We start from the raw sequence: 115,343 nt of genomic DNA, 5'->3' as shown, positions 1-115,343 counted from the left end.
TAGCATACAAATATAGCAAAGCTCAGCGTTAGCATTACGCTTTGCCAACGATACTTAGCGAGTAACCATACAGCCATAAAGCGACCTATTGCACGCAAAATAAAAAAGATGGTGAGCGCATAAGTTGCAAGCCAAGTTAAATCACCTTGGTAATCCTGTAATAAAGTGGGCATCCAGACATAAATTGCGACTTCAGTTGCAACGTAGAGTGCTATGGCGAGGGAAAAGCCAAGTGCATATTTGTTCTTGAGCATCGCTGCCGTGTGAGATAGGCCTGCATTGTTTTGTGCATTTGCGGTATTAAATTTGGGAAAGTCAGTGCTTAAAGTCACGATACTGAGTATTAAGCACAGCCCACCAGCAAGCACATAAAGATAGGTCCAACTCACCCCCTGTATCAATAGATAACTGACAATTGCAGGGCCAATTATCGCGCCGATGGCAAAGAAGCCTTCGACTTTATTCATGGTTTGAGTATGTTCTTGTGCGCCGTCAGAAATGTCACCTAGAAGGGCGAGGGCCCCTGTTTTAAATAGGCCAATGGCTAATCCAATAACACATAAAAGCATTAAAAACATGGTGAAAGTTTCACCCAGTGCGAACAGAAAACATGCGGATGAAAATAGTATGAGGCCAATTAACACCGTGAGCTTACGGCCTATTTTATCTGCCAAAAACCCTAAACATAAGCCGCTAAAGGCAATTAAAATCATTGGCGCATAGTGAAAGGCGCTGGCCTGGGTCATGCTAAGTTGATATTCGCTGATCAGTGTTGGGATGATCACGCCAACGGCGTCTGATGTCATCGCAAACATCAAAAACATCATATAAGTTAACCAGCGCAACGTGTTGAGCTGAGTGTGATTCGACTTGCTGCTCATTGTTCACCTCTTGAAGGGCTTTGTTATGTAGCTGGTCTACTTCTTTACATAAGACTGAGTGTAATACTAATCTGCAGTAAGCGAATTATTTTTAGTAGAACGCTACGATAAAACTTGATTATTGTTTGTTCATGATTAAAGATATAACTTAATCGATTAAGTCTCAACTTTTTTAATGAGTAAATTATGAAAAACCAAGTTCAGTTGATCACGTATGCTGATCGCCTGTCTGGCGGCGGCCTTGCACAATTAAATACGTTACTAACGGGCCCGTTAGCTGGACTATTTGGTGGTGTCCACATTTTGCCTTTTTACTATCCAATTGATGGTAGTGATGCAGGTTTTGACCCGATTGACCATGCTAAAGTCGACGAACGATTGGGTGATTGGCAACATATTAAGTTGATTGCCGAGCACTGTGAGGTAATGGCAGATCTTATTGTTAACCATGTATCAGGAGAGTCAGCAGAATTTGCAGACGTGCTGGCTCATGGCCAAAAGTCACCGTTTTGGTCGATGTTTTTAAAAGAGAAAGATGTCTTTCCTAATGGGATTACGCAAGCACAAGCGCAAGCAATTTATCGTCCGAGGCCGGGAAGTTGCTTTTCTAAAAAGGCGTTAGCGAGTGGCGAAATTGTGGATTTTTGGACCACTTTTACTGATAACCAAATTGATATTAATGTTGAGTCAGAAGCGGGACGCGCTTATTTAGAAAAAGTTTTAACATTGTTTGCAGACAGTGGAGTGAAAATTATTCGACTAGATGCCGCAGGATATGCAATCAAACGCGCAAATACCAGCTGTTTTATGACTGATGAGGCCTTTGCTTTTATTAATCAATTATCTAAGCGCGCCAATGAGCTTGGCATGGAAACCATTGCCGAAATTCACAGTTATTACAAAACTCAAGTAGAGGTTGCCAGCAAAGTCGACCGTGTTTATGACTTTGCGCTCCCTCCGCTTATTTTACACAGTTTATTCAATAAAGATTTTTCGGCTTTAGCCAAGTGGTTGGACATTGCACCGCGTAATTGTCTAACCGTGCTGGATACTCATGACGGAATTGGCATTATTGATGCAGGGCCTGAAGAGGATAAACCAGGGTTACTCGATGCTAATCAAATTGATGCTTTGGTTGAGCAGATCCATAGCAACAGTAAAGGCCAAAGTCGCAAGGCAACCGGCACGGCAGCGAGCAATGTCGACTTGTATCAAGTCAATTGCAGTTATTATGAAGCCTTAGGGAAGCATGATTTTTATTATTTGGTAGCAAGAGCAGTTCAGTTCTTTTGCCCTGGAGTACCACAAGTTTATTACGGTGGTCTATTGGCGATGGAAAATGACATGGTGCTCCTAGAAAAAAGTAATGTTGGACGCGATATCAACCGCCCTTATTTGGATGTAGCGATGGTGGAAGCCGCACTCGATAAACCTGTCGTGAAGGGTCTGCAAACACTAATTAAACTGCGTAATACTTGCTGCGCATTTGATGGCAATTTTGCATTAACATGCCAAGACTCAAGTCTGGTTATAACTTGGGAGGGCTATAATGCCAAAGCGGAGTTGCGAGTTGATCTCGCAAAAGATGAAGCCATGATTAAAACTTCTGAAAACGCCACAGAGCAGAGCTATAACATTCAATCGCTGCTTTCCTAACCATAGCTAGGAGCCAAAGTTGCGCGTAGAAAGCTCGCTTTAAGTACCTCAACATCGATTATCCTTGGTAGCGGCTCGCAATCTTAGGCGAGCTGCTATGTATAGATAAATATCAACAAAGCGTAATTGACATAGTGGATTAGCTATATAACAATAAGGTTATATAATTAATTTGTTATGCGATGATGAAGATACTTTTTCTTTGTTCTGGAAACTCAACGCGGTCAATTTTAGCACAGGCGCTAGCTAACTTTCATGGCGGTTCGGATGTTCATGCCTATAGTGCAGGCACTAAGCCAAGCACGGTGAATGCGACTACGCTTTCAATGCTACGCCGTTTAGGGATTAATACGGACAATCTGTACAGTAAACACCTCAATGAGTATAAGGACGAACACTTTGATGTGGTGGTAACTTTATGCTCTGAAGTGCAATCTGAATGCGAAGGTAAACTGCAAGGAGAACATGTCCTTGCGTGGGATATTGCGAGTCCAGCTGAGCGAAGCCGCAATAACGCTTATGAGCAAACCTTGTTCGACATCAATGAACAAGTTATTTCCCTACTACGCGAAGGTAAGCCACAACATACGCTACTTACACCCTTGCAATTTTATAAATCCCTAGCGGATGAGATCCGCTTAAAAACGCTTGCCATGTTGATGGTGGAAGGTGAGCTATGTGTTTGCGAGCTAATGGCTGCGCTTGAACAAGATAGCCAACCCAAGGTTTCACGGCATTTAGCGCAGCTGAAGAAGGCTGGAATTCTATGTGATCGCAAGCAAAAACAATGGGTATTTTATTCTATAAACCCAACACTACCGCTATGGATGAAGGCGGTGATAAACGCCACGGTTATGCATCAACCAGATTATATAAAAGCTGAGTTAGTGAGGCTAAATGCGATGGGCGAACGGCCAACACGCATGGCAACTTGCTGTAACTAATAATTAGATTTTGGAGTTCTTATGACGATTAAAGTAGGGATAAATGGTTTTGGTCGAATGGGGCGTTTGGCGCTTCGCGCTAGCTTTGACTGGCCTGAAATCGAGTTTGTACAAATTAACGATCCTGCGGGCAATGCAGAAACCCTAGCACACTTGCTAGAGTTTGATTCTGTCCATGGTAAATGGCATCACAGTGTGTCTTTTCAAGATGAACAGATCCAAATAGTTGAAACTGTGTTGTCGGTGACTCAAAACAAAGAGATTGCGCAAACCGACTGGTCTCAATGTGACGTCGTGATCGAAGCATCCGGAAAAATGAAAACCAAAGCTTTGCTGCAACAGTATTTAGATCAAGGCGTTAAGCGTGTTGTTGTTACGGCACCGGTAAAAGAAGAAGGCGTATTGAATATTGTGATGGGAGTGAATGACCATCTATACGACGACATGCCCCACCAAATTGTTACGGCCGCTTCTTGTACCACGAACTGTTTAGCACCAGTCGTAAAAGTATTGCAACAAAATATCGGCATAAAACACGGTTCGATGACAACTATTCATGACATCACCAACACGCAAACCATTTTGGATGCGCCACATAAGGATTTACGCCGCGCGCGGGCCTGTGGCATGAGTTTAATTCCGACAACAACGGGTTCAGCGACTGCTATTACCCATATCTTTCCTGAATTAAAAGGTAAGCTAAATGGTCACGCCGTTCGTGTTCCATTGGCGAATGCTTCATTAACAGACTGCGTGTTCGAGGTCGAACGGCCAACCACAGTGGAAGAGATTAACCACTGGATGGCGCAAGCTGCTGCTAATGAGCTTAACGGAATTTTAGGTTATGAATCAAGACCATTAGTTTCTATTGACTATAAAACGGATCCTCGCTCTAGTATCGTCGATGCGTTATCTACAATGGTAGTTAATGGTACTCAGGTTAAGTTGTATGTGTGGTATGACAACGAGTGGGGCTATGCAAATCGTACCGCGGAATTAGTACGTAAAGTCGGATTGTCGTTAGGCGAATAAGACATTATGCAGCTGCGCAATATACCTCAAGATATCAAGCAGTACCTCATTGTGACAGGCAACTATTGGGCGTTTACCTTAACGGATGGTGCGCTCAGAATGTTGGTGGTGCTTTACTTTCATCAATTGGGTTATAACCCGCTTGAAATTGCCATGCTATTTCTCTTCTATGAAATTTTTGGTGTTATCACCAATTTAATTGGAGGATGGCTTGGCGCACGCATTGGCTTAAACCGCACCATGAATATTGGGTTAGGCATACAAATAGTGGCATTATTGATGTTGGTAGCACCAACGCACTGGCTCACCGTGCCTTATGTTATGGCGGCACAGGCGCTCTCAGGTATTGCCAAAGATCTCAATAAAATGAGTGCCAAAAGTGCGATAAAGGCCATCGTAAAATCGGGTGAAGAAGGGACCTTGTTTAAATGGGTAGCAATACTTACCGGCTCTAAAAATGCGCTAAAAGGCGTCGGATTTTTTCTTGGCGGGTTGTTGCTTACCTTACTTGGCTTTACCGGCGCGATGTGGTTGATGGCAATCATGTTGCTATTAGTGTGGCTATTTAGCCTTATCAGCTTAAAAAGCGATTTAGGCAAGGCTAAAAGCAAACCCAAATTTAGTGATGTATTTTCAAAAAGCCGAGCAATTAATATGCTGTCTGCCGCGCGATTGTTTTTATTTGCCGCACGGGATGTTTGGTTTGTGGTTGCGCTTCCTGTCTTTTTATCGCAGCAGTTCGGTTGGGATCATTGGTGGGTTGGTGGCTTTATGGCTACTTGGGTCATCGGTTATGGCATCGTGCAATCAACAACTCCTAGATTTATTAGTCGTGATACGTTTGCATCAACACCAAGTAAAGTCAGCGGATGGGCGTTGTATTTGGCAGCTATTCCGCTGTTGATTGCTATCTCACTTCAAGCGCAGCTCTGGACAAGCTTAGCCGTAGTAGGTGGACTTTTGCTCTTTGGTTTTGTGTTTGCTATCAATTCATCTCTTCACAGCTATCTTATTGTGAGTTTGGCCGATAGTGATGGAGTGTCACTTGATGTGGGCTTCTATTATATGGCGAACGCTATCGGGCGATTACTCGGTACCGTGCTATCAGGTTGGATCTTTTTGGAGTATGGCTTGGTGGCTTGTTTAGTGGTATCAAGTGTGATGTTGTTGTTAGCAGGGATCATTTCCTGCCGATTACCCAGGCGCGTCTAATTGATAGGGGGCAATTAACAGCTCTGCCCCATTTTTAAGGTATAGCTAAGCATTACTTTATCATCGCTTTTATCCAAGAAGAGTTTGGCTGCTTCTCGGCCTTTTTCTTCACTATTTTGATGAATGGTAGTTAGGCTGGGGCTAAAGCGTAGCGCTTCATCAACGCCATCAAAACCAACGACTTTAAGCTCCTGCGGTATCTTTACACCAAGTTTTTTGGCTTCTCTTAACAGCGGTAGTGCAATTAAGTCACTCATACACAGTACGGTATTAGGCCTTGGTGAGAGGTTAAGTAGTTCTTTTGCGGCGATATTTGCAAACCTTTCGCTGCTTTCAGGAATATTCCACACTCTGTCCTCGCCAAGTGTTAACCCACGCTCTTCAATGGCTTTGAGATATCCGCTATAACGCTGATGCGCAATAGAAGTCTCTAAGTCTATTAGGCTCTGCTCGTATACGCGGCATAGCAAATCGGTGTCTAATAATCTCAAACCAAAAATAGCAACATCACTATTGTCGTTTAGTGCTTTACTCGCTACATCAAAGGCGGCTTGTTGGTTGTCGATATTAATACTGGCATGTGAGGGCAAATCAAAGTCAACAGTCACAACCTGTTTGCTAACATTCGCAAGATGCTCGATTAACTTGGGATTACGCGGGCGGCCATAACAAATTAAGCCGTCGACGAAATCGACAATGTCTCCGACATTATCTGCGGTGCCTGAGAACAGTAGTAGGTTAATATGCTGAGCTTCTAAAACGCTTGCAACGCCTCGCATAAAGCTACTTGCAACGGGATCAGATACCATATATTCAACGCTATCGGGTAGTACCAGCGCGACAATGTTAAACGAGCCCTTACGCAGCGATTGGGCTGCCTTGTTAGGCCCAAAATAACCCAATTCTTTACAGGCTTTTAAAATTTCTTCTCGTTTGGATTTAGAGAGTTGATCTGGTCTGTTAAAAGCATTCGATACAGTTGCATTTGACACACCTAATTCCGCCGCAATGCTTTTGAGCGTCCATTTTTTTTTGTCGTTACTCATTGGCAGGACCCCTTAATACAGTCAGGCATATGGCAATGGTTTAGCTCATCTTAACTAGTAAACACCTTAAATAACAAGCAATAATAGATTATTGTCGCAATCTAGTTTAAAGAAAATAGTCAATGAGGTATGATGCGCCATACTTTTATTGCAAATTGTTCTCATAATCAATGACATTAGATAAACTTTCCAAAAATAGCGCAGCGACCATTACTTCTCTTACCCATCCAGATACTGCGTTACTGAGTCGAATAATGGCACTTGGAATTATTCCTGGTGAGCAAATAGAAGTCATTAACGTCGCCCCACTTGGATGCCCGATGCAAGTGAAAATTGGTGACACCTTTGTGAGTGTGCGTAAGGCCGACGCACAGTTCGTTGAAATTGAAGTTTTATAAGTTATTAAGGGCTCACGTATGAAAATTGCGTTAGTGGGCAACCCGAACTGCGGGAAAACCACATTATTTAACCGCCTGACCGGCTCTAAACAAAAAGTAGGGAATTGGCCAGGGGTAACTGTCGAGAAAAAATTCGGCTATTTTGCTTTAGAAAACACAAACGTAGAATTGGTAGATTTACCCGGGCTCTATAGCATGGAACAAATTGAGCCAAGCCAAGATGAGCAAATCGCGTGTGACTTCCTAAAGCAAAATGAAGCCGATGTCATCATTAACATCGTGGATGCCGCAAACTTACAGCGAAATCTAGTATTAACTTCCCAGCTGAAAGAATTAGGCAAACCTATTCTCGTTGTTGCAAATATGGTTGATGTCGCAACACAGCGTGGGAGAACGTTAGATTTAAAAAGACTCTCTGAACAGTTAGGGTTACCTGTAGTGCCATTCCACGGTGCTAAAGGTACAGGGCAAGAAGCGTTGTTGGAACAACTCGCACAGATCACTCGTTTTCCAAAAGCACCTGAGACGGCAAACACCGAGAGTGCCAGCAGCGATCCCCTCGAAAAAGCGGTTGCTCGTCACCAAGCAGTGAAAAAATTGGCTGATGGCGTAAGTATCATTACGCCAAAACGTGCAGATACGACAGAAACGCTTGATAAAATCGTGCTCAACCGCTGGCTTGGTGTACCTATTTTCTTAGCCATGATGTATTTAATGTTTACCATTGCGGTGAATGTTGGTGCTGTATTTATCGACTTTTTTGACATCGCCGTGGGCGCCTTACTTATCGATGGTGTAAAAATCTTGCTGGCAGATATTGGCGCACCTCAATGGCTAGGTGTGTTATTGGCTGATGGTTTTGGTGCGGGTATTCAATTAGTGGCGACCTTCATCCCTGTTATTGCGGTGCTGTATCTGTGCTTATCCATTTTGGAAGACAGTGGTTATCTTTCTCGGGCCGCGTTTGTTATTGACCGTTTGATGTCATCCATTGGTCTACCTGGCAATGCTTTTGTACCTTTGATCGTTGGATTCGGCTGTAATGTGCCTGCGGTTATGGCGTCAAGAACGATGGGTCGAGAGTCCGATAGATTACTGACGATTATTATGGCGCCATTTATGTCCTGCGGCGCACGTTTGACGGTATATGCGTTATTTGCAGCGGCTTTCTTTCCAACGAACGGAGCCAATGTTGTTTTTGGTCTGTATTTGCTTGGCATATTGGTCGCGGTAGGTTCTGGCTTTTTATTTAGAAAGCAAGTATTCAAAACGCAAAAATTACCCTCATTTACCGAGATGCCAGCGTATCATATGCCAATTTGGCGCAATATATTCATTACCACTTGGCAGCGTCTGAGCGGCTTTATCAAACGTGCTGGCAAAACAATTGTCATGGTGGTTATTTTACTCAGTGCATTAAACTCGGTTGGTACCGACGGTTCGTTTGGCAATGAGAATACAGATAAGTCACTTTTGGCGAAGGCTGCACAAGTGGTCACGCCAATCTTTGAGCCAATTGGGTTAAAAGAGGAAAACTGGCCTGCTACGGTTGGTGTTGTGACTGGTATGTTTGCCAAAGAAGCCATCGTCGGTACTTTAGATGCGCTTTATACCGGTGCCGAAGAGGAAGGTGGAGAGTTTTCATTGTTGGCTTCGTTAAAAGAAGCGTTGATGACCATAGTAGACAATAGTAAAGATCTTATCGCAAACCTTGGTGATCCACTAGGACTTAACGAATTAGAGTCAGGCGCTGAAAGTGGCACTGCGCTACTTACGGCAATGGCTGCGAAATTTAATGGTCAAATCGGTGCATTTAGTTATCTTGTCTTTATCTTACTTTATACCCCTTGTGTAGCGGTATTAGGTGCAATTAAACGTGAATCTGGCGGTAAGTGGATGTGGCTTGTTATTGGCTGGACGACTTCAATTGCTTATATTATGGCGACTTTAGTTTACCAAGCTAGTCAGTTAAGCACCTCGCCAACGAGTGCTTCGCTTTGGATTATAGCGATGTTGTTGTTTGGATTTACATGGTGGAAAGGATTATCCAGACTGGGTAATAAACTTAACCAACCACCAACCTATCAGATAAATTTAGGTTAGTTATTCAAAAGCTTGGTTAATTGAGCGGCGCTTAGAGCGCCGTTTTTTATGTTTTGGTATCAAGCAAAAAAAAGCAGTGTTAACTGAGTCAACACTGCCAACAACTCTAAATCAATCAAGGGGAGTCTTCGTAAAGGAGGTTACACCGCTTTATTGACGGAAGGGTGACGCAATAATGAAAGATTTATGACTGTGAAAATTTCACTTTGCTTCTTGCTAAAAATCGCTTAATTTTTAGCTCTATTCTTGCCGTTAACTGGGACAATAATGATAACCACTGATACTCCTCTAATTTTACGCCATCTTGATACTATCCATGCGCTGATCTCTAATTCTTATTGGGCAAAACAAATGCCTAAAGTATTGCTGGAAAAGGCCATTCAAAATAGCCTGAGCTTCATGTATTTGGACGATGAAGGCGAGTTTCAGGGTTTTTGTCGCGTGATAACTGACTATGCCACCTTTGCCTATCTTGCCGACGTGATAGTTGAGGAAAGTGCCAGAGGTAAAGGGGTAGGCAAAGCGATTGTTCAAGCCGTGGTTGAACATCCAGAGCTACAAGGCTTAAGGCGCTTTATGCTGGCAACTTTTGATGCGCATACTCTATATGAAAAATTCGGCTTTGCAGCGGTGCCAGATCCGAGCATTTTGATGCAGATCTGCCATCCTACAATATATTCGGATTTACAAGATTAATTGCAGGATTTCGGTCATTTATATTTTGTTTTTTAGAACGAAGACTGGATAAATGCACTTACCCTGAACATAATAAAGACGATAACAACAACAGGTGTCTTTATTATGTTACTGCTCGCGACTATCTATTTGGCTGCTGCGATATTGGCGGTGCCAATCGCTAAACGGCTAGGGCTTGGCTCTGTGCTTGGATATTTATTGGCGGGGATACTAATTGGTCCTCATCTGCTTCATCTTGTGGGAGAGCAAACGGACGTCATGCACTTTGCCGAGTTTGGCGTGGTGATGATGCTATTCTTAGTTGGGCTAGAGTTACAACCCAAAAGGCTCTGGACGATGCGCCGCGCTATAGTTGGTCTCGGTGGCTTACAAGTGGTTATCACAACGGCTGTACTCTATTTCACGATTGATTTAGCGCTTGGCTTTTTGTGGCAGCAATCATTAGCCATCGCGTTAATGTTGGCACTGTCTTCTACCGCCATTGCACTGCAAACCTTAAATGAAAAAGGCTTGATTAAACAATCTGGCGGTCAAAATGCGTTTTCGGTGTTGTTATTTCAAGATATAGCTGTGATCCCCATTCTCGCGATTATGCCGTTGTTAGCATTTAGTGATTTGGCTGTGAGTGATGGTCACGGCAATTTGTTACATGCTTTCCCGACTTACCTCCAAGTGGCTATTTCTGTTTTTGTGATTTTGGCTATCATCGCCGCTGGGCATTATGTCGCCGCGCCGTTATTTAGATATATTGCCAGCACTCGAATGCGCGAGCTATTTACCGTAGTGGCGCTATTTATCGTTATCGCCACCGCGTTATTGATGCAAAGCATTGGTTTATCCCCAGCCCTTGGAACATTTCTCGCGGGTGTTGTTCTCGCGGAAAGTGAATTTCGCCATGAATTAGAAGCCGATATTGAACCGTTTAAAGGGTTACTTCTTGGCCTCTTTTTCATGACAGTCGGCGCATCAATCGACTTTTCCTTATTGGCACAAAAATGGTTATTTATTTTAGCGTCAGTGGTGCTATTAATGGGGTTAAAGGCAGTTATTTTATATTTGTTGGCAACGGCGTTTTCACTGCATAAGCGAGCGACATGGTTATTTACTGCAGCCCTGTGTCAAGGCGGAGAGTTCGCGTTTGTACTACTTTCTGTTACTGGCAGTTTAGCAATCTTAACTCCAGATCAAGTCGCGTTAGTCACACTGGTTGTTGCGGTATCTATGCTCGGATCGCCCCTTATTTTTATTCTTTACGAAAAAATAGTTGAACGTCAGGCCAATACTACTCAAGAACAAGATAGCTTAGACACGATGGAAGCGACACAAAACGTTATTGTGGTCGGCTACGGGCGTTTTGGCCAAGTGATAGGGCGCTTGCTCCATGCTCAGGGTTATCATTTATCGATCTTGGATCACAGCCCAAGCCAAATTGAATTACTCCGTCGCTTTGGCAATCAAGTATTTTATGGCGATGGTGCACGATTAGATTTGCTCGAAGCCGCAGGGGCTCACGAAGCGCAAATGCTGGTCGTAGCGATTGATGAACCAGATAAAACCCTCGAAATCGTCAGGTTAGCGCAGCAACACTTTCCGGATCTAAAGCTTGTAGTTCGTGCGACCGACCGTCGCCATGCCTACCAACTGATAAAATTGGGTGTCACTGCGTTTGAGCGAGAAACTTTTGTCTCTGCTGTGAAGCTAGGTGAGCAGGCGCTTAAGTTATTGGGCCATAGTGAAGAAGATGTTGCACGAGCGGGCTACCTCTTTACTAAACACGATGTTGAATCTATGCACATGCTTGCCGATGTGTGGGGAGACGATGAAAGCTATGGTATTGCGATTCGTCAGCGTATGGCTGACCTCAAGCAGGTACTTCAGGCGGACGAAAAAGCGCAAGAAGATCTTAATACCTGCCATGGTGAAAATTGTGAAGATAAACCACCAGCCATTGAACAATAACGTATAAATATTAGGTTAAATCAGTATGTTGAGAGTGACATTAGAGCAATGGCGAATGTTTAGAGCCGTTGTTGAATATGGTGGCTTTAATCAAGCTGCTAAAGAAGTACATAAAAGCCAGTCAAGTATCCACACTGCGGTCCATAAAATTGAGGAGGGCCTTGGTGTTAAGCTTTTTAGAGTTGAAGGGCGAAGAACCCTGTTAACCGAAGCGGGTGAAATGATGCTGCGCCGTGCCAATTATCTCTTGGAAGAAGCGGCAAAAGTGGAAGCGGTAGGGCAGACGCTGGGCGAGGGAGTGGAGAGCCAACTGCGCATAGCGGTCGATGAAATTTTCCCACAGCAGGTACTCTATAAGGTGCTAGAAAATACATCTGCGCAATACCCTTTATTGCGTGTCGAGTTGGTTGAGTCAGTATTAACAGGCGCATCTGAACTTTTGCAAAATACCGACGTAGATATCGCTATTTCTCCGGTTACTTTACAAGACGGGTTCAGTGAAGAGTTGTGCCAAATCGAGTTTGTTGCAGTGGCAAATCCCAATCACGCATTACATCAATTTGGTCGCGCGCTTACATTCGAGGACTTAAAGTCCCATCGTCAAATCGTAGTAAGAGACTCTGCAATCTCGCGTAAAAAAGATGAAGGTTGGTTGGGAGCGCATCAACGTTGGACGGTGAGCCATATGACAACCTCGATAGATATGATAACGCAAGGCTTAGGATTTGCTTGGTTACCTATTCCGGCTATAAAAATGCAACTAGACTCTGGCGTCTTGAAACCACTACCACTATCGCAACATAGTCAGCGTAAAGCACAGCTTCATCTTATTTTTAAAGATGGTGACAGGCTTAGGCCCGCCGCGCGCGCTTTTATTGGTGAGTTAAGATATCAGTGTATGCAGCTAGAAGATTCTATTGAATAGAATGATTGATGTTAAATTATCAAATTTTATTCGCTTCAAACAGGCAATAGACTAAGGTCATCAACATGCGTTTGGAGCGAAACATGCGATATATTCGAAAAGCACAAGATAGAGGTAAAGCAGATTTTGGCTGGTTGCAAAGCCAACATAGTTTCTCATTTGGTCGATATTATGATCCCGCCCACATGGGATTTGGTAATCTTAGGGTGATCAATGATGACACAGTACTTGGTGGTCATGGCTTTGATACTCATGGGCACCGAGATATGGAAATTATTTCCTATGTCATTGACGGTGAATTAGCACATCAAGATAGTATGGGTAATCAGTTTACTGTGGCGGCAGGTGAAGTTCAGAGAATGAGCGCAGGCAGTGGCATTCTTCATTCAGAATATAATGCTTCAAAGACAGCGCCTGCACATTTTTTACAAATTTGGATAGAGCCAAAGCTTAAAGGCATAACGCCGAGTTATGAACAAATTCAAATTAAACAAAGTAGTGCACTTACGCCCATCGTTACGCCTACAGGCGCACAGGGTACTCTGAGTATCAATGCAGAAGCTGAAATACACCGCTTGCAGCTACATCAAGGTCAACAGATTGAGCTGAATGCGCACGCGCAAAAAGCCTATTTGCACATTGTTAGCGGCGAAGCGACGCTTGATGGTGAGGCATTTCAGCAAGGAGATGGTATCGGTCTGATTGCTGGTGACAACATGCAGGTTACGGCAGTAACAGATGTTGAAGCGCTGTGGTTTTTATTACTTAATTAAGCAAATTGGTATTAAATTCAGCGCCTAGAATTAAAGGAATTGACGAATGACAGAACCAATACAACTTGCAGTAATTGCCCTTGTCGTTCTGCTAAGTGGTATTTCAAAGTCTGGCTTTGCAGGCGCGTTAGGGGCGTTTTCTGTTCCAATTTTGATGATGGTGTTGAACCCAAGGGACGCCATTGCGTTGATGCTTCCGCTACTTATCGTCGCGGACGTTTTTAGCCTGAAGAGCTATTGGCGCTTATGGAATGTGCCAGAATTAAAGCGGTTATTGCCAGGTACACTAGTCGGGATAGCCTTAGCAACGCTTTTTCTTCAAGGCGTCAGTGAGTTTTGGCTGACGGTTGTGATTGCAGCGATGAGCATAATATTTGCGCTTAAAAGCTTACTGATAAAAAATACACCTGAAAGTGTTGGGCACTTAAGGTTACTGGCCGCGAGCACCTCTACCGCAGCTGGTATCTCTACGACCTTAATTCATGCAGGCGGCCCACCACTCATGGTGTATTTTAATGCTCGAAAATTAGAGCCAACGGCTTATATCGCGACAGTTGCGGTACTATTTGCACTGATGAATGTGATTAAGTTGGCGACCTTCTCTGCAACTGGGTTGTTAGAGTGGCAACATGTGCTGCTTGCTATCTGTTTTACTCCTTTAGCGTTGCTTGGTAATAGACTCGGTGTGCACCTTGCAAAACGCTTACCTAAAAAGCAATTTTTGCTGGTGATGAACGGACTACTGCTCATACTTGGAGTGGTATTAATTGGTAAATTGCTGTGATGGTGTCGGTTACCAAAATCTAGCAAAGTAAATGCCCACAAGATGTTGTGGGCATAGAAAGCTATAACTGCTCTTCCATCTCTTTTTGATACTCATCTGCAAGTTGCGACTTTTCACTTTTATCAAGTACCTTACCCGCTCGCTGGAAAAACGCTTGCTCTTCGTCGGCCAAGTGATGCTCAACTTTGTCTTTGAGTTTTTTCAATTTAGTTAGCCAACTAGGGTCGGAAAACTCCGTATTATCCAGTGCCTCAATTAGCTCATCAATTTCATGATGCTCCGCGATACCGTGGCGAGAGTCTTCGATCGTCATGTCGCTTTCCATTAACGGGGCGTAAAAGTACCTTTCTTCTGCGATGGCATGCGCCTCTAACGCATCTTTCAATTCTTTATAGTACTTCTCGCGAAACTTTGAATCACCAGACGTGTCTGCCAACATATTCAATAGGGCGCGTTGATGATCGTGATCTTGCTTTATTGCATTAAAAATTTCCATGTAAGTTACCTCTTTCTAGCTTAAAACGTCTGCTTTGGTGTTGTTTTTAAAAAACGACATGAGTTTGCTTCGATGCGCCTCATTATTCGTTTTAATGATAAGCAGCCACTTGCCCTCTGCGATTTTATTCATCACCGCCTGATTAAACGCATCTTTGTCCGGACGCAAAGAAATAAGGCCTGAAGCAAATAGCCCTAAAAATAAGCCGGGGCTTAATAAAGCGATAAACGTTAAATAAGGATTAGCTTGAGTGAAAGCCGGTCCATAACTTACCAATAGCCCTGCGATGAGAAAGCCTAATATCACCCCCATGCTGCCAAGGTATAAATGCCAATTAAGCATGTTTCTGGCAAGACGACTTTCGCTTTTAGGTTCAAGTCTTTTGTCGGCATCTTTGTCATACGGATTAACCAGTTGTAGATGCTCATGTTGAACAAGGTGGCTATTTAACAATTCATTTTGCAATTCTTCTGCGGCTGCTTTCCCTGTTAGAACGGCCCCAACTCTATGATCTGCGTAGGATAATATTTCAAAAGTATCCATTACTCCTCCTAATTTCGTTGCAGCTTGTAATTATTCAAACTGCAAGTGTTATACCGAGAGTGTAAGATTTATAATATATTGAATTTTATTAATAATTTTAGATTTTATATGTTGTTGGGTTGAACAAATGAAGCACAAACAAGAAAGAATTACCGAGTAGTTACTACATGTTTTGATACAACATAATGATTGTAAAGTTAGTTTAGGGAAGAAATTGGCATATTTACTCATATCGTATCAAAAAATTTACAAAGATGTGTTTTGTTACTTAATTCAAGGTATTAAGCCTGGGTCTATTTTTTAAACAAATGCATGAAAGCATTGCATAAATATTTAAAGTAAATTAAATATTATTAAAATGTTAACTTTGGGGTTTATTTATTTGATTTGCTGCCTAGTCTAATAAGGCGTGGCAAGTGCTAATAGGCTTGCCATGTCTTCTGCAGTTGAAGGAGAAAACAGTCACATTTCATCCAATGCTTCTTGTGAGGCAATGATGAAAAGGACAATAAAACAACAATACTAGGAGTGTAATTCGTGAAATTATCTACAGTAACTATGGCTACGGCGTGTGCGATTGCGTTTACTTCGCTCAGTGCTCAAGCTGCAACAAAACAATACCTAAACCAGCAAGCCGACATTAATACTATGCTTAAATCAGCTTCTCAAACTGTGTTGAGTACACAGCCAGAAGTGCTGATTGGCTTAGAAAATGCGAGTCAACTAAAGGAGCTTAAAAGCTTCAATAGTAAAAAAGGTGAAGTAACTAAGCGTTTTCAACAAATGTACCAAGGATTACCAGTGATTGGGGATTCGGTCATTTTAACGTTTGACGATGCCGGTGCGCTTAAAAAAGCTCACGGTGCGGCGGTTTATAACATCGCGGCTGACATCGGTTCGGTAAAACCCAAGCTAAATGCCAAAATGGCATTGAGTCAGTTTGAAAAGCAGTCGCTTAGTGCAGACAAAAAGCTTAAAAAACATAACGAGAAATCTCGCCTTGCGATCTGGCTTGATGGCAATTCAACGGCACGTTTAGTGTATGAAGTCACTTTTGTTACTTATGGTGATGAGCCTAAGCGTCCATATTTGATCATTGATGCAAACACAGGGGAAGTGTTAGAAAACTTCAACAACTTGCAGCATGCAAATGCGACAGGTCCTGGTGGTAACCAAAAGACCGGTCGTTACCAGTATGGTACTGATTATGGTCATCTAGACGTAGCGCAGTCGGGCAATACTTGTACCATGACGAATGCGAACGTTAAGACAATTAACTTAAATCACGGTAGTAGCGGTTCGACTGCACATAGCTTTACGTGCCCAGAGAATACCGTTAAAGAAATTAACGGTGCATACTCACCGCTGAACGACGCACATTATTTTGGTAATGTTGTGTTTAACATGTATAACGATTGGCTTGGTGCAGCACCTTTGTCTTTCCAATTGCAAATGCGTGTTCACTACAGCAGCAATTATGAAAATGCGTTTTGGGATGGCAGTGCGATGACATTTGGTGATGGTGCAAATACATTCTATCCGTTGGTAAGTCTTGATGTATCTGCTCACGAAGTAAGTCATGGTTTTACAGAACAAAACTCAGGTTTGGTATACCGTTATAAGTCAGGTGGCTTGAACGAAGCGTTTTCTGATATGGCAGGTGAAGCTGCTGAATTCTTTATGAAAGGCAGCAATGACTGGTTAGTTGGCCAAGACATCTTCAAAGGCAGTGGCGCATTACGTTATATGAATGATCCAACGCAAGACGGTCGCTCAATCGATCATCAGTCTAACTATACGTCTAGCATGGACGTTCACCACACTTCAGGGGTGTTCAACAAAGCCTTCTACAATCTGGCAACTACGGCAGGTTGGGATACGAAAAAAGCCTTTATTGTAATGGCAAAAGCTAACCAAATGTATTGGACCGCGAATACTGACTGGGACTTAGCTGGTAATGGCGTGATGGATGCGGCATGTGACCTAGGTTATGAACCAGGTGATGTACAAGCTGCGTTAGCAGCCGTTGGCGTTAACTCTAACTTAAGCACAGGTAGTAGCTGTGACACTAACCCACCACCTCCTCCTGGTGGCGATGAAGAGTTAACGAACGGTCAGCCTCGTACTGGGATCAGTGGCGCGGCAAAAGAGCAAATGTTTTTTACCCTTGATGTGCCAGCTGATGCGACTAGCCTAAACTTCACCACTTCTGGTGGTAGTGGTGATGCGGACCTTTATGTCAAGTATGGCTCACGTCCGACGTTAAACACTTATGACTGTAATAGCACAACGTCTACAAGCAACGAAAGCTGCGATATTAGTAACATTCAAGCTGGTAAGTACTACGTGATGGTCGAAGCGTGGAATCAGATTTCGGGCGTAACTTTGACCGGTACATACAGCTCAACGGGTGGAACTCAACCAATTGACCGCACTGAGTCAAATGTTAGTGTTGCATCTGGCAGCTGGACACGTTTCACGCAAGATCTAAATGCTAGCTACAGCAGCCTTGAAGTGAGCATTTCAGGTGGTTCAGGTGATGCGGATCTATACGTAAACTTTGGTTCTCAATCAACAACGTCGAGCTATCAGTGTCGCCCTTATAAAAACGGTAACAATGAGACTTGTACGATTGCAAACCCGCAGCAAGGTACTTGGTATATTGATTTACGTGGCTATAGCGCAGCAAGCGGTGTAACACTGAATATTAAGGCGAACTAAGTAACAGTTTATAGGGAGCGCAAGCTCCCTTTCTTTATTCGGGCCTAAATAAGGTCATAAATTTACCTCATTTGAATAATCCTTTTATTTTGCTCAGCGCTTAAATCATGTTGTTATTCAAATGAGTTGAGGATACAACAATGAAATTAACTACACCTATGCTACTGAGCATTGCCTGTTTGAGTGGCTTTTCTGAAGCGTCTGAAGAGGTTTGGGTGACGATGGATGCGAAGTCTAGTCAGCATTTCCAAGTCCATAATTCTATTCGCGGTACTCACTTCGAACAGCTTTCTTTACCAAACAGCGAAGTCAAAGCGTTAAAAGTACCTGCAAACTTACATTCACACCTTAGTGCATTTATGCACGACGAATATCACCGCTGTGGTGGTTTTGTCGCCCATGACTCCTTAGAGCAGGCGCAAAGCTATCTTGCACAGTTAGAAAGCATAAACCCAAGTGCGACGCTGGTTAACTACAGCATTGATAACCCCACACGGGTTAACAGCTTAATCTCAAAAGTCAGTACAGTGAACTTGGACAGCAGCGTCAACTCGCTAACCAGTTTTTATAACCGCTATTATACCTCGCAAACAGGCATTGATGCAGCTGCATGGGTCAAGCAAACATGGAGTGATATTGCAGCAAGTCGCTCAGATATTAGTGTTGAATATTTTAACCATTCTTGGGCTCAGCCTTCAGTGATTGTCACCATTCCTGGTAGTGAACTGAGCGATGAAATCGTTATTATCGGCGGACACCTTGATTCAATTAACCAATCTAACTCGAGTGGGCTTGCGCCGGGGGCGGATGATAATGCCTCTGGGATAGCTGTGCTTACCGAAGCGCTAAGCGCTATTGTTGAAGATGGTTATCAGCCTCAGCGGACAATCCAAATCATGGGCTTTGCGGCAGAAGAAGTTGGGCTTCGAGGTTCTAAAGCTATCGCGCAGTCGTACAGCTCTCAGGGAAAAAACGTAGTCGGTATGACACAATTTGATATGACTGGCCGCAATGGTAGTAGTGCGGATATTGTGATGATGACAGACTATACAAACAGCGCACAGAATCAGTTCTTAGGCCAATTAATTGAAACTTATTTGCCAAACCTAAGCTATGCCTACGACCAATGCGGTTATGGTTGCTCCGATCATGCATCTTGGTATCAACAAGGGTTCCCAGCTTCTATGCCATTTGAATCAAGAATGTCAGAGATCAACAGAAAAATTCATACCACCAACGATACTGAATTTGATTCAACACATGCACAAAAATTTGCAAAACTCGCGCTGGCATTTGTTGCTGAGCTTGGTAAAAATGCGGGTGATACACCTCCACCACCGCCAAACAATGAGCTTGAAAATGGCGTGGCTAAAACGGGCATTTCTGGCGCTTCTAAAAGCCAACAGTTTTTCACCATGGAAGTACCACAAGGTGCGACTAACTTAAGTTTTACCACCTCAGGTGGCACTGGTGACGCCGATCTCTACGTTCGCTATGGCTCCAAACCTACTTTGGATACTCATGACTGCAAGAGCACTAACTCGTCTAGTAACGAGCAATGCAATATTTCCGCTGTGCAAACTGGTACGTATTACGTGATGGTAGAGGCATGGAACGCGATTTCGGGGGTCAGTTTGGTAGGACAATACGATACCTCAAGTGGCAATACGCCTATTGACGAAACTATCAATAATATTTCTGTCGCCAGTGGACAGTGGCAGTATTTTAGTCAAGCACTAGCTGCGGGATATCAAACCCTGACAATTACGACGTCGGGAGGCACGGGAGATGCGGATCTTTATGTTAATTTTGGCACGCAACCAAATACCAGTACCTACCAATGTCGGCCGTATAAAAATGGCAATAATGAGGTATGTACAATCTCCAATCCTCAGGCAGGCACTTGGCATATCGGCCTGCAAGGTTACCAAGCAGCGAGCAATGTAACATTAAATATTAGCGCGAATTAATACGCGTTTAAAGTCAAGACCAGAGATAAAACCTTGTTTATCTCTGGTCTTAGCGCTTAGTGATACATTGATTTAAAGAGATTTGATTTAATTGATATTCTGCTTCTGATAGACTCAATGAGTTCAATTAGGAGTTGCGTGTGTCACATAAGTTCTCAGTTAAGATATTAATTTATCTTTTATTATTATTTTGTGGGCTGTGGGCAAGCTATTTGTTCAATGTGGCACAGGATGAGGAAAGCGTCCTTGTTCAGACTAAAACCAATCTAGAAAAGCTCAATAGTTATATCCAGACTGAATTTACTCGTTATCAAGCTATCCAAATGCAATTGAGCTTAAGCAATTTGGTGCAATCAGGCTTACAGCAAGCAACCGCTATAAACTCCAATGAACTGGACAGATATCTACAGGACATTCAAATATCCAGTGGTGCGTCAGACGTTTACCTGCTAGACCTCAGTGGAACTGTGATTGCGAGTAGCAACTGGTATTTGCCGCATAGCTATAAAGGCAGCAATTTTGCCTTTCGCCCCTATTTTTACGAAACAATCGAGGGCAATGAGCATGTCTCTTTTGCGCTCGGTTTACGTTCCAAAACCCGTGGCTTCTATTTTGCTAAGTCTGTCTACAAAGACGGCTCGCTTGTGGGCGTGGTGGTGATGAAGGTTAACGCCAGTAAATTTGAATCAGACAAAGCCCAGCTTGATACGGGAACTGATAGCCATTTCTTAATTGTGGACGATAATCATATTGTGCTGGCATCTGATGTTGAGCAGTGGCGGTTAGCCTCGTTAGGGCAATTATCCCCCACAAAGCGTAAAGAAATTGAATCCTCAAGGCAGTTTGAAAACGAATCTTTGTTTCCGATTGATTGGCGCGTGCTTTCACCAACCAGAGTGAAAACTTCATCACATGGCAGCGATGCGCTGATGCAAAAGAGGCCGCTTAACAAGCAATACACACTTTATTTGCTACATGAAGTTGCACCTATCAAAGCGGCACAGTGGCCGCGGCTTGGGGTAACCGCACTGGTATTGATTTTACTCTTTGTTGTTGTTGAGTACACATTGAGTAAACTGACAGGATACAGACAACTGCTTTTCAGCCAGCGGAGTCTCGAGGCTGAGGTTGCCAGCCGTAAGCAAGCGCTCGAGCAGGCGCAAGATGCACTTATTCGCGCTGCCAAGTTGGCAACCATAGGGCAGCTCAGCGCCAGCATTAATCATGAAATCAATCAACCGCTTAGTGCCATGAGTGCGTATGTTGCCAGCGCCAAACGGTTGGCTCAAAAGGGAGACGTGAGCAAAGTAGTCGAAAACATGGTCCTGATCCAATCTTTGATCACTCGAGTGCATAAAATTGTGGCGCAGCTAAAATCATTTAGTCAGCATCATGATAATAAGATGCTGGTGGCCAACCTTAAGCACTCAGTAGATAACGCGTTGGTTATAGTTGGGCCTGAACTCAAACGCTACGGTGTAGCAATTCAAAGTGAGGGGCTTGCGTGCAACATCTGGGTTGACCCATTTAAGTTTGAACAAGTCCTAGTGAATATTATTAGCAATGCGTGCCAAGCCATTGTTGAGCAAGATAATAAATGTATTTATATTCGCGCCGTGGAGCATGAAGGCAAGATCCAGCTGTCTATTATTGACTCGGGCGAAGGGATAAAGCAGCACGCTTTATCCAACATATTTGAACCGTTTTACACCACTAAGTCAGGTAATGGCTTGGGCTTAGGGTTATCCATTTCAAAACAGATCATTGAATCGTTTCATGGCAAACTCAGTGCCCATAATCATCCGCAAGGTGGTGCCGAGTTTTTAATTAGTTTACACACAAAGAATCCGCAATATGACTGAAGAGAAAACATTATTAATCATTGATGATGAACAAAGTATACGAGATGCACTAAAACAACTATTTGAAATAGAAGGGTACTCAGTGCAGTGTTTTTCCAGTGCAATGCCTGCATTAAAAAAGCTTTCTCGTCAGTTTAGCGGTGTTGTGCTTTGTGATATCAATATGCCCGAGGTCAATGGCATTCAATTTTTAGAGCAGGTAATGCAGTTTGATTCTGAGTTACCTGTGGTATTTCTAACCGGCTTTGCGGATGTTGAAGTGGCGGTAAAAGCCATCCAAAAAGGAGCTTACGACTTTTTTGAAAAGCCAGTGTCAGAGCCGCTACTTGACTGTATAGAAAGGGCGCTTGATAAACGCCGGTTGGTGATGGAAAACCGAGAGCTAAAAGCGCAAGTTAAGAAAAAGTCTGCGCCGGGCGTGCGGATCTTAGGTGAGACAAAACAGATGCAGCAAATGCTGCATTTGCTTGATGCTGTGATTGATACCCCAGCTGACGTATTGATTGAAGGTGAAACCGGTACAGGAAAGGAATTGGTGGCACGATACTTACACGACCATAGCGAGCGCTCAAACCATAACTTCGTCGCTATCAATTGCGGTGCAATTCCTGAAGAGCTGATTGAAAGTGAATTATTTGGTGCCAAAAGTGGTGCATTTACGGGTGCTAAAGAGTCTCGCGAGGGAAAATTTTCTTTTGCCCAAGGTGGTACGGTTTTTTTGGATGAAATCGAAGCCATGTCTGCGGCTTTACAAGTGAAGCTGCTGCGCGTTTTAGAAGAAAGAAGTGTGACGCCTGTGGGCAGCAACACAGCGATAGCACTGGACATTAGGGTGGTTGCAGCGACCAAAGTGGATTTACAAACCTTAGTCGCGCAAGGTAAATTCCGCTCGGATTTATTTTATCGACTTAATCTCGTTAAAGTGATGATCCCATCACTTCGTTCCAGAAAAGCTGATATTCCGCTGCTATATAAACACTTTAGCTCCATTGCTGCTACTCGCTTTCATAAACCTATGCAGCCAATTAGCCCTGAATTAGAGGCGCAGCTACTGGCACAAGACTGGCCAGGGAACGTGCGAGAGCTGAGAAACCACGCCGAGCGCCATATTTTACTCGGTGGTGCGATGACTGCGAGTAACAACATGCAAAGCAATTTGTCTGATGAAACGTTGAGTTTGGCTGAGAAGGTAAGCTACTACGAGCAATCGTTAATTGAAGAAGCGCTGGCACAAAGCCAAGGTAGCATAAAAGATGCGATGAATTTATTAAAAGTGCCGAGAAAAACCTTGTACGACAAGATGAGCAAGTATGGTTTAAATCGCACTATGTTCACCAATGATGATGGGTGAATTTAGTGACACATTATAGATTTAAGTGTGTGGAAATCCGCACATTTTAGCTGGTGTTAATCTTAGATTTATATTTATCCATATGATTTATATTAAAAAATAAACTCTGGTCTCAGAATTGCGTTGTCTTAAGCGACAATAATCAAAAAATGAGACAAGTTATGACAGCAAGTAAATCTTTAGTGGCGTTGGCAGTTGCCAGTGCAATGTTATCAGCCTCTGCGTTAGCCGCAGACTACAGCATTTATGGTAAAGCAGAAGTTCAAATTGCTAACACAGACAAAGGTGTGATGCGTTATACCAAAGAGGGCACACAAATTGACGCACCATTTTCAAGAATTGGTGTAAAAGGCACTCACGGCTTATCAAGCGATCTAAAACTCGTCTACAAATATGAAGTACAAGTTAAAGGTTTTGAACACGACGATACCACCGAGCCATTTTCAGCAAGAAACACCTATGTTGGCCTTGAAGGTAAATTTGGTACGGTTTTAGTGGGCAGAAACGACACGCGTTTTAAGTTTAGTGAAGGGAAAATCGATCAATTTAACGAAACCCAAAGTGATATTGCCCAAGTGCTAGCAGGCCAAGACAGAGTTGGTGATTCAATTACCTATTCTTCACCTAAATGGAACGACTTTTCTTTTTCTCTGACCTACACACCGAAAGACGACGCGAGCAACGACGAAACTGGGTTTGCAGCTACCGCAATTTATGGTGACCGAGCATTAAAAAATAAAGATTACTATGTTGCTCTGAGTCATACCGACAGTATTGGTAATTTGGTTGCTACGCGTATCGCGTTGGCTTACAAGTGGCAAAAGCTACAACTTGGTGCCATCATCCAAGACAGTGAAAATCTAGCGAAAGACAAATCAGGTAATGGCTATGTGCTAAGCGCAAGTTACCAACTCGACGATAATTGGCGTCCGAAGCTACAGTTTGCCAAAGACTCAAGCGGATTACGCCACAGTGAAGATGCGACTCAGTGGACGCTAGGTACAGACTATATTTTTGATAAACAAACTAACTTGTATGTAATGGCAACGCAGCTCGACCTTGAAACACAAGACGATACTAGCATCGCTGTTGGTTTAAAATATAAGTTTTAAAGGTTCAAGATAATGACAGAAGAGAATAAAAAAACGATAAAAACGCAGCTGTTTCTGTGGCTTGGTCCCTTGGTAATGTTACTGATCTGTTTGGTTGAACCACCATCTGGCATGTCGGTTGAGGCATGGAGAACCGCAGGCCTAGCGTTTTGGCTAGCCTCTTGGTGGATAACCGAAGCTGTGCCTATTCCAGCGGCTTCGTTATTACCTTTGGTTATTTCGCCTTTAGTCGGGATTGCATCTATTAAAGCAGTCGCTGCACCGTTTGCGCATCCTTTGATTTATCTATTTCTGGGTGGATTTTTGCTCTCAATCGCCATGGAAAGGTGGGGGCTGCATAAACGCATCGCGCTGAATACCATGTTGTTCGCAGGCACTAAACCGAGTATACAGATCTTAGCGATGATGGGCGTGACAGCATTTTTATCTATGTGGATGTCAAACACGGCAACGGCAGTAATGATGTTACCGATTGCACTTTCGGTTATTCACTTGGTAAAAGAGCAGGGTGGAGATAGCCAAAGCTTTGCTAAAGCGCTATTACTTTCTATCGCTTATGGAGCCAGCATTGGAGGTATTGCAACTTTAATTGGCACGCCACCAAATGCGTTGATGGCTGCTTACTTATCCGACAGTTATCAAATTGAGATTGGTTTTGCCACTTGGATGATGATTGGTGTGCCTTTGTCTTTGGTGATGCTGGCATTTGCTTGGTTCTGGTTGACCAAAGTGACGTACAAGGTCGATAAAGAAGAAATTAATGTTGATACTAAGTCGTTATTTACTTCCCAATTAAAAGCACTCGGTGAAATGTCTCGTGCGGAGAAAGGGGTTTTTGCGGTATTTATTTTAGCGGCAGTATGCTGGATCTTTAGACCGCTAATTGGCGATGTTACGGGTCTTAAATTGTCAGATACTGGCATTGCAATTGCCGCTGCATTGTTACTATTTGTTCTTCCAGCCAAGTCGGGAAGTGACGAACGTATTTTAGATTGGGAAAGCGCAGCTAAGGTGCCTTGGGGGATCTTACTTCTATTTGGCGGCGGTTTATCGCTCGCGGCACAGATCAAATCTTCAGGACTTGCCGATTACATCGCTAACTTACTTGCGGGGGCGGATGCCATGGGTTTAGTGCTTGGAGTACTAGTTGTTGCTGCGCTTATTACGTTCTTAACGGAAATTACCAGCAATACCGCAACGGCTGCAGGCTTTTTACCTTTACTTGGTCCTGTCGCTGAATCAATCACGGGTTCTCCTTTAGCTTGGGTTATTCCTGCTGCAATCGCGGCCAGTTGCGCCTTTATGATGCCTGTTGCAACACCACCAAATGCCATCGTATTTGGCTCGGGTGAGATCAAAATTAAAGACATGATCCGAGCTGGGTTTGTTTTGAACATAGTCGCGATAGGGTTAATTACAATTGTTACCTTGACTTTGGCAAGGAGCATACTAGGGTTTTAAAGTTGCCATTCTCCACAGGCTGTGTCCATCGAAAGGCAACTCGGTCATACGCAGCCTGCCTCAATAGTAATACCAATTGTGTTAACTCTCCAACCTATTTGAAGGGCAAAATACCATATTAGCGTCGTTAAAAATTTCTCATTTAGAACAACTAAATAGCAAAAATTTTGCCTAGCTACTAAAGCTATTTTTCCGCTTCAAAATAGTTCATTTACTTAATACAATTGGTATAAAACCTAGTTTTTTGAAGATAGACCCGTTGTTTTTTCCTTGCTATATTCAAATTAGACATTAGCAGGACCTGATAATGATTGAAGATAATACCAGCACCCTCATAGCTACGTTTACTCAGTTAAAAAGTCGCTTTAACCAAGAACCTTACCCCGCGCTTGAAAAGCGATTACGTCTATTAACTGAAATAAAATCACGTATGTTGCAGCGGCAAGATCAATTAGTCGAGGCGGCGGATCAGGATTTTGGTACTCGGAGTCGATTCGATACCGTGATTGCAGACATCATGCCTTGCATCAATTCAATTGATTATATCGCGAAGCACCTGCGCAAATGGAGCAAAGTGCAGCATCGTTCACCCGGTGCGCAGTGGCTACCGTCTAAGGCAAAAATTGAGATTGTGCCAAAAGGAGTCGTGGGCGTGATAGCCCCGTGGAATTATCCAATTCAGCTGGCGATTGTTCCCGTGATTACCGCTCTCGCCGCTGGAAACAAAGTTATGCTCAAGCTGAGCGAGTTCACTCCCAAGGTGAATGCGGTGATAAGAGCCATTTTTAAAGGATTGGACAACGAAGTGTGCGTCGTTGAAGGTGGGCCTGATATTGCCTCAACGTTTACTGAACAGCCATTTGATCACTTGCTATTTACAGGTTCAACAGCAGTTGGCAAAAAGGTGATGGCGGCTGCGGCTAAAAATCTCACGCCGGTCACCTTAGAGTTAGGGGGGAAATCACCTGTTATAGTGCTTGATGACGCTGATATCAGCGCCGCTGCGATGAGCGTGTTAATGGGTAAGCTCTCTAATTCAGGTCAAATCTGTGTTGCACCAGATTATGTGTTAGTGCACGAAGAAAAATACGACGCATTTATTGCTGAGCTGAAACAGCACTACGAAAAAACATATAAAACAAAAGTAGGTGTAAAAAACCAAACTTCAATTATTAACGACAGACAGTTTCAGCGCTTAAACGACATTATTATTGATGCCAAAAGTAAAGGTGCGAGTGTATGGCAAGCTGAGCCAGCACGCGACAATCGTCAGCTACCTCTGCATATCATCACTCAGGTCAACAAAAGCATGAGGGTGATGCAAGAGGAGTTATTTGGAACGATTTTGCCCATCCTAAAAATAGCCAACGTAAATGATGCGATTAGCTATATTGGGGAGGACACCACACCACTTGCGAGTTATTTATTTACACAGTCTCAGGTTGCCATGAATAAAGTGTCAAAGGAGCTCGCAACGGGGACTCTAGCGATCAACGAAACCATAGTGCACGTGGTTGTTGAGTCTTTACCCTTTGGTGGCCTAGGTCACTCTGGTATGGGTCAATATCATGGCGAAGAGGGCTTTTATACCTTTAGCCATAAAAAGCCCATTCTCCAATCCAATAATACTAAATGGCGTAATAAAATGCTGCTTAGCCATTCGAAGCTGCTTACAAAGCCTTTAGAGTGGCTCTTTTTGAGGAAAAAGTAGTGTTAATGTGTTGAGCAAAGCGCCATTACATATTGAGATCCAATATACTTAAAGATAAGACTTAGCTTGAAATATCAGTGGTTATTTTTATGGGACTTCACTATATCAGCAGATAAAAAAGCTGATGCTAGAGAGAGTGCTGGCTCAGCCCAATATTCAGGCTAACACGATACAGGATTACAGTTTCAGTCAGGAAGGAGTTCACATGAATACTAAGGTTAAGTTCACAGCTGGTCGTAATATCGCCATGAAGCTGCCGTCTCATCAGTACGAGGCAACCCTTCAGTTTTATCGAGATGTCATCGGCCTCAAAGAAATAACAGAGCATGCTCCATCAGTTGGCTTTGAGTTTGGCTTCAATAATCTCTGGCTCGACCGCGTACCTGGTATCAGCCAAGCCGAAACATGGCTCGAGATTGTTACCAATGATATTGCGGCAGCGTCAGAGCACCTCAAAGCTGCTGGCGTCGTACGCTGCGATGAAATCGAGCCGTTACCTGAAGGATTTCAGGCATTCTGGGTGTCAAGCCCTGCATCGATTATCCACCTTGTTTGCAAAGACTCAGAGTCATGGGAGTAGTAACACCGAACACGTGTGAATTTTCACTGTTCAAACCAGCAAATCAATTTTAATTTGAGAGCAGAAATCCTCATCTAACGTTGGAAGATTGATTGAAGTCGGCAGCAATGCAGAATCATAGTTAAAAAGTGATTGAAATTAAAGCGGTTAATGACGAGCAGACACAAAACTCGGGCAATTAATGTTCATTGTTTTCGCTATTTAACTCCTCACTGTCTTGCTGGGCTGCGATTTTTTCACGCTCTGCTTTTGAGATGTAGCGCGGTTTGTTGCTTTTGTGGAGTTTAGCATTAGCACGCTTGTCTTTTTTCTTTAAGGTTTCGTAAATTTTCTTTTTGCGGTTCATTTTCACAGCTCATTATGGATGAAGTGCTAGTTTACCTTAGTGTTAGCGAGTTCAACAATGTAAAAAGATTGCCGCAGTTAATACCAATTAGTCTTAATACTTGCTTAATTTGAAGGAGCAAATCTGACGCTAACGGCGTTAAAAATTTCTCATTTAGAACAACTAAATAGCAAAATTTTCGTCTGGTTATCGACAAAATTTTCTCGCTTCAAAATAGATCACTTAATTAAGCGAATTGGTATAACAATGAGCATGACTGTTACCTAGGTGTGACGATACTGACCCAATCTTAATAAGAAAAAATAATAAAGGCCTCGCAGGAGGCCTCTATTGTTTAACACTTTTCTTAATCTAAGCTTAGATTATTTAGTACGTGTTTCTGCGACGTATTTACCGGCTTGAATTCGCTCGTAAATACTATTAGCGAGTTCTTTTGCTTGTTCGATTTGTGAAGGAGAAAGCTGTTTCTCGTCGAGCACTCGGCTCTTTGTGGCTTCAGCATAACCATTAAACTCCGCTAATGTATTCCATACGTACGAGCGTTCAATACTTTTCTCGACTCCTAAGCCCTGAAAATACATGAGTGCTAAATTAAACATGGCTAAGGTGTAGTTGTTTGCGGCGGCTTTTTCATACCAGTTAAGTGCGTGGCGGTAACTTTGCGGTACACCGTCACCGTTTGCATACATCAGCGCTACGTTAAATTGCGCAGCTGGCATGTTTTTGTTTGCCGCTCTGGTCATTAGCTCAACGTATTTAAAGCGATCTTTTTTAACGCCGCGACCTTCGTCATACATGACTGCTAGCGCAAACATTGCGTCGGCTTCACCAAGTTTAACGGCTTGTTGAAATAACTCTGCCGCTTTACGTGGATTTTTGACGACACCGTAGCCGCCTTCGTACATTACACCGAGTTGATAAATGCCCGGGGCAAAGTTCATTTCAGCTAAATAATTGAATTCTTGTAGTGCTTCTTCGAACCTGCCAGCATTGAGTGCATCTATGCCTTCTTCCAATCCAGCTGTTGCCAAAGGTGCTTGGCTTAATAGTGCAATGGCGATACATGCTTTCGAAATCCTGCCTAACATCATAGACCTCCTTAAGGTAGCTATGCTAACTATGTTGTTATTTATTCTAATGCCAGAAACACAGATTTACAAAATACAAATCTAAAATGGCAGATACTGCGTTAATATAAGGTAATAAAAACAAAAATTGAGGCTATGGGATGAAGAAATTAATAGCACTGGCGCTATGTTTACTGTGTTTGGCTGGATGTAGTCAAAGATTGGCCTATAACAACTTAGGATGGTTAGCGAGTTATTATATTTCCGATTATGTTGAGCTGACGGATGAGCAAGAGGAAAAGCTGGAGGCTGATGTAGAATCTTTGGTTGCGTGGCATCGACAGTCAGAGCTACCAAAATACAAATCTCATATCCAATCACTGTTGAAGCACTGGCAAACCATGACAGAGAGTGACATGGTGCATATGGTGTATACCACACGAAACTATTGGTATTCCGTCGTTGAAGCCGTATATCCCAAGTTAGAAACACACCTAAATTCGCTTAACCGTGAACAGCGAGAAATGCTGATAGCCAACATAGAAAAAGAAATATTGGATGATGACTGGGAGGAAGGAGACCAATTTAACCGCTATGAGCGTTGGCTTGGTGATTTGAGTGATAAACAAAAGGAGCTTATTAACGAATATTATGAGCAAGGCGAGTTTGCGCGTCAGGTTTGGCGTGCACATGAACAAAGGCGATTTAGCCAGTTTAAACAAGCTATGTTACTGAGCGGCACTGAGCAAGTTTCACGTGAGCTGTTGCAGCAAGCGATAGTGACTACGCCCACAGCGCTGCCTGAGCGCATCCTAGATATTCAAGCAAGGCGAATAAAAGAGTATGCAAGTCTCGCAGTTAAACTCAAAGACACCATGAGCGACAAACAAAAGAAGCACTTTAAAGAAGAGCTCGAAGAATTACTTGAGCTCTTGGAATCCTTGTAAAGGGGCTCAGCCAAGTAGCTTAATTCTGGTTGGTTTGTTTGGTTTAGCATACTCCAAACGATTAATACGTTTGGTGCTGTGGTAACCATCTAAACTGGAAATTGCAATACTATCGAGTGCCTCGATATCAATATAGCCGTCTTCGAGCAAAGCACTTTCTTCAACGTGAAGCGTCTCAATTTCGCCTATTACCAGCTCGGTATCGTTGAGCTTGATGGTTTGGTGATCTTTGAGTGTAAGTCCGTATTTTAGTCTGCTTTCCTTGACGAAAGGAGCTGGAAAAGCATGTAAATACTCGGCGGTTAACCCTGTTTCCTCAAATTCTGATTGGTGCTTTTCATATCTGGCTGAGGTTTGATGGGCTGCCATATAAATTTGAACATTGACTTGATTAATGGTGTATTTTTCAGTCGCTAAGATGTTTTCCAGTGTGTGTCTAGGTACGCTATGAGGCCTAAAAATCACACCTACGAGTGCCGGGTTGGCACCGAGGTGGAAAACGGAGCTGACGATAGACAAGTTTTCTTGACCTGTTTCATCAACTGTTCCAATTAAGTTAGCGCTTTTGAAACCCGACAGTGAATTTATCATCAATGCGCGATAACGCTCGTCTAAGGTTTTAATATCGTCACTTGAGAAGTATTTCATGATGTGTTCACCATTCTATTAATTTATTTTGCCAGTCAACATAGCTCACCGTGCCATCTGGGTGGCTATTTGCGATGATGCCGCTAAGTTGATGTGCCACAAATTCCGGCGTAAAAAGTTTTTCATCCGGGACATTGGCTTGAAAGGGTTTTGAAAGTGGCGTGTCAGTCGTGCCTGGATGGAACAAAATGAGCTTAATATTTTTTGCCCGACGCGCAAGCTCGACAGCCGCGGATTTAAACATCATATTAAGTGCAGCCTTTGAACTGCGATAGCTGTACCAGCCGCCCATCCGGTTGTCACTGATACTTCCAATCCGAGCAGAGAGAGCCGTAACTACGCATGGCTGCTTACCTTTTAAGGCTGGCAGTAAAGCTTGCAACCAAAGCATGGGGATCATGGTATTGATATTAAACAGCGCCATGCTGTATTTAAGATCAATGTCCTCAAGCTTTTTCTCTGGGAATGCATCAAACTCGTCATGGAGTATGCCATTAAAAATGGTGACGCTTTTAATCGTTAACTCTTGCTCGAGAATACGGCTCGCAACTTGTTGAATTTGTTCTTTAGAATAATCACACTGAAAATGCAGGTTATTGGCATGTAGAGCCGTTTTAGCTTGCCTAGACACCGTGATGATTTTTACGTCGGGGTTTTGTTCGGTTTGCGCTTGTATAAAGGCATCAGCGATCGCTGAACTTGCACCAATCACTATGATGGCGACGTTAGTCACGATTGCAATCTCCACTATTTTGTATACTGCACTGATTTGGGGCCATAAGTTTAGAAATTTTCATTCTGTGCCTTGCAAAAAACAAGTAAACGCCGTCTGCAATTGTTCGGATGATGGGTAATCTCAGTAATTTTATCCAGCGATGTTTGCCAACTTGACCCCAAGCCGCTGCGGTAACATCTAGTCCTACAATGAGTTTGCCTTGGCTATCATAACCGTGGAGTTTAGCCATAGCCGCTTCATGCTCTATCTCAGGAAACTCGGTAGAGAAGCGGTTATCGTGAATGTTCACTAAATCAATTTTATTGTGTTGATCGAAACGTTTAAGTTCATTCATTTCCCCTACACACAGCGGACAGTTACCATCGTAAAATACAATCATTCGTTCACTCGAATAATACTTATCTTTGTCATGTTATTACGTTAACGTCTTGAAAATAGATCGTTCGCAAATCAATTTATTCTCGGTATAGTGGAGTTCGAGTATCTTTTCATCAAGGAGATTGTATGACTGAGCAATACGCAAGCCTACGTAGTAATGTGAGCCTTTTGGGGCAAATGTTGGGGCAAATTATTCAACAAGCGCAGGGTCAAGAGACGCTAGACAAAGTTGAAGAAATTAGACACCTAGCAAAATCCTCGCGGAGCGGTAATGATTCAGATAGGCAAGCGCTGATTGACACCTTACGTAGCCTAAGCGATGAAGCGCTACTTCCCGTTGCTCGCTCATTTAATCATTTCTTAAACCTGGCGAATGTCGCAGAACAATTCCACACCATTTCAAAATCAGGTTCTCCAGACGGCGTGATGATCGAAGTCGATAAGGCGCTTGATGAATTGCAAAGTAAAGTCGATGCTGGCGCGCTGACACTCAATGAAGTTGCAGATGTAATAAGCAAACTAAAAATCGATTTGGTGCTAACCGCTCACCCGACGGAAGTAACACGCAGAACCATCATCAATAAACACGTTGAGCTGAGCGAATGTTTAAAAGTGCTTGAGGTGACCTCAGGTGAGGATCCTGTCTACGATGAGGTCATTGACCGCATTGAGCAGTTGATCTCACAAGCGTGGCACACAAGCGATATTAGAGAAAAGCGACCTACGCCACTGGATGAAGCAAAGTGGGGGTTCGCGGTTATCGAAAATAGTCTTTGGGAAGCCGTGCCTAAGTTTGTTCGGTATTTCAATGCCCAAGTGAAAACGCGATTAAACTTACAACTACCCGCCAACTTTAGTCCTATCCAGCTGACTTCTTGGATGGGTGGCGACAGAGACGGCAACCCGTTTGTTACTTCCCATGTGACGCAATCTGTGCTTGATCACGGCCGCTGGATGGCGCTTGACTTATATCGTCGCGATCTAGAAATCTTAGGCGCAGAGCTTTCGATGAGCAATGCATCCGCAAGCTTTATAGCGCGAGCGGACGGCAGTAATGAACCTTATCGTCATGTGCTAAAGCAAGTACGCGCTGAGGTAGAAGAAACCATTGCAGCATTGGAATATAAAATCAAAGGCACGCCTTCTCATTATCAGGACAAGATTAAACAGGTCTCACAGATAAGAGAGCCACTAGAGGCGTGTTATCGCTCGTTGGTTGATTGTCGCATGGCTAATATTGCCGATGGTTTATTGTTGGATGTATTAAGACGAATTGACTGTTTTGGCGTGTCTTTATGTAAGTTAGATATTCGCCAAGATTCCGCCAGACATACCGAAGTGTTTTCTGAATTAACGCGCTATTTGGGTCTTGGCGATTATGCCCAGTGGCAAGAAGCAGACAAGCAAGCTTTCTTATTAACTGAGCTAAGCTCGAGACGACCGCTACTGCCGCGTCATTGGCAACCTTCGTCCAATGTTCAAGAGGTGCTAGAGACATTTGCAACGATTGCGGATCAAGACCAAAATGCACTTGGCATTTACATTATCTCAATGGCGCAAAGTGCCTCAGATATTCTCGCCGTGCATTTATTACTCCAAGAAAGCGGATGTAAATTCAACTTACCGGTAGCCCCGCTATTTGAAACGCTGGATGATTTAAATAATGCACAATCAGTGATCAGTGGGTTATTTGAGAACACTTGGTATAAAGGCACGATTGGTGCCAAGCAATATGTCATGATCGGCTATTCCGACTCTGCAAAAGATGCAGGAATGATGGCGGCAGGATGGGCGCAGTATGATGCAATGGAAAAGCTGGTTAACCTTGCTGAAGCGAAGGGCATCGAGCTGGTGCTTTTCCATGGCCGCGGAGGCACGATTGGTCGTGGAGGTGCGCCTGCAGCACAAGCGCTGAGATCTCAGCCTCCTGGGTCGCTAAAAAGTGGCTTGCGAGTAACCGAGCAAGGCGAAATGATCCGCTTTAAATTTGGTTTACCCAAAGTCGCGATGCAAAGTCTATCTATTTATACCAGTGCGATTTTACAAAGTAATTTGTTGCCGCCCCCTCGACCCGAACCGAAATGGGTAGAGGTAATGGAGACGATTAGTGAAGCTTCCTGTAAAAAGTATCGCAGTATTGTTCGAGAGAATCCTGAGTTTGTTCCTTACTTTAGAATGGCAACGCCAGAACAAGAGCTGTCTAAATTACCGCTAGGCTCGAGGCCTTCTAAACGTAATCCAAACGGCGGAGTAGAGAGTTTGAGGGCTATTCCATGGATTTTCGCATGGAGTCAAAATCGCTTGATGTTGCCTGCTTGGCTGGGGGCAAAAGAAGGTCTTGAAGCTGCCGTAGAAACGTTTGGTAAAGACATGCTGCAAGAAATGAGCGCAAAGTGGCCATTTTTTAGAACCCGTTTAGAAATGCTCGAAATGGTATTCTGTAAAGCCGACCTTTGGCTCAGCGAGATGTATGATGCAAGTTTAGTTAGTGACGAGTATATAGGCCTAGGGGATGAGTTAAGAGACAACTTGCAACAGGCCATCGAGCTTATTCGCGGCCTTGCGCCAGAGTCATCGTTGTTGTCACAGCAACCTTGGATCAAAGAATCAATTGGGCTGAGAAACCCGTATACCGATCCTCTAAACTTGTTACAAATAGAACTGTTAAAGCGTGTGCGTGAAGAAACCAATCACGATTTGGAACTGGCACTTATGATCACGATGACAGGGATCGCGGCGGGAATGCGCAATACGGGTTAGTGCAACAATTTGAATAATCTATTTTTGTAAAATTTTACATTTATAAGCATAACAGCTACAAAACCAATCCCAATGGATTGGTTTTTTTATTTTGATTGGTTTTTTATTAGTATATTTATTGACAGTAATTCTCATTGATTTAAAATGCGCGGCTGGTTTAACCAGTCGTTTTATTTGTTTTATTCAAGAATTGTCGGTTGATGGGTCTACGATACATGCACAAAATTTCTACTAGCGTCACATTTGATGAGTGTAATGATCTGATTATGATGAAGATCAGAGGCATTGCGAATGCAAACGATGTGGTCTCGGCATACGAGAAAGCCAATCTATATGCAAAAAAGCATAATAGTAGCAAAGTATTAGTGGATGTGAGTGAACTTGAACACCGCTTTGCGGCGATTGATATTGTGAACATAATGCCAAAAGTTGCGCATAATATTGGCAATCTACACATCGCGCGCGTCGTTGGTTTTGAAGGTTATATGCATGACCTTTTTCTACAAAAAATTAAGCGTTTTAATATCAGCGCTGAAAACTTTGAGTGTTTTAAATCTGCAAGAGAATGGTTGAGTCGGCTGTAACTCTTGCGTAAACTATCCTGCCATAGATAAACATGACAACAATATGGCAAAGATAGAACCATCAATAAAAAGTGCGTTAACGCAATACGCCATTGCCCATCGTGGAATATTTAGTTATTCCCAGCTAGTACAATATCAAAACCGCTTTCACTTATCTCGCTCTGAGCTTGAGGCTGCTTTACTTGAAGTTGCGGCTGAGTTTGCAACGCCTCCGATTTCACAATTTTATGTTGGTGCCATTGCTTGGGATGATAAATCTCAACAAGCGTTTTTAGGCGCTAATTTAGAATTTTCGCATCAAGCGCTTTCTTTGGTTGTTCATGCCGAGCAAGCGGCAATTAACAATGCGTGGTTAAATGGTGCAACTGAAATCTCTAAAATGACGATCAATGCCGCGCCTTGCGGATTTTGTCGCCAATTTATGAATGAGCTAAGCACGGCAAAGGAGCTTGAAATTTTATTGCCAACAGGCAAAACCTCGTTGTGTGATTTGCTGCCGACTTCGTTTGGTCCGGACGATCTGGGCAACAGTGAAAAACTCTTTTCTCAAGTGCAACATCTTGCTGCGAATGAAACATCGCCTGCATCAATCAGTGCGGCGCTTTATCAGCATTATCTGCACGCTTATTGCCCCTACACACACAATCAAAGTGCGGTGGAAATTAAACTAGACACTGGCGAGTGCTTTTATGGGCGTTATGCTGAAAATGCGGCTTATAACCCAAGCTTATCGCCATTACAAAGTGCACTAAGTCAATTAGCGATGTCGGGTAAAGTATTATCTGGGGTAAATGTAGTAGGGATCACTTTGCTGGAAAAGCAGGGCAGTGCTAACCAGTTGCAAGTAAGCTTAGCAGTTTTAAAGGCATACAATGCCGAGCATTTGCTTACACATATAGAGATTGAGTAGTCACTCAATCTCTACGCTTAGCGCTATTATTTCGAAAGTAACAGTTCAGCTGCTTTTAATACTGCAGTGACGGCTTTCTTTTCAACAGCTTGATGGTCGACATTGGGGATTTCTTGGCGTGTTCTATTCACCAAAACGCCGGCAAGACAAGCTGCTTTCAATCCAAGTGCTGCACACATGGTAAACAACGTCGCAGACTCCATCTCATAGTTCATCACATTAAGCTTTTGCCATTCTGCACACGAACCTTGATACGCCTTTCTTACGTAGCCTGAATATGTGTCGTAGCGTTCTTGCCCTGGGTAGAAAGTATCGCTAGATGCAGTGATCCCAACGTGATGAGTAATGCCCAACGATTCACAAGCTTGTACCATTGCCGAAGTGGTGTGGAAATCAGAAACCGCAGGAAACTCGATAGGCGCAAAGTGCTGGCTTGCGCCATCTAAACGCACTGATGCCGTGCTCACCAAAATATCACCTTCATTGATATGTGGTTGAATAGCGCCAGTTGTACCTATGCGTAAAAAGGTAGTGATACCAAGCTGTGCTAGTTCTTCAACTGCGATTGACGTTGATGGGCCGCCTATACCTGTTGAACAAATTACCACAGGACTTTCATTTAAAAAGCCAAGGTAAATATGAAATTCGCGAGTTTGTGCTAAGCAGACAGGAGAATCGAGATATTCGGAGATGCGTTTTGAGCGCTCGGGATCACCCGGAACAATTGCCAGTGAAGCGCCTTGTAGGTCGGCTTTCGTAAGACCTAAGTGAAATACCTTTTCCATAGCAAACCTTAGTTATAATTAAAGCGTAATGTTTATAGTTAATGCCTATCAAGTACAGGACAGATGTCCTATTTAAGCGTGACGTGTTTAAATTATAGCAACCGAAGTAAGTAAATTATTTTTAAGTGGGGAAGTTGCATTAGTAGTACCGCTCTTGCGTGCTGCTACCGCTAATCAATCACCACATAAGGTACCTAAATCCATATAGGCAAGGCAAAAATTTTGCTATTTAGTTGTTCTTAATGAGAAATTTTTAACGAAGCTTATATGATATTTTGCCCTTCAAATTGGTTATAGAATTAATGTAGTTGCTATTATAGCTCGGGATAGCTTGCAGGATTGTCGATGTTCCACTAAACCTTAACATGAGAGCAACAATGAGGAATGGTTATGCCTGCTACACATTCTATAAATAAAGATAACGAATTTGCGCGTTGCTTTGAGTGCAACAAAGTCCCAACCATGGCGCCGTTTCACTGGCTCGCATTAGCGTTTAAAGATATTGCGAATGCGCCATTACTTAGCCTAGTGTATGGACTTATTTTTACCCTTATACCTGCTTTTATCATGTGGTTGGTGTACCAATCAGGTACTCACTTGGTAATTCTGCCTGCCGCTGTCGCCTTTGCGCTTATTGGGCCTGCTTTCGCTGCTGGCTTGTATGATGTCGCTTGGGAGTTGGAAAAGGGCCATAAACCAACATTATCTCACAGCCTTAAGTCAATGTTCCGTAATCCGGCTGGCGAGTGGGGGTTTGCGGTGTTACTGATGGTCATTATGATTGTTTGGATGCGCCTAGCTGCACTTATCCATGCATTATATCCAAATGTTCCGAATCCAACGTTTGAACAACTTTCGGCATTTTTAGCACTCGGCTCTATAGTGGGGGGCATTTTATTGGTGTGTGTATTTGCGATCTCAGCGTTTACCCCGCAAATAATGATGGAGCGCCGAGTGGATATTATGACTGCTGTAATAAGCTCAATGCATGCGGTGAAGGAAAATGTCGGCGCTATGGTGGTGTGGTGTGGGATCTTAGTGTTCATGGTGATACTTGGGTTTGCAACTGGAACGGCTGGCTTTATCGTTATCATGCCGCTACTTGCGTACGCAAGTTGGCATGGCTATATCGCTGTAATTAAAACAAAAGTGCCACGTCACTACGAATAACTAAACACCCTCTATGAATAAACAACCGCAGCTCCAACGCGCATAGTTGGTACTGCGGTTGACTTCCTATTTGAACCTGTTATATGTGCTGCAACAACGACCTAACGAACAGTCAATGTCTTCCGAAAACGAAGTTAGAAATCGAGAAAACCTTTTGATTTATAAGTTTTTTTATTTCTAATTTATCGTTTTTACTCATTTCAAGCCAATCGTATTTTGAGCGTGACGCAAAATATAAAGCGTAATAGGGAAGATTTTTCTGGGTCGCATGATTATGCATATAAGAGGGGATAGCGATGTCTGAGAGCAAAAAACAATTCCATAAAAAACTTGAGCACTGTTTATGCCCACCGGGTGATGGTGTGTTTACTGTAAACACAGCGAAAGAAAGAAAAGACGCGCTAAGACAAAAGCTATATGGACAAACAGAAGGTGTTGATACTTTATGGAAAGCGTCACTGGAAAAATTGGGCGAAAGTGAACATAAAGCGGCAATTCTTGGGATCAGTTCGGATTGTGGCGGTGGTATTTTACGCGGCGCTAACTGGGGTCCACTCTTTTTGCGTTCGACATTAATAGAGCAACAGCCGCAAACGAGCGCGTTTGACCTTGGCGATGTGCGTGTTATTCCACATTTACTACACGACAAATATTTAAACGAGAGCACGATCAGTAATTGTCAAAAGGCACTTTATGCTGACCCTGAGAGTGAGTATTACGTCTCACCATTATCTATTACAGAAGATGTGTGTGATGGCTTTTACGAAAATTACCCAGACAAAGGCGTGTTTGGCATTGGTGGTGATCACTCAATCAGCTACCCGTTAACAAAAGCGTATCTTAAAGCAAAGCGTGCTCGTGGTGTAAAAACAGCGATTATCCATTTTGATGCTCACACGGATTTACTTGTTGAGCGCTTAGGTATCGATTTATGCTTTGGCTCTTGGTGTACGCATATCCTAGAGTTTTTACCTGCACCCCATCACTTAGTACAATTTGGGATCCGCTCGAGTGGCAAACCTAAGTCTCATTGGGAGTCTACATTCGGTGTTAAGCAGCATTGGGCTCATGAGATCAGAGAGCGTGGTGCACAAGCGATTGTAGATGAAGTTATTGCACAGCTAAAGGCTGACGGTGTTGAAGAGCTTTATGTTAGCTTTGACATTGACGCACTTGATGAAGAGTTTGCTTCTGCAACGGGTACTCCAGAGGCAGGCGGTATGACTCCAGACGAAGCGATGTTAATTCTACAAGCGCTGCGTGGTGAATTTAAAATCACAGGTGCAGACATGATGGAAATTGCCCCATTTACCGATAGCTCTCTTGTTGGACAAACGAGCTCAGAAACCACGCTTAAAGAAGGTGCTAAGCTGAGTGCATTTTTGATTGATGCTATCAACAATAGCTAAAGTAATTATGTAGCTCTGTGATAGGCAGGGGCATCCTTGCCTATCACTCATTCACTTCGATAAGTTACCCATAATTCCCATCCACAAGAAGCCATTCTATCTCTTTAAAAATTGCTCAACCTTTAAGTTAAGACTATATTATTCAAGTAGCTAAGGGGAGAGTTTCATGAAGGGTGCGCGCTCTTTTGGTCTTTGTATTTTGCTGATGAGTTTCAGTGCGCTTGCCTATACGCTAAATATAGTCACTGAGAACTTTCCTGATTTCCAATACCTTAATGAAAAAGGAGAACTAATTGGGCGTTCAGCGGATAAAGTCAGGGCGGTGCTTGATGACTCTGGCATTGATTACACCATCAACGTACTTTCATGGCCTGCAGCCTATAATGCTGCATTAAGAAAAGAAGATACCTGTGTGTTTTCAACAGCCAGAAATACCATCCGCGAAAATGAGTTTACTTGGGTATTTCCCATTGACACTTTTACCACCTCTTTTTATGCGCTACGTGAAAGCAAAATCAAGCTGAATAAACTAGAAGATGCGCAAGCTTATCGAACAGCGGTGATCCGAGATAATTTTAGCCACCAATTTTTAATGGAACATGGTTTTCAAGAAGGGAAGCAGCTGATCCTGATTAATTCTTTTGATAAGGTTTTTGAGCTACTCAAGACGCGCAAAGACTTTGTTGATTTGGTGATATTAAGTGATGCCCAGTTTAGGTTTCGAAGTGCAAAAGAGCAAACGGCTCAATTACTTGAGCCGGTATATACATTAAATCAGTTTAATACGTCTCTTTATCTAGCCTGTAATAAAAATGTTCCCAAGCACATTCTTGATAAGCTTCAGGAAACTTACAACGTGCTTTATGTAGCCAAATAAACTTAGAGAAAACGGGTTATTTTTTTATATCTGGCCACTGAAAGCCGTGGAAGGTATCTAGATACAGTTGCTCCACTTTGGTTCTTGCCCAAGGTGTGCGACGCAAAAACTTGAGGCTAGATTTAACGCTTGGATTATCTTTGAAGCAGTTGATATCTACGGCGGCTGCCATTTCTTTCCAGCCTAGCTGCTGTTCAAGTTTTACAATAATTTCTTCTAACTTGATACCGTGAAGGGGGTTATTTGCTTGGGTCGTCATCTTCTACTTCTATATAACTTTAGATATTACGCTTAGTTTACCCTAATTTTATCCGAAATTTCAGGTCTAATTGGTGCACCAGACGCGTCAGCCTTTACCCACACAAGTTTGCCATTGTCTTCGTTGTACTTTTTCGTTGCACAGACAAACAGCATGTCAAACTGTAGCAATAGTGCGCCTTCGCTATAAGACTGTCCTTCATACCAACAGACTTGCTTTGGTATTTCTCCATATAACCTCAAATCAGCGGGCGTTGTCGCCAAAACAGGCAGTGAGATCAAATTAACAGTGATTAAACAAATTAAAAACTTCATCAAATTTGGTTTTTTGAACTAGAGTGTTAAATGACTATAGAAGAATAAGGAAAAATGACAATGGCATTAGACCAAAAATTGTTGGATGAGTTGACCTTACTAGCTAGATTTCCAAGACATAGTTTGCATCAGGGGATAAAAATTCATAGCAGTGCGCCTGAAGGTATACAAGGTGCCGCGATGCGGCTATTTGAAAAAGGGGTCATTGACAGCCCCGATGGGGGTTATTTGACTGATCTTGGTCACGACCTTATTGGCCATTTTGATCATGTCTATAGCGCGTTGAAATAACAAACGTTCGTTTGATTGAAAGAGTGATATGCTTAGCATGTCACTCTTTTTAGTTGGCTTATCGTTTACTAGCCTTATTGTGCGTCTAATTGATTTTCAGGCGCTGCATCAGAAAACGCATCAAGCGTATTACAATATTCGTACACTCGACTGATCTTAGGAAATGCAGTCATATCTACTTTAAAGCGCAGGGCATTAAACACTTGTGGTACTAAACAAACATCCGCAAGTGTGGGCTCCGTGCCAAAGCAAAATTGACCGTCGCCTATCATAGGCTCGAGCTTTTTAAAGCCTTCGATAACCCAGTGGCGATACCACTCATTTTTTTGCTCATCAGATGCACCTAGCTCACTTGAGAGATATTTAAGCACACGCAGGTTATCAATAGGGTGGATATCACAGGCTATGGCGTAGCAAAAGTTTCTTACCTGCGCTTTTTGCCAAGGATCTTGTGGTAGCAATGCTTGGCCTGTTTGGGTTTCTTCTAGCCACTCCAATATTGCTAAAGATTGTGCAAGAACGCCATGCTCAGTTTCAAGAGCCGGTAGTAACCCTTGACCGTTTTTACTTAAATATGCCTCGCCGCTTTGCTCCGATTTAAGCAGGTTTACTGGGACTAACTCGTGGTCTAATCCTTTAAGATTTAAAGCAATACGCACACGATAGGCTGCAGATGAGCGAAAATAAGTATAGAGTTTCAACATAATCTTTATGCTCCTTTAAAGTACTTTTTAATGCCTTTCCAGCAATCAGCATAGTTAGGCTGACGCGCTTTGCCTTCTAAAGCATACTTAGTTGGAGAGATAATGTAACGTGACTCAAACATAAACGCGAGTGTGTTTTCATAGCGCTGTGGTGCAAGCTCTGCATTACTCGCCTTTTCAAATACATCCGCTTCTGGTCCATGTGGAGACATACAGTTGTGTAGACTCATGCCACCGGGAACAAAACCATGTTCTTTGGCGTCGTATACCCCTTCAATTAAGCCCATAAACTCACTCATGATATTACGGTGATAATAAGGCGGACGGAATGTATTTTCTGCCACCATCCAGCGCGGTGGGAAGATCACAAAGTCTACGTTTGCAACACCAGGTGTGCCTGATGGAGAAGTCAGTACAGTAAAGATTGACGGATCTGGATGATCAAAGCTTACGGTGTTCATTACGTTAAATCGTGCTAAATCATATTTGTATGGGGCGCTATTACCTGTCCATGCAACCACATCAAGCGGTGAGTGGCCAATCTCAGAGCGGAACAGATTACCATTAAACTTTGCAACGAGTTCAAAATCGCCTTCTTTGTCTTCAAAGGCGGCAACGGGGTATTGAAAGTCACGTTCGTTGGTATAGCCATTCGCACCAACGGGGCCTCGTTCAGGCAATATGTAAGGGTGTCCGTAGTTTTCACAAATATAACCACGCACCGTATCGCTTAAAAGCTCTACACTGAATTTGATACCACGAGGGATAACGGCAATCTCACCTGGTTTAATTGCGAGTTTTCCACACTCAGTGTGTAAAATGAGTTCACCTTGCTGCGGGACGAACAGCAACTCGCCATCCGCATTATAGAAATAACGACCTTCCATTGATGCGTTAGCAACGTAAACATGAATACCAATCCCGCTTTGGCCATTGGCACTGCCGTTAGCTGCCATCGTCACTAAGCCATCGATAAAATCTGTTTTTTCTTGTGGTATATCGATAGGGTTCCAGCGCAACATGGAAGGGGGAGTAACGGCTTCAGTTATTGGTGCCGTGCGCAATAGGCCATTATCCATCGCTTCATATTCACCTTGTAAAACAGAAGGGCGAATACGGTAGAACCAATTTCGACGATTATCAGCACGAGGCGCTGTAAAAGCGGTGGTGTTATATTGCTCTGCATAAAGATCGTATTTTACTTTTTGCGGTGAAAATTGACCAATAGGTAAAGCGCCCGGCAGCGCTTCACTTTCAAATTGATTACCAAATCCAGTTAAATATTGAAGTTCTTGGCTCATGTGTCTCGACTCCTTTGTGTTTTATAGTAAGATACTCTCATGTGAGAGTATTTTCAATATTTGTCATCTAGTCGCTCTGTAAAGTTATAGTGACAGTTGGGAGTGTGAAATAATGTCTAAAGATAATGAAAAGTTGCTGAATATAAACGAATTTTTGCCGTATCAACTCGTTTCACTGTCAACAAAAGTGAGCAACGACTTTGCGCACGTCTATGAACAAAAGGGAGAATTAACGCAGCCACAATGGCGTGTGTTATCTCATGCAATACAGAAGGAGGGGAGTACCGCAAAGCACATTTGCGAACTGGCAAGCATGGATAAATCAACCGTTTCAAGAGCAATTAAGCAGTTACAAGACCGAGAATTGATAGAGATGTTAGTGAGTCCAAGTGATAAACGTGCAAAAACTATTGCAGTGACAGAACAAGGGAGAGCGCTTTATCAAATGTTAACGCCGCTTGCATTGGCATGGGAAACTGAGCTACTTAGTTGTTTTAGTGATGAGCAGAAAGAAAAGTTCGTACAACTACTGAAATTACTACAGTCCGCAGTAGATGAAAAAGAGCTTGAACACTCGCTTAGAACAAGCTCTATATAGTAAAGTACCGCCGAATGTTATCTCGTACGGTCTTCTGTACATGATATTATAGTCATATAGATCATGTAGAGCATGGATATTTCAAATGCGCTGCTTTTTAGTGAATGATTGGATAGAGAGATGATTAAAAAATCAATAGCTATGCATAACATCGTGACTACAAAGCCGATAAAAGCTTTACGTTTTAACATAATTTATCCCTTATCATATTGATAATCCTTTCATTTTAACATTTAGTATGGTTGCTTCTTCAGAAGCAATGACTTGTCCTGTTTCTATTATATTTAATATCAGGAATTTATAAAGGTTAATTAATTAGAAAATAATATTAAGCTGGATTAAATATAAAAAAGGCCAACTTTCGCTGGCCTTTGGGAGATTATCTAATTACGTGGTAGATATTAGAAGTTGTAGCGTACGCCGATCTTGATGCGGTAAGTTGAGTCTTCTGCTTCAAACTTATAGTCGCTAGTAATCGGTGCGCCGATGATGTACTTACCAGTCGCAGGGTCGATATCCATATTTAGCGTATTACGAGTGCCAAAGTCTTGCGTATAAACTTTACCAGCTGAAGAATCAATCAGGTTTAGTAAGTTGTTCACTACGAAGTAAACTTCACCTTTATGATCTTTGGTGAAACCTGGAAGTTCCTGAGAAACATACAGATCCATAGTCGTTGTCCAAGGTGATGTAGCCGCGCTACGGTCAACGAAGCCACCCGCATAGCCAGACAGACCTAAGCTCTCATAATGAGCAAGTACTTCTGCTTCAGTTGTACCTTCGTAACGAAGTACGTTTGCATCGTTTGCCGTTGGAACATAAGCTAGGTAGTTACCGCCGAACGTTGAGCCAAAGCCTGAAGGCTGAATTAAGTCTTGATTGAAGAAGCGACCACCAGTTAGGTTTTGCCATCTTGTTAGGTGGCTGTATGCTGAACCTGAACGGCGTTCAAAGAATAGGTTGAAATTCGTTTTATAGTTTTCAATGAACTCTGTTGAATAGCCAAGGTTTAGGACAAAACGGTGCTCAGTTTCATAAGAAGAAGTACCGATTTGTGTTTCTTGGTGATCCAAGAAGTGACCGTAGCGGTAGTTACTACGACCAGTTGAAGAGCCGCCTGGGTTACCTTCAGTGATATCTTGGTGAGTATAAGACATATCAAACTTGAAGCCATTATCCCACGTTTTAGAAAGACCAGTACTTAGGATAATTGAACGACCGTTTTTATCTGCGTTCGTTAGCATAATCTCAAGTTCACGGGTGTCGTAGAATGGTAATGCACCATCAGCAGTAGAACCTACTACATCGCCTTCCTGAAGAAGTGCAGCATTTACCCATTCAGCGGTATTTTCTTTATCTGTGAAGATTGCAGTTGTAGTCCATGCGAATCCGTCACCAAGGCCTGGGATGTCAAGTGTTACATCCGCATTTAGCATATAAGTCCATTGTGATGGAATGTCGAAGTTAGGATCGATAAAGTTCGAAACTGAACCACGATTCGCATTGTTAATACCTTCGATAGCTTCTGGCGGAATAGTATTTAGGATATTTGCTGGAGCAGTAACATCACTAGCAGAGAAGTTTTGACGACTGAAGCCATCGTTTGAGTAAGAGTTTGAGATCCAAACGTTAGGGTTACCACCTGCATAACGACCTACGCTACCACGGATAGTTACGTCTTCGTTCATGTAGTAAGTGAAACCTGCACGAGGCAACCAAATGTCAGCGCCATCTAGGTTATAAGTGTTATCAAAACCCGTTCTGTCCAATACGTCTTGGTTGAACGCTGGTTTGTCGTCAGAGCCTAAACGCTCGTAACGAAGACCAAAGCTAAACGCTAGTTCATCGCTGAAGTCCCAACGGTCGTTCACGTATAGTGCAAGGTCTTTACGTTTGAATGCCGCTGCAACTGCATCAGGGTTATTGCCGATACCGTTGCTATATGTGTATCTTGAAATTTGGCGTGCAGCAAAGTCTTCTAGGCTGTTAAATGTGATAACGCCCTTAGAACCATCTAGATAAAGGTTTTCAACGTCTAGAATGTCATACTTGATACCGAACTCTAGTGTATGTTCGTCAAGTAGGTAAGTACCGTCAAACTTGAATGTTGTTAGGTCGTTTTCTAGTGAGTTTGAGTGGCGGCTAGCATCTGAACCAAAGCTGATGTCACCTGTAACACCATCACCATCTACGTCGATGTTGCTGATGCTGATATCACCTAAACCAAGTGCGCTATCAAGTGAAATCTGACCAGTTTCAACAGATTTGCTTGTGATACTGATTTGCGTTGAGAAATCATCTGTCCAGTCAGAGTATAGTGTTGAGCTGAAGTTATTTAGTTTCTCAGATTTATTGTACCAATAAGTGCTTAGGTGTAGATCATCAGCATCATCAGTCATGTTGTTTGTGCGGTTACCTTCATTGAACATGTAGATAAAGTTTGCACGATGATAGTCGTTGATGTTCCAATCTAGTTTGATGATGTATTTTTCATCTTCTAGTTGTGGTTGAGTGTCTGCACCACCGATGTTATCAACACCATATACTTCAGAAGCAATTTTGCGTACTTCTGCTAAGTCGTTTTGTGTGATTTTTGTCTCGTTAGCGCCAATACCAGAACCTGCAGGGCCCCACTCAATTGACTGAGGAGATTCATACTTTTCGTAAGCACCGAAGAAGAATAGTTTGTTTTCGATAAGAGGCGCACCGATTGAGAAGCCATAGTTCTCTTCTTCAAACTCTAGTGGAACTTCTTTACCATTGTTTTTTGGAGTACCTGCCCAGCTGTCAGTCATTTTCTCATAGAAAACGCTACCAGTGATTTCGTTAGTACCAGACTTAAATACCGCGTCAACGTTACCACCAGTAAAGCCGCTTGATTTAGCATTTGTTGGTGCTACTTGAACGGTTACTTGGTCAAGTGCGTCTAGAGGGAATGGGTTACGCTGTGTTGGGTAACCACCAGAGTTAAGACCGAAGTCATCGTTTAGCGGAATACCATCAACAGTAATAGAGTTTGTACGCGGGTTTGAGCCTGCGATTGTCATTGAGCTGTCGCTACCAGGTTGGATAACAACTAGCGGGTTATTTCTTACTACGTCTTTAATATCACGGTTGATACTAGGCGTGCTCTTGATTGCATCTGCACCGTAATAAGTGTCGTTTGCAGAGGAGTTAAATAGTACTGGAGTACCAGTAACTACGATAGACTCCATTTGCAATTCGCTTAGCTGCTGGTCGATCTTTTGTGCTTCACCTAGTGATAGGTAAACGTTACGCAGCTCAGCGTCACGGAATTTGTTTGAGTCGATAGTGATGGTATATGGACCACCAACGCGAAGACCTGATGCGTTGTACGTACCAGTGTCATTCGTTGTAACAACGCGGCGTGTACCTGTCGGTTCGTGAACGATGATAATCTTAGTGTCTGCAGCTGGATTACCTTGAGGTCCTACAATCTGTCCTTTGATAGACGAAGATGTATCTGCCGCAACCGCCATGCCACTCATGCCTAAACTTGCAGCGATAGCAAGCGTAAGTGCATTTTTGCGAAGTTGGATTTTCATTATGTTGTTTCCCGTGTTAGTAGGTTATTTTAAACTAATGGTTAACTGTTATTTTATTTGCTGACTTCAATGATGAAACCAGCGGTTTAGAATTAGGATCATAAATTTGGTTTAATAGGCCAGCTAATCTAATGCCACCTTGTTGCAGCCTAAATTTAATTGTTGGCATATATTTATAAATGTAACCGTAACTTATTTCAGTTTCATTGCTGTTATAAACTTTTTCAGCAATATTATTTGACTCAAGCAACCAATCCGCTGGCGAGCTGTCTAAGTATTCAGCAATTATTTCATTATTTGTGGTTTGAATAAAACGTGTAAACTCGGTAAATGAAAGATTCTCATTTTCGATTAATTTGGTGTCCCAAGTGCTGTGTAAGTTTGAATCACTGCCAAAAAATTTTACTTTAATCATGTTACCGCCACGGTCTTTGCCGCGACCTGCGTGAAACGGTTGATGACTGTCACCTACAAGGTGAACCAGGAAACGGAATGCAAAACGCTTTTCATCAATTGATTTGGATTCTGATTTTAGCGTATTGATGGAATAGTAGATGCCATCTAGGATGTGTTTTACTTTTTCTTTGTCATTCAAATCGGCATGAACGTGCTCATGCATTGCTTTTGGGTTGTCGATGTTGATGTAATGCCACTTCGAAGATTGTTTACGCCAAAACGTGCCTGGATCCGAACGCATCTCATCAGCCCAAGTTGAAATTTCAGCCAGAGAGTCACCTTCTAATAAAGGTTGAATCGCAACGCGAGTCTGCTCGGTTAAATGTGCCTCAGCCAATTCGCCAATGATCCTATGACCATTTTGACCCCAGGCGTGTGCACTTGACGTCGTTATAGTCATCCCTACAGCGAAAAGTAATGACAAGCTTTTACGTAACATTTGTATCTCTTGTAGAAAAGGGAACAATCTTCCCAACCGAAAAGTGAGGCCAATTGTCCGTATTTTTCAACAAAATAAAAGGACTCAATAAGATTCATAATTTCTTGTCAATAAAGCAATGAATTCAACTGGTTACGAGTTATTGGTAAAATTACCTATTGCAATGAGTAAAGAAAATTGATCTAATAGCGGTCAAGAAAGGATAGGTTATTCCAATTAGTGATATATAGTAACATTTTGACTGGTAAATCAACAATTGTATCTTTGTTGTTTATAAGCGCATTATTGTGCTGGATTTTAGGGGCTCGGTTAATATCGGCAAAGCCTCTAACTCTTGATCCCGTCGTCCAGTATTCAAATACCTGCAAAACACGTTCAGTGTCTAATATCAACACGTTAAAAATACATGTTCCGATTAAAAGTCTCGCGTTAGACGTATTAGTTAGAGCGTGTGAAGATGAAGTGGTCACTAGGCAATATGGGCAAGTGAAAGTGTATTGGGGCGGAAGTCTCGCTGAGCAAATAGAGTTTCTTGCGAAGGGGATCGCCGATCTTATTTTAACGAAAGACAACATCATGTCGGCTTTGATGGCCGAATCAACGCATAGTTATAAGCCTGTTATCGGTTATCCGGCTTATTCCGCCTTTTTTATCTCAAATACAGAAAAACCTAAACTATCTAAATCGTATTTCTTAGATAAAAAAATAGGTTTGCTTGACTATCCAACAAGTCGCTCTGGCCACATATTACCAAAAAGTGCGTTTAAAGAGTTAGATATCGATATTAATGCGCTCGATATTACCTATTTAAGCTCGCATCAAGCGCTCCGCGATCGGTTAGCTGCTGGCGAAGTTGATATTATAGCTTCTTATTGGTCCGAAGAAGATGAGCAGCGGTTTTCAAAGAATTACATTACGCCAATTGCAAATAATGTTAGTGGCAGTAAATGGTATTTAAAAATGAACAACAATAACACTGACTTAGCTTGTGCAATGCAGGGAATTATTAACCAGGTGGCTCAATTAAGAACATCTAGTTACTTTGATAAGGTAGATAGATACTGGCAATGTGAAGCCTTACCTTATGGCTTTATCGGAGAAGAAGATGGAAGTTAGCCAGCGTAATATATCCGTTTTTATTGCTTTGGCACTGTTATTTAGCGGCATTTTCTACATTTCTCAAAGTATTGAAACTAAGCGGGTTTTGAAGCAACAAAAAGAAGCGGTTGCGCTTCGTGTTGCTATTGATATGAATCGTTTACCTGTCGCAGATCCTTTTTTACATTATGCAGGTAATGAAACTGAGTTAAGAGAATATATAAACTCACTCAATACAGTGTTAGACGCCCAAGATGCCCGTTTAACTGTTCTTGACATTAATACGTCTGGAGCAGGTCAGGGTGAAAAAAGTGAAGTACTAACATTATCTGCGCCGCACAGAAACTTCTATGTCGCGGTCTCATTAGATGATACTAAACCTAAATCAGCCTATATTTTTCCACTGATTATGGCATTTATCGGCGTAGCAGTGTTCAACTGGGTGAGAAGAAAAGGTATTGAGGCGAAGGTAAGTTCAAACCAAGCGCTAGAAAAGTTACCGGAATTTAAGCTTGTTATTGATTTGTATTCAAAAACAGTAACGACGAATAGAGACAAACTAGTAAGTGTCCAGCTTGCCAACAAACCATTATGCTTCTATTTAGCGCTTGTTGAGTTTTGCGATGTAAATCCCGATACTGTTCTCAATCAAAACAAAGAGATGCCAAAGGAGTTGTTGGATCTCGCTGATAAATACTTTTACCGTTTAGTTGAGCTTGGGCATACCATTAGAAAACGACCGAACTTTACTAATAGTTTAGAAAAAACATTAAGTGAAATTAGAGCTGCACTAGATGAGGTATTAGACGCATGCCCAGAGAAAAAGGTGCTGTTTTATCCTCCGAAGGCGCATGGAGAAGGGTCTCGTTCTAAATTACATAGCTACGGACTGAGTGGAGTGAAAAAGTCAGATATTGATATTATTGGTAAATAGAATGAATGCATATAAAGCGGTGCATCACACCGCTTTATATGAGGTGCCTTTTTATAAATCCACGGCCTTTATAGGGCTATTCTTTTGGAAGTAATCTTTGAGGACCTGTGCATCAGTTAGGTCGGTAGCGGTATATTCTGGAAGATGATTAATCTTTGGATAACCGTCACCACCAGATGCATTATAACTATTCACACTCATGCGGTAGGTCTTACCGTCAGTCAATGGCTCGCCCGCTATACGAACATTGGTTACCTTATCGTTCTTGATATCAAACGTAATATGGTGGAACTGTAAGTAAGCACCAGAGTCAGGTGGGAACTTGGCGACAATGTTTAAGTAGTTAATTAGGTCGTTGGCCTTCCAGTCTATATAAGTAATGCGATTTTTAAATGGATGAACTTTCAGCACATCTTTGTAGCTGACATCACCTTGCTCTATGCTATCTCTGATCCCGCCGCCGCTGATAATGCCAAAGTCTGCTTCGACAGCTGCCATTTGCGCGTTAATGATAAGATCTGCGAGGTTGCTTTGCTTGAATCTCACTGTACTGCGACGGCCATCTAAGAAACTATCAACGTATCCCACAGCACCAGCTATTTGCGCTTGCCCTTTTTCTTGGAAAGGTGTTAAAAAAGCGAGCATTTGAGGATCTTCTTGAATAGTTTCACCAATCACAGAACCAGCTTTATTTTTTAAGTTTACTGGGATTAAGTTATAGCTAATCAAGGTTTTTGTATCACCATCAACCCTAAATACGGCTTTACCCACATACTTACCCCACTCATGTGCTTGCATAATCCAAACACCATTTTGATTATCAGGCTTACATGTTTTGCCAGGAGCAAAAGCTGTGTCCTCGTTACCATTGTCGTCAACACAGACCGGTTCTTGAGAATGTCCACCGACTATCAAATCAAGCATACCTTTAGGAAGTCGGCGCGCAAGCGTTACATCACCGGGTGCATTGATACCATGATTAGCACCGTGATAGTGGCCCATATGTGTAACAGCAATCATTACATCTGGGTGGTATTTGGCTTTGATCTTAGGAACCCAGTTTTCTGTGGCTGCTAAAGGCTCAATAAAAGTAAGGCCATGAACATGCTTTGGGTTGGCAATTTTAACAGTATCAATTGTCGTAAGTCCAAGGACAGCAATGGTTAATCCTGCACGCTCAATAATTGTGTAAGGCTCGTATGCTGGCATTTGATTTGTATTATCAAGAATATTTGCTGACAGTACTGGGAAGCTTGCCCACTCAATTTGTTTGGCTAGTACATCTCGAGTGTTGTCAAATTCATGGTTACCAATCGCCATGGCATCGTAACCGAGTTTACGCATTCCCTTAAAATCAGGTTCGGCAAACTGTAAATCAGATTCTGGTACACCCGTGTTTATATCGCCTCCAGAAAGCAATATAACGGCATGTCCCGCTTTTTCGGCATCACTCTTTAATTGATCAATTAAGGTTTTTCTGGCAGCCATACCATATTCACCTTTTTCATTTTGCCAAAAACGACCATGATTATCGTTGGTGTGTAATACGGTTAGGTATTCTGCTTGTTGCGACTGCTTAGGAGAAGAAAAGTGGCATGCTGATAATAGCAAAGCCGTTGAAAGAATAAGTAAGTTGCGCATAATTTAGAAGCTATTTGATAAATTATGCGCGTATTCTAGAACATTATAATTATTTTAATAGTGCTAACACTCAAAATTGCTATATTTTCTGGTGTTTTGTGCCACCGCAGATACTCTTCTGTCCAGTTCAAACTTAGCTAACTCACATTTTGCATGGTCTGTTTCTATCATCCAGTTTAAAAAGCTCGCTGGCAGCGTGGAGTATGGCTCTCCAGCATGAAGTCCAAAATCGCAGATATCATTATCCTGTTTCATCTATGTGCCCCTGTTGTTCTTTTTGCCATCGCCATGCTAACAAATTGGCTCAGAGATTAAAGAACAATTAGCTAAAACGGATGGCATTTTTATTATTTTTAGTTATATAAGTGTTAAAAGTAATGTGATCCACTGCAACACAATGAAGGCACATCCTGCAAGGTAGAGGCGAAAACGCGTTCGAATATGATTACTACCGATATGAACATAGGCATGCGCAATACGATTAATTACAAACAGTAGGGCGAAGATGCTGAACCACAACGTAACAAGTTTCATTGCGAGTGCGGCAAGAGAAACCACAAAAAACAACACGGGAATTTCGAACTGATTAGTAAAATTTCTGGATGCCAGAATGACTTCTTCGGGCGCGTTGTCGAGCGCCATGGTTTTGAATTGATCAAACTGGATCTGTTTTTCTCGTGCAGCTTTAAATCGACGTTTCCCCATAATGACCATGATGACTAAGGTCAGTAGAGTTTGTAAAAATAGCGCGGCGAGCAGTAAATAAATGGATGTCGGCATAGATTCCTCAGTTTACGAAGTGTTACAAAACAAAAAATTTCTATATTGCAAAAGCTTAGTCGAATGACGATGATAGTCTGGTTCCAAAAAGTAATTATCACAATAATGGATTGTTTTATGAAAAAGCTATTCGCAATTAGCACACTTACCTTAGCAGTTTTGACTGGATGTGGTACAACTTCTTCACTTAATCATTCAGACACGACTGAGAATCTTCTTTCAGAGCAACTGGTTGTAAGTCCTAATGATGATAGACAATATCAAACGTTAACCTTGGAAAATGGCATTGAAGTCATTTTGGTATCAGATCCATCTGTATCGAAGTCAGCGGCAGCGCTGAGTGTTGGCGTTGGTCTACTACACGATCCTATGTCTCAGCAAGGGATGGCGCACTATCTTGAACATATGCTATTCCTTGGTACAGAAAAGTATCCAGATAGCAAAGGTTATTCTGAGTTCATGACCAAAAACGGTGGTGCACACAATGCTTACACTTGGTTGGATATTACTAATTATATGTTCAAAGTGAACAACGATGCCTATGATGAGGCGTTAGACAGGTTCTCCGACTTCTTTAAATCTCCAAAGCTTTACCCTGAGTACACAGAAAAAGAAAAAAATGCAGTAAACGCAGAGTGGTCTATGCGTCGTGAAATGGACTTTTTTGGTCAATTTAAACTTGCACGAAACATGATGGGAGAGCATCCAGCTAATCGCTTTCTTATTGGTAACCTAGAAACGTTAGGTGATAAAGAAGGTAGCAAACTACATCAAGAGACCGTTGCTTTTTATGATAAGTACTACTCTGCGAATATCATGAAGTTAGCCATGATTTCTAACGAGCCGATTGAGCGGATGGTGGCAAAAGCGAAAAAGCATTTCACGACAATCAAGAATAAAAACATCGAGAAGCCAGGGGTTAAGCAATCGCTTAACTTCGATAACGTTGGGCAGAAGTTGGTCCACTACAAACCAAATGAAGACGTAAAGACGCTACAACTTGATTTCACTATCAAAAACAACGCAAGCGCGTTTGCGGTTAAACCGAACTATTTCATTACATACCTTCTAAGTAATGAAATGGCGGGTAGCCCAGCTCAAGTACTAAAAGATAAAGGCTTAATCTCATCGTTAAGCGCATTCGCGACACCAAATAGTTATGGCAACTATGGAACATTGCAGATTGATATTCAGTTAACCGATGAGGGCTTAAAGCAACGCGAGTTAATTACAGGTACGGTACTTGATTATATCGATATGATCCGTGAAAAAGGAGTCGATAGCCGTTACTTCAAGGAAATCCAAACGTCGCTAAATAATCAATTTAGGTTTTTAGAAAAAGGCGATGAGTTTGGTTACGTCAGTAACCTCGCGGATAGCATGCAGCATTACCCAATGAACCACGCTATCAATGCGAGCTACTACTATGCGCAGTTTGATGCTGATGCTGTTAATGCTGTCTTGAAGCAATTAACGCCTGAGCAAATGCGGGTATGGTATATCAGTAAAGATGAACCTACTGATGCAAAACTACACTTCTATGATGGTGAATATCAGATTGTAGACTTAAAGCGTAGCGATTTTGATAAATGGAAAGAAGAGGCAAATTTCGATTTAGCACTTCCTAGTGTAAATACCTTGCTACCTGAAAACTTCGCACTGAAAACATCTGCGGATGATGCGAAAAAGGGCGTTCAGAAGGTTATTGATGCTGATGGCGTAACGGTTTGGCATGCTGCGAGTGAGCGTTTCTACCAACAGCCTAAAGGTAGTCTGAAAATCTACGTCAATAACCCTAGTGCATTAAAAGACATCAAAACTGAGGTTGCACTGTCGATTTGGGCTGATTTATACCGTTTGGATAAAGCAAAGTTAATGACAGAAGCGAGCATAGCGGGTATGCATCTTGGGCTGACTCCTGCAAATGGGATAATGCTAGATATTTCAGGTTTTACTGATAAGCAAGCTTTATTAATAAAGGATGCGCTCTCTGGTGTTCGTGTAGAAACGAATAAGCGAGCATTTGACCAAGCCATTGATCGTTACGTACGCGGCATTAAAAACCAAGAAAAAGAATTCCCATTCAGACAAGCTTTCGGTGTTTATCAAAAACTTATCCGTTCAGGAAGTTATGATGACTCCGCATTGATATCAGCAGCTAAATCTTTGACTCTGGCAGACTTAGATAAAGTGCAGAATCAAATTCTGACGAATAACCAAGTTCGTGTTTTTGCCTATGGCAACTACGACAAAGCCGATTTGCAAACAGTAAAAGAGACGCTTGATAATGCGCTGCCTAAACGCCAAAAAGTGACCGAGTACGCACGTGCTAAATATTGGCAACCAGAGCAAAAGCAGACACTGGTATGGCAACAAGACATTGATGTTGCCGATGTTGCTGTGATCGATTTTGCAGTGCACCCAATCAAAGGCTATGCGCAAAAGGCGGCGGCGATGGTGCTTCAAGGGCACTTAAGGACGGCGGCGTTTGAACGTCTGAGAACCGAAGAGCAGCTAGCGTATGCGGTTGGCGCAACGAGTGTCGCTATTGACGAATATTCAGCGCTAGGCTTCTATATTCAAACACCGGTAAAAGATGCTAAAAGCATGCAAGCTCGCTTTGACGCGTATAAAGATGAATACGCTAAAGACTTAGCCACGTTAGATGGGGCAACGTTTGAGCAGTTAAAAAATGCAGTGTTAGTCTCATTAACCGAAGAGCCAAAAAACCTTTCTGAAGAACTACAACCATTAATAGGCGATTGGTTCAAAGAAAATATGGCGTTTGATTCCGAAGCTAAGTTAATCGCTGCAGTTAAAGCGGTCACATTAGAAGATATTAAAGCGTACTATCAGCAAACTGTAATGAACACCGATGCTGCTAGATTAAATATTCAATTACGCGGTGCTAAGTTCCAAGCTGAGCCGTTTGCAGATTTACCGAAGCAAACTAAACTAGACTCAGTTGAGCAAATGTATAAAAACGTGAAATTCCAACAGTAACCAGTCGGTATTTCAGTAGTAATGAAAAGCTGGGCAAATTCGTTTCCCAGCTTTTTTATTCGCTTATGTAAATGCTAAAGTTCCCATGGAAGTTAATTAACCTGAGCTGCGGATAATTAATGCCTTTCTAGCAGCTAGTTTTAGCGCTAACTGCGTTGAATTCACTTCCAATAGCCAGCTATTGGTGCGTAAATTCGCCTTGCCTACAGGATGTAGGTACCTTAGCGAGAGCAGGACGCGGAAGCGGTGTTTTCCCTAAAACTCTCTGGCTAGACAAGGAAAAAACTAAGTTGTGCTTTAGAAACAATGAGTTGGAACATTCCTTATCCAAACCTCAGGTTAATTATGATATTTTTGGAGGCAGAATGACGATAGCGATGGGAGAACGGATCTTTTTAAGGAAAGCAACTTTAAATGATGCCGGCTTCTTACTCAGGCTTTTGAATCAAAAAAGCTTTATCGATAACATCCGTGATAAAGGCATAAAAACGCAACAACAAGCTGAGGAGCATATCGAGCAAGCTTACCTTATTCCCTATCAAATTGGTAAGCCAGCAGCTTACATCGTTGTAGAAGCAAGCAGCAATACTAGTATTGGGTTGTGTGGCTTATATCAAAGACCTTTTTTTAATATTCCAGACTTAGGTTATGCGCTTTTAGATGAGTTTACCGGAAAAGGCTATGCGTCTGAGGCCGTTAGGTTACTTATGGAACATGCTAAATTAGAACAAAGCTACATCAAGTTAGGTGCTATTACATTAGAAAGTAACCGCAACAGCATTAACCTACTTAGCAAAGTGGGATTTAGTCGTATTGGTAAAATAATAATTGATAATGACTTAACACCTGTAGTGGTGTTTGAGTGTCAACTATAAATGCAGACTTATTTGTGCAGTTAGTTGGTTAAAGTTTTTTTGATGTGCAGATACAAGAGCACTAAAGCCATCCTGCTCAAGCGTTGCTTCAAATTGGAATGGCTGCACTTGGGTTAGCTGATAGTTCCCTTCTTTGTACTGATAAAGATACCAAGTTCCACTCATCACAGCACCTTTTTCAAAGTGCCCTGCAAACTCGTTAATTTCTACTACGAGGCGTTGATGCTCCTGCGTGTTGCGATAAAACTTATCACTTTTTATTGCTGTGGTTTTATTGGTTGCATTTAACGCGTTGACTAAATTCCAAGTCAGCATATCGGAAGGTGGCTGAGCCCAAAAATGAAAGTTAGCGATATTTACTTTGTTTTCTGGTTGATATTGCACTAATGCTTGTTGATCGAATAGTTCAATCAACTGCACTTTATCAACCAAGAGAACGTGATTGAGCTCAACTTGCTTTTCGTCAGCGACACTCTTTGCTTCTAACTGATAATAACTAACCGGCTGCGATGGATTCGTTATACAGCCCGTTAAACAAAATAAAAGCAAAAATGTCGCTAAGCCAGTCTTCATCTATTTTTTCCTTGGGAGTGGATCTGTACCGCTCTCTTTATTGAAAATAAGCATATTCGGTTGCTCATTCAACCCTTTAGAAATAGGCTTTAAGCGATTTGACAAACTTTCAAGTTCTTCAAGGGTATTACTAAGTTGATCCATAACACCTGAACCTTTTTGGTACTGAGTCATGGTTTGCTCAAATTGCTTCAAGCTTGATGTGAGCTGGCTTAACGTATCTTTTAAGCTCGTTAAATTACCGCCAACCTTGTCTGTTATATTGTTATTATTGATAGACTCTACGAGTTGATTCATTTCCATTGCTAGTAACCTGTGTTGCTGAAGGGCACCTTCTAGTTCCTTAACAGTTGTTTCAAGAGGTAACCCATTTAACTTGTTCAGTAAGCTTGTGACCTGTTCAGAAAGTGCTGTAATACCGCTCGGAACGCTAGGTAATACTGGATAAATAGTCGTTTTGTTTGAACTAACGACTTCTGCACTTGGATAAAAGTCTAACTCTATATATACCGCACCTGTTAACAAATTGCCACTTTTTAGTGACGCTCTAAGGCCGCTGCTAATCCATTTGTCTATATTTTCTGACCAATATGTTTGTGCAAGCTGTGCATCTTCGTAAATGCGGCCGTACTCAATTTTAACCAATACAGGCACAGAAGTGTTATTTTGTTGAAAGTATAAAGGTCTATCGTCGCTAACACCAGTCGCAGGAACTTGCTCTATCGTACCAATTCGCATACCTCTATATTCAATTGGTGCGCCAGCTCGAAGTCCTCGAATTGATTGCTCAAACTCAATGAGATAGTAATCAAAGTGATCAAAACGTTGCTCTAAAGCCATTGCAAAGTTTTTGTGTAAGGCGTAGGTTTTGTTTTCGAGCGCCGCAGTGCCGCTTGGCATAGTTGGTGGATAGTCAACAGAAATCCCGCCCTTGATCATCTTTGCTAGCGATCCTGTCGACACTTCAACGCCTTCCGTTGATAGTTTAAAATCAATGCCGGAACTAATCCAGAAAATAGCGTTGTCTGTGATAAGGGTATCGTATGGCGAATAGATGAAAATACCATATTCCATTTTTAAGCTTTCGACACTAAAGTGCGCAGACTCAACCTGACCCACTTTATAATTGCGGAAAAAAATACTGGAGCCAACGTCTAATACTTCAGCATCTGAAGCCACGAGTTGGTAGCGCTTTCCTTGCACCTCTGAGCCAATTAATGCAGGCTCATCCATTAAGGTGAATATGCTCGAACGTGTTTTTGCATCACCAGGGGAGAGCTCTATATATACTCCAGAGAGTAGCGTATTCATGCCTGAGATGCCGGATTCATCAATTCTAGGTTTTACTACCCAAAAAGAGGAATCTTCAGCCAATAAATCACGGTAGGGCTGTAAAATCCTAACTTTTGCAATCACTGCATTTTGCGCTAACTCAAGCTTTAATGACTCGACTAACCCGACCTTAACGCTTTTTACTCTCACTTCAGTTTTGCCTGCAATTATGCCATCTGCGTCAGTCATTTTTATAAAAATAGTGTGGCCTTTATTTGCCTGATGTTGATATAACATCCAGCCTGTGATGAGCAACGCGATAATTGGAATAATCCAAATCACTGAAAATTTTGGTTTGTCTTCTATATCGGCTTGAGTAGTCATTGACTATTTTTATCCCACAATAATCTCGGATCAAAACTATTAACGGCTGCAATTTGGCAAAGCACCATCAAAGTAAAAAACACGATACCAATTTCCGGCTCGACATTTAGCACCGTACCAAGTTGTACCAAAGACACTAAGATGATCACCACAAACACATCTATCATCGACCAGCGACCAATAAATTCGAGCAAGCGGTACACTTTTGTTGCTGTGATTGGGTCTTTGGGTTTTTTAACTCGTACAAGTAAGTAACTCAATAGTAACGCTTTTGCGATAGGAATACATATACTTGCGAGAAAAATAAGTGTTGCTACGGGATAAGAGCCGGCTTCCCAAAGCACTTGAACGCCGGAAAAAATCGTTGCAGGAGTATGAAGCCCAAGACTGATGGTATCCATGATGGGCAGAAAATTAGCAGGTACAAGTAGCACGACGCTGGTGAGCATCCAAGCTAAGCTTTTTTGCGTTGATTGAGATTTGCGGTATTTTAGTTTGGCGTAGCAACGCTGACATTTTTCACCTTCACCCAAAAAGCCACAAACCTTGCAACGTTTTAGCGTGGAAGATAAATTCTGTGGCTCCATTAGGTGACGATTACATTGAGTCTGATTACGCCACATGTACTCGTGATCGAAAAGTGAGAGCGCTTCAATAAAACACAAAACGAACAGAATATAGGCCCAAAACCCAAGGCCCATCTCCAATTCAGCGAAAGACATTAATTTAAAAGCGCTCACGAGCACGGCGACTAAAAATATATCTGTGAGATTAAGCGGTTTTAGTGCTGAAAGTAATTTGGCTAAATGCCGGGCATTGTGCGCATTGATGATTTGCCAATACTCGGTGTGTGCAAGTAGTAGCAACGAGCATACGGCAACAGGCATAACTAAAATAGTGAAGGCAAATAACCCAGCTAGAAAATAGCTGTAATGTTCAGCTAACAATATGAGCGCTTGCCAGAGGCTTACAACTTGAGTGATACCGTGTTGCGTGTAGGAGATAAAGTCTGGAAATAAGCTTGCGAATAAAAATAGTAACGCAGAAAAGCTGAAGGCTTGTACTAATTGGTTTTGGTGTCCTTGTACATGACACAACACGCATCGACAGTTTGGGCACACCGCACGCTTTTGGGACTCGATAGCGTCTATTTCAACAAGCGTATCGCATTCAGGGCAAGCTGTAATCACACAAAAATCCGTTGATTTCCTTTTATGCTAGTTTGCTTGATGCGCCCAAATTTATCAATGTTAATCAAATACCGCGACGGTTTGGCGGCTTAGGGCGAGCAGCTTGCCATCTTGTGACCAAATTTTAGCATCTTCAATACCATAACCATTTTGGCTATGGTGGGTCACGGCTTCAAAGCCCAGCCAAGAGTCTGAGTCGAGTGAAATATCACACAAAAATTCTATGTACCAAGACATACTGCTGGCGGGGCTTGGCGCTTTACACATCTGGAGTAAGGTTGGCGGCCATGAATCAGCAAGAGCTAGTGTATGTAGTTCATTTACCGATGTAGTTTGTGCTTTAAATCGCATCCAACCACCTAGATTTGAAGATGGTGCGCCGGAAAATGGCAAAGCGCCTTGCTGAGCATTGAGCGCGACATGTTGGAAAAATGCAGGCATCACATCTTCTTGATATGGAAGAACAGCCTTTGGATTGACATCTGAAAGAGTAGGGCTATCCGCATTTGCAACTTGGATACCAGATTCTCTATCCTTGCCAAAGCACCCGATAGCAATAAGACAAACCTCGCCTGACTGGATCAGTTGAGTTTGCATTTGGGTTGCATTTTTGCCGCTACGCAAAATGGTTGTTGCAACGGTAAATGGTGCGCCTTCTAGCAGTGGTCCGACAAAATTTACGCTCACAGAGAGCAGTCGACGAGGCTCTGTCAGTTGATGCTTCATGCTTTGCACCGCGATTGCCGCAGACAATCCGCCAAACGCAGTGCGGCCTTGACACCAACTTGCAGGAAACGTCATTTGTGTTTGCGCTTGCTGTAAAGGCTCCGACTGAATAATTTCATCAAATGTCATGTTGTCATTTCTCATTATTTATTATGTTGCACTTAGCATAACTGGTCTAACCAGGTAATCAAGCGTCAAATACATCGTATTTTCTTCTTCACTTGTTTCAAAATAAGCAATTAAGGGTGATTTTTTGACCGAAACGTTCGAAAAGCAAAAAAATTTCAAATTTTTTCATTTTTTTTTAGTTGTGACGCTTGAATTACAAATCGGTGACCTTATTTATCAAATCAACTAACTGAACAACGAATTTTGAAGTCGGAGATGATTCATGGGTAAAATTATTGGAATCGATTTAGGTACTACTAACTCTTGCGTAGCGGTACTTGATGGTGACAAGCCGCGCGTTATTGAAAATGCTGAGGGCGACCGCACAACTCCTTCTGTTATTGCATTTACAGATGATGGTGAAACACTAGTAGGTCAGCCAGCAAAACGCCAGGCAGTGACTAACCCTAAAAATACACTTTATGCTATCAAGCGTCTAATTGGTCGTCGTTTTGAAGATGAAGAAGTACAGCGTGACCTTAGCATCATGCCTTTCAACATCGTAAAAGCGGACAACGGCGACGCTTGGGTTGAAGTACGTGGGGAGAAAAGAGCTGCACCTCAGATCTCAGCTGAAGTTCTTAAGAAAATGAAGAAAACAGCTGAAGATTTCCTTGGTGAACCAGTAACTGAAGCAGTTATTACAGTTCCTGCATATTTCAACGATTCACAGCGTCAAGCAACAAAAGATGCTGGTCGTATCGCAGGTCTTGAAGTTAAGCGCATTATCAATGAGCCGACAGCAGCAGCACTTGCCTACGGCATGGATAAGAAGCAAGGCGACAACGTTGTTGCAGTATACGACTTAGGTGGTGGTACATTCGATATCTCAATCATCGAGATTGATGAAGTTGAAGGCGAGCACACCTTTGAAGTACTAGCAACTAACGGTGACACTCACCTAGGTGGTGAAGACTTTGATAACCGCGTTATCAACTACCTAGTTGCAGAATTTAAGAAAGACCAAGGCATCGACCTAAAAACCGACCCGCTAGCGATGCAGCGTGTTAAGGAAGCGGCTGAGAAAGCGAAGATCGAGTTGTCTTCAGCACAGCAAACTGAGGTAAATCTACCTTACGTTACTGCTGATGCAACAGGTCCTAAGCACATGAACGTTAAGCTAACTCGTGCAAAACTTGAGTCACTAGTTGAAGACTTAGTTGCGCAATCAATCGAGCCACTAAAACGTGCACTTGCTGATGCAGACCTTTCTGTAAACGACGTAAATGACATCATCCTAGTTGGTGGTCAAACACGTATGCCACTGGTACAGAAAACAGTAGCTGAATTCTTTGGCAAAGAGCCACGTAAAGACGTTAACCCTGATGAAGCGGTAGCAGTTGGTGCGGCGGTTCAAGGTGGTGTACTTGCGGGTGACGTGAAAGACGTACTACTACTTGACGTTTGTCCTCTGTCTCTAGGTATTGAGACTATGGGTCAGGTAATGACTGCGTTAATTGAGAAAAACACGACTATTCCAACCAAGAAGTCGCAAACTTTCTCGACAGCAGAAGACAATCAGTCTGCAGTAACAATTCACGTACTACAGGGTGAGCGTAAGCGTTCAAGTGATAACAAGTCTCTAGGTCAATTCAACCTAGAAGGTATTCGCCCAGCGCAGCGCGGTGTGCCACAAATCGAAGTTACTTTTGATGTGGATGCTGATGGTATCTTACATGTGTCTGCGAAAGACAAGGACACAGGTAAAGAGCAGAAGATCACAATCCAAGCTTCTTCAGGTCTAAGCGACGATGAAGTTGAAAAAATGGTACGTGATGCAGAAGCAAACGCAGAAGAAGATAAAAAGTTTGAAGAACTAGTTGGCGCTCGTAACCAAGCTGATGCACTTGTTCATGCTACACGCAAGCAAGTTGAAGAAGCGGGTGACGACCTTCCAGCTGATGACAAGACAGCAATTGAAGCTGCACTTGGCGAGCTAGAAGCAGCAATCAAGAGTGATAGCAAAGACGAAATTGATGCTAAGACACAAGCACTAGCAGAGAAATCGCAAAAGCTTATGGAAATCGCTCAAGCAAAAGCGCAAGCTCAACAAGCTGGCGGTGACGCAGGTGCCCAACAAGGTTCAGCGAAAAAAGACGACGACGTAGTTGACGCTGAATTTGAAGAAGTTAAAGACGACAAGTAATTGTAGGTCTTGAAGGAGGGCGCGCTGGCTGTATGGCTTGTCGCGCCCTACGTGTTTATAAATTAGACTGTTGTCTAGCATTAATTTGCAAGCGACAGAACTCAGCAGAGTTTGCAACGACATAAGTTGCCAAGAAAGAGTAGTGTGATAAAAATGTCTAAACCTGACTATTATGAAGTATTAGGTGTTGCAAGAGACGCCAGTGAACGTGACATTAAAAAGGCGTATAAACGTCTTGCAATGAAATATCACCCAGATCGTACTGCAGGTAACACCGAACTCGAAGCAAAATTCAAAGAAGTAAAAGAAGCTTACGAGGTATTGACTGATAGTCAAAAACGCCAGATGTATGATCAATACGGCCATGCAGCTTTCGAACAAGGTGGTGGTGCTGGTCATGGTGGATTTGGCGGCGCTGGCGACTTCGGCGATATTTTTGGGGACGTATTCGGTGATATCTTTGGTGGCGGTGGTGGCCGTCGTCAATCAAGACAACAGCGTGGCGCGGATTTAAGATATAACTTAGAGTTAAGTCTTGAAGAAGCGGTACGTGGTAAGCAGGTTGATATCCAAGTACCAACTTGGGTGAGCTGTAAACCATGTGATGGTAGTGGTGCGAAAGCAGGTTCTAAGCCTAAAACTTGTACAACCTGTCATGGTGCAGGTCAAGTACAAATGCGCCAAGGCTTCTTTGCGGTACAGCAAACTTGTCCAACTTGTCAGGGCACAGGTCAGATCATTTCAGACCCGTGTAACAGCTGTCACGGACAAGGCCGTGTGGAGAAAACGAAGACACTTAACGTTAAGATCCCTGCAGGGGTTGATACGGGTGATAGAGTACGTTTGTCTGGCGAAGGTGAAGCGGGGGCACATGGTGCTCCAGCCGGCGACTTGTACGTACAAGTGAGTGTAAAAGAGCACCCAATCTTCGTACGTGACGGCAACAATTTGTACTGTGAAGTGCCAATTAGCTTCACAACGGCAGCACTCGGTGGTGAGATTGAAGTGCCGACCCTAGATGGCCGCGCAAAACTGAAGATTCCATCGGAAAGTCAAACAGGCAAAATGTTCCGTATGCGTGGTAAAGGCGTGAAATCTGTGCGTAGCGGTGCGGTAGGCGACTTAATTTGTAAAGTTGTCCTTGAGACGCCAGTAAACTTAAACGAGCGCCAAAAAGAGCTTCTGCAAGAGTTTGAAGAGTCTATGGGTGAAAACAACGGTAAGAACCGTCCTAAGGCACAAGGCTTTTTTGACGGCGTTAAGAAGTTCTTTGATGACTTAACTAAGTAACTTAAGCTTATTGAAAATGCCCGCTGCGATAGCGGGCATTTTTGTTTTGACGGATGATGGAGCTCATCGTAAGGCGATAGCATAAGCGTTTGTTTCTTGGTATAACAGAAATCAACATCTGCTTAAAAGGAGTTTGTAATGACACCGGCAATTAACCTACTTAAAAAGGCGAAAGTGGCGTTCCAAGTGCTGCAATTTGAGCATGACCCTAATGATCATGACTTTGCTAATGAAGCAGCGAAAAAGCTCAACCTAGACCGAGAAAAAGTATTTAAAACCCTGCTGATTGACGTTGATGGTAAATTGTATGTAGCTGTTTCTCCCGCCACGCAACAAGTGGATTTAAAAGCCTTTGCTAAAGCGTGTAAGGGGAAAAAAGCACAGCTTGCAGATCAACAGAACGCGCAAAAGGTAACTGGTTATTTAATTGGCGGTATAAGCCCGTTTGCGCAGAAAAAGCAGCTGCCCACGTTACTTCACGAGAGTGCTTTAGCATTTGAGCAAGTTTATGTTAGTGCAGGCAAGCGCGGAGTTGAAGTCGTTGTTTCACCCGCTACGATAGAGCAACTATGCAAAGCAAAAATCGCACTGTTTTAATGGCAGTGCTCAGCGTAAAAAACCATCTTGATTACAGATAAAATGCCAGTCTAGAACTGCTCAGGCTGTCAAAGCTCCTCGTTCATTCCTATTTTTCCCACTAAGAACAGTAATTTACTTTTCTCAACTTACAGCTGTAAGCCATTAATTTAGCAGTCATTTATATTAATCACTCGATAACTCAGTAAAAAAGCCGTTAAAAAATTAAGTAGAGTAATTGATCTAAACGAATTTTTATGCCGTAATGTAGGTATATCTATCTGGTCGGATGAGTTAATTATGAGCCTAAGAACGAATTTAAGAAAGATCCTCCCAAGCATTTCAATCACAGAACAAGAAGCATTAGATGCCGGTGATGTTTGGTTAGAAGGGTCAATTTATCAAGGTAAGCCTGACTTTTCGGCGCTTCGTGCTGTACCTGAAGCTAAGCTAAGTGCAGAAGAACAAGCTTTTTTAGAAGGTCCAGTTAAAGAATTAATGGGTATGATCGATGACTCGGAAATTCAAAATGGCAAACACCTGCCAGAGCACGTGCTTGAATTTTTGAAAAAAGAGAGATTTTTCTCTTTGATCATTCCAAAAGAATACGGCGGTCTAGAGTTTAGCCCTTACGCAAACTCAACGATTGTAGGTACGATTGCGACTAAATCCTCTGCGGTAGCGGTAACGGTGATGGTTCCTAATTCACTAGGTCCGGGTGAGTTATTGCTTCATTATGGTACTAAAGAGCAGCAAGCGCACTACCTTCCTCGCTTAGCAAATGGTCGTGATATTCCGTGTTTCGCGCTAACAAGCCCTGAAGCTGGTTCCGATGCCGGTGGCATTCCGGACCAAGGTATTGTTAAAAAAGGCATGCATAACGGTGAAGAAGTACTTGGTCTTGAAGTAACATGGGACAAACGCTATATCACACTTGCGCCGATTGCGACGGTACTCGGTTTAGCCTTTAAAGTATTGGATCCTGAGGGATTACTAGGCGGTAAAAAAGAACTAGGGATCACCTGTGCGTTAATTCCACATGACCATCCGGGTGTACAACTAGGTAACCGTCATGACCCTATGGGGATACGCTTCTACAATGGCACGACACGTGGTGAAAAAGTCTTTATTCCAATGGACTTTATTATTGGTGGCCAGAAGAATATCGGTCGCGGTTGGCAGATGTTGGTAAGTTGTTTAGGTGCTGGACGTGGTATTTCTTTACCAGCGCTAGGAGTTTCAACTAGCCAAGTCGCACTGAAATCGGCATCTGAATACGCTGCGGTACGTGAGCAATTTGGCCTTTCGATCGGCCAGTTTGAAGGTATTCAAGAAAAGCTTGCGGATATCGCTGGCAAAGCATACATGCAAGAGGCGATGCGGGTATTAACAACAGAAGGTTTAGGTATGGGTCTTAAGCCATCAGTAGTAACAGCAATTGCAAAATACCACATGACTGAAACTGGTCGTGACGTATTGGACTCTGCAATGGATATCCTTGCAGGTAAGGCTATTCAAAATGGTCCTCAGAATACCCTTGCAAGCGGCTATGTTGCCCAGCCAATAGCGATTACCGTAGAAGGTGCAAACATTCTAACGCGTAACTTGATGATCTTTGGTCAAGGTGTAATGCGCTGTCACCCCTATTTGCAGTCGATGGTTGAATCTATTCACAGCGAAGAGAAAGACGCCGACAGTAAATTCCGTGGTATTTTGACAAAAACAGTTAGCTATAGTGTTGCCAACAGCTTACGTGCTTTCAAATATGGTCTTATGCCATTTACTGCTGATGCAAAATCACCATTACCTGAAGTGCGTGCGTATGAAAAAGCCGCGCATAGATTAGCAGCTAAGCTTGCGGTATACGCAGACTTTTCATTGCTCGTACTAGGTGGAAAACTGAAACAAGCAGAAATGCTGTCAGCACGCCTTGGTGATGTAATGAGTCACTTGTATGCAGCGATGGCTTCAATCAAATACTATGAGCAAAAAGTAGCAGTAGCAGAGCGTGAGCAAGCAGCACCTTATTTCCATTATGCGACAAGGCATGCACTTATCAGTGCAGAAGAAGCGCTACATAAATTCTTAGATAACTTCCCGGCAAGTGGTACTCGTAAATTTATGCGTGTGATCACGATGCAGTTTAGTGGCAAACAAATGCCTAAAATTAATGATGATATGATCAGAGAATTGGCCGCCGCGGCGCAAATGGATACGCCAATCAAAGCGCAGCTTACTCATCTTGTGAAGCCTACCGCAGGTGATGGTCATGATATCAATGAGCAAGCATATAAAGCTAAGATGGGTTGCCTTGACCTGCTTGCCAAAGTTAAAAAGGCAGTTCGCAAGCGCGAGATCCAACCAGGTGTTCGTTTCGAGCAAACATTAGATAATGCGCTCGTTGGTAACCTTATCAACGAAGAAGAGTACGCAAAACTGGTTGATTACAATCGCAAGCGTGAAAAAGCAATCCGAGTGGATGAGTTTGACTTCGATTTAAACTTGTTAGATGAACAAAGTGCGAAAGAAACAGTCAAGCAAGCCGTGAATGAGTAAGTTAAACAAATAACTTTTTTGTAAAAGTAAAAGCCCTTAACCAATTGGTTAAGGGCTTTTTCATGTTGGGTAAAGATAATAACACCAGCTATAATTATCAAGCACTGTAAAACGGTTTGCTTATTATACCAATTTGTCTTAATACTGGCTCAATTTGAAGGAACATATCTGATGCTAACAGCGTTAAAAATTTCTTATTTAGAACAACTAAATAACAAAATTTTTGACTTGCCTACATGGATGTAGGTACCTTGGCGTGAGCAGGATGCGGAAGCGGTGTTATCGGCAAGATTTCTTCGCCTCAAAATAGGTCGCTTAATTAAGAGAATTGGCATTCGTAATAGTAAGTAAAGGGTTGTACTGTGTTTAAGTAACCTGAGTTGTACAATAAAAAGTTTGGCTGTTTATTGAACTGCTCTCAGGTTAAATAACAAAAGGTGTAACACAGTGAAAATAAGTATTCCGAACGATGTAATTTCTGCGCCTATGTCAACACAGCAAGAGCAACAATTATGGAGCGGTTGTGGTGATATGTTATTTATCAATCATGATGCTGGGAAGCTTGCAATTAAGCGCACTAAAGTGCCTAGTGACATTGCACATCGGCGAATTGAACAATCTTCAGTAGCGCTTGCGCGTAAAGCTAAGTCTTATCAAGTAGAACGTCACTTTTACAAGCATCATGCATGCGAGTTACTCTCACCCTGCAATACGCCTAGTTATTTAGGTGAAGGGGTAAGTGAAGGGATGGACTACATCGTCTTTAGAGACTTCTCAACTCAAGGTTTTTCGCAAACTACTAAGCCGTCCGAGTCACAAATATTAGCAGTGATAGGGTGGTTAGCTAAATTCCATGCTCACTTTTTACAAAGCCCAGCAGAGCATGTGTGGGAACAAGGAAACTATTGGCACCTAGATACACGACCGGATGAGCTTGAGCGAATGCAGCACAGTAGTATTAAACAAGCGGCACCACGATTACGAGATCGTATCAAAAATAGCCATTGGCATACTTGGATCCATGGCGACGCCAAGCTTGCTAACTTTGCCTTTAATGGCGACCAAGCACTCGGATTCGATTTTCAGTATGTCGGAAAGGGTATTGGTGTGTCAGACTTAATGCTGTTTATTACGTCGGTATTAGACGAAAAGGAACAGCTCCTGCATGCCGATGAGTATCTCAAGTTGTATTTAGATATGTTGAGAATAGAATTATTAGGCAAAGCAGCCTCTATTGATATCGCTCAGATCCTTTCTGAGTGGGAGTCGTTGTGGCCTGTAGTGTGGGCTGACTTTTATCGCTTTCTGTTGGGTTGGAAACCGGACCATGTAAAAATCAATGATTACATGAAATTTCAAACGGAAATTGCATTACAACAGGGATAATAAATGGTCATAGCCTTATTCAGTGCGTTAAATTGGGCTGTATTTGATTTTTTACGAAAAAGGCTAGCGAGCCATTATTCAGCCGCGCAAATGTCGGTGGTATTTAGTCTGCTAGTCTTACCTGCATACATAGGCTATTGGTTGGTTGTTGACAAGCAGTTCCCAAGCTCTGCTTATATAGCGCCTGCGATAGCTAGCGGAATTTTGGCGGCAATTGGTAGCGTAAACTTTATTCAGGCGCTTTCGCTTGGGCGAATGGCGGTTATCCTGCCTCTGTTATCCATCACTCCAGCACTTGCAGGTGTGTTTGCTTGGTTGCTACTTGGAGAACCTTTAACCACACTGCAGTCAATACTAATCGCTGCGATTGTTCTCGCTTCGTTTTTATTGCAAGGAGGCAGATTCTCTTTTCAAGAGCCTGGTGCAAAACAAGTTGCGATCACCTCTTTTTGCTGGGGGCTTTGCATCGTGTTCGATAAACAGGCTTTGCAATACAGCTCGCTCTCTTTTCATGCTGGGTTTCTAACCTTTATGGTATTTTTTGTTAATCTAATCTTGTTACGACCACAGTTTAAAAATCAAAATTTCCGCGCACATTGGTTGCTCTGGAGTATTTCTTCAGTGGTATTCGCTGTCGCTGTTATCTTTCAAATGCAGGCGTTAACCGAAATTCAGCCGGGGCTTGTTGAAGGATTGAAAAGAGCCATTGGCATAGTCAGCGCGAGTATGCTTGGAATGTGGTTTTTTAAAGAGGCAATTTCAACAAAAGAATGGCTTATGATCTCTGTTATTCTGTGTTGTAGTGCAATGTTAGGATTCAACAGTGGCGCTTAAGCGCCACTTAAAATTACTAATTGGTATTACTTACACTGCGCGACTTTAGTCCAAACGTTTGAGTAGATCTCTGGGCTTGCGCCTTGTGACCAGTACGTAGCACGGTATTCAAAGCCTTTGAATGAAACTCGGTCGCCCGTATTGTAGAACTTAGTTGCATTCCATTCTTGGATACCATTACACCCAGCTGGTGCATCATTAACGGTAACCGCTAGTGTCTTAGAAGCAGTTCTGTTATTTGAAGCTGTCACAGTGAGTGTCACTTGATATGTACCAGCACTCGCGTAGGTGTGTGATGGGTTAGTTTGTGAGCTTGTTGCACCGTCACCAAATTCCCACTGATAACTACCTGCTGTTGATTGGTTGTTAAATGTCGCAGTGAGGCCGGACACGCTGAAGTTAAAGTTTGCATTGACTGCACCTGAAGTATCACAACCATTATTTGTTAGATAATCAACCGCAGCTTTTGCTTGCACAATACCATAGCCGTAAGAAGTATCACGACCTGCTTGGCCTTTGTCTTTTGCAGTTGTATTAAGCACTTGGCGAATTTGCTGAGCAGTACATTGCGGGAAGTGGCTCCACACTAATGCTGCGACACCAGAAACATGCGGTGTTGCCATTGAAGTCCCACTAATACTGCGATACGCGCCATTATTCCATGTTGAGTTTACACCAACCCCCGGGCCTGCAATTTCTACTTGGCTGTTGTATTGAGAGAAAGAGGCTTTTGACTCAGAGCTATCGACCGCTGCCACAGATACAACTGCATTATACGATGCTGGGTAGCTCAGCGAGCTATTACCCGCGTTGCCAGCGGCTGCGATATGTAGCATGCCACGCTGATAACTCTGCTCAAATGCGCTTCGTTCTGCCGTAGAGCTGCCGCTGCCACCTAAACTCATGCTAGTTACGTTGGCGCCAGCCTGCTCACACTGCTCAATTGCTTTAATGAGGTCGGAACCGTATGCCCAGTTACCTTGGTCGTTAAACACTTTAACAATATGAAGACCTAGTTGCCCTGATGGATTCACCCCGACCACACCTGTGCCATTACCACCTAAAGCGGCGATTGTGCCGGCAACGTGTGTTCCGTGGCCGTTACCATCGTTACTCCACACACCTGTGTCGTAGTTACCGTAGCCGTCATTACCAGTAATGCCTGTGCTAGGTAAATCTTGGTGACCTAGCGTATAACCAGTATCCATAATACAGACTTTACGGTTGCCGCTGTAGCCGTCAGATACTTGGTTAGCCTGCACCATATTAATGCCGTAAGGTGTTGTTTCAGCGAGTAAATCAATTGCTGAAGTTTTTACACTTGGCAAATAGCGTTTAGGGTCAACTTCTACGTGTGCAATATTACCGCTTGCTTGTAGTTGTTGCATTTGCGCTGAAGAAACTTCAGCGACATATGCATTAATGCTTGGCAATGTGTTGACTGCAGCAGTACCCAAGGTGGAGTAGGCAGCTTCAGACAAAGCCTGCGCTTTAAACTGCGCCGTTTCCGCTTGATTTAAACGCACAGGCAGAACATTTGGTGTTGCGCTGTCTTTTAACGTGACAATAACGCGCTGTGTATCTGCGTGAGCAACTGAAAGGCTTGCACAAACGCAGGCACTAAGGGTCGAAAGCTTAAGAAGTTTTACTACTGTATTACTGTTTTTCATATTTCACCTGTTTTACATGTTGTTTACGTTTGTTACTAAAACAGGTGTTGACATCGCTGTCAATGCGTAAATATTAGACAGGTTTAAATTGCATTATCTTTCTGGATTTTGTTTAATGCATTAATTAATCGTTCTTAAATTCTCAATTCTTCACATTATTATTGTGGTTATTTTTATTAAGTGAGTGAGTTAGTTCTGTAATGGTAAATTGCGCAGGATTGTTAATGTAACGTAAAAAGTCCAGGTGTTCAGGAAAGTTTCCATGTATGGCATGATACAAAGGTAAGTGAGCGTCATCCAGCGATTCGAAAATAGATAAGGTTACGCTGTCTATCGGTGTGAAGTCTCTATGATATTGTGCTAGTCGAGCTAAGGTATAGGCCCCAAGCAACACATGCCCTCCAATCGAAACATCTAACTTAGGCGCAATATCTTCATCCCAATTAATCCCACCTATGACGATCTTACGGTTTAACTCTTTAGCAGCGAGTAATGCGCCATAAGCAATAGGATCATTGGCAGCCCAAACGGTTGTAATTGCGGAGTCTCGCTGTAACCACGCTTTAGTGAGGCGATAAGCTTCATTCTGAGACCATTGACAATTTGCCTCTGCGATTAATTCTAGCTCCGTATGGTGCTCAAGATAAGCGCGCATGCCTTTTTGTCGGTCTAATGCCGCAGTCGTCGCCACGTCACCTAGTAAAGCTAATACATGTTGCGATGGATTTGAGGACCTAAGCGCTTTTCGCGCAAGTTGATGCATTAATTTAAAACCGGCTTGGAAATTGTCTGGCTCAACGGTGCCAATAATTTGGTGTCCTGCCTTTAACAAAGCCACTTCCTCTGTTTTGGTCGGTCCGTTGAGCAAGAAAATAATCTTAATGTTGTTGGCTTTGGTGTTTAACAAGTAGGGAACGACACTCGACTTTTCGTTAACCAGCACAAGGTAATCAGCGTCACTTTTCAAGGCTTGCTCTACGAGCGATTTCATCAAAATATGGTTGCGCTGCGCATAACTAATTTTGAGGGAAATATTCATGTTAGTAGCGGCCGCAGTCATCACGTTGCTGACGTTATACCAAAAATCCCCTGTAGGATTTTTTGTTGCAAAGCCAGGGTTTACAAATTGAACGTTGAATCGTTGTGCAGATAGCACGGCCATCGGCGATAAGAGTAAAAAGATGAACAACAATTTTCGGATCATAAGTCTCTACATTTTTGATATTCAAAAAGTGTGCTGCTAAATACGCTACAAGTATAGCTTACGCTAGAATCGTTGCGCTATCTGCCAGTTTTTTGAATGCTATTCGGAACCAGCTTTTTTTTCATAGCATTGAATTTAGCTCATACGTTAATTGCTTTATACTAGCGGGCAAAGAGTAAGGGGACTTTGATGAGAAAAATCGTATTTACATTCGTGTTGTTGTTTTCGATGTCTGGAGTTGCGCATGAGTCAAGCGAACTGAATAAAACCATGAAGGAAATGGGTCATATTTATAAGCAGGCTATGAAAGCGCAATCTGCTCAAGAAATGCAGGCGCACTTAACCGAGCTGACTACACTCGTTAATGAAAGTAAGCAATTTCAGTTTAAGCAAGAGGTGTCTGCCGAGTCAGTTGCGGGCTTGAATAAAGTACTCGAAACCATTACTAAAGCGAGTCATGAAATAGACTCGGGAAAAGTTGAGAAAGCTCGTGAAATGCTTTTAAAAATTGATGAGCTGAGAAAGCAATACCACAAACTACACGAGCCACCGAGCTTTTGGGAATTACTGTTTGGTAGTTAAGCTGAGATTCGAACAGTTAACTTATCTAAGCGCTGTGGTTATTTCTTGTTTTATCGCAGCGGCTTTGCTCATCTGTCTTGGCTTTAGTTGAGCATGACAAAATACTAGCGAGTGGTAGTTTGATTTTTCAGGGTCGCTCGTGAGTTCTCCATAAAATCCAAAAAGCGGTGAAATAGCGAAATCCTTATCTGCATTTAGAAATTACGTAAAAATCTACTCAAAATAAGTTGCATTATTAATTGGAACGATCCAGTATGTTTGTTTTTAATCTGGGAAATTTCAATGAAAACCTCCTCATTAGCCAGTCTAATTTTACTTTCATTTTGTGGCTCCTCATTAGCAAATGCCAATGCGCTCTACGACATCACCGAACGCGATGCATTCTCTGTAACGAGTGACGTACAGGAGCAAATCCAAGGTGAGGGGATAGAGCAGTTAGTTGATAGGTCACTAAAAAGCAAATTCTTATCTAAGCAATCTAGCGCAGAGATTGTATTTGATCTGAAAGACGTAAAAGCGCTTAGACAATATAGTCTCACCTCAGCCCAAGATGCCCCCGCTCGAGACCCAAAGCATTGGACTGTAGCCGTATCTAAAGATGGTAAGGCATGGCAAGAGGCTGATAAACGCAACAATATGGTATTTTCAAGGCGGGGTGAAACGCTCGCTTTTGACCTACCCAAAACAACGGATGCGAGGTACGTGCGTTTTACGATAGCACAAGAAGGCAAAACGCAGTGGGGCGATCGCTTTTTGCAAATCGCTGATCTGGCACTCTATGCAGAAACAAACTTACCACTGGCAAACTTTATTGCAGATAAAACCGTTGCCAAGCTTAATGAGCCAATTTCTCTGCAGTCGATATCTGCAAACTCACCAACAGAGCTGAGTTGGAAGGTTGAGGGCAAAACGACGTTACCAACCACAAAAAGTGTTGAAGTAGTTTATGACAAGCCAGGTAACTACGATGTTACTCTAATGACTAAAAATGCGCATGGCTCCGACCTTAAAACCCGTGCGAACTATTTAAAAATATACGATCCAAATCAACCATGGAAAGGTTTTGAGCCGCCAAAGGTCAAAGTGGTTATCGAAGATACTGATTCGGCAGGGTCGAAACGCCTGCAAGCACTATTTCCTGATATAGCCAGTACGGTGGATGACGTAACTCGCCAACTGGCCCCAAGGTTGTACAAACACTTTGCAGAGCTGCCAGAGTTTGAGCAAGTTACATTTAGGCTAAAGTGGATGGACACAATAGCGTATCGCTCTGGAGACGAAACAAATATGGAAATCGTGTTTAGTTCAAAGTACATCACCGAAAAACTGGCTGAACAACCAGATGAGCAAGTGGAATACGAACTCCTTGGTGTGCTCTGGCACGAACTTACCCATGGATATCAGCTATTTCCAAAAGAGAGAAGTTATTCTGAGCCCGATGTACATGCATTTATTGAAGGAATGGCGGATCTCATTCGCATTCAAGCGGGATACCATAAAACCCGTTCGCCTAAGCCGTCAGATTCTTGGGTTGGTGGATACACAAACACTGGGTTCTTTCTAGCATGGCTCGCTGAGTCTCATCCTGATTTTGCCTATCGTTTTAATCAAACTGCGGTAGAAATAGAAAATTGGTCATTTGAAGATGCAATAAAATCAGTTACTGGAGAGTCCCTTGATAAGCTTTGGTCTCGTTATCAAAGTGGGCTAAATACCAAGAAATTGCAATGAACTAGCAAGAACTAGGTGATTACAATTTGTCGGTGTTGTGCTGTAAATGTACATAATTTGTTGACAGGTTTGTTTTATTGCTCATAATTGGAACGTTCCCTTTTTGATTTCTGCCTAATGCTTTGTTGGTTTTGCTAAGGGAGAAATAAAATTTTAATAAGAAATTGGAACGTTCCTTTAAATTGTGGGGGTCTTATGACAACAATAATGTATAAACATAGCCTGATCGCCGCTGCTGTTCTTGCAGCGGTAGCAACTAACTCAGTAACAGCCGCAACAGATGAACAAGCAGAAGAAATAGAACGTGTTGAGGTGACAGGATCTCGTATTAAACGTATCGCCATTGAAGGTGTGACCAATGTTCAAAGTCTCTCTTCCGCTGATATGGTCAGAAGTGGTTTTAACACAGTTTATGACGCACTGAGTAGTATTTCCGCTGCTAGTGGTGCCGTTCTCGGTGAAGTAGAAACTGGCTCCTATACGCCTGGCGCCAAGGAGTTAAACCTGTTAGGCGTTGGACCTGAGTACACACTTATTCTCGTTAATGGCAAGCGCTTGGCTTATTACCCAATGCCTTACGGTGGCCAAACCAATTTTGTTAATCTAGATATGTTGCCAACGGCGATGGTTGAGCGCATCGATATTCAATCCGGCGGTGGCTCTGCAATCTATGGTTCAGACGCAATGGCTGGAGTAGTCAATATTATTACCAAAAAAGGTATGGACGAGCATGTCGTTGAAGCATTCTACGGCCAGGATACCTATGGTACGGGTGATAAAAAAGGCTTGTCGTTTGTTGGTGGTTTTGAGCAAGACGACTTTACGTTTGACTACTCGCTAGAATATAAAACGGAAGAGGCGCTGACTGGTGCCGACAGACCTTTTCATGACAGTGTTTGGGATAATCCAGACCCAACAAACAAACGAGAACTCAATCGTTCCATTACCGTATGGGCTGAGAACACTGAGTTCAAAAATCAATATTCAGCGCAGTACTGCAACACAGATGACAATCCACACCCGACTGCAGTTCAGCACTTTATTAGCCGCAATGATTATGGCCTAAGCTGTGGGTGGGATGAAACCGGTAACAATTTGCTCCGTAACCAAGTTGAAACCATGAGTTTGTATATCAACTCGGTGTACAGCATCAACGACGAACACAGTTTTTTTGTTAACGGATTTTATATCGATCAAGAAAAGAAAGGGGCACGAAATCCATTCTTCTTTGCTCATGCAGAGTCAATTCACGGATCCATGTTTTGGGACCCTGATATCAAAAATAAAGCTGGTGGCTACGGCGCTCCAGTTAAGTATATGTGGCGGATAGTGAATGATTCAGAATACACAAATGATGGCTTAGGTCGGGTATACGATGATAAATCTTATTCATTTAGTTTTGGTCTTGAAGGGGAGATAGCAGATTACTATTACTCCGTTGGCTTCAGCCGTTCACAATACGATTTCTCTGATAGGTACTTGCACCACACGGTTGAAGGAAATAACTGGCTAAAAGGACCAAAGTTGGGTGAGGTTGATGGCATGCCAATCTACCGTCCAAATTACCAAGCTTTTTTTGCGCCTCTGACCCAAGACAATATGTATAACATGGCTGATTGGGCAACCTACGATGGCTTGTCGTTTAATGAAACTCTAACTGCAGATCTGTCCGGGGATTTATTTGAATTGCCAGCAGGATTTGTGTCTTTTGCCGCATATATTGAGCTGATGAAAGAAGGGACGAGAGCGACGCCCGATAGCAGAATACTAAATAAAGAGTTTGTTGGTCTGACTGGTGTTATCACCGATGGTGAACGTAACCGTTATGCTGCGGCGACAGAATTTATGATCCCAATTACTGAACAGATCTCTAGTGAAATAGCGCTGCGTTATGACCACTATGATGATATTTCTGATGTTGGTGGGGCATTCACTTATCAAGTCGGTTTTAAGTATTCTCCTACTGACGCGCTGATGCTAAGAAGTGCGTATGGCACAACGTTCCGTGGTCCTAGCATGAGCTCAGTATATCAAGGGTTTGCTGGTAACTTTGGACGAGGCTCGGACAGAGTGATTGCAGATGCATGTCTACGTTTTCAAACCACAGGGGATCCCGCTCAATATAATGCTGATGCATTAACTATCAGCTGTGCAGACTTAGACACAACAAATAGCAATGAGCCAAAGCTAGATGCTGACTTTGAGACAATCTCGGCAGGCGATCCAACTTTAAAAGAAGAGTCTGGTCATTCATTAACGTTCGGTCTGGTGTATGAGTACTCCCCTGAGCTGTCATTCAATGTTGATGTTTATGACATTGTCCTTAAAGACAAAATTACTCGACTTGGGTCTGGCGAAATTCTTGATAATGTCTGGAAGTGTGAAAACGACCTAATTGATTCGTCTTCTGCTAAATGCGCGAACATGCAAGACAGAGTACAGCGTTTTGACCAAGATGGTCTGGCAACCGACTGGTTAGGGAACACGAAAAAAGGATTACCGTACACCGCAGCAATTATCAGAGAAGGTTATATAAACGCCGCAGAAAGGCAGCATGGCGGCGTCAATTTTGGTGTGAAAGGCACGTTTGAGTCAGAGCTTGGCGAGTTTATTTATAAGCTTGATTACAGCCATGTTTTAAAGAAAAAAGAAAAGCTCCGTCCCGAAGATCCGCTTGAAGATGTGTTAGACAGTCAAGATAACTATAACTTCAAAGATATGGCATCGTTTAACCTGACTTGGCAGTTGGAAAAGACCGCAATTTCATGGCAGGTAAATTATAAAGGAAAAAATTGGAACGGTGCTGATTTTGGTCAAAGAGAAAAGTTACCTGCATGGATAAAGCATAACCTAACCATTGGTCATTACATCAATGACAACACGCGAGTGATGTTTACAGTTCAAAACTTATTAAATGCGATGCCGCCTCAGGACGACTCGTTTAGAAGTTACCCATTCTATAAAGCGGGTAATTATGACACGAATGGGCGCGAGTTCTTACTAAAAGTTAACTACCAATTTTAATAATAAAGGGTAACGAAATGAGAAAATTAATGCTATCAGCGGTGGCAATGGCCGTCGCTGCGACACTAATAGGCTGTAATGATGGTTCTGAATTTGTTGAACGTGACAAGCCTGAACAAACTCAATCATCCGGGCAGCCAGACTCTGGCGCATTGCGTAATATCACCTCAGATACTGGAGTTGAGATTGAGGCTGTTTTAGCGGATGGTGTACAAGCCTCGCCCGCAGGTGAAAGTGTCGACAAACTTATCGACGCTAACACAAGCACAAAATTCCTGGCCTTTGCGCCAAACGTCACTGTAGTGTTTAAAGCCGCGACAGAGATTGAACTTAGGGAATATAGCTTTACGTCAGCAAACGACGAAGCGAACCGAGATCCAAAACAGTGGGTCGTATATGGCTCAAATGATAAAGCTGAGTGGATTGAGCTGGACTCAAGAGCGGGAGAAGTATTCTCTGCTCGAGGACTGACTCGCAATTTTGAATTGGCCGAAAGCGGCGAAAAGTATCGCTACTTCAAATTTGATTTAGTGCATGGTGGTACAGATAGCTATGGTGCTGATATTACGCAACTAGCGGAACTCGAAATCAAAACGGTATCGGATATTCCTATCGTCGCATTTAATGCGACAAACACGACTCCTGAAGTCTCTGAATATATTGTTTTTAGAGATGAGTCGCTAGTTAACCCGACTCACTGGCAGTGGACATTTGAAGGTGGCACCCCTGCGACAAGTACAGAGCAAAGCCCATTGGTTAAGTTTGAAGCATTAGGGCCAAAAACCATTACGCTGGTTGCGAGTAACGACAAAGGGGAAGCGACATTAGTTCAGCAAGACTTTATCCGTGTGTGGGATCCAGCCTCGCCATGGGCAGGGTTTCCAGAGCCTGCAATTGAAGTGAAAAAGGAACTACCAGAGCACCCAGGACAGCTGGCGCTTGAACGTGCGGTACCAGATCTAAATGCCCTTATTCATGAGATCTCTTTGAAGATTGCCAAGCGCTTATTTAATAATGTAACCGAAATAAACGTTTTTGAGCACGTTACTTTTATCACTGGAGACTTTGACGCGCCTGCTTCAAAGGCTGGTGAAGGCAAATTTATGGAGCTTAGGTTTGATGTTAAGCACATCGCCAATCTAGAGGGTCTTGGAGATGAGGCTATCCGTAACGAAGTCATTGGCGTACTGTGGCATGAGCTGACTCATGGCTACAATAATGTTCCGGCTGAAGGTGAATATCGTCCGGGCACGGATTATCATACCTACTTAGAAGCGCTGGCTAACTTTATTCGAATAGATGCTGGTTACTTAGAGCATAGACGCGGTGGAGTTCGCTGGATGGAACACTACAATGTTGATGCTTACGATCAAACAGCATTCTTCTTTGAGTGGGTAGAAAACAGTCATCGTAACACCGATTTTATCCGCAAGTTTAATGCGGCAGCAAAAACGCTTGATGCGTGGAGTTTAGACACCGCTTTTAAATCTATATTTGGTGAACAAAGTGGGATTGATGCGGTATTTGAAGAGTATCAAGTCTACCTTGCAAGCGTCGGTAAGTTACCACCAGTACCACTTGGCTATCATAACTTTGCACCCACTAGCACTCAGGTAACAACAAACGGTACTGCACTTGTGCCTTTTAATGAGGGAGCAGATAAGCTAAATGATAGAAATATTACCTCTAAATTTAATGTGGTGTTGGAAGCCCCTGCTTGGCTTGCACAATATGCGCCTGACTTGTTGCCGATAAAACAGGTTGATAAGGCCCAAGTTAACTATGTGTTTGACAGCGCTAAAACAGCAAAATACTACTCATTAGCGACAGCAGGAGACAACCCTCATCGCTTCCCTAATGCGTGGCAGCTAAAGGGCTCAAATGACGGTACGAATTGGATTACGCTAGATACTCAACAGTTCAACGAACTACCTAATACGATGGAATACTATAGCTTTGCTATCGAGAGTCCAAATGCGTATACCCAGTATCGTTTGGAACTTGAGCATACCCGCGAGGGCGGTGGAATTGGCGGTGCTAGCGGACGCCTAATTCAACTAGGCGAATTCTCATTGTGGGAAGCAAAAGACTAGCTTTTTAGTTAAAAGGTGGGCAATGCCCACCTTTAAAACGAACTTATTTTGACTTTAAACGTTTCTTCTTCTTTTTACCTTGAACCGCTTTAAATCGCGGATTAGATTTACAAATTACGTAAACCCGACCGCGTCTTTTTACGACTTGGCACCCCGGTCTATTTTTAGCGCTTTTGAGTGAGCTCAGTACTTTCATCTGGTTTATCCTTTTTTAGTCGCAAGGTTTTTAAAGCGGCGGTTAAATTGCGCAACTCGACCATCACTTGCCACCAACTTCTGTTTACCTGTGTAGAAAGGGTGAGACGCACTAGAGACGTCAATTGGGAAGTAAGGGTAAGTCTTACCATCTAGTTCAACGGTTCTGTCTGATTTAATGGTTGAACCGACAATAAAGTACTTATCAACCGATGTATCATGGAAGGCAACAAGTTGATAATCAGGGTGGATATTGGGTTTCACGACAACGACTCCTAAATAATGTGTTGTTATATTGTATCAATATAAATCAAATAAAAACTATTCTCAACAACTAATTTGTCGTTGCCGCTATTTAGTGCGATACGCTTAATTTGTCGACGCATGCGGAACTAAACTGAATGCATCTTGAGCAGTTGATTAAAAGGGGCTTACTTTCCTTAAAATTGCCTGATATAACTAGTTCTAGATAGTTTCTCAAGTAGTCATATTGGTGTTGACACCTAACCGGAATAGTAGCGAATAGACTTTTTTGGAATATAGCTATCGATGTAAGCCTGTTGGTTTGATAGATATGAGATAAAAGAGTGAGATCCAATTGAGGCTGGCTTAACGGTTAATAACCTTCACTAAATGAGAGAGGCCTAGCAAATAATTAAAACCTAGTACGTTCGCGAAGGTACTTTGTTCGCCAACGCAATACAGATATAGAGCATTTATTATGGATAAACATGCTGAGTTAGATAACTCAATTTTAGCTAAGCTTCACAGCAGCGATGACAGCGCGTTACAGCAAGAATTAGATACACTTTCTTGTACACATAGTGACATAGTGACACTACTGGCACAGTATCAAACGCTCAGTGAGCAAGATGATGAACTGTTCGATGCTTGGTACGACAGCTTATGTAAAGATCAGTTAAAGGTCTTAAAAGCATTTGAGATAATTCGTGCGCACATAGAACAGCAAATATAAATACGCATAGATTGTCTGGCGAAACGGTTGTGCGCCAGACGACAGATTATTTGATTGATAAGTCGTACTTACTAATCAATTGGTCAATGTATCGAGTGCGTAGCGACTCTGTTTGCTCAGCTTGAGTATTGGCCGCTAGTGCTTTGTTTAGTAGCTTCATGGCGCTGTGTACTTGACTACGTTGCTCTGGGGCAATGCTGCTGGCGGTTCTTGCTTCTGTGATGTCGTCGATAATCGCGCGGCCTAGGTCAATATAAAGCGCTTCCTCTACGAGACCATTTTGGCTAATCACTCCATATTTGCCACATAAAAACTGTTGCCAAACTTGTTGTACATGCTCTGTAAGGTCATCACTAAAGCTTGGATCTTCGGTGTAAAAGCCTTTTTCAATACATTTCGCAAGTGCTTCACAGTAACGCTGTTGAAATAACTCAAATGCACTACTTGATTGATCTACTTTATGTTTAAGTAAAAGTTGCCCCCAATTGAGTAGGCCTCGGGCATAAAAATCAGTATATTCTTCACATTCGTACAGGCCAAAGTACGAACTGCACTTAATTTGATTTTGAATACTATAACTCGGATTTGGGAATAGGCTCATTTGTTGCCATTCTAAGAGCTGTTCTTCAGGCATCTTTAAGCTGCTGCTCAGCTCCAAAGTGGTATAAAAGTGTGTATTTAGAAAATGTGTCAGTCCCATAAAATTAAACTGGATAAATATACAGTGCTTTTGATTTTGCTGGATCTTTACGCAAATAACAAGCACTAAAGTTAAATTTCATTAGATTTAACCGATTTACTCAGGTTTATGGGTCGGATCTCAGTCAGATTTATGGTAAAAATGGCTGTCAACTGGAAGAGTAATAGAAAGACCATGCATCAGATCCAATCAATAAAAAAAGCAAGCTTAATTACCGCTATTAAAACCCCTTACACAATGGCGGGTGAAATTGACTTAGATACTTACGACAAGCTAGTCGAAGCGCAAATTGCAGGCGGTGTCGATGGTATTGTTGTCGGTGGCACTACAGGTGAAGGCCAACTGATGAATTGGGAAGAGCACTTAATGCTCATTGCCCATTCTGCGAATAAGTTTGGCGATAAACTTCTGATTGTTGGTAATACCGGCAGCAATAACACCAGAGAAGCAAAAAAAGCGACTGAATATGGGTTTGCATCAGGTATGCACTGTGCACTACAAATAAACCCGTATTATGGCAAAACCTCAATTACGGGTGTGAAGGCACACTTGAAAGAAGTCTTGGAAATCGGTCCTGGCTTTATTTACAACGTGCCTGGCAGAACGGGACAAGATATTACGCCTGATATTATAGAGCCGCTGGCCAGCCACAAGCATTTTGTTGGTATGAAAGAATGTGCGGGTGATGAGCGTATCGCACACTATGAAGCGAAAGGCATTGCGTGTTGGTCAGGTAACGATGATCAAGCCCACGATAGCCGTCATAACAGCCAATCTCACGGCGTTATTTCTGTTGCATCAAACATCATTCCAGGCTTATTCAGACAATTGATGGACACGCCTAACCAAGCGCTTAATCAGTCATTGCAACCGTTAATGAACTGGCTCTTCTGTGAACCAAATCCAATTGCTATCAATTCGGCTTTGATTATGACTGGCGCAGTCAAACCGGTATTTAGATTACCTTATGTGCCACTGTCGCAAGCACAGCAAAAAGAGGGGATTGAACTCCTTTCGCAGTTAAAGGAAAGTGACTTTGTCGGCTCGACACCAAAATTAATTGACGAAACCTTGCTTAAGTTTTGTTAAAAGTCGGTTTGTCATTTATAATCTGCGACCGTTTTTGTGACTCGGTCGTAGGTTATTATGGCAACGTTTTCTTCATTTAGTTTCGCACAGCCTCTTTTAGATGCGCTGCAAGACATCAACTTTCATACATTAACGCCAATTCAACAGGCGGCTATCCCAGCTGTCCGTCAAGGTAGTGATGTGCTCGCAACAGCGCAAACTGGAACAGGGAAAACCGCAGCTTTTGCATTACCTATCATCCAAAAATTGCTTGAGGCTGAAGCGCAGTCGACGCCAAGAGCGTTGATTTTGGCGCCAACGCGTGAGCTTGCCGAGCAGATCGCTAATAACTGTGCGACATTTGCAAAGTACACAGACTTAAAAGTGCAGGCACTGTTTGGTGGGGTTAATGCCAATGGCCAAGCTGAGCGCTTAAAGCAGGGCGTGGATATTTTAGTGGCGACTCCTGGACGCTTGTTAGATCATATCCGCTTAGGTAATGTCACGTTAAGTAACGTTAAACACTTAGTGTTAGACGAAGCCGACCGCATGTTAGATATGGGCTTTATCACCGACATGCAAAAAATCATTGAGCTGGTGGATAAGCAAAAGCAGCTATTGTTGTTTTCTGCAACTTTCCCGTCGGCAATGAAGCAGTTCGCGAAACAAGTGTTGGATCACCCTAAGTTAATCCAAGCGACGCCAGAAAATAGTACAGCCGACACAGTTCGCCACGTTGTTTATCCAGTTAAAGAAGAACGTAAGCGCGAGTTACTATCAGAGCTTATTGGTACCAAAAACTGGCAACAAGTGCTAGTGTTCGTCAATATGAAAGAAACCGCGGACAAGCTAGTTGAAGAGTTAAAGCTTGATGGCATAGATGCGAATGTATGTCATGGCGACAAAACTCAAGGCGCTCGTCGTCGCGCTTTAAGAGAGTTCACTGAAGGCAAAGTACGCGTTATGGTTGCAACCGAAGTTGCGGCTCGCGGATTGGATATCGTTGGCCTACCACGCGTGGTTAACTACGATGTGCCTTATCTTGCCGAAGATTATGTTCACCGCATCGGAAGGACTGGTCGTGCAGGTCAGTTTGGTTATGCGATCACCTTTGTAAGCCGTGAAGAAGAGTCAGATCTAATTCATATTGAACAGTTAATCGAGCAGCAAATTTCACGCTATTATCTGCCTGGCTACGAAGTGGCAAATCGTGAAAGACTGGTTGAAACTATCCAGAAGAAACCAGCGCATCAACGTCGTAAGGCGCGGGTGAATAAGCCTTCGAATCAAGCAAGTGCAGAAGCAAGATTAAAAAACCGCTCTCGTATTGCAAATGTACGTAAGCAGCAAAAGAAGAAGTAAAATTGTTTTTTGCTATATTTACAACGCCAGCTAGCACGCTGGCGTTGTTGTTTTTAGCCAATGTGGCGTACAATAGCGAAAAATAATTATAAAAATACGGCTTGTGCTTCAGTCATTTCACATTGTTCCAGTTAATCTAATCCAACTCGTCTCTCTTGGGGCTTATCTCCTCGCAATGTTAATTTTTGCCAATCAACCACGCGCACGAATGCTCGTCATTTATTTGTTATTTCAATGTGTGCTGATGGCAACCAACTTTGCTGAAGAAGCGTTAGGGGTTAGAAGTTATTTACTTATCACGCCTGTATTTACCCTAGCTACAGGGCCTTTAGTCTATTTTCTGTTTAAAAATTTACTGCATGCCAATCAACATAAGCAAGAGCGAAGGTTAGTCCATTTCTTACCTGTTTTGCTGGCGTTTCCATTTACTGAATACACCCAGCTTATGATTGCGTTTGGTACTGTCAGTCAGTTGATTTATTTTGCTTTTACGGTGCAACTTGTTGGTCTTTACCAGCGAGCATCCGCGGAGATCAGGGCGGACGTCAATAAGCGCGATTTACAGTGGATCAGAACAACGGTTGTCATGTTTGTGATCTTTGCTCTGGTGGATTTGGTTAGACTCAATATGCAAACATACAACGACATCAGCACTAAAGCATTCTGGTATTTTATTGACTTAGTTTGGTTACTTGCAATTAATCTTTACCTAGTTGTCAAAGTACACAATCAACCACACCTCGAAGATTCTATAACGCAAGCTCAAGAAATAACGTTCAATGAGGTGGATAAACAGTCAGAAGATCCAACCGAGATATTCAATGCAATTCATAACACGATTATGCAGCACTATTTATATCGCCAGCCACGCCTGACTATTCACGATGTTGCTGAGGTTATTGGACTTGGGGTAAAGGATATCTCTTGGGCCATCAATACTTGTGGTGGTTACAACTTTAATGAGTATATCAATAGCCTGCGGGTCGATGAGGTAAAACAGCAACTACAGTGCGAAAAGCAAACAACGCCCAACTTGTTAGCGCTCGCAATGAATGCTGGGTTTAACTCAAAATCCTCGTTTAACAGTGTTTTTAAAAAGCAAACGGGTTACACTCCAAGTCAATTTTCAAAATTAATATAAGTATATTAAACAATTACTTATATTTCATTTCGAGTGTCTTTTAAAAGTCGTAGAAGTACAAAATCCTGATGTTGCACGCCATATAAAGTCGTTATAGGTAATCTGGAGTTAAATCGATAACAAGGATAAAGATGATGTATTCAAGTTTTCTCACTCATGTGGCCACTTGCCTGACTTTTAGTAGTTTGTTTATCGCGCAGCCTGCAAAGGCTGAACCTATTCGGGCGCTGACATCAACGAGCGAACAAGCGCATGTTGCACAGCAACTAAATGTTAAATCCCCAGTGGATTACCTAAATACACGGATCAACGCACTAGCGTTAGTACGTAGCAAAAATTGGCAACAGGCGTTACTACAACTGCAAAAGCTTACTAAGTCGTATCAAGATGACGGAGACACTTGGTATCTATTGGGATTAACGCAAATACAATTAGCGCAGTATGAGCAAGCTATCATTTCACTAAAAAAGGCGTTGTCACTGGGCGTAAACCTAACCAATGTACCTACCGGTTCGCGCCCCTCAAATGACATTATGATAAAGATTGCAGGCGCGTATGCCGCGCTAGGTAAAGTGGATGAAGCTAATGAGTGGCTGAGTAAGTCTTTGTCTGCGCGGTACGACGAACGCAGTAGCTTAGCAACTAAAAGTGTTTTCGACTCCATCAAAGATAATCTGAAATTTCAGCGTCTTACAGGTAACTATAAAGACACTTCGCTCACCCGAGATCAACAGTGGAATGCGGATTTAGATTTCTTGCTCTCGGAAATTAAGCGGTTGCATGTTAACGAGCAGGCAAGTAACAACCCCGATTTAATTACGTTAGCAAATAATTTGCGCTCAGATATACCCAAGTTAACTGATCAGCAAATTGTCTTCGGTATGATGCGAATAATAGGCACGCTTGGTAACGGGCATAACTTTATCGTACCGACCTTCGGAGAAAAGGGGAATTTCACTCGTTTGCCCGTGCAGTTTTATGCCTTTACTGATGGCCTTTACATTGTTGATGCTGAAGCTGAGTTTAGTGATTTAATCGGCCATAAAGTCACAGCCTTTGGACAAACATCAACCGCAGATGCAATGGCGAAAGTTGCCGAGATTAATCCGCGAGATAATGAAATGCAGCAGCTTTGGCTTGCGCCTTATTATCTCGCCATGCCTGAAGTACTTGCTGGACTTGAGTTGAGCGATGCGTCAAATGAAGTGTCTATCACGGTAGAAAATGCACAGAGCATGCAAAAGACCATTCGTCTTAGTGGCCAATCATTTGAATTTCGCGGTTTTCCGACTTTGCCAGATAATCATCAAAAAAGCCCACAATATCTGCAAAACGTCACTAAACCTTATTGGTACGAAGTGGATAAAAGCAATGGGGTTTTGTACGTACAGTTTAATGCCGTTGCACAGATGAAAACGCAGTCGCTCGCGCAATTTAGTGCGGAGTTGATAGAGAAAATAAAACACGGTGAAGTAAGCCACCTGGTGCTGGATTTACGACACAATAGTGGTGGCAATGGCTCCATCTTACCACCATTACTAAAGGCACTTATTTATTTTGAAGCGGCAAAGCCAGCAGGCAAGTTATTTGTAGTGATGGGACGTAATACCTTTTCAGCAGCGCAAAACCTCTTAACCAATATTGATAGCTTTACCAATGCAATATTGGTTGGAGAACCAAGTGGCTCTCGGCCAAATCATATTGGTGAAGCTGGAAGGTTCCGTTTACCGTTCAGTGGGGTGTTTGGACTCGTTTCGTCGCAGTTCCATCAAACTTCTCGCGCAGAAGACCACCGTATTTGGATTGCACCACATATGCCGGTATTGCCAGACTCTACGAGCTACTTCAATGGTGTAGATCCCGCCATGAAAGCCATTTATAGTGTATTGGATAACAACGTCGATGGTTTAGTTAAGTAACCATTGCGTTAGTTGAGCGCATTTTTTAGGTAAAATCATAAAAAGGAAGTGGCATAAATGATAATTGCAGCAGCGTTATTGTTGTTTTTGATTGGGCTAGTTCATTCTGTACTGGGTGAAAAATACATATTGATCCGCCTTTTTAAAAGAGACAACCTGCCTCATCTGTTTGGTAGTGATTGGTTTACCAAGCGCACGTTGCGATTTGCATGGCATCTCACCACCATTGCGTGGTGGGGAATAGCTGCGATGTTAATAATGTTCTATCGGCAAATGGACGGAGAACAGGTGTTATATGTCATGTCTGGTACGTTTCTTATTAGCGGTTTGATTGCACTTATTGCTTCACGCGCTAAACACCTTTCTTGGGTGGTTTTCTTTGCGATTGCCGCTTTGCTGTATTTCTCTGTTTAAGAGTATGCGCTGACTATCTTAAAAGTAAGCTAGCAAAAAGAGGGACATGGGGGTGCTATCAATTCCTGAACCATTATGTTAGCTTTGTTAGTGAAATCAACTAAATGGAATAATAATAATGAGAATTGGTAAGGCTGTTCAGTGCTTGTTAGCTGTGACGTTAGCGGCTTTCTTTTCGGGATCAGCAATGGCAGAGTCCGAAGAAAAGACAAAACAAGAATATGAACAACAAACAAAAACCTTGATGTCAAAAGTGCTTGATGAAAAGAGAACTTTTACCATTCAACTACCCAAAAGTTATCACACCAACCACAATAAAAAATACCCTGTTATTTATCGCCTTGATGGTAAAGGCAACCTTCCGTTGATGACCGCTGTACTTGAGCGCTTGCAAGAAGCAAACGTTTCTGCAGCACCTGAAGTTATTATTGTTGCGATTGAAAATACAGACAGGTTAAGAGATCTTTATCCAACTAAGAATAAAGAGCCGGCAGGGCCTATGGATATTGGCGGAGGGGCTCCCAAGTTTTTAGAATTTATCGAGACTGAGCTTATTCCTTATGTGAACCAGACCTACCGCACTCATGATTTTAAAGTCATTGCAGGTGCTTCTGCAGCGGGGACTTTTGCTCTTTATGCTTTGCAGGCAAAGCCTGAGCTATTTCAAGCGCATATTGCTTATAGTCCAGCGGTATGGTGGAACTTTGGCGCGACAGCAAAGAGTACTAAAGCGTTTATTTCCAAAACGAAGCAGTTAGATAACTTTCTATATATCACAATTGGTGAGGAAGGCGGCGTGATGCGCGAAAGATACGACGATATGGCGCGCTTTCTAGCAGCAAATCAACCACATGATTTGCGCTTTTTCAGTGAGGCCTACGACAATGTTCCTCATGGACTTGTGTCTGCAGCTGGTATTTTTAGCGCGTATCAAAAGCTGTTTTTGCCAACCCGAATGCCTGCGCGTGCTTATACGGGTGAATTGAGCTCTATTACTAAGTATTATCAACAACTGTCTGCTCAATATGGCGAGGCTTTTGAGCCACAGGAAGCCGTGATCAGAGAGCTTGGCTATTACCACGTAAGCATGGGTAACGTGAAAGAAGCAATTAAGTTGTTTAAGTTTGGCGTTTCACGCTATCCAAATAATGCAGATGCCTACAACGGCTTAGCATATGGCTATGAAACCGACAAACAATACCAAGCATCTTTAGAGCAAGTAAACAAAGCGCTGGCATTGTCTTCAAAGGGTGATGGTGGCTACGATGTCTTTGTTGCTCGTAAAGAGCGGTTAACTAAATTACTTGGTGAGTGATAATCAAAATGCGTAAATAGGCCACTTAGGTAATCGATGTGGTCTATTTGTTGGGTATTTAATGCCACTTAAAAATAGTGGCGAATACGCTTTATTTTTTCGCCGCTAAACTCAAACAGTGTCATAAGCTTTTGCTTATTTTCTTTTTCATCCGTGTTACCTTGCTGATCAACGCAAGGATGTAGATACTCAACGGTCACCGCATTAAGTCCTTCAATGATGTTTGTGACTTCGATATCGCATTTTCCGTATTGGCCTAGATAGCTGAGTAAGCCTTTTTTGTATTCTTCTTTTGATAATACGGCATTAAAGCGAGGGTGCTCGAATGAGGCGTCTGGCGTCAAAAGCGTAAGTAGGTGGGTAACATCAGACTCTTTTGAATATTGGTGTTCAACGGCTTTTTGTGCCTCGAAGTAAGCGTTAACCTTGTTGCTCAGTGCTTCTGCGGAGCAAAGACTTGAAACCAGCATGAGTGGCAGCAGTGCATATCGAACTTTCATTATGATTTTCCTTAATTTATTGTTTTTTGCTCTGCATTGAATGCAACGTGTCGACCAGGAAATGCAAGTTTAGAAAATGGCCATGCCGTTTTTAACCAATGAGTAATTGTTTGATAGAGTAGGTTATCCAATGTGATATCTTCTGCTCCTATCCAAAGATAGACATCACAATCAAAATCTGAAGATTGCGGCGGATCGATATAGACACAACCGATATACTTTTCACAGTGTCTGGTGTAAACCGCATAAGCAAATGCCGCTCGCGACATAAATTCTTCCTTGTGGATGGCTAAACTCGCAATGTTTTCCTCAAAAGTCATAGAAGCTTTCGGCCAGTCTGAATTCGGACCAAATATGCCTTGCAAACGTGCTTGATTAGCCATCACCAGCGCATAATCTACTGTCGCAATTTGTCATTGAGTACGGTAAAAGAAAATTGCGCTGTGCTAACCCTTGTTGATGGCATAAAAGAGTCAGGAATAAAGAGCTGAGCTTGTTTTTGTTGATTAGTCACTGTCACCAGTACTCTCTGACAAGGGAGACTTTTTTATCCGTGAATTCAAATAGAGCAAACTTTACATGGCCCTTAGTCCAGTTGCCGGCTTGATCTGTTTTACCGTATGAGTATTCTACGGCGGCATGGCGCTTGCCGTAGATGATGTTCAGGATTTTTGCCTGCGTATTAGGTGTATCGTCAAAAGAACCCAGCTCTAATTGTTTGATGAATGCTTTACGCCATTTAGTTTTATCGAAGTCTGCATCATATTCTTCATGTTCATATTTTACGTTGTCATGTAATTGAGACAGTAGCGCGTCGATATCTTTGACTGTTGAACCTTTAATAAAAACCGTAACAAGACTGTCGAGATAATTCTGTGTTTGAGTTTGCATGCACGTGTTGTTGCACAGTGCTTCTGTTGTTAGTGAAGGGAATGAGATAAAAAGAAAAAGAGCAATGAGTGTGGCTTTTTTCATGAAAACATCCTTTTTTATTATTATTTGCAACAGGTTAGCACTCGGTTGTAATTTATACAATAACAAAAGTTGTGAGCTCAGCAGGTGCTAAGAGACCAACTTTGCATTTCTGTCACTCGACTAATGCAGCGAGCGAATGCAAATGCCAGTTGCTCTCCTTGGTAAATTTGCTCAATCGGCGCATCTGCCAAAAAAACAACCAGTACTTTGGCTTCGTAACACTCATCGATAAGCGCAATCAGTCGTCTGGCCTCATCGTCGCCAATCCTAGGTTGCATTGAGTTATTTGGGCGGATATAGCCTTCCTCAGTTCCTTGTGCTACATCTTTATTCTCTGGAGTAACACCGAGTAGCGGTAACTCAGAGATAAAAATACAGCTAAATTGCTGTGCAAGCTCAATATAGTCATTGGTAGCGCGAGGGCTTGAGCAGATCTCCATAAAATCAAAACATACGACGCTTTCATTTGCGCCAAGCACGTTAATTAGACGATGATTAATCTCCAGGACGCCCGATTTGAATATGCCACCTACATTAGTAAAGGCGTTCCAAAACGCTTGTTTATCGTTGACGAAGTAGTGGTTTGCCGTTGTACCTTTGCTAAATCGATGGTCCGTTTCACCACATACAGATATGACATCGCAGTGACTTATAAGCAGTGCTATCGTTGGCTCAAAGCGGTCTCTATGTAATCCATCTTTGTATAACTCGGTTGGGTGACAATTAGAGGTTGCAACTAAGGTCACGCCAGCTTCAAAAAGGGCTTCAAACAATCTCGCCATGATGATTGCATCGCCGATATCGGTGACAAAAAACTCGTCAAAGCACAGCACAGAAGTGTGCTCTGCCCAATTTTGGGCGATCCGCTTTAAAGGATCTCTCACACCTTGAATTTGATTGAGTTCTTTATGCACCTGTTGCATAAAGTGATGAAAGTGGAGGCGAGTTTTGTTTGCGACGTCAGTGAATTCATAAAACCAATCCATCAGCATGGTCTTGCCACGACCAACTGGGCCATAAAAATAGATGCCTTTATTCGAGTGACCACAAGCGAGTGAATGAGAAAGGGTATCTAAGGCTGAAATTGCAGCTTGCTGCGCTGCATCAGGAGTAAGATTTCCACATTCGATTTGTGCTTGGTAATGGCTAGAGATTGACATAGACACTGCAAATAGGAATAGTTAATCCGAATAATATCATAAAGCTATAAATCATGGATGCACTAACAAGATTAAAACAAGCGGTAGACGCCTATTATCCACTTTCTCAAGAAACCTGGTCCGCTATTGCTGCGATCACCAGCATCAAACTACTCGCGAAAGATGAGTGGCTTTACAAAGAAGGAGCGTATCTGACTACTTTTGCATTTTTACATCAAGGGTTAGTTAGATTAGTAAATACCAATGCTGCTGGACAGGAATACAATAAGCGTTTTTTTGTGGCGGGGGAATTTCCTGGTGTAATGCGTGCGCTACATCGCCAAGAGCCTGCCAATCAAGGGATCCAAGCGCTTGAAACATCACAGGTAGTCCTAATCAATTTTAAACAGTTTAGAGCACTGCTGATGGATAATCCGGAATTAATGCGATTTCAAATACTGTATCTTGAGAAAAACTGGTTGTTAGAAAAGGATAAGCGAGAGCTTTATATGGTGCAGTTAGATGCCACGGAGCGCTATCTTGCATTTTTAAAAGAGCAGCCAGAACTTGCTGAGCGTGTACCGCAATACCATTTAGCGTCACACCTTGGGATCACTCCTACACAGTTAAGCCGAATAAGAAAATCGTTAAAAAATTCTGGCTCGTTTACATAGGTAAATGAGCCGAACTCTTCACCTTGTTAAAGTTGCCTCAACACATAATGGAGAGCAACTTATGAATACATCACAACTAGAATCGTTATTGAATTGGCGTTACGCCGTCCGCAAATTTTCTGAGCAAACCATTGCGCAGGACAAAGTCGATAAGTTAATCGAACTAACGGGATTGAGCGCTTCAGCATTTGGCTTACAGCCGTATAAGATTATTCAAATATCCAAGCAATCGATAAAAAAAGCATTACTACCGCATTCGTATGGACAACAAAAAGTGCTTGATAATAGTCATCTATTAGTTTTTGCTGCGGATATGTCACCTATTGATAGCCAAGTAGAGCGCTACATTCAAGACTTTAAGGCGAATCGAAATCTTGATGAGCTTATCTATTCACAGATGGAATTGGGTATGAAAGACGCGCTACACACCATGGACTGTGCGTCTCAATATAGCTGGTGTTCTGAGCAGGCTCACTTGGCCCTCGGTACATTACTGCTGGTAGCCGCCAGTATGGAAATTGATGTTTGCCCAATGACCGGTATCGATAAGGGTGCCTACGATGACGTGTTGGGTCTTTCATCCTTAAACTTACGCACGGTATTAATTGCGCCAATTGGCATTCGTGACAGTACGGATGTGAACGCGAATACAAGCAAAGTAAGGAAATCGAGAGACTTGCTGCATATTGAGGTGTGACGATGATTTTTGCCATATTAGCCGTTTTCGCAGGCGGTGCAATCGCGGTGCAGGCAAGCATGAACGCACAGCTTGGCGGTTTATTAAAAAGTCCGATATTGGCAGCTGGAGTGGCGTTTACTGTCAGCGCATTCTATGCCTTTATAGCCTTTCGGGTATCTGATAACGTGCTGCCAGCAACCTCAGAGCTAAAAGCGGTGCCTTGGTACTTGTGGTGTTTAGGTGGGGTGCTAAGCGCAACTGGGGTGGGACTCTGTTATTTTTTAATTCCTAAAATGGGCATAGGTAATTTAATGGCTTATTACTTGTGTGGTCAAATGGTGGTAGCTATGGTGATCGGTCAGCTTGGTCTCTTTGGCGTACCTTATACGCCTATTAACCTGCAAAAAGTCGTGGGCGTGATTGCTGTGCTGACCGGTATTGTACTTATTAACGTTAATCGTTCAGGCTAAAACTCAGCCATTTCTAAGGCTTTGCTAATAGCTGGTGTTGCCGCAATTTGGCGATAATAGCGGCGTAAATTCTTAAGCGAAGGCGTTTTTTCTAAAAATGTCTTCGCACGCTCACAAAGCATAAATAAATAGCTGTCGCACAGCGTAAATTGATTTGCAAACAGGTAATGATTGTCTGCAAGTAAGGTATCAATAATACCAAACCCTTCTTCTAGTCGACCTTGCTGCGAGCGAATAAGGTCGTCATACATCAAAGCACTTTGGGTGTGTCGTTCTGGGTAGGTATACATCAATAAGTCGCTGTGAATAGAAGCGCTCATAAAATGCATCCATTGCAGGCACTGTGATTTTTGTTTTAGCTCAGTTGGGATAAGTTGCTTGTCGATGTGCTTTTCAGCAAGGTACTGAGAAATTGCAGCGCTTTCAAATAAGGTAAAGTCGTCATCAACGAGGGCTGGTACTTGTCCGGCTGGGCTTAGTGTTAAGTATTGTGCACTACGGTTGGCGTTTTTTTTGATATCCACCAGTTCAAGTTGATAAGGCTCACCAATGAGTTCTAATAAAATATGAGGCGCAAGGCTCGCACTTTGTGGATAGTAAAAGAGTGTATACATAATTCACCTAATGTTAGGTCACGTGTATCACTCAGGAACAGGGCATAAAATAACAGTGATCACGTGAAGTTAGTTTAATACCAATGTAATAATTGCAATGTTATTGGTATCCAAAATCGGCTCCTTCTTCGCTGTCTCCTATTCAACCTTAGGTGAGGGTTGAGGTTTTCACAAATAAAAATGCCAGCAAATGCTGGCATTTAGATAATTTTAAAGTATTAGCTACGGATTGTAGTAGATAGGAGAGTTAGGTCCAACTGGTAGACCAAAGCCAAACACCCACACGTAGAATAGTGCTACCCAGCCGATAAAGAAGAACATACTGTACGGCAACATCGTTGCCACTAGTGTACCTATACCCATATCTTTTTTGTATTTCGTCGCAACCGCTAATATTAAACCAAAGTAACTCATCATCGGAGTGATAAGGTTAGTAACTGAATCTCCAATTCGGTACGCTGCTTGAATGGTTTCTGGTGCATAGCCGATAAGCATTAGCATTGGAACAAATATCGGTGCAGTGACAGCCCATTGAGCTGATGATGAACCAAGGCTTAGGTTAACGAGTGCACACATGAATATAAACAGTACGAATACTTCAGGGCCAGTTAGGTTTAGCGCCTGTAACAGTGCTGCACCATTTATCGCAAGGATAGTACCTAGGTTTGTCCACTTAAAGAATGCAACAAACTGAGCGGCAAAGAATACCAACACGATATACATGCCCATCGAGCTCATGCTTTTACTCATTGCATCAATAATATCGCGATCATTTTTCATGGTACCAACCACACGGCCGTACACAAAACCCGGAATAGCAAAAGTAACAAAGATAAATACCACGATCCCTTTTAAAAATGGTGAGCCTGCCACTTCGCCTGTTACCGGATGACGTAAAATGCCATCTTCAGGCACTATGGTTAAGGCAAGTAGAATGCTTACTACGAGTAGTGATACGCCCGCCCATTTGAGGCCTGATTTTTCTTTTGCAGAAAGTTTCTCGATATTGTTTTCACTTAAATCAACGCTGGCTTCTTTAGGGTCGTATTTCCCTAAACGTGGCTCTACGATTTTCTCGGTGACTAAGGTTCCCACGATAGCAATTAGGAATACTGAAATCATCATGAAGTACCAGTTCGCTTCAGGGCCCACTTGATAATTTGGGTCAATCATTTGCGCAGCAGGCGTCGTAATACCAGCTAATAGCGGATCTATGGTGCCAAGCAATAAGTTTGCGCTGTAGCCACCAGATACGCCAGCAAATGCGGCGGCTAAGCCGGCAAGTGGGTGTCTACCAAGGCTATGGAAAATCATTGCTGCAAGCGGAATAAGTACAACGTAGCCAAGTTCTGATGCGGTATTAGACAAGATAGCTGCAAATACAATCATAAAGGTAACAAGGCGTTTTGAAGCCCCCATTACCATGCCGCGCATTGCAGCTGATAGCATGCCAGAGTGTTCTGCAACACTAACCCCTAGTAATGCAACAAGTACAGTGCCAAGTGGTGCAAAGCCAGTAAAGTTAGTCACAAGACCTGTCACAATGCGTTGCAAACCTTCAGCACTCATTAAGCTTACGACTTCAATGACACCGTCGGGGTCGCGACCTGCGGAGCCTTCTGGGCGAGGATCGATGGCAGATAGTCCCATCCAATCGGCAATACCACTAAATAACACGATGGCGATACAAAACATTGCAAACAAAGTAATAGGGTGGGGAAGCATATTCCCCAAGAACTCAACAGTTGCCAAGAAGCGATTAAATAATCCCCCTTTTTGCCCCTGTTGGTCCTGACTATCAGCTTGCGTCTCTACAGCATTTGACATAGCTAAATTCTCAGTTCCAAAAAATGGCGCAACCTTAGCATTTTTTTTACATGAGGTCATGCTTAAGCGGCTATTTGTCCTCTTTTTAGGGTGAAAGGCGGAACATTGTGCAAAAACGGATCAGTTAGAATAGCTTAAGCTGATTTTTATCAGAACTTGCTTGTTTTTTGCGCCCACGACTTGAGCGACGCCTTGAAGCGTGAGTGTGAAGCACTCTGCCTGTTTCATCTTTATCTAGATGTTGCTTATAAAATGCGGAGATTTTTTCACGGGCAATTTTTGCGGCGTGATCGGGTAATATGGCTGGGCGTTGATATTGGTCTTCTTTTAAGCCAGTATAAAGCCAAGGCGTATGTAAGTAATGCGTTGGAACGTGATTAAGCTCAGGAATGTAGCGGCGAATGAATTGACCTTCTGGATCATATTTTTGCCCCTGGGTTATGGGGTTATAGATGCGAAACGGATTTATCCCAGTAGTGCCTGACTGCATTTGTACCTGAGGATAGTGGATCCCAGGTTCATAATCTATAAATAGAGTGGCAAGTCTTGCTGCTGGTTGTTGCCAATCAAGCCACAGATGATAGCTTGAAAACGCCATCAACATGGCACGGATGCGAAAGTTTATCCAACCTGTGGTGATCAGCATTCGCATACAGGCATCAATAAAGGGGACGCCCGTGTTACCGTGAGCCCAAAGTTCAAAGCGTTGCGGATTAAATTCACTCGCACGCATATCAATTAAGGATGCATGCACAGCACGCTCTGCATAAAACGGCTCTGATTCGAGCTTTTGCACAAAATGGCTATGCCAGTAAAGCCGTGATAAAAAACCACTCTTATTGCGTTTTGAGTCGACATTTAATGCAAGAGTTTGTTGTAAAACATCCCTGAGGCTTAGCACGCCATAGGCCAAATACGGACTGAGTCTGGAGCTACTGTTTACAGCTTTTACTGGGCTTGAGATACCAAATAAATAGTTGTCTATCCTATGATTAAAAAAGCTATTCAAGGTTTGCTGCGCAGCTTTGAGTCCACCTAATTGGGGCTCTGGGGCTGAGTTGCTGTCATTTCCAGGGTAGTCATTTAAAAGTGCAATACCACTATGCTGTTGCAGCAGAGGATTAATTTTTGAAGGGGCTGGTAGACAGTCGCTTTGCAGCCAGTCTTCGGCTTGCTGTTGCCACTTATCACGATTCACTTTTCCCCTGAATACGGCTTGTTGGCGATATTCTTCATACGATACGTGTCTTTCTTTACACCAGGCAATAACACGCAAATCGCGCTCAAATGTCCATGTATTCCCCGTTTCTTGATGGCAATAAAGGGTTGCGATCGCGATGTTTTGATGGATCTTTTCAAGTATTTCAATGATATCGCCCTGGCGAATCGTCAGCGTGCCACCTAAAAGCTGCAGCTGATCAGCAAGGCTTAGAAGCGACTCTTTTACAAATTGAAATTGTCTTTCGCTGGTATCGGGGAGTTGCCAATATTCGGGCTCAACAACATACAAGATCAGGGTTGGTCTGCCATTATTACACGCTTCGTAAAGTGGTCTATGGTCGAACACTCTTAAGTCACGTTTGAGCCAAACGAGATTAATCATCTAACACCCCCTTAAACAATAAAGGGTAACGGCGTAGGCGTTTGCCTATGTAGTCGTCGGCGAGGATCTGCTGGCATATTCGCTCTACGTCATCGTCCACTGCAAACACCCAATCAAAGCGTTCGATGGCGAGCAAAAAGCCACGTTTTAAATAGCGTTGCTGGCGAAATTCATCGCAGTTCTGTTTGATTATCTTGAGTTTATTTGGATTTTCCCTGAGCGCTTCGACGACATTACTTACATATGCGCGGGTTTGTTTGCCTTCAGGGCGGGGACGTCTAACGCGACGTCCTCGGTTGGTATTTGGATATAAGCTACTCATTCGCCTCTTTAAAAATGTAATCTAGCTTCTTAATAAAATCGTCTTTGTGCTTATCTTGTTCATAATCCAAGTGATAAGTATTATGAAACCCAGAGCGCAGTAACACGCCACTGCCTTGCAGGTATATGGTGTAACCATCTGGATCTGAATAGGCCACTATGCCCTCATAGCGTTTACCTTCCTCGGTTACTTCACCGTGCTTTTGAATATGCTCGAACACCGTTAACAAGAACTTGCTATCTAATTCATTTTTCATTGTTCACCTCGATACTTGGAATACGCTTTCACTGTGATAGCCGATCACTTAACTAACGCTGAAATTGCCTTAAATTGCTCATTTTTGGCCGATTTTAGCCACTGAAATAAAATAGACTCTAAAGCCAAAAAGCGTGCGCCATCGGCTTGCATCTGCATTAGCGCCCAATCTGTGTGTTTTGGATTGCGTGAGCAAATACCATCGGCAACTATTACAACGTTGAAATTGTCCGCCAGCAGGTCATTAACGGTTTGTTGTACACAGATATGACTTTCGAGGCCAACCACGACGATGGTGTCGCGTTTATATTCTTGAATAGCTTGTTTGCATGATTCAACGTGGTAAGCACTAAACGCGGTTTTTTCGATAACCGGGAGATTAAATTCAAGTAAACTCGGTGCTGTATGGCCAAGCCCTTTGGGATATTGCTCAAAAATCAGTGCGGGAACAGTCAAATGTTCTGCAGCTTGTAGTAGGGTGGTTACTTGGCGCTCGATATCGCCAAACACCTCAATATGAGGACGAAATTTTTCTTGAATATCGATCACTAAGATCATGCTGTCCGAAGGTATCAAATTCATCATCTTCTCCTTAGAGATTACGTTGCAAGGCGAGCACGCGCGCTTCGCTAATACGTTATTTATTCGTTACAATGGTATACCCACTTAAAAAGTAAACGGTTTTGGCGTGAAAGTACATTTTCTTGGCACTTCTTCAGGTAGCCCATCTAAACAACGTAATATGTCGGCAGCGGCAGTAAGCTTTGAAAATACCAAAGCCTGGGTACTAATTGACTGCGCCGAAGCGACCCAGCATGCGCTGCTGCACAGTGAGTTAACCCTATATTATCTCGAAGCAATTTGTATTACCCATCTTCATGGGGATCATTGCTATGGATTACCCGGACTCATTTCATCCATGGCTTTAAACTCTCGCAAAGCGCCACTAAAATTAATTGCGCCGAGGGCCGTTATTCAGTTTGTGCAAAGCTGTTTTACACTGACAGAGGTGAGGCTAAGTTTTGACTTAATCACCATCGCTCTTGAAGAAATAAACGATAAGCTACCGCTTGAATGTTGCGATATCGAAATCATAGCGCTACAACACAGAGTGCCCAGTGTTGGCTATAAACTCACGGAAAAGTGCATTCCTCGTAAGTTAAAAATAGACAAACTTCAGCAAGATGGCATTGCGTCTGGTGGCCACTACAACCTGTTGCAAAAGGGTCAAGACGTAGAATACCAAGGCCGACTTTTAACCTCAGATGACTACAGTTTTTATAGTTGGCAACCTCGAGTTGCAATAATTTGTGGTGATAACGAAAAGCCCGGCTTGCTATCGCAGATGATAAAAGGGGTCGATTTGCTTGTTCATGAAGCTACCTTTACCGCTGCTGATCTTCATAAAGTGGGATTTCATACAGGGCATAGCGATGCTAGGCGCATCGCTCAATTTGCACAATTACATCAAGTGCCCATGCTCGCGCTCACTCATTTTAGCGTGCGTTATCATGGTGAGGGCATGCTGCAGCCTCTTATTGAAGAGGCCAAGTTGCACTTTAGCAATGCACTCATCATCGCAGAGGATGGCCTGATTGTAGACATTCCAAAGCAAAAGCAAGTTGAGTGCGCAACTGCTTAGCTCTGGGATTGCTCGCAAAACCAACGCCAATCGGCTACGACTTGCTCGCTGTAATGACTGGCCGATTTGACCAATTCATCGATGAGACTAGGCAAAATGGCGACGGCATCTTCTTGAAATTGTAAGGATCGTCTATCTGCTCGCATATGTGAAAGGGCAAGGGCTTCACCGCACGCTTCTGCATATTGGCTAAAGCCCGACTTATTCGCTGCACGCTTACCAATAGTGATGTCTTCTGGGTCTATACCAACGCGAGCATGATGGCGCGAGCGTACCAGCCAATGGCTGCCTTGCCACAATGCATTATCTAAAATGAGATCGGTACGGCGCTGCATTTTTCTTTGACTGTTGACGGTTAAGTGTGCGGGATCTAAGCGATTCACTGGGCTTAAATTTGCAAAGTAAGCAAGAGGCGAAGCGAGTTGCTGTTGTTTTACCTCCACAATGTGGCATAGCGGCAAAATATCTTTAGTGGGCTTTTGTACGTTTGGGCCAACCAACAAATAATATCTGCTCAGATGCAATGAGCCTGTGCCTTGGTCGATACGCTCAACACAATCTAAAATTTCGTCATCAACATAGGGCGCAAAGTGATGAATAAGGTTTTCTTTTAAATCGGGGTCAAGTTGCTTAAACTTCAGTTTGTCTTCGCGAAAACTTAGCGGCTTAATGCTGAGGTCGATTTCCTTTGCGAGCGTGCTTTTTATCGTAAACGCGGCGCCCCCCGCCATTCTTTGTAACCCTTTTTGCCATCGTTTATGCAGTATATGATTATTATCAAATTCGGTTAAGCCTGTGTTGCTATCGACCTTATGTTCCAGCGACAACTGACAGGCTTTTAGGTAGCTGTGTAAAAAGTCCAATTGTGCTTGGGCAACCAGCTCTTTACTGACCAAAGGTTTACTTCGGTCTTTAATATCCTGAGCTTGCTCTTGAATACGCCCTCCTTCTAGTTGGGTAAGCGGTAAACTCACTAAAAAGCGAAACAGGTCCCACACAGCGTGTCCGACGCAGGCATCATCGAAGTCATTAGGTTCAAAAATTAGGGTATCGCCGTGGCTGCCTTCTTCACTATGAAAGCCAAAATTGCCCGTATGACAATCGCCCATTACGTAGGTGAGTGGCAGGCTGGTGGCCGCTTCAGGTAACTGCAGTTGTTGCTCCAGTAAGTCCTTATACATAAGCGCGGCACTACCACGGAAGAACCGAAATGGACTGAGTCTCATTTTGTCGAATTTACTGCACTCATTGCTTACGTGAATGCCTTCACGCTCATTAAAGTAAGATGCAAGATAGTCGTGACGATTCATGGATTAGTCCTCCCTTTGAACAATACCCAATTGAGATTTTGCCAGTTTTACAACGGCTTTATCGATAGGTGGGGGACTAATATCAACCCCCTTGCTTAACGCTTCGACAATGGTTTTCATCACTTGTACGCGGGCATACCATTTATGTTCCGCGAGGATCAAATGCCATCCCGCTAAATTCGTATCGGTTTTAGCAAACATATCATCAATTGCTTGCTCATAATCTTGTCGCTTTTGGCGGTTGCGAATATCTTCTTCCGTTAGTTTCCAGCGCTTATACGGATTATTTAAACGCTCTGTAAAGCGCTTGAGCTGTTCATCTTCGCTAATGTGTAAAAATAGCTTAACAATGCGGACGTTATCATCTGTTAGCAGACGCTCAAATTCGTTGATTTCTTGATAGGCACGACGCCACTCGTGCTCACTAGCAAACGCTTCAACCCGTTCTACCAACACTCGGCCGTAATATGAACGGTCAAAAATAGTCATAGTACCCCGAGGAGGTAACTTTGTTTGAAACCGATACAGGTAATGCCGGCCTTGTTCCTCGGGTGTTGGTTGTGCTATTGGGTAGACCTTAACGCCGCGCGGATCGAGTTTTTCTGTCATGCGGCGAATCGCGCCTCCTTTACCAGCCGCATCCCAGCCTTCAAACACTAAAATAGCGCGCTTTCCTTGATGAAAATAGGCTTGTTGCACATGTAATAGTTGGGTTTGCCAGTACTTTAACTCGCTTTTGTAGTGTTTTTTTGAATCAATAGCAGGATGTGTCATGGGTGGCTTAACACTTAGCCCGCGATTTAGCGCCTTTATTTCTGATACATAACTGGTCATGCTAACTCCTTTAATCGCCTTTGGTTAAGTTGGCCCTGTTGTTGTCAAAGCGCTGTTCAACGCGAAAATATTACCGCACCAACTAACTTTTGAGCGTGTTAGAGTAACCTAGATTAAACTCTACAGGGACTTTTTGACAATGATATGTCATACCATTTTGTCTTACACTTCCTTAATTTGAGGGAGCTAATCAGGCGCTAACGGCGTTAAAAATTTCTCATCATTTAGAACAGGTAAATAGCAAAATTTTCCTTGATTGAATAACTGACTCCATCAGTATAAAATCTACCCCGAATACTATCTCGCGCTCATTGATGAGTAGCAAATTGCATTGATGAGGAACAACCGGAATAAACAAGGAAGGATTGGCATGAAGCCTTTTGACAAGTGGCCTGCGCTTGTGCAAGACGCACAGCAAGGTACATTCGATGATTCACTTTTTCAGTCAGATTCAGACGTAAAAAATTCGGCACAACCAACCAGATTGCCGATGGCTAAAGTGCCCACCATCATTCTTAAAGCACTTAACCCCCATCACACTGACTATATTCGTATTGACCCAAAAGAAGCTCGTTACTGGCATGGTGGACTTCATCACCATGACGATAGACAACTACTTGTTATTTCAAATAACCAAGCACAACGTCTCAAAACGGTTTCTCAAGGCAATATAAAGGAGATCTTTGCGTTTATTAAAAAGTCAGCGCTTGAGGCTAAAGTGGAAGGTCAGTTCGGTTCTGGTGGCAGTAAAGGCTTCTCGGGTGGGGCGGGAGAGTTAAGCCAAAACGGTGCACATTTAGGTGCTGCAGCTGAATATGCTGCTACAAGCGATTACTCAAAAAATGATGGTGTGGGCTTCAATAGTAGCCAAGGAGCAGGTACAGTGCGCCCGTTAATGGGTAAGAGTAACGCTGGCATTAAAAAAACACCCACTAAGCTAGAAAGTACAGCACAACCCATAGATACTATTGCGCCATCTGTCATTATTGGTCAACCTAATCCAAAGCAAATCGTAAAACTAGAGCAAAACCAAGCCACTAAAAGACGTTTTGCAAATCATGTATTAGGGCCGGGAGAAACTGCCGCGAGTGTTGTCGAGCAGTATACTGGCACACCAAATGAAAGCCGTATATATGGCTTCAACCATCCTCAGTTTACTATAAAAAATCCTCCCAAAGCGGGTGATAAAGTCAGGGTGAATACCGGCTTTGACGTATTAGTTAAAGGGCAATTTTATAATAGCAACAGTGTTAACCTAATCTGGAAAGGGCCAACGTCGGGTTCAAAATCAGCCATATTGGAGCAAGTGAATGGCAAATATCTACCAGACAGAGGTTATGATTGGGAGTTGGCGCTACCGCTTGTGGCGGGGGAATACACATTAACCGCTGAAGCCGGAGGTGCGACGCACTCCGTGAGTTTTTCAGTTGAAGAGTCCGAAGACCAACTGGAAATTATTGATTTTATATATATTCCAGAAGATAACAGCTTTATAGCGGTCACCCAGTCACTTGCCGATATTTTAGAGCAAGAAATGGAAGTACTTAACCCTCCCATGGAGCAGTTAAAGCAAGCGCTGGCTGGACAACAAGACCTCTCGAAACAAGATGATAAAGTAATTGACGCAAAAAAGGCGTTAAACGAGACCCTAAAACCACTTGTTTCAGGCCCTACCGCTAATAAAATTACCGAAGTCATTGGCTTTAAAGGCCGAAAGTATACCTATGTGCGTAGTGATAAAATGGCCAACCACTTTAGACGCTATAAAATTGATACGGACATTCGAAACGGTCGTCGTTTTAGCGATGCGAATGGCAACTTAGACCGTAAGAAACTGAACAAAGCGCTTAAAAATGATTTGAGCAAGCTAAAGGTCAATTTTAAGTATGATAAGAAGCTCGTCGACACGTATACAACCATATGGGGCGAATGGGCTAGGGAGCTTAATAAAGATCTAAATATAAAAAGGTTTGAAAAAAGCGACTATTTTGATGCCAGTGCAGAGGCACGATTAATGCGCTACACCCATGGTGCGGGCATTGCGGCAACCTTTAGCCCAAAGGATGGTGTCTTTTCATTTCAAGCTGATGCCAAAGTCGATTTTGCAGTTGGTGAAGCAAAAGCTGCAATGAGTGGTTACTACCCTAATAAAAATGGGTATGAATTTAAGTTTATGATGCCACTTAAAAATACGACCAAAGAGCGTGAGATAAACTTAGGCGCGATCCGATTAAATGCGACCATTGCCCTTTTTGGCTATGCAGGAGCGAAATTACAAGCGGCGGCAAATGTAGGCTGTACAGTAAAGCAAGGTAAAATGATGCTTGAGGGATTAACCCCTGAACAAGTAAAAGCACTTAGCCGCGCCGATCGCAAGTTTGAACCTGTAAAAGGCGAGCTCAGCGCATTCGCTGGGGTATCCGCAGGCTGTGAGTTAACTGGTGCTTTGCAGTGGGATAATCCAGAAAAATCTGGTAAATCTAGTTTTTGTGATTTAGCTAAACTAGGTGGAAAGGCAGAAGGCGCATTTGGCGCTGGTGCACATGCCGGATGTTATATTGGTTATGAAGACGGAAGGTTTATGCTTCGCGCGAAATTGGGACTTATCTGGGGCGTAGGTGCTGGCGGAGAGTTGGTCTGTGAGATAGGTGTCGATGAAATCGTCACGCTTGCCCAATTTGTTTATCACCAGCTTAAAAATAATGATTATGATTATCTCGAGTTTATACAGCCATTGGCATTTAACGTGCTTTATAAAGCAGTAGCCATGCATATAGCAACAGGTAAAGATATTACTGAGTTTGTTGGTGGAACTGCTAAAGACATAGATGAATGGTGGCGAACTAAAGTAATAATTCATGAACAAGCCAAGGCTATCATGCAAAGAGTTGAACAAACACCAGAAATGCTGAAGTTTACGGTACCTGAGTCCAAGGGGGCATTTCTAAACTTATTAGCGAACCCTAACCTCGCTAGCCTTATCGACTCAGATACCTACAGCTGGCAGGGCTTAAATGAGCAGCGCGAAAATACGATTATTATCATACTCAAGCATATACTTTGTACAGAGGAATTAGACGAGGTGTTGCAGCATATGGGTAAAGGAGGAACTAAGTGTAGCCAAGAAGAGGGCTTATCTCAGCTTAATAGTATTTTAGAAGGTGCTCAGCAGCGAGAGTTTGATGCATGGCGACGCAAACTACCAAGCCGAGCTCGCTCCGGTTCGGTTGCTGTCGCGATGCTTAATATCAGTCCATTTGTAGCACTGGCATAACAGCGTATTAGCAACCAAAGTTAGCTACTTTGGTTGCTCATTTAAAGGCATAGACTGATTGAGCACGCAGCGAAATCCAGTTGCCCTGTATGCCTTTTTTAGTTTCTCAGATTCTTGCCGTGTATATACATTACTGCCACGGGGAGACTCTAAAAACATCCCGCCACGCATGACCTTTTTTGTGCCTTCTTTTGGCCCTTTAGGATCCTGTTCTGGGGAGTGTTGATAGTAATCCTCAGCCCACCAGTCATTGACCCATTCAATCATATTGCCGCTTAAGTCATAAAACCCCAATGGGTTAGGTGGATAGGTGCCACTAATATGCGGTTCAGGCTCTTCGGCGAGAGAGTAATTTACACCGAGTTCAAGCATACCAGTATTGGTGGCAAACAAAATGTTTTCACCACGGTTTCGTGCTGCAAATTCCCACTGTGCTTCGGTTGGTAAATCAATTGGGAGTTGTGTGAGTTTTGCCAGCCATAAGCAATAGTTCTTGGCATCATACCAGTTCACCCCCGCAGAGAATTCAGGTGCACGCCAAATTTCATCTTTATCCCATTTTGTCCACATGGTTTTTGGCAGGTTGTTTACCGCGGTATATAAATCAAAATCGCCATAGCTTACCTCATAAGCGCCCATCGAATAGCTGGTAAGGGTCACCTTATGAGCGGGTTTATTATCGCGGGCTATGGTCCAAGGCAAGTTATTAGGACCACCACCATCGCCCATCATAAAGCTGCCGCCTTCAACAAACACCATTTGGGCTTTAGTGCGCTCAATCAGTGCTTGCACTTGTTTGTCTTGTTCGCCAGTAAGCGCGTCTATTTGTTGGCCAAGGTCGTCACACCCGGTCATTACCAAACACAGTACTGCGAGGCTGGGAACGGTTGTGTATTGATTGGCGAGAATATTGCGCCGGTTAATGTTGGCAAAGTGGGGGAGTGAATGTATCCGTTTATTTTCCATATGGTGACTTTCCGTATGTTACTTATTTATCCTTAGTGCAGCTCAAGCATACCAAGCGTACAGGCGAAATCAAAATTGCTACAGCATAAAGTTAGTAGTTTGAATAAACGCTGACTTTTACGGTGATAAATGCGATGGCAATGAGCTAGTTAATTGATTGAACAGGAATTGGCTTCGCTTGGTTTAGCGCACAGCGAAAACCTTTAGCACGATACGTTTCATCAAGCTCATCTGACTCTTGCCGTGTATATACATTACTACCGCGAGGAGACTCTAAAAATCTTCCTCCTCGCATGACCTTTTTTGTGCCTTCTTTTGGCCCTTTAGGATCCTGCTCAGGGGAGTGTTGATAGTAATCCTCAGCCCACCAGTCATTAACCCATTCAATCATATTGCCACTTAAATCATAAAATCCCAATGGGTTAGGGGGATAGGTGCCAGGAGGTTCCGCATAATCAGTATTTAGCTCATAATTACGACCTTCTTCTATCCACCCACTATCAGTGGCAAACAAAATATTTTCGCCACGGTTTCGTGCTGCAAATTCCCATTGTGCTTCTGTTGGTAAATCAAAGGGGAGTTGGGTAAGCTCAGCCAGCCATAAACAATAGTTTTTTGCGCCATACCAACTCACTCCAGCAGGGAATTCAGGTGCGCGCCAAATTTCGTCTTTATCCCATTTTGTCCACATGGTTCTTGGTAGGTCGTTTACCGCGGTATATAAATCAAAATCGCCATAGCTTACCTCATAAGCGCCCATCGAATAGCTGGTAAGGGTCACCTTATGAGCGGGTTTATTGTCGCGGGCTATGGTCCAAGGCAAGTTATTAGGACCTCCACCATCACCCATCATAAAGCTGCCGCCTTCAACAAACACCATTTGGGCTTTTGTGCGCTCAATAAGTGCTTGCACTTGTTTGTCTTGCTCGCCAGTAAGCGCGTCTATTTGTTGGCCTAGGTCGTCACACCCGCTTATGACCAAGCATAGTAATGTCGTTAAAGGGAGTAATATCTGGTGATCAATCTTGTCCATAAGTGTGCTATCCATAAGGTATTTGCATACACATTTATCATAACTTGTTTAGCTGTATTGAGACATAGCTAATGTGGCAGTAAGACCAATGTATAAATATTAAAATGACAATATAACGCTTGTGATTTATATTGCTTGGGCACTACAACCCTTTGAAAGAATGAATGCTGTTCAAGCTGTTGGCGGCTTTTGAATTTATAAGCAAGATTATGCCCAAAAAGAGTATGCTATGAAATCTGCAGTATTGGTAATTGATGTACAGAACCTTTTATTCGACCCAGAGCCCAAACCGTATGCAAGTGAAGAGGTGTTAAGCCAAATTAACTTAGTGACAGATTGGGCTCGAAAGCAAGGCATGCCAGTGATCTATATTCAACATGAGCAAAACGGTACTGCGATTGAGTATGGTAGTGAAGGTTGGCAATTACAATCAGTACTTCAAGTTGACGCCAATGATCAGTTCGTGCGTAAAACCACCCCAGACTCATTTTTAAACACAAATCTGTCTAACATACTTGAAGAACATGGAGCTCAACATATTTATATTTGTGGTTATGCTACAGAGTTTTGTGTTGATACAACGAGTCGGCGAGCCGCGGGTTTGGGTTATGCAGTTACATTAGTGGCGGATGCCCATACCACACATTGCAAAAAGCACATGTCAGGTGAACAAATAAGAATACATCATAATACCACACTGCCAAGTATCTCCAGTTTTGGAGTGAAAATATCCGCGGTGTCTACTGCCAAAATTATTGCTTTAGGTGACTGATACAGTCTAGTTTTGTTGAGGGATTACCATTTCCTGTCACTGTTTTCACTTACTCGTCCTAATGACCGGCTGTTAAGGGTTATACATGTTATTACACAAGTGTGAAGCAAACCGGAAACGGTCCTCCTATAAGTTTTAATCTAAGCCTTTGAATCAAAGGACTATTCAATCCAGATCCATGCAATTAAAGGCGGGGTAGTCGCGTTTTTAAATGTGATATTAATTACGATATCGTCTTGCGTGTTCTCGTACTTCGCTGCAAATATCAGCATTGGATCCTGACCTCTTCGAAGAGACGCTAACAAGGTTTTGGATTTTAAGCGGCCAAGCTGCGGCGCGATTTCATGGTATGCCCGTAAAAATCCCTCCTCAGAAATCTTTTTGGCTAAGTCGGCGGTTATTACAGATAAATATGCTTGATAGTTTCCTCTCTCATGCGCTTTCAAAGCATTGTCGACAACAGGCATGAGAAGGTTAAGCGCCTCTTCTTCCGTTGAACCAAACGTTCCAAAATAATTCATAACTATTATCCTTGTCTAATCCTACTGATTTTTCACCTACAGGTAATGAATATAAACGATAGTTTTAAGTGTCTCAAACACTGTAAAAGTCTAAGTACCAATTTCAATTGTGGGGTTAATACTTTTATACTAGGGTCTGTTGTTCTTTGCTGCTGCAAAAACAAACTTGAAAGATAAACAGGCCCTAACTTACGAGAAAGCAACGTTATTTAATAAGGAGATAGTAATGAATGCTTATAATATCGAGATATTGAAACAATCCATTGATGATAAAGCGCGCTTTGATGGTTGGGTATTTGGTTTGCCCCCCGGAATTAAAGCCAATCAATGGCCGCTTGACCCACATACCGGCTACCCGCTAAAACACAGCTTTACACTAAGATTGCCAGAGGGCTATCGCACTGATGAGAATGCATTTGCGGTTAGCTTTTTTGCAATCGCGGTTGATCACAATGATGGCGGGCCCGAATATATTGAAGGGTTAGAAGAGGCGTTATTTGCTGAGCAGTCGCCAGATGAACCACTATTCAAACCCTTTTGGCAGGCGATGCAAACGGTTCATCCTAGCTGTAAGTTTGCAGCGGATACGCTAGATTGTTATTACGCAACGCTCCTGCTTAGTGAAGCTGAGTTTTACGGCGAGCTCTGTTCACCGCCAACTATTATTGAACGACATTTTGAAGATGATGTTTGTGCTCCAGAATGGCTAGTCGAGGGTGGCGCGAGTTGCTTTTGGAAAATGAACTATTCCCAGTACCTCAGTTTGCCAGCTGAAGAGTACCAAATATATCGCGAGCTTGGTGGAATTCCCCCAGAAGCAGTGAGTTTTAACCGTGCAATTGCGCTTGTTGCCAACCCTAGTGATCCTAATGCGGGTAAGACGCCCAGCGAATATGAAGATACAGGTTATATTGATCCGTACGAAGGCGACCCTGAGTGGTTAGAGAGTGTTTTGCCAAACCATTTAGGCGGGACGAGTTTAAACGGTCAAGGGATCCCTGATTTTCTTACACCTTACTACATCGAATTCGAAGAGATCTTAGGTGGGCATAACTTTGGCGGAGGGATAGGTATGCTTGATTTGGTAAACCGCGAGTTTGATTGGAGTTGTGGCTAATATTAACTAAAAAAGCAGCCATAAAGGCTGCTTTACAATTTGGGCAGAGTGCTTAGGCAAGCACTGATTTTAAACGCGATTATCTTGCGTTAGTACTTTCAAAGATTTTGTCAGCAGAAGCTGCAACAAAACCAGTATAGATCTCGCCGTCAGGCTTGGCGTAACGCAGAGCAAACTCATAGAAGCAGCTTGGAATGCTAAATTCACCGTCTTTAAACTGCACGTTTTGGTGATCAGCAAGCGTTGAAGATTGTTCTAGTAACACTTCTGGAGAGCCTTTGATCTCGCCACCAGAGGTGTTTAGTTCAAAACCGTTGTCTTTGAGCGCTTGGTTTACAGCTTCAATTGTGGTGAAGTTCTTCAGGTAGTTGATGCTTACCGTGAAATGGTTTGCACGGTAGCCCCATGCAGACATCCATGCGGCATACTCGCTCTCAGTCAGTAGTTTTTTGTATGTCTCGTGAGAAACGCGCCAGTGGGTGCCAGAATACAGGAAGTTTTCAGCTGTTACTGCAGACTCGTCGATTTGCTCAACCATGTCTTTAACGATAGCTTGTAGTTCTTCTGAACATTTTTCAACGAGCAGCTCAGAGATAAACACCTTTGGTTTCGTTGGATCTTGGTGTTCATAGTGCTTGGCATATAGCTTTTTCGCTTCAAAGTGGTATTCGCCACACTCTGTATAACCCACGGCTTTAAAATGTGCAGCGAGCTTTTCTAGGCCTACTTTTTCAATATTAAAGGTACGCAATGCGATGTGGTCATTGATCACGTCGTCTTTTTGCGTTGAGCCGAGTAGTTCATGAACTTTGACTGCAGAAGGTGTTACTTCTAGGTAGTTGTCCCACAGGTGTTCAAATAGTGTATCTACGTTGTTGTGCATAATGGTTTCCTAATTTTTTGTCTTGGTGACAGCTTGTTAAACTTTATACCAATTGGTATCAGCACGACATTGAAATCTATAGTTTAAATGCGTTTATCAGTTCACCTTGAGTGACATCAAGCGCATTGGCTACCTCTGCGGTCAGCTGAATTTTTTCTTCTGCTTCACACAGATAAGCCTGATCGGTAAACGTGGCTTTAAACGCGTCTAATCGACCATTTGAAATAGTAAGACTAGGGAGCTTGTCAGGTAGTGAAGCGACTATTTCAACCTCACCTTTAAACGACTCTCTAACCGTTCTAATATTGTCTAGTTTGGCTTCTACCGTTGGACCTGCGTCGAACAAGTCAACATAGCCACGGTGTTCAAACCCTTCTTTTTGCAATAAACGCAAAGCAGGCTTGGTTTTCTCGTGCACTTTACCTATCACAGCTTGTGCTTCTGGACTTAGTAGGTTTGCATAGATGGGATACTTGGGCATAAGTTCACAAATAAAAACTTTGTCCCCGAGACCGACCAAGTGATCTGCTTGCGGAAATTCAATGCTAAAAAAGTGCTCTTGCAGCCACTGCCAAAATGGCGAATGGCCATGTTCGTCACTTACACCACGCATTTCTGCAATAACGGTATCGCTAAAGCGCTCAGCATGTTCTGCCATAAATAAGAAACGGCTTCTTGAAAGAAAGCGACCAGCTAACCCTTGGCGATGACCTTCACGTAAAAATAGCGTGCAGATCTCAGAGCTTCCGGTGTAGTCGTTACACATCGACAGAATATCGACGGTATTATAGACACCCAAAGTTCTTGAGTGATGTACTGTTTTGCCAAGATGATAGTGATATAAAGGCACAGACATACCAACCGCAGCTTCAATCGCAGTGGTGCCTATAATTTCGCCCGTTTGTGTGTCTTCAAGGACGAACAAATAGCCTTCGTCGTATGGTTTTGACACTGACTTTGCAAAGCTTTCAACTGAGCGGTTAATTTTATTAGACAACAATTCGTCATCTACAGGCAGTGAGGTAAACCCATGGCCAGATTCAACCGCAATGGTTTTTAGCGCGTCGAAGTCAGTTTTTTGTATTGGTCTTAATACTAACATGAGAAAGAGGAGACCGAGGTCCCCAGCTCCTTAGCCGTTTACTACTGCAGCAACCGCTTGTTCAAAGCGTGCTAGACCTTCTTGGATCTCTTCATCAGAGATCACAAGGGAAGGCGTAAAACGAACTACGTTAGTACCAGCAACTAATGACATTAAACCGTGCTCTGCACTTGCTACCAAGAAATCGCGTGCACGGCCTTCAAATTTATCATTGAGTACTGCACCAAGAAGAAGACCTTTACCGCGCACTTCAGAAAATACATTGTATTTGTCGTTAATAGCATTTAGGCCATCTCTGAATAGTTGTTCTTTGGCTTTTACGCCAGCTAACACCGATTCTGTATTTACCGTGTCAAATGCAGCTTCTGCTACCGCGCAGGCTAGTGGATTACCGCCATAAGTTGAGCCATGGGTGCCGACTTTAAGGTGAGCTGCAATTTCAGTGGTGGTGAGCATAGCGCCAATCGGGAAACCGCCGCCTAGTGCTTTTGCGCTAGTTAGGATATCAGGTGTTACCCCCAATCCTTGATAAGCATATAGATCACCAGTTCGGCCAACACCCGTTTGTACTTCATCAAAAATAAGTAGCGCGTTGTGTTTATCACATAGTTCGCGCACAGCTTGGACAAACTCAGCATTTGGAGAAATGATCCCGCCTTCACCTTGAAGTGGTTCCATCATGACTGCGCAAGTGTTGTCTGAGATTGTTTTTTCAAATGCAGCTAAATCGTTATAGTCGATATGAGTGATATCAGCAGGTTTTGGACCAAAACCATCAGAATAGGCTGCTTGACCACCAACCGTTACCGTGAAGAAAGTACGACCATGGAAGCCTTTGTTGAATGCGATAATTTGCGTTTTTTCTGCACCAAATTTATCCAGAGCCCAACGACGCGCAAGTTTAAGTGCCGCCTCGTTTGCTTCAGCGCCTGAGTTTGCGAAATAGACTTTTTCTGCGAATGTTGCATCAGTTAACTTTTTGGCAAGGCGAAGCGCCGGCTCGTTGGTCATCACATTTGATAAGTGCCAAATTTTTTCGCCTTGCTCTTTAAGTGCAGAGACGAGCGCAGGGTGACAATGGCCTAGACAGTTTACGGCGATACCGCCTGCAAAATCGATGAACTCTTTACCTGTCTGATCCCATACTCGAGAGCCTTGACCTTTAACTGGAATAACGGCTGACGGGTTGTAGTTTGGAACCATGACTTCATCGAATAATTCGCGATTTGCTTGCATGACGCTTTCTCCTAAATTGTTATCATTGTGCGGTATTACTGTCGGGCAGAAGCTGATTACTTGTTGTTCTGCTCACAGCCAACTTGCTATTTCTTCATTATTACGCGCTTTTGTAATAATTTGCAGTGCAATAATTCACATATTTGCTATCATTTATGTCAAATTAACATGGTTAAATTGCAAAATGATTAGTTCACAAGACGAAAAGCTCATTGCACTGTTGCGTAATAACGCACGAGAGAGCATCTCTGAGTTGGCACGTAAGTTAGACCTTTCCAGAACCACAGTACAAAATCGTATCGCAAAATTAGAGCAAAATGGTGTAATTAAAGGCTATCGCGTAGAGTTTGCTGAGCAGTATATGGATGATTTAGTATCTGCACACGTTTCTATCAAGGTAAAACAAAAACTTACTACAAAGGCGAATTTAGCATTACAGCAGTTGCCAAATGTTTCTGCGCTTTATGCCATTAGTGGGGAATATGATTTGATTGCTATTGTTGAAGCACAGAGTTTGGAGCAGTTGAGCCATCTGCTAGATGAAATCGGTAATTTAGAGGGGATTGAGCGTACCAATTCGTCGGTTATCCTAGAAACCAAATTTAAGCGATAACGCGTTCTCCTGATCTTAATGAATATTGGATAATCAAGCTTTGGGAAGGTGAGGCCAGTCCTTTTCATAAAGCTCGACTTTGAAGTTTGTTAATTTTACTTTCTCAAATTGATCTGGAGAAATAAGGGCCCTTTCTTTGTTAAGAAAATATATGAGCTCACATAGAGCGTTCGATATAACTCGCAACCTAGTTAGAGTGAAATTATTGCTTTGTTTCAACTGGCTTAATATCAAAAGTTCTTTCAAAGCAGCAAAGCTTTCTGAGGATTTTATAAGTTCATCGTATACCGATAAAAACTGCTTATAGGACATACACCCTGCGCTATCTTGGGCTAAATGCTCACCAATTTCAGTTTGCATGAATTGAAATATAGGTCTGTCAACTTTGACTCTGCTGTAAAAGTACTTTTGAATGTCTGTATCAGCCAAAGCCCGTTCTATTTTTTTCAAGTAATAATTAAATTCATTGGTTTTACTATCATCCCCAAAATCTAAATAGCTAAATTCAGTTTTGAGAGACTCAACCCAATAAAAATATCGTGCAAACATATAAAGAGTAGATGATAGATAATGTTTTTTTGTCATAGGCCAAGCACCATACATAGGTTGACTATCATCATCTACCAAAAGAACGGGGTTTTTTGAATTGGATTGTCTTTGACAAACGTGCCACAGCCGATCTTGGAGGTCACTAGCGGATAGTAAAATTTTACCAGAATACTTTCTAACGATAGCTTCCAGTTGTTTTTTGATTTCTACTTTATTGTTGTAATCAAGTTCCCTGAGTTTTAAACCCGATTTATACTTTTCAATATCCCTTTTAAAGATATTGCTAGCAACATTTTTGGCTAAAAATACAACGATAGCTGTTCCTGCCGCAATACCTCCACCGAATCCTAACCCTGAAGCTATTTCTCGAATGAACCGCTGTGAAAAGTCAATTTCTGCCATGCTTTAAGATCTCCGTTTCAACGTTAGAATTGTATCTGCTTTGTTTAAAGTGATTTGCAGCAGCATTCAAACTGAAAGGTTTCGTTAATACTAACAAGTGTAGAGTGTATAAAGTCAGTTACCCAACTTGCTCTGGTAACCAAATACTGGTGCCGGTGGCTGCGATATGATTCACATTACCATTTAACACTTTGCTACCTACATTATTTGAGCTTTCCGGCCGGCTAACTAAATACCCCTGTACGCAGCTGATCCCTAAGTTTTTAACTAGCTCAAATTGTTCGGTTTGTTCAACGCCCTCGGCAACAATCTTTAATTCTAACTGCTGTCCAAGTTCGCTGATGGAATTGAGTATCTTACGATACTTAGGGTTGCTATTAGCTTGAGTGATAAACAGTTTATCGATTTTTATCACATCTATAGGTAAATCGGCGAGGGTGCTTA

General features: G+C 42.7%; 105 protein-coding genes (2 of these 105 only partly in view). 57 read left to right on the top strand and 48 right to left on the bottom strand.

The window, feature by feature from the left end:
• Positions 1–881 carry the 5' portion of an MFS transporter gene (locus tag GSF04_RS01190; protein ID WP_211857190.1) on the bottom strand. It extends 346 nt beyond the left edge of the window, so the window shows 881 of its 1,227 coding nt (coding positions 1–881); its start codon is at positions 879–881; its stop codon lies beyond the left edge, outside the window.
• A gap of 186 nt (positions 882–1,067) precedes the next feature.
• Here GSF04_RS01190 and gtfA point away from each other — a divergent pair, with 186 nt between their 5' ends.
• The 4 genes from gtfA (at position 1,068) to arsJ (ending at position 5,725) form a co-directional block, all read left to right on the top strand.
• On the top strand, positions 1,068–2,537 hold the full coding sequence (gene gtfA / locus GSF04_RS01185) for a sucrose phosphorylase (protein ID WP_211857188.1): 1,470 nt from the start codon (positions 1,068–1,070) through the stop codon (positions 2,535–2,537).
• Positions 2,538–2,719: 182 nt separating this feature from the next.
• Entirely contained in the window at positions 2,720–3,481 is a 762-nt protein-coding gene (locus tag GSF04_RS01180; RefSeq protein ID WP_223193521.1) for a metalloregulator ArsR/SmtB family transcription factor, read from the top strand.
• Between the two features lie 21 nt (positions 3,482–3,502).
• Positions 3,503–4,513 carry an ArsJ-associated glyceraldehyde-3-phosphate dehydrogenase gene (locus GSF04_RS01175; RefSeq protein ID WP_211857186.1) on the top strand — a complete coding sequence of 337 codons (1,011 nt, stop codon included), beginning with the start codon at positions 3,503–3,505 and terminating at the stop codon, positions 4,511–4,513.
• A 6-nt stretch (positions 4,514–4,519) separates the two neighbouring features.
• Positions 4,520–5,725, top strand: coding sequence for an organoarsenical effux MFS transporter ArsJ (arsJ, locus tag GSF04_RS01170; RefSeq protein WP_211857184.1), 1,206 nt, complete (start codon positions 4,520–4,522; stop codon positions 5,723–5,725).
• A 14-nt stretch (positions 5,726–5,739) separates the two neighbouring features.
• Here arsJ and GSF04_RS01165 read toward each other — a convergent pair whose 3' ends face one another.
• The gene (locus GSF04_RS01165) at positions 5,740–6,771 is read right to left on the bottom strand and encodes a LacI family DNA-binding transcriptional regulator (protein WP_211857182.1); all 1,032 of its coding nucleotides are present in this window, start codon (positions 6,769–6,771) and stop codon (positions 5,740–5,742) included.
• A 170-nt stretch (positions 6,772–6,941) separates the two neighbouring features.
• On the opposite strand from GSF04_RS01165, the gene GSF04_RS01160 reads away from it, so the two are divergent.
• From GSF04_RS01160 to GSF04_RS01130, 7 genes are all read left to right on the top strand, one after another.
• Positions 6,942–7,169: a FeoA family protein gene (locus GSF04_RS01160; protein ID WP_010605304.1), complete on the top strand. Its 228-nt coding sequence runs from the start codon at positions 6,942–6,944 to the stop codon at positions 7,167–7,169.
• 18 nt (positions 7,170–7,187) lie between these two features.
• Positions 7,188–9,272 carry a ferrous iron transport protein B gene (gene feoB / locus GSF04_RS01155; protein WP_211857180.1) on the top strand — a complete coding sequence of 695 codons (2,085 nt, stop codon included), beginning with the start codon at positions 7,188–7,190 and terminating at the stop codon, positions 9,270–9,272.
• A gap of 267 nt (positions 9,273–9,539) precedes the next feature.
• Positions 9,540–9,968, top strand: a complete 429-nt coding sequence (locus tag GSF04_RS01150; RefSeq protein ID WP_039495011.1) for a GNAT family N-acetyltransferase — start codon at positions 9,540–9,542, stop codon at positions 9,966–9,968.
• Positions 9,969–10,073: 105 nt separating this feature from the next.
• A complete protein-coding gene (locus GSF04_RS01145) occupies positions 10,074–11,927 on the top strand; it encodes a monovalent cation:proton antiporter-2 (CPA2) family protein (protein WP_211857178.1) in 1,854 nt (617 codons plus the stop codon).
• 25 nt (positions 11,928–11,952) lie between these two features.
• Positions 11,953–12,852 carry a LysR family transcriptional regulator gene (locus GSF04_RS01140; RefSeq protein ID WP_211857176.1) on the top strand — a complete coding sequence of 300 codons (900 nt, stop codon included), beginning with the start codon at positions 11,953–11,955 and terminating at the stop codon, positions 12,850–12,852.
• 83 nt (positions 12,853–12,935) lie between these two features.
• Positions 12,936–13,625, top strand: coding sequence for a pirin family protein (locus GSF04_RS01135; RefSeq protein ID WP_211857174.1), 690 nt, complete (start codon positions 12,936–12,938; stop codon positions 13,623–13,625).
• A 46-nt stretch (positions 13,626–13,671) separates the two neighbouring features.
• The gene (locus GSF04_RS01130; protein WP_211857172.1) at positions 13,672–14,409 is read left to right on the top strand and encodes a sulfite exporter TauE/SafE family protein; all 738 of its coding nucleotides are present in this window, start codon (positions 13,672–13,674) and stop codon (positions 14,407–14,409) included.
• A 61-nt stretch (positions 14,410–14,470) separates the two neighbouring features.
• Here GSF04_RS01130 and GSF04_RS01125 read toward each other — a convergent pair whose 3' ends face one another.
• A complete protein-coding gene (locus GSF04_RS01125; RefSeq protein ID WP_211857170.1) occupies positions 14,471–14,905 on the bottom strand; it encodes a hemerythrin domain-containing protein in 435 nt (144 codons plus the stop codon).
• A gap of 15 nt (positions 14,906–14,920) precedes the next feature.
• Positions 14,921–15,448: a hypothetical protein gene (locus GSF04_RS01120; RefSeq protein WP_211857168.1), complete on the bottom strand. Its 528-nt coding sequence runs from the start codon at positions 15,446–15,448 to the stop codon at positions 14,921–14,923.
• Positions 15,449–15,985: 537 nt separating this feature from the next.
• Between GSF04_RS01120 and GSF04_RS01115 the strand changes: the two genes are divergently transcribed.
• The 8 genes from GSF04_RS01115 to GSF04_RS01080 all read left to right on the top strand — a co-directional run bounded on the left by GSF04_RS01115 (position 15,986) and on the right by GSF04_RS01080 (position 28,216).
• Positions 15,986–18,169, top strand: coding sequence for a pre-peptidase C-terminal domain-containing protein (locus GSF04_RS01115; RefSeq protein ID WP_211857167.1), 2,184 nt, complete (start codon positions 15,986–15,988; stop codon positions 18,167–18,169).
• Positions 18,170–18,309: 140 nt separating this feature from the next.
• On the top strand, positions 18,310–20,139 hold the full coding sequence (locus tag GSF04_RS01110) for a M28 family metallopeptidase (RefSeq protein WP_211857166.1): 1,830 nt from the start codon (positions 18,310–18,312) through the stop codon (positions 20,137–20,139).
• Positions 20,140–20,279: 140 nt separating this feature from the next.
• Positions 20,280–22,001: an ATP-binding protein gene (locus tag GSF04_RS01105; RefSeq protein ID WP_211857165.1), complete on the top strand. Its 1,722-nt coding sequence runs from the start codon at positions 20,280–20,282 to the stop codon at positions 21,999–22,001.
• A complete protein-coding gene (locus GSF04_RS01100) occupies positions 21,994–23,352 on the top strand; it encodes a sigma-54 dependent transcriptional regulator (protein WP_211857164.1) in 1,359 nt (452 codons plus the stop codon). The genes GSF04_RS01105 and GSF04_RS01100 overlap by 8 nt, the downstream gene beginning before the upstream one ends.
• A 161-nt stretch (positions 23,353–23,513) precedes the next feature.
• The gene (locus GSF04_RS01095) at positions 23,514–24,464 is read left to right on the top strand and encodes a porin (protein WP_174169303.1); all 951 of its coding nucleotides are present in this window, start codon (positions 23,514–23,516) and stop codon (positions 24,462–24,464) included.
• Between the two features lie 12 nt (positions 24,465–24,476).
• Positions 24,477–25,925: an SLC13 family permease gene (locus tag GSF04_RS01090; RefSeq protein ID WP_069019318.1), complete on the top strand. Its 1,449-nt coding sequence runs from the start codon at positions 24,477–24,479 to the stop codon at positions 25,923–25,925.
• Positions 25,926–26,232: 307 nt separating this feature from the next.
• Positions 26,233–27,636, top strand: coding sequence for a coniferyl aldehyde dehydrogenase (locus GSF04_RS01085; RefSeq protein ID WP_211857163.1), 1,404 nt, complete (start codon positions 26,233–26,235; stop codon positions 27,634–27,636).
• A 205-nt stretch (positions 27,637–27,841) separates the two neighbouring features.
• Positions 27,842–28,216, top strand: coding sequence for a hypothetical protein (locus GSF04_RS01080; RefSeq protein WP_211857161.1), 375 nt, complete (start codon positions 27,842–27,844; stop codon positions 28,214–28,216).
• A gap of 178 nt (positions 28,217–28,394) precedes the next feature.
• On the opposite strand, the gene GSF04_RS01075 is transcribed toward GSF04_RS01080, so the two are convergent.
• Together GSF04_RS01075 and GSF04_RS01070 are read right to left on the bottom strand one after the other, a co-directional pair.
• Positions 28,395–28,562, bottom strand: coding sequence for a DUF2986 domain-containing protein (locus tag GSF04_RS01075; RefSeq protein ID WP_084204271.1), 168 nt, complete (start codon positions 28,560–28,562; stop codon positions 28,395–28,397).
• Between the two features lie 362 nt (positions 28,563–28,924).
• Positions 28,925–29,650, bottom strand: coding sequence for a tetratricopeptide repeat protein (locus GSF04_RS01070; RefSeq protein WP_211857460.1), 726 nt, complete (start codon positions 29,648–29,650; stop codon positions 28,925–28,927).
• Positions 29,651–29,790: 140 nt separating this feature from the next.
• On the opposite strand from GSF04_RS01070, the gene GSF04_RS01065 reads away from it, so the two are divergent.
• Complete coding sequence (locus tag GSF04_RS01065; RefSeq protein ID WP_211857159.1) at positions 29,791–30,576, top strand: DUF6279 family lipoprotein; 786 nt, start codon at positions 29,791–29,793, stop codon at positions 30,574–30,576.
• Positions 30,577–30,582: 6 nt separating this feature from the next.
• Here the strand turns inward: GSF04_RS01065 and GSF04_RS01060 are convergent, their stop codons facing one another.
• From GSF04_RS01060 to GSF04_RS01050, 3 genes are read right to left on the bottom strand one after another with little or no spacing between them, the layout of a single operon-like run.
• Positions 30,583–31,224 carry a flavin reductase gene (locus GSF04_RS01060; RefSeq protein ID WP_039495043.1) on the bottom strand — a complete coding sequence of 214 codons (642 nt, stop codon included), beginning with the start codon at positions 31,222–31,224 and terminating at the stop codon, positions 30,583–30,585.
• A 7-nt stretch (positions 31,225–31,231) separates the two neighbouring features.
• The gene (locus tag GSF04_RS01055; protein WP_211857157.1) at positions 31,232–31,957 is read right to left on the bottom strand and encodes an SDR family NAD(P)-dependent oxidoreductase; all 726 of its coding nucleotides are present in this window, start codon (positions 31,955–31,957) and stop codon (positions 31,232–31,234) included.
• Entirely contained in the window at positions 31,950–32,339 is a 390-nt protein-coding gene (locus GSF04_RS01050; RefSeq protein WP_211857155.1) for a DUF393 domain-containing protein, read from the bottom strand. The genes GSF04_RS01055 and GSF04_RS01050 overlap by 8 nt, the downstream gene beginning before the upstream one ends.
• A 125-nt stretch (positions 32,340–32,464) precedes the next feature.
• On the opposite strand from GSF04_RS01050, the gene ppc reads away from it, so the two are divergent.
• From ppc to cdd, 3 genes are all read left to right on the top strand, one after another.
• Positions 32,465–35,098, top strand: coding sequence for a phosphoenolpyruvate carboxylase (ppc, locus tag GSF04_RS01045; RefSeq protein WP_193522268.1), 2,634 nt, complete (start codon positions 32,465–32,467; stop codon positions 35,096–35,098).
• A 266-nt stretch (positions 35,099–35,364) separates the two neighbouring features.
• Positions 35,365–35,682, top strand: a complete 318-nt coding sequence (locus tag GSF04_RS01040; protein WP_223192100.1) for a hypothetical protein — start codon at positions 35,365–35,367, stop codon at positions 35,680–35,682.
• 43 nt (positions 35,683–35,725) lie between these two features.
• Positions 35,726–36,592: a cytidine deaminase gene (gene cdd, locus GSF04_RS01035; RefSeq protein ID WP_211857153.1), complete on the top strand. Its 867-nt coding sequence runs from the start codon at positions 35,726–35,728 to the stop codon at positions 36,590–36,592.
• A gap of 26 nt (positions 36,593–36,618) precedes the next feature.
• Here cdd and udp read toward each other — a convergent pair whose 3' ends face one another.
• The gene (udp, locus tag GSF04_RS01030) at positions 36,619–37,377 is read right to left on the bottom strand and encodes a uridine phosphorylase (RefSeq protein WP_039495050.1); all 759 of its coding nucleotides are present in this window, start codon (positions 37,375–37,377) and stop codon (positions 36,619–36,621) included.
• A gap of 390 nt (positions 37,378–37,767) precedes the next feature.
• Here udp and GSF04_RS01025 point away from each other — a divergent pair, with 390 nt between their 5' ends.
• The 3 genes from GSF04_RS01025 to GSF04_RS01015 all read left to right on the top strand — a co-directional run bounded on the left by GSF04_RS01025 (position 37,768) and on the right by GSF04_RS01015 (position 40,833).
• A complete protein-coding gene (locus tag GSF04_RS01025) occupies positions 37,768–38,547 on the top strand; it encodes a DUF2189 domain-containing protein (RefSeq protein WP_069019308.1) in 780 nt (259 codons plus the stop codon).
• 296 nt (positions 38,548–38,843) lie between these two features.
• Positions 38,844–39,956, top strand: a complete 1,113-nt coding sequence (locus GSF04_RS01020; RefSeq protein ID WP_045990324.1) for an arginase family protein — start codon at positions 38,844–38,846, stop codon at positions 39,954–39,956.
• Positions 39,957–40,122: 166 nt separating this feature from the next.
• The gene (locus GSF04_RS01015) at positions 40,123–40,833 is read left to right on the top strand and encodes a transporter substrate-binding domain-containing protein (protein ID WP_211857151.1); all 711 of its coding nucleotides are present in this window, start codon (positions 40,123–40,125) and stop codon (positions 40,831–40,833) included.
• Positions 40,834–40,849: 16 nt separating this feature from the next.
• On the opposite strand, the gene GSF04_RS01010 is transcribed toward GSF04_RS01015, so the two are convergent.
• Positions 40,850–41,092 carry a VF530 family protein gene (locus tag GSF04_RS01010; protein WP_017216709.1) on the bottom strand — a complete coding sequence of 81 codons (243 nt, stop codon included), beginning with the start codon at positions 41,090–41,092 and terminating at the stop codon, positions 40,850–40,852.
• Positions 41,093–41,124: 32 nt separating this feature from the next.
• Positions 41,125–41,406 (bottom strand): DUF1496 domain-containing protein, encoded by a 282-nt coding sequence (locus tag GSF04_RS01005; RefSeq protein WP_211857149.1) that lies wholly within the window; start codon positions 41,404–41,406, stop codon positions 41,125–41,127.
• 60 nt (positions 41,407–41,466) lie between these two features.
• Between GSF04_RS01005 and GSF04_RS01000 the strand changes: the two genes are divergently transcribed.
• A complete protein-coding gene (locus GSF04_RS01000) occupies positions 41,467–41,697 on the top strand; it encodes a TIGR02647 family protein (protein ID WP_010373121.1) in 231 nt (76 codons plus the stop codon).
• Positions 41,698–41,771: 74 nt separating this feature from the next.
• Here the strand turns inward: GSF04_RS01000 and maiA are convergent, their stop codons facing one another.
• Both maiA and hmgA read right to left on the bottom strand, forming a co-directional pair.
• The gene (maiA, locus tag GSF04_RS00995; RefSeq protein WP_211857458.1) at positions 41,772–42,398 is read right to left on the bottom strand and encodes a maleylacetoacetate isomerase; all 627 of its coding nucleotides are present in this window, start codon (positions 42,396–42,398) and stop codon (positions 41,772–41,774) included.
• 8 nt (positions 42,399–42,406) lie between these two features.
• Positions 42,407–43,702, bottom strand: coding sequence for a homogentisate 1,2-dioxygenase (gene hmgA, locus GSF04_RS00990; protein WP_010373117.1), 1,296 nt, complete (start codon positions 43,700–43,702; stop codon positions 42,407–42,409).
• A gap of 112 nt (positions 43,703–43,814) precedes the next feature.
• On the opposite strand from hmgA, the gene GSF04_RS00985 reads away from it, so the two are divergent.
• Positions 43,815–44,300 carry a MarR family transcriptional regulator gene (locus GSF04_RS00985; RefSeq protein ID WP_211857147.1) on the top strand — a complete coding sequence of 162 codons (486 nt, stop codon included), beginning with the start codon at positions 43,815–43,817 and terminating at the stop codon, positions 44,298–44,300.
• A gap of 401 nt (positions 44,301–44,701) precedes the next feature.
• Here the strand turns inward: GSF04_RS00985 and GSF04_RS00980 are convergent, their stop codons facing one another.
• Positions 44,702–47,866: a TonB-dependent receptor gene (locus tag GSF04_RS00980; RefSeq protein ID WP_045990331.1), complete on the bottom strand. Its 3,165-nt coding sequence runs from the start codon at positions 47,864–47,866 to the stop codon at positions 44,702–44,704.
• A 34-nt stretch (positions 47,867–47,900) separates the two neighbouring features.
• The gene (locus tag GSF04_RS00975; RefSeq protein ID WP_039495059.1) at positions 47,901–48,761 is read right to left on the bottom strand and encodes a S1/P1 nuclease; all 861 of its coding nucleotides are present in this window, start codon (positions 48,759–48,761) and stop codon (positions 47,901–47,903) included.
• 378 nt (positions 48,762–49,139) lie between these two features.
• On the opposite strand from GSF04_RS00975, the gene GSF04_RS00970 reads away from it, so the two are divergent.
• Complete coding sequence (locus GSF04_RS00970; protein WP_239359039.1) at positions 49,140–49,877, top strand: PhnD/SsuA/transferrin family substrate-binding protein; 738 nt, start codon at positions 49,140–49,142, stop codon at positions 49,875–49,877.
• Positions 49,867–50,793 carry a hypothetical protein gene (locus GSF04_RS00965; protein ID WP_045990333.1) on the top strand — a complete coding sequence of 309 codons (927 nt, stop codon included), beginning with the start codon at positions 49,867–49,869 and terminating at the stop codon, positions 50,791–50,793. The genes GSF04_RS00970 and GSF04_RS00965 overlap by 11 nt, the downstream gene beginning before the upstream one ends.
• A gap of 51 nt (positions 50,794–50,844) precedes the next feature.
• Here the strand turns inward: GSF04_RS00965 and ushA are convergent, their stop codons facing one another.
• The 3 genes from ushA to GSF04_RS00950 all read right to left on the bottom strand — a co-directional run bounded on the left by ushA (position 50,845) and on the right by GSF04_RS00950 (position 53,214).
• The gene (ushA, locus tag GSF04_RS00960; protein WP_211857145.1) at positions 50,845–52,434 is read right to left on the bottom strand and encodes a bifunctional UDP-sugar hydrolase/5'-nucleotidase UshA; all 1,590 of its coding nucleotides are present in this window, start codon (positions 52,432–52,434) and stop codon (positions 50,845–50,847) included.
• Positions 52,435–52,497: 63 nt separating this feature from the next.
• Positions 52,498–52,689, bottom strand: a complete 192-nt coding sequence (locus tag GSF04_RS00955) for a hypothetical protein (protein ID WP_039495063.1) — start codon at positions 52,687–52,689, stop codon at positions 52,498–52,500.
• 102 nt (positions 52,690–52,791) lie between these two features.
• Positions 52,792–53,214, bottom strand: a complete 423-nt coding sequence (locus tag GSF04_RS00950) for an MAPEG family protein (protein WP_211857143.1) — start codon at positions 53,212–53,214, stop codon at positions 52,792–52,794.
• Positions 53,215–53,331: 117 nt separating this feature from the next.
• Between GSF04_RS00950 and GSF04_RS00945 the strand changes: the two genes are divergently transcribed.
• Both GSF04_RS00945 and GSF04_RS00940 read left to right on the top strand, forming a co-directional pair.
• The gene (locus GSF04_RS00945) at positions 53,332–56,217 is read left to right on the top strand and encodes an insulinase family protein (RefSeq protein ID WP_211857141.1); all 2,886 of its coding nucleotides are present in this window, start codon (positions 53,332–53,334) and stop codon (positions 56,215–56,217) included.
• 365 nt (positions 56,218–56,582) lie between these two features.
• Entirely contained in the window at positions 56,583–57,092 is a 510-nt protein-coding gene (locus GSF04_RS00940) for a GNAT family N-acetyltransferase (protein ID WP_069019298.1), read from the top strand.
• Here GSF04_RS00940 and GSF04_RS00935 read toward each other — a convergent pair.
• From GSF04_RS00935 to GSF04_RS00920, 4 genes are read right to left on the bottom strand one after another with little or no spacing between them, the layout of a single operon-like run.
• On the bottom strand, positions 57,087–57,665 hold the full coding sequence (locus tag GSF04_RS00935; RefSeq protein ID WP_211857139.1) for an ABC-type transport auxiliary lipoprotein family protein: 579 nt from the start codon (positions 57,663–57,665) through the stop codon (positions 57,087–57,089). The genes GSF04_RS00940 and GSF04_RS00935 overlap by 6 nt on opposite strands.
• On the bottom strand, positions 57,666–59,321 hold the full coding sequence (pqiB, locus tag GSF04_RS00930) for an intermembrane transport protein PqiB (protein ID WP_039495072.1): 1,656 nt from the start codon (positions 59,319–59,321) through the stop codon (positions 57,666–57,668).
• Positions 59,318–60,511, bottom strand: coding sequence for a PqiA/YebS family transporter subunit (locus tag GSF04_RS00925; RefSeq protein WP_211857137.1), 1,194 nt, complete (start codon positions 60,509–60,511; stop codon positions 59,318–59,320). Before GSF04_RS00925 ends, pqiB begins: the two co-directional genes overlap by 4 nt.
• Positions 60,512–60,571: 60 nt before the next feature.
• On the bottom strand, positions 60,572–61,366 hold the full coding sequence (locus GSF04_RS00920) for a thioesterase family protein (RefSeq protein WP_211857136.1): 795 nt from the start codon (positions 61,364–61,366) through the stop codon (positions 60,572–60,574).
• Positions 61,367–61,628: 262 nt separating this feature from the next.
• On the opposite strand from GSF04_RS00920, the gene dnaK reads away from it, so the two are divergent.
• The 6 genes from dnaK to GSF04_RS00890 all read left to right on the top strand — a co-directional run bounded on the left by dnaK (position 61,629) and on the right by GSF04_RS00890 (position 70,193).
• Complete coding sequence (gene dnaK / locus GSF04_RS00915) at positions 61,629–63,551, top strand: molecular chaperone DnaK (RefSeq protein WP_102058005.1); 1,923 nt, start codon at positions 61,629–61,631, stop codon at positions 63,549–63,551.
• A 153-nt stretch (positions 63,552–63,704) separates the two neighbouring features.
• Positions 63,705–64,841 carry a molecular chaperone DnaJ gene (dnaJ, locus tag GSF04_RS00910; protein ID WP_045990341.1) on the top strand — a complete coding sequence of 379 codons (1,137 nt, stop codon included), beginning with the start codon at positions 63,705–63,707 and terminating at the stop codon, positions 64,839–64,841.
• A 138-nt stretch (positions 64,842–64,979) separates the two neighbouring features.
• Positions 64,980–65,438, top strand: a complete 459-nt coding sequence (gene ybaK, locus GSF04_RS00905) for a Cys-tRNA(Pro) deacylase (protein ID WP_211857135.1) — start codon at positions 64,980–64,982, stop codon at positions 65,436–65,438.
• A gap of 279 nt (positions 65,439–65,717) precedes the next feature.
• Positions 65,718–67,973, top strand: a complete 2,256-nt coding sequence (locus GSF04_RS00900; RefSeq protein ID WP_211857134.1) for an acyl-CoA dehydrogenase — start codon at positions 65,718–65,720, stop codon at positions 67,971–67,973.
• A 447-nt stretch (positions 67,974–68,420) separates the two neighbouring features.
• Positions 68,421–69,359 carry a phosphotransferase gene (locus GSF04_RS00895; protein WP_211857133.1) on the top strand — a complete coding sequence of 313 codons (939 nt, stop codon included), beginning with the start codon at positions 68,421–68,423 and terminating at the stop codon, positions 69,357–69,359.
• A 3-nt stretch (positions 69,360–69,362) separates the two neighbouring features.
• Positions 69,363–70,193: an EamA family transporter gene (locus GSF04_RS00890; protein ID WP_211857132.1), complete on the top strand. Its 831-nt coding sequence runs from the start codon at positions 69,363–69,365 to the stop codon at positions 70,191–70,193.
• Between the two features lie 26 nt (positions 70,194–70,219).
• Here GSF04_RS00890 and GSF04_RS00885 read toward each other — a convergent pair whose 3' ends face one another.
• Both GSF04_RS00885 and GSF04_RS00880 read right to left on the bottom strand, forming a co-directional pair.
• Positions 70,220–71,863: a S8 family serine peptidase gene (locus tag GSF04_RS00885; protein WP_211857131.1), complete on the bottom strand. Its 1,644-nt coding sequence runs from the start codon at positions 71,861–71,863 to the stop codon at positions 70,220–70,222.
• Between the two features lie 142 nt (positions 71,864–72,005).
• Positions 72,006–73,067 (bottom strand): ABC transporter substrate-binding protein, encoded by a 1,062-nt coding sequence (locus tag GSF04_RS00880; RefSeq protein ID WP_211857130.1) that lies wholly within the window; start codon positions 73,065–73,067, stop codon positions 72,006–72,008.
• 189 nt (positions 73,068–73,256) lie between these two features.
• On the opposite strand from GSF04_RS00880, the gene GSF04_RS00875 reads away from it, so the two are divergent.
• From GSF04_RS00875 to GSF04_RS00860, 4 genes are all read left to right on the top strand, one after another.
• Entirely contained in the window at positions 73,257–73,649 is a 393-nt protein-coding gene (locus GSF04_RS00875; protein ID WP_211857128.1) for a cytochrome b562, read from the top strand.
• 282 nt (positions 73,650–73,931) lie between these two features.
• Entirely contained in the window at positions 73,932–75,380 is a 1,449-nt protein-coding gene (locus GSF04_RS00870) for a basic secretory protein-like protein (protein WP_211857126.1), read from the top strand.
• Positions 75,381–75,575: 195 nt separating this feature from the next.
• Positions 75,576–78,404 carry a TonB-dependent receptor gene (locus GSF04_RS00865; RefSeq protein WP_211857124.1) on the top strand — a complete coding sequence of 943 codons (2,829 nt, stop codon included), beginning with the start codon at positions 75,576–75,578 and terminating at the stop codon, positions 78,402–78,404.
• A 17-nt stretch (positions 78,405–78,421) separates the two neighbouring features.
• Positions 78,422–80,497: a basic secretory protein-like protein gene (locus tag GSF04_RS00860; RefSeq protein ID WP_211857123.1), complete on the top strand. Its 2,076-nt coding sequence runs from the start codon at positions 78,422–78,424 to the stop codon at positions 80,495–80,497.
• A 43-nt stretch (positions 80,498–80,540) separates the two neighbouring features.
• On the opposite strand, the gene ykgO is transcribed toward GSF04_RS00860, so the two are convergent.
• A complete protein-coding gene (ykgO, locus tag GSF04_RS00855; protein WP_211857122.1) occupies positions 80,541–80,693 on the bottom strand; it encodes a type B 50S ribosomal protein L36 in 153 nt (50 codons plus the stop codon).
• A gap of 5 nt (positions 80,694–80,698) precedes the next feature.
• The gene (locus GSF04_RS00850; RefSeq protein ID WP_010373063.1) at positions 80,699–80,956 is read right to left on the bottom strand and encodes a type B 50S ribosomal protein L31; all 258 of its coding nucleotides are present in this window, start codon (positions 80,954–80,956) and stop codon (positions 80,699–80,701) included.
• 457 nt (positions 80,957–81,413) lie between these two features.
• Here GSF04_RS00850 and GSF04_RS00845 point away from each other — a divergent pair, with 457 nt between their 5' ends.
• Positions 81,414–81,668: a hypothetical protein gene (locus GSF04_RS00845; protein ID WP_010373062.1), complete on the top strand. Its 255-nt coding sequence runs from the start codon at positions 81,414–81,416 to the stop codon at positions 81,666–81,668.
• Between the two features lie 46 nt (positions 81,669–81,714).
• Here GSF04_RS00845 and GSF04_RS00840 read toward each other — a convergent pair whose 3' ends face one another.
• Positions 81,715–82,368: a DUF6058 family natural product biosynthesis protein gene (locus GSF04_RS00840; RefSeq protein ID WP_211857121.1), complete on the bottom strand. Its 654-nt coding sequence runs from the start codon at positions 82,366–82,368 to the stop codon at positions 81,715–81,717.
• Between the two features lie 174 nt (positions 82,369–82,542).
• Here GSF04_RS00840 and GSF04_RS00835 point away from each other — a divergent pair, with 174 nt between their 5' ends.
• From GSF04_RS00835 to GSF04_RS00810, 6 genes are all read left to right on the top strand, one after another.
• Positions 82,543–83,457, top strand: a complete 915-nt coding sequence (locus GSF04_RS00835; RefSeq protein WP_211857120.1) for a dihydrodipicolinate synthase family protein — start codon at positions 82,543–82,545, stop codon at positions 83,455–83,457.
• Positions 83,458–83,514: 57 nt separating this feature from the next.
• Positions 83,515–84,798 (top strand): DEAD/DEAH box helicase, encoded by a 1,284-nt coding sequence (locus tag GSF04_RS00830; protein WP_017216738.1) that lies wholly within the window; start codon positions 83,515–83,517, stop codon positions 84,796–84,798.
• Between the two features lie 244 nt (positions 84,799–85,042).
• Entirely contained in the window at positions 85,043–85,939 is an 897-nt protein-coding gene (locus GSF04_RS00825; protein WP_211857119.1) for a helix-turn-helix domain-containing protein, read from the top strand.
• A 131-nt stretch (positions 85,940–86,070) separates the two neighbouring features.
• On the top strand, positions 86,071–87,858 hold the full coding sequence (locus GSF04_RS00820) for a hypothetical protein (protein ID WP_249122353.1): 1,788 nt from the start codon (positions 86,071–86,073) through the stop codon (positions 87,856–87,858).
• 57 nt (positions 87,859–87,915) lie between these two features.
• A complete protein-coding gene (locus GSF04_RS00815) occupies positions 87,916–88,272 on the top strand; it encodes a hypothetical protein (protein WP_211857118.1) in 357 nt (118 codons plus the stop codon).
• A 118-nt stretch (positions 88,273–88,390) separates the two neighbouring features.
• The gene (locus tag GSF04_RS00810) at positions 88,391–89,587 is read left to right on the top strand and encodes an alpha/beta hydrolase-fold protein (RefSeq protein ID WP_211857117.1); all 1,197 of its coding nucleotides are present in this window, start codon (positions 88,391–88,393) and stop codon (positions 89,585–89,587) included.
• Between the two features lie 68 nt (positions 89,588–89,655).
• On the opposite strand, the gene GSF04_RS00805 is transcribed toward GSF04_RS00810, so the two are convergent.
• The 4 genes from GSF04_RS00805 to zapE all read right to left on the bottom strand — a co-directional run bounded on the left by GSF04_RS00805 (position 89,656) and on the right by zapE (position 92,222).
• Positions 89,656–90,087, bottom strand: coding sequence for a nuclear transport factor 2 family protein (locus tag GSF04_RS00805; RefSeq protein ID WP_211857115.1), 432 nt, complete (start codon positions 90,085–90,087; stop codon positions 89,656–89,658).
• An 11-nt stretch (positions 90,088–90,098) separates the two neighbouring features.
• Positions 90,099–90,470, bottom strand: coding sequence for a hypothetical protein (locus GSF04_RS00800; protein WP_249122352.1), 372 nt, complete (start codon positions 90,468–90,470; stop codon positions 90,099–90,101).
• A 133-nt stretch (positions 90,471–90,603) separates the two neighbouring features.
• Entirely contained in the window at positions 90,604–91,062 is a 459-nt protein-coding gene (locus tag GSF04_RS00795; RefSeq protein WP_211857113.1) for a hypothetical protein, read from the bottom strand.
• Between the two features lie 77 nt (positions 91,063–91,139).
• Complete coding sequence (gene zapE, locus GSF04_RS00790) at positions 91,140–92,222, bottom strand: cell division protein ZapE (RefSeq protein WP_211857111.1); 1,083 nt, start codon at positions 92,220–92,222, stop codon at positions 91,140–91,142.
• Positions 92,223–92,275: 53 nt separating this feature from the next.
• Between zapE and GSF04_RS00785 the strand changes: the two genes are divergently transcribed.
• The 3 genes from GSF04_RS00785 to GSF04_RS00775 all read left to right on the top strand — a co-directional run bounded on the left by GSF04_RS00785 (position 92,276) and on the right by GSF04_RS00775 (position 94,024).
• Positions 92,276–92,875 carry a Crp/Fnr family transcriptional regulator gene (locus tag GSF04_RS00785; RefSeq protein ID WP_211857109.1) on the top strand — a complete coding sequence of 200 codons (600 nt, stop codon included), beginning with the start codon at positions 92,276–92,278 and terminating at the stop codon, positions 92,873–92,875.
• Between the two features lie 61 nt (positions 92,876–92,936).
• A complete protein-coding gene (locus GSF04_RS00780; RefSeq protein WP_211857107.1) occupies positions 92,937–93,572 on the top strand; it encodes a nitroreductase family protein in 636 nt (211 codons plus the stop codon).
• A gap of 2 nt (positions 93,573–93,574) precedes the next feature.
• Entirely contained in the window at positions 93,575–94,024 is a 450-nt protein-coding gene (locus tag GSF04_RS00775; RefSeq protein WP_017216748.1) for a DMT family transporter, read from the top strand.
• Here GSF04_RS00775 and GSF04_RS00770 read toward each other — a convergent pair.
• From GSF04_RS00770 to GSF04_RS00745, 6 genes are all read right to left on the bottom strand, one after another.
• The gene (locus GSF04_RS00770; RefSeq protein WP_211857105.1) at positions 94,021–94,638 is read right to left on the bottom strand and encodes a glutathione S-transferase family protein; all 618 of its coding nucleotides are present in this window, start codon (positions 94,636–94,638) and stop codon (positions 94,021–94,023) included. The two genes, GSF04_RS00775 and GSF04_RS00770, sit on opposite strands and share 4 nt — an antisense overlap.
• 222 nt (positions 94,639–94,860) lie before the next feature.
• Positions 94,861–96,465 carry an AbgT family transporter gene (locus GSF04_RS00765; RefSeq protein WP_211857103.1) on the bottom strand — a complete coding sequence of 535 codons (1,605 nt, stop codon included), beginning with the start codon at positions 96,463–96,465 and terminating at the stop codon, positions 94,861–94,863.
• Between the two features lie 124 nt (positions 96,466–96,589).
• A complete protein-coding gene (locus tag GSF04_RS00760) occupies positions 96,590–98,068 on the bottom strand; it encodes a deoxyribodipyrimidine photo-lyase (protein WP_211857101.1) in 1,479 nt (492 codons plus the stop codon).
• On the bottom strand, positions 98,061–98,390 hold the full coding sequence (locus GSF04_RS00755) for a hypothetical protein (RefSeq protein WP_211857100.1): 330 nt from the start codon (positions 98,388–98,390) through the stop codon (positions 98,061–98,063). Before GSF04_RS00755 ends, GSF04_RS00760 begins: the two co-directional genes overlap by 8 nt.
• Entirely contained in the window at positions 98,383–98,646 is a 264-nt protein-coding gene (locus GSF04_RS00750; RefSeq protein WP_010373027.1) for a DUF3081 family protein, read from the bottom strand. Before GSF04_RS00750 ends, GSF04_RS00755 begins: the two co-directional genes overlap by 8 nt.
• Before the next feature lie 44 nt (positions 98,647–98,690).
• Positions 98,691–99,230: an isochorismatase family protein gene (locus GSF04_RS00745; protein WP_226899315.1), complete on the bottom strand. Its 540-nt coding sequence runs from the start codon at positions 99,228–99,230 to the stop codon at positions 98,691–98,693.
• 103 nt (positions 99,231–99,333) lie between these two features.
• Here GSF04_RS00745 and GSF04_RS00740 point away from each other — a divergent pair, with 103 nt between their 5' ends.
• Complete coding sequence (locus GSF04_RS00740) at positions 99,334–100,287, top strand: ribonuclease Z (protein ID WP_211857098.1); 954 nt, start codon at positions 99,334–99,336, stop codon at positions 100,285–100,287.
• Here GSF04_RS00740 and GSF04_RS00735 read toward each other — a convergent pair.
• Both GSF04_RS00735 and GSF04_RS00730 read right to left on the bottom strand, forming a co-directional pair.
• Positions 100,284–101,597 (bottom strand): DUF2252 family protein, encoded by a 1,314-nt coding sequence (locus GSF04_RS00735; protein ID WP_211857096.1) that lies wholly within the window; start codon positions 101,595–101,597, stop codon positions 100,284–100,286. The two genes, GSF04_RS00740 and GSF04_RS00735, sit on opposite strands and share 4 nt — an antisense overlap.
• Before the next feature lie 3 nt (positions 101,598–101,600).
• Positions 101,601–102,431 carry a polyphosphate kinase gene (locus GSF04_RS00730; RefSeq protein ID WP_211857094.1) on the bottom strand — a complete coding sequence of 277 codons (831 nt, stop codon included), beginning with the start codon at positions 102,429–102,431 and terminating at the stop codon, positions 101,601–101,603.
• Positions 102,432–102,801: 370 nt separating this feature from the next.
• Between GSF04_RS00730 and GSF04_RS00725 the strand changes: the two genes are divergently transcribed.
• On the top strand, positions 102,802–105,705 hold the full coding sequence (locus GSF04_RS00725; protein ID WP_211857092.1) for a hypothetical protein: 2,904 nt from the start codon (positions 102,802–102,804) through the stop codon (positions 105,703–105,705).
• Between the two features lie 24 nt (positions 105,706–105,729).
• On the opposite strand, the gene GSF04_RS00720 is transcribed toward GSF04_RS00725, so the two are convergent.
• Together GSF04_RS00720 and GSF04_RS00715 are read right to left on the bottom strand one after the other, a co-directional pair.
• Complete coding sequence (locus tag GSF04_RS00720) at positions 105,730–106,671, bottom strand: SUMF1/EgtB/PvdO family nonheme iron enzyme (RefSeq protein ID WP_211857090.1); 942 nt, start codon at positions 106,669–106,671, stop codon at positions 105,730–105,732.
• 145 nt (positions 106,672–106,816) lie between these two features.
• A complete protein-coding gene (locus GSF04_RS00715; RefSeq protein ID WP_249122351.1) occupies positions 106,817–107,704 on the bottom strand; it encodes an SUMF1/EgtB/PvdO family nonheme iron enzyme in 888 nt (295 codons plus the stop codon).
• Between the two features lie 229 nt (positions 107,705–107,933).
• On the opposite strand from GSF04_RS00715, the gene GSF04_RS00710 reads away from it, so the two are divergent.
• The gene (locus GSF04_RS00710; RefSeq protein WP_211857086.1) at positions 107,934–108,476 is read left to right on the top strand and encodes a cysteine hydrolase family protein; all 543 of its coding nucleotides are present in this window, start codon (positions 107,934–107,936) and stop codon (positions 108,474–108,476) included.
• 161 nt (positions 108,477–108,637) lie between these two features.
• On the opposite strand, the gene GSF04_RS00705 is transcribed toward GSF04_RS00710, so the two are convergent.
• Positions 108,638–108,997 carry a hypothetical protein gene (locus GSF04_RS00705; protein ID WP_211857084.1) on the bottom strand — a complete coding sequence of 120 codons (360 nt, stop codon included), beginning with the start codon at positions 108,995–108,997 and terminating at the stop codon, positions 108,638–108,640.
• A 226-nt stretch (positions 108,998–109,223) separates the two neighbouring features.
• Here GSF04_RS00705 and GSF04_RS00700 point away from each other — a divergent pair, with 226 nt between their 5' ends.
• Positions 109,224–110,114, top strand: a complete 891-nt coding sequence (locus GSF04_RS00700; protein WP_211857083.1) for a hypothetical protein — start codon at positions 109,224–109,226, stop codon at positions 110,112–110,114.
• Positions 110,115–110,193: 79 nt separating this feature from the next.
• On the opposite strand, the gene GSF04_RS00695 is transcribed toward GSF04_RS00700, so the two are convergent.
• From GSF04_RS00695 to GSF04_RS00685, 3 genes are all read right to left on the bottom strand, one after another.
• Positions 110,194–110,997 carry a DUF1338 domain-containing protein gene (locus tag GSF04_RS00695; protein ID WP_211857082.1) on the bottom strand — a complete coding sequence of 268 codons (804 nt, stop codon included), beginning with the start codon at positions 110,995–110,997 and terminating at the stop codon, positions 110,194–110,196.
• Between the two features lie 76 nt (positions 110,998–111,073).
• Complete coding sequence (gene astA / locus GSF04_RS00690; RefSeq protein ID WP_211857081.1) at positions 111,074–112,099, bottom strand: arginine N-succinyltransferase; 1,026 nt, start codon at positions 112,097–112,099, stop codon at positions 111,074–111,076.
• A 30-nt stretch (positions 112,100–112,129) separates the two neighbouring features.
• Positions 112,130–113,335 carry an aspartate aminotransferase family protein gene (locus GSF04_RS00685; RefSeq protein ID WP_211857080.1) on the bottom strand — a complete coding sequence of 402 codons (1,206 nt, stop codon included), beginning with the start codon at positions 113,333–113,335 and terminating at the stop codon, positions 112,130–112,132.
• A 184-nt stretch (positions 113,336–113,519) separates the two neighbouring features.
• Here GSF04_RS00685 and GSF04_RS00680 point away from each other — a divergent pair, with 184 nt between their 5' ends.
• Complete coding sequence (locus GSF04_RS00680) at positions 113,520–113,948, top strand: Lrp/AsnC family transcriptional regulator (protein ID WP_010372995.1); 429 nt, start codon at positions 113,520–113,522, stop codon at positions 113,946–113,948.
• Between the two features lie 33 nt (positions 113,949–113,981).
• Here GSF04_RS00680 and GSF04_RS00675 read toward each other — a convergent pair whose 3' ends face one another.
• Both GSF04_RS00675 and GSF04_RS00670 read right to left on the bottom strand, forming a co-directional pair.
• The gene (locus tag GSF04_RS00675) at positions 113,982–114,899 is read right to left on the bottom strand and encodes a hypothetical protein (RefSeq protein ID WP_211857079.1); all 918 of its coding nucleotides are present in this window, start codon (positions 114,897–114,899) and stop codon (positions 113,982–113,984) included.
• 118 nt (positions 114,900–115,017) lie between these two features.
• Positions 115,018–115,343, bottom strand: the final stretch of a protein-coding gene (locus GSF04_RS00670) for an EAL domain-containing protein (RefSeq protein WP_211857078.1). 1,576 nt of this gene lie beyond the right edge of the window; only the last 326 of its 1,902 coding nucleotides appear in the window; its start codon lies off the right edge, out of view; its stop codon occupies positions 115,018–115,020.

The sequence above is a fragment of the Pseudoalteromonas sp. A22 genome, assembly GCF_018141345.1.
Taxonomy (GTDB): Bacteria; Pseudomonadota; Gammaproteobacteria; order Enterobacterales; family Alteromonadaceae; genus Pseudoalteromonas; species Pseudoalteromonas maricaloris.
Note: the sequence above shows the minus strand (reverse complement) of the source record. Positions and strands in the feature narration are given on the sequence as shown.

Excerpts from the sequence above, each read along its gene's own strand:
- GSF04_RS01015 (WP_211857151.1), top strand. The coding sequence starts at position 40,123 with ATGAAGGGTGCGCGCTCTTTTGGTCTTTGTATTTTGCTGATGAGTTTC.
- gtfA (WP_211857188.1), top strand. The coding sequence starts at position 1,068 with ATGAAAAACCAAGTTCAGTTGATCACGTATGCTGATCGCCTGTCTGGC.
- GSF04_RS00860 (WP_211857123.1), top strand. The coding sequence starts at position 78,422 with ATGAGAAAATTAATGCTATCAGCGGTGGCAATGGCCGTCGCTGCGACA.
- GSF04_RS00950 (WP_211857143.1), bottom strand. The coding sequence starts at position 53,214 with ATGCCGACATCCATTTATTTACTGCTCGCCGCGCTATTTTTACAAACT.
- GSF04_RS01085 (WP_211857163.1), top strand. The coding sequence starts at position 26,233 with ATGATTGAAGATAATACCAGCACCCTCATAGCTACGTTTACTCAGTTA.
- GSF04_RS00785 (WP_211857109.1), top strand. The coding sequence starts at position 92,276 with ATGGATGCACTAACAAGATTAAAACAAGCGGTAGACGCCTATTATCCA.
- GSF04_RS01000 (WP_010373121.1), top strand. The coding sequence starts at position 41,467 with ATGGCATTAGACCAAAAATTGTTGGATGAGTTGACCTTACTAGCTAGA.
- GSF04_RS00735 (WP_211857096.1), bottom strand. The coding sequence starts at position 101,597 with ATGAATCGTCACGACTATCTTGCATCTTACTTTAATGAGCGTGAAGGC.
- dnaJ (WP_045990341.1), top strand. The coding sequence starts at position 63,705 with ATGTCTAAACCTGACTATTATGAAGTATTAGGTGTTGCAAGAGACGCC.
- GSF04_RS01145 (WP_211857178.1), top strand. The coding sequence starts at position 10,074 with ATGTTACTGCTCGCGACTATCTATTTGGCTGCTGCGATATTGGCGGTG.
- GSF04_RS01130 (WP_211857172.1), top strand. The coding sequence starts at position 13,672 with ATGACAGAACCAATACAACTTGCAGTAATTGCCCTTGTCGTTCTGCTA.
- GSF04_RS01070 (WP_211857460.1), bottom strand. The coding sequence starts at position 29,650 with ATGTTAGGCAGGATTTCGAAAGCATGTATCGCCATTGCACTATTAAGC.
- GSF04_RS01005 (WP_211857149.1), bottom strand. The coding sequence starts at position 41,406 with ATGAAGTTTTTAATTTGTTTAATCACTGTTAATTTGATCTCACTGCCT.
- GSF04_RS00890 (WP_211857132.1), top strand. The coding sequence starts at position 69,363 with ATGGTCATAGCCTTATTCAGTGCGTTAAATTGGGCTGTATTTGATTTT.
- GSF04_RS01120 (WP_211857168.1), bottom strand. The coding sequence starts at position 15,448 with ATGGATACTTTTGAAATATTATCCTACGCAGATCATAGAGTTGGGGCC.
- GSF04_RS00825 (WP_211857119.1), top strand. The coding sequence starts at position 85,043 with ATGGCAACCAACTTTGCTGAAGAAGCGTTAGGGGTTAGAAGTTATTTA.
- GSF04_RS00845 (WP_010373062.1), top strand. The coding sequence starts at position 81,414 with ATGGATAAACATGCTGAGTTAGATAACTCAATTTTAGCTAAGCTTCAC.
- GSF04_RS01150 (WP_039495011.1), top strand. The coding sequence starts at position 9,540 with ATGATAACCACTGATACTCCTCTAATTTTACGCCATCTTGATACTATC.
- GSF04_RS00900 (WP_211857134.1), top strand. The coding sequence starts at position 65,718 with ATGAGCCTAAGAACGAATTTAAGAAAGATCCTCCCAAGCATTTCAATC.
- GSF04_RS01100 (WP_211857164.1), top strand. The coding sequence starts at position 21,994 with ATGACTGAAGAGAAAACATTATTAATCATTGATGATGAACAAAGTATA.
- GSF04_RS00815 (WP_211857118.1), top strand. The coding sequence starts at position 87,916 with ATGATAATTGCAGCAGCGTTATTGTTGTTTTTGATTGGGCTAGTTCAT.
- GSF04_RS01160 (WP_010605304.1), top strand. The coding sequence starts at position 6,942 with ATGACATTAGATAAACTTTCCAAAAATAGCGCAGCGACCATTACTTCT.
- ppc (WP_193522268.1), top strand. The coding sequence starts at position 32,465 with ATGACTGAGCAATACGCAAGCCTACGTAGTAATGTGAGCCTTTTGGGG.
- GSF04_RS01090 (WP_069019318.1), top strand. The coding sequence starts at position 24,477 with ATGACAGAAGAGAATAAAAAAACGATAAAAACGCAGCTGTTTCTGTGG.
- GSF04_RS00835 (WP_211857120.1), top strand. The coding sequence starts at position 82,543 with ATGCATCAGATCCAATCAATAAAAAAAGCAAGCTTAATTACCGCTATT.
- GSF04_RS00730 (WP_211857094.1), bottom strand. The coding sequence starts at position 102,431 with ATGACCAGTTATGTATCAGAAATAAAGGCGCTAAATCGCGGGCTAAGT.
- GSF04_RS00685 (WP_211857080.1), bottom strand. The coding sequence starts at position 113,335 with ATGCAAGCAAATCGCGAATTATTCGATGAAGTCATGGTTCCAAACTAC.
- GSF04_RS01040 (WP_223192100.1), top strand. The coding sequence starts at position 35,365 with ATGATGAAGATCAGAGGCATTGCGAATGCAAACGATGTGGTCTCGGCA.
- pqiB (WP_039495072.1), bottom strand. The coding sequence starts at position 59,321 with ATGACTACTCAAGCCGATATAGAAGACAAACCAAAATTTTCAGTGATT.
- GSF04_RS00705 (WP_211857084.1), bottom strand. The coding sequence starts at position 108,997 with ATGAATTATTTTGGAACGTTTGGTTCAACGGAAGAAGAGGCGCTTAAC.
- GSF04_RS00920 (WP_211857136.1), bottom strand. The coding sequence starts at position 61,366 with ATGACATTTGATGAAATTATTCAGTCGGAGCCTTTACAGCAAGCGCAA.
- GSF04_RS00980 (WP_045990331.1), bottom strand. The coding sequence starts at position 47,866 with ATGAAAATCCAACTTCGCAAAAATGCACTTACGCTTGCTATCGCTGCA.
- GSF04_RS00820 (WP_249122353.1), top strand. The coding sequence starts at position 86,071 with ATGATGTATTCAAGTTTTCTCACTCATGTGGCCACTTGCCTGACTTTT.
- feoB (WP_211857180.1), top strand. The coding sequence starts at position 7,188 with ATGAAAATTGCGTTAGTGGGCAACCCGAACTGCGGGAAAACCACATTA.
- GSF04_RS00770 (WP_211857105.1), bottom strand. The coding sequence starts at position 94,638 with ATGTATACACTCTTTTACTATCCACAAAGTGCGAGCCTTGCGCCTCAT.
- GSF04_RS01095 (WP_174169303.1), top strand. The coding sequence starts at position 23,514 with ATGACAGCAAGTAAATCTTTAGTGGCGTTGGCAGTTGCCAGTGCAATG.
- GSF04_RS00710 (WP_211857086.1), top strand. The coding sequence starts at position 107,934 with ATGAAATCTGCAGTATTGGTAATTGATGTACAGAACCTTTTATTCGAC.
- GSF04_RS00700 (WP_211857083.1), top strand. The coding sequence starts at position 109,224 with ATGAATGCTTATAATATCGAGATATTGAAACAATCCATTGATGATAAA.
- ykgO (WP_211857122.1), bottom strand. The coding sequence starts at position 80,693 with ATGAAAGTACTGAGCTCACTCAAAAGCGCTAAAAATAGACCGGGGTGC.
- hmgA (WP_010373117.1), bottom strand. The coding sequence starts at position 43,702 with ATGAGCCAAGAACTTCAATATTTAACTGGATTTGGTAATCAATTTGAA.
- GSF04_RS00755 (WP_211857100.1), bottom strand. The coding sequence starts at position 98,390 with ATGAGTAGCTTATATCCAAATACCAACCGAGGACGTCGCGTTAGACGT.
- GSF04_RS00720 (WP_211857090.1), bottom strand. The coding sequence starts at position 106,671 with ATGGAAAATAAACGGATACATTCACTCCCCCACTTTGCCAACATTAAC.
- GSF04_RS00945 (WP_211857141.1), top strand. The coding sequence starts at position 53,332 with ATGAAAAAGCTATTCGCAATTAGCACACTTACCTTAGCAGTTTTGACT.
- udp (WP_039495050.1), bottom strand. The coding sequence starts at position 37,377 with ATGGAAAAGGTATTTCACTTAGGTCTTACGAAAGCCGACCTACAAGGC.
- GSF04_RS00955 (WP_039495063.1), bottom strand. The coding sequence starts at position 52,689 with ATGAAACAGGATAATGATATCTGCGATTTTGGACTTCATGCTGGAGAG.
- GSF04_RS01125 (WP_211857170.1), bottom strand. The coding sequence starts at position 14,905 with ATGGAAATTTTTAATGCAATAAAGCAAGATCACGATCATCAACGCGCC.
- dnaK (WP_102058005.1), top strand. The coding sequence starts at position 61,629 with ATGGGTAAAATTATTGGAATCGATTTAGGTACTACTAACTCTTGCGTA.
- GSF04_RS01065 (WP_211857159.1), top strand. The coding sequence starts at position 29,791 with ATGAAGAAATTAATAGCACTGGCGCTATGTTTACTGTGTTTGGCTGGA.
- ushA (WP_211857145.1), bottom strand. The coding sequence starts at position 52,434 with ATGCGCAACTTACTTATTCTTTCAACGGCTTTGCTATTATCAGCATGC.
- GSF04_RS00760 (WP_211857101.1), bottom strand. The coding sequence starts at position 98,068 with ATGATTAATCTCGTTTGGCTCAAACGTGACTTAAGAGTGTTCGACCAT.
- ybaK (WP_211857135.1), top strand. The coding sequence starts at position 64,980 with ATGACACCGGCAATTAACCTACTTAAAAAGGCGAAAGTGGCGTTCCAA.
- GSF04_RS00865 (WP_211857124.1), top strand. The coding sequence starts at position 75,576 with ATGACAACAATAATGTATAAACATAGCCTGATCGCCGCTGCTGTTCTT.
- GSF04_RS01180 (WP_223193521.1), top strand. The coding sequence starts at position 2,720 with ATGATGAAGATACTTTTTCTTTGTTCTGGAAACTCAACGCGGTCAATT.
- GSF04_RS00780 (WP_211857107.1), top strand. The coding sequence starts at position 92,937 with ATGAATACATCACAACTAGAATCGTTATTGAATTGGCGTTACGCCGTC.
- GSF04_RS01025 (WP_069019308.1), top strand. The coding sequence starts at position 37,768 with ATGCCTGCTACACATTCTATAAATAAAGATAACGAATTTGCGCGTTGC.
- GSF04_RS00775 (WP_017216748.1), top strand. The coding sequence starts at position 93,575 with ATGATTTTTGCCATATTAGCCGTTTTCGCAGGCGGTGCAATCGCGGTG.
- GSF04_RS01075 (WP_084204271.1), bottom strand. The coding sequence starts at position 28,562 with ATGAACCGCAAAAAGAAAATTTACGAAACCTTAAAGAAAAAAGACAAG.
- GSF04_RS00695 (WP_211857082.1), bottom strand. The coding sequence starts at position 110,997 with ATGCACAACAACGTAGATACACTATTTGAACACCTGTGGGACAACTAC.
- GSF04_RS01165 (WP_211857182.1), bottom strand. The coding sequence starts at position 6,771 with ATGAGTAACGACAAAAAAAAATGGACGCTCAAAAGCATTGCGGCGGAA.
- GSF04_RS01050 (WP_211857155.1), bottom strand. The coding sequence starts at position 32,339 with ATGATTGTATTTTACGATGGTAACTGTCCGCTGTGTGTAGGGGAAATG.
- GSF04_RS00875 (WP_211857128.1), top strand. The coding sequence starts at position 73,257 with ATGAGAAAAATCGTATTTACATTCGTGTTGTTGTTTTCGATGTCTGGA.
- GSF04_RS01060 (WP_039495043.1), bottom strand. The coding sequence starts at position 31,224 with ATGAAATACTTCTCAAGTGACGATATTAAAACCTTAGACGAGCGTTAT.
- GSF04_RS01020 (WP_045990324.1), top strand. The coding sequence starts at position 38,844 with ATGTCTGAGAGCAAAAAACAATTCCATAAAAAACTTGAGCACTGTTTA.
- GSF04_RS01080 (WP_211857161.1), top strand. The coding sequence starts at position 27,842 with ATGAATACTAAGGTTAAGTTCACAGCTGGTCGTAATATCGCCATGAAG.
- GSF04_RS00715 (WP_249122351.1), bottom strand. The coding sequence starts at position 107,704 with ATGGACAAGATTGATCACCAGATATTACTCCCTTTAACGACATTACTA.
- GSF04_RS00885 (WP_211857131.1), bottom strand. The coding sequence starts at position 71,863 with ATGAAAAACAGTAATACAGTAGTAAAACTTCTTAAGCTTTCGACCCTT.
- GSF04_RS01010 (WP_017216709.1), bottom strand. The coding sequence starts at position 41,092 with ATGACGACCCAAGCAAATAACCCCCTTCACGGTATCAAGTTAGAAGAA.
- GSF04_RS00765 (WP_211857103.1), bottom strand. The coding sequence starts at position 96,465 with ATGTCAAATGCTGTAGAGACGCAAGCTGATAGTCAGGACCAACAGGGG.
- GSF04_RS00805 (WP_211857115.1), bottom strand. The coding sequence starts at position 90,087 with ATGAAAGTTCGATATGCACTGCTGCCACTCATGCTGGTTTCAAGTCTT.
- GSF04_RS01110 (WP_211857166.1), top strand. The coding sequence starts at position 18,310 with ATGAAATTAACTACACCTATGCTACTGAGCATTGCCTGTTTGAGTGGC.
- cdd (WP_211857153.1), top strand. The coding sequence starts at position 35,726 with ATGGCAAAGATAGAACCATCAATAAAAAGTGCGTTAACGCAATACGCC.
- GSF04_RS01135 (WP_211857174.1), top strand. The coding sequence starts at position 12,936 with ATGCGATATATTCGAAAAGCACAAGATAGAGGTAAAGCAGATTTTGGC.
- arsJ (WP_211857184.1), top strand. The coding sequence starts at position 4,520 with ATGCAGCTGCGCAATATACCTCAAGATATCAAGCAGTACCTCATTGTG.
- GSF04_RS00795 (WP_211857113.1), bottom strand. The coding sequence starts at position 91,062 with ATGAAAAAAGCCACACTCATTGCTCTTTTTCTTTTTATCTCATTCCCT.
- GSF04_RS00935 (WP_211857139.1), bottom strand. The coding sequence starts at position 57,665 with ATGAAGACTGGCTTAGCGACATTTTTGCTTTTATTTTGTTTAACGGGC.
- GSF04_RS00750 (WP_010373027.1), bottom strand. The coding sequence starts at position 98,646 with ATGAAAAATGAATTAGATAGCAAGTTCTTGTTAACGGTGTTCGAGCAT.
- GSF04_RS00975 (WP_039495059.1), bottom strand. The coding sequence starts at position 48,761 with ATGTTACGTAAAAGCTTGTCATTACTTTTCGCTGTAGGGATGACTATA.
- GSF04_RS01175 (WP_211857186.1), top strand. The coding sequence starts at position 3,503 with ATGACGATTAAAGTAGGGATAAATGGTTTTGGTCGAATGGGGCGTTTG.
- GSF04_RS00880 (WP_211857130.1), bottom strand. The coding sequence starts at position 73,067 with ATGATCCGAAAATTGTTGTTCATCTTTTTACTCTTATCGCCGATGGCC.
- GSF04_RS00725 (WP_211857092.1), top strand. The coding sequence starts at position 102,802 with ATGAAGCCTTTTGACAAGTGGCCTGCGCTTGTGCAAGACGCACAGCAA.
- zapE (WP_211857111.1), bottom strand. The coding sequence starts at position 92,222 with ATGTCAATCTCTAGCCATTACCAAGCACAAATCGAATGTGGAAATCTT.
- GSF04_RS00965 (WP_045990333.1), top strand. The coding sequence starts at position 49,867 with ATGGAAGTTAGCCAGCGTAATATATCCGTTTTTATTGCTTTGGCACTG.
- GSF04_RS00830 (WP_017216738.1), top strand. The coding sequence starts at position 83,515 with ATGGCAACGTTTTCTTCATTTAGTTTCGCACAGCCTCTTTTAGATGCG.
- GSF04_RS01140 (WP_211857176.1), top strand. The coding sequence starts at position 11,953 with ATGTTGAGAGTGACATTAGAGCAATGGCGAATGTTTAGAGCCGTTGTT.
- GSF04_RS00680 (WP_010372995.1), top strand. The coding sequence starts at position 113,520 with ATGATTAGTTCACAAGACGAAAAGCTCATTGCACTGTTGCGTAATAAC.
- GSF04_RS00800 (WP_249122352.1), bottom strand. The coding sequence starts at position 90,470 with ATGGCTAATCAAGCACGTTTGCAAGGCATATTTGGTCCGAATTCAGAC.
- astA (WP_211857081.1), bottom strand. The coding sequence starts at position 112,099 with ATGTTAGTATTAAGACCAATACAAAAAACTGACTTCGACGCGCTAAAA.
- GSF04_RS00940 (WP_069019298.1), top strand. The coding sequence starts at position 56,583 with ATGACGATAGCGATGGGAGAACGGATCTTTTTAAGGAAAGCAACTTTA.
- GSF04_RS00840 (WP_211857121.1), bottom strand. The coding sequence starts at position 82,368 with ATGGGACTGACACATTTTCTAAATACACACTTTTATACCACTTTGGAG.
- GSF04_RS00985 (WP_211857147.1), top strand. The coding sequence starts at position 43,815 with ATGTCTAAAGATAATGAAAAGTTGCTGAATATAAACGAATTTTTGCCG.
- GSF04_RS00810 (WP_211857117.1), top strand. The coding sequence starts at position 88,391 with ATGAGAATTGGTAAGGCTGTTCAGTGCTTGTTAGCTGTGACGTTAGCG.
- GSF04_RS00675 (WP_211857079.1), bottom strand. The coding sequence starts at position 114,899 with ATGGCAGAAATTGACTTTTCACAGCGGTTCATTCGAGAAATAGCTTCA.
- GSF04_RS00870 (WP_211857126.1), top strand. The coding sequence starts at position 73,932 with ATGAAAACCTCCTCATTAGCCAGTCTAATTTTACTTTCATTTTGTGGC.
- GSF04_RS00745 (WP_226899315.1), bottom strand. The coding sequence starts at position 99,230 with ATGATGAATTTGATACCTTCGGACAGCATGATCTTAGTGATCGATATT.